Source organism: Paraburkholderia sp. Ac-20340 (assembly GCF_017104965.1).
Lineage (GTDB): Bacteria > Pseudomonadota > Gammaproteobacteria > Burkholderiales > Burkholderiaceae > Paraburkholderia.
The window spans coordinates 1-89310 of the sequence record NZ_JAAGPR010000036.1 but is presented as its reverse complement, the minus strand read 5'-3'; the positions used below and the strand labels follow the sequence as shown (position 1 = coordinate 89310).

The following is an 89310-nucleotide window of genomic DNA, read 5'->3' as shown; positions in this document are numbered from 1 at the left end:
TTTTGTGTGAGACTCTTGATACTTTTGCTATCCCGCCAGATCGAAAACGATCACGGCGAGGAGCTCAATCGAATCAAGCGCCCACACTTATCGGCTGTAAATTTTTAAAGATCAATTCGCTGAAAACCACTGGAAAATCAAGCTATCCGGTGTTTTCTGCGTCGCTGCATCAGCAGGAGGAGGCGAATTATGCAGGGCGCAGATCCACTCGTCAAGCGAATTTGAATAAATTATTTCAGTGATTTCGAAAACAGTCGGGACTCAATACCTCAATCCCTTTCCTGGCAGTCGATTGCGCCGATTCAGCCTGATATAACCAGCGGCCATCTTTAGCCGCCGATCCTCGCGGCTACGTCCCCACATGGGGCTTTAACGCCGTCAGCCAGCAGACCACCGCCACCGCTCCGCCATCCGGCGCGCCAATCGCCCGCTTGCCCAGATAGCTCGCGCGCCCCACACGCGGATGCATATGTGCCGTCGCCTGCGCCCCATGCTCGGCCGCGTTGATCGCAGCGCTCCAAGCCTGTTGCGCCGTCTGTCCTTTACCGATCGCCTCGTCGAACGCCTCGACCGCCGGCACCAGCGCGTCCAGCATCGTTCTATCACCGGCTTTCGCACCGCCCAATTCGCTGATCGCGTCGATTGCACCGCGCCACGCCTGCGCCCATTGCTGCGGAGTTGGCTCAGGTGCGTCGGCTAGCAAGCGGGACGCGCGCAGCAAAGCCGTGGCATAGAAAGGCCCTGAGCTGCCCGCGATTGCACGCCGCAAGCTCGCGCCCAAAGCCGCGAGCGCTTGCGGCGCAGTCCCAAGCGCATCGGCCGGCAGCGCCGAGGCCGCATCAGCCGCGCGCCGCATACTCGCACCGAGATCGCCGTCACCCGCTAACGCATCGAGTTCAGTCAAGCGTGCTTCGCTTTGCACCAACGCCCGCGCAACGGCATCCAGCGCCGCCTTCATTCGCCCCGCCCAGGCCGCACGCGATGCATCGATCGATTTCGATATGGAATCCTCATGAATCGACGCGCACGATACCTCCAGCCGGATAGTCGGATTGATGCAGCCTTTCCCCGGCCACGCATGCGCGTCGGTAGCCGCATCGAGCAACGCCAGCCTGCCGTCGTCCACACGCATGAGCGATATCGAACAACCCGGCATATTGAGCGCCGATAGCAACGTGCCCGCCCACGCACGCTCCACACGCACCTCGCGGCGCTGCAGGCTCGCATAAGCCGCGCGCAACACGATATCGAGTTCCATCTGCGGCGTCGCACCCAGACCATTGACGAGCAGCACCACGCGCTCCCCGCGCGTAATCGCGAGTTCTTCGAGAATATTCACGAGCAGCGCTTCAGTCAGCGCATCGGCGGGTAACGGCGCGCTGCGCTCCACGCCTTTTTCGCCATGAATGCCCAGACCCAGTTCGATTTCATCATCGGCGAGACTGAAGCTCGATTGCGCGACGCCCGGCAGCGTGCAACCGTCGAGCGCCACGCCCATCGTGCCGAGATTTTCCGCGGCCACGCGCGCCGTCGCTGCCACGACTTCGAGCGAGGCACCGCGTGCCGCCGCCGCGCCCGCAATCTTGTGGATGAGCACCGTGCCCGCGATGCCGCGTCGCTGATGACGTTCGGCATGGCCGCGCAGCGCGACGTCGTCGGCCACGGTCACCACTTCGACGGGAATGCCTTCCGCGCGCGCGAGTTCCGCGGCGAGGCCAAAGTTGAGCCGGTCGCCCGTGTAGTTCTTGACGATCAGCAACGCGCCTTTCGGGCCAGCGCTTGCGCGGATTGCCGCGAGCACGGCGTCGGTGGGCGGGGACGTAAACACTTCGCCGCACACGGCTGCGCTCAGCATGCCCGCGCCCACATAACCGCCGTGCGCCGGTTCATGACCACTGCCGCCGCCCGAAATCAGCGCGACCGCGCGCGCCAGCGCTTCGGGAATATCGCGGCGGATCAGCACGTTTTCGTCGCCGAGAATGACGACATGCGGAACCTGCAGCGCGAAGCCTTCGAGCATTTCGCGCACGACGTCGGACGGTTGATTGACCAGTTTCTTCATGACGATCCCGGTGAACGCGGTTGGACGTGCCGACCATCGGCGGCGCACATGCGATGCGCATAGCGCGTCTGGCGGCTGCGTCCAGTGTACGCCCGTCGTTCTGGCAGCGCGCCAGCGTGTCCACCGGCGCGCCAGATCGTCATCGCGTCCTTAATGCTGCAGGAAGTCGAGCACCATGCGATTGAACGCATCCGCGTGCTCCCATTGCGCCCAGTGACCGCAACGATTGAACACATGCAGTTGCGCGTTCTGCATGCCCGCGAGCAGACGCAGGCCGATATCCATCGGCACGAAGCGATCGTCGCGCCCCCAGATCACGAGCGTGGGCGCGGCGATTTCGCCAAGGCGCGGGCCGTAATCGGTGAACTGCTTCGGAAACGCCGCCAGGCTCTTCACGAAGTTTTCGAGGTGATCGCGGCGCGCGAGCATATTGTCGAGGCGCGCCTGCATCAGATCGTCGGTGAGCGCGCTGGCGTCGTAGACGAATACGTTCATCATGCGCTTGAGATTGTCGATACTCGGCTCGCGATAAAGGCCCTGCAACAGCTTGATGCCTTCGGTCGGCATCGGCGCCAAGTTGCTCGGTCCGCCGGTGCCGCCGCCCATCAGCACGAGTTTGCCCACGCGATTCGGGTTCGACAGCGCGAATGCCACGGCGCTATGTCCACCCATCGAATTGCCAAGAATATGCACGCGCTCGATGTCGAGCACGTCGAGCAGGCCCTTGAGCACACGCCCATTCAGTTCCGAACGCGACGACGTGCAAACGATAGGATCGCTCTTGCTCCAGCCCGGGCAGTCCATCAGGACCACGCGATAGCCCGCCGCCACAAGCGGCTCGACGTTACGGTTGAAGTTGGCCCAACCGCTCGCACCCGGACCGGAGCCGTGCAGCATCACGACGGTCTCGCCATTCGCATTGGGCGCGCCCGCGCCGGTGTCGTTATAGTGAATCCGCAGTTCGAGTTCACCGTCTTTCACTTGAGCAAACTGGCTCGTCGAGGCTTCGGTAATCGTCTGTGCAGCCGCAGTCATGATGAGATCCTTGCAGTAAAACCCGCTAATTCGTTATGAAGCGGGCGCTTGCCCGCTCCGCCAAAAAATCCTTAAACGCCTTGTGCGCCTGTCGCATTGCGTTGCGCAAATCCGCCAACCACCGTCAATGCGGCGAGCGCGGCGATCACGCACAACGGAATGCTCGACGCCACCAGCATCGATGCGCTCTGCCCCAGCGCGAACAATTGCCCGGCCACGAGCGGCCCGAGTATCGATCCCAGCCGCCCAACCGCGACCGCTGCGCCCACGCCCGTGCCGCGCACTTCGGTGGGATAGGCGTGGCCTGCGAGCGCGTAGAGCACCGACTGGCCGCCCACCAGAAACAGCCCGCACAACAGACCGCCGCAGGCCATCGATACCGCGCCGCCCGCGCTCGCCAGCGCGGCGAGCGCCAGCGCAATCCCCGCATACATGCCGATCACCGTGCGGCGACGGCCGAATCGATCCATGATCGTTGCGATCGCAACGGCTCCAATCCCGCCGCCGATGTTGAACATCATCAGCACGATGTTCGATTGCACACGCGTGAGGCCGCGCGAGAGCACCATCGAAGGCAGCCAGTTCATCAGGAAATACAGCACGATCAGCGTGCCGAGATAACTGATCCACAACGCGATCGTGGTACGGGCACGGCCCTGACCCCAAAGCGCTTCGCTCACGCCGGGCACGCCCTCGCGCACGGTGCTCGCCGCGCGCGCAGCCACGAACTGATGCGATTCGCGCAGAAAGAGGCCGAGCAGCGGCACCATCACAATCGGCCCCAGACCGCCGACGTAGAACACATCGCGCCAGCTAGCCGGGCTGGAACCCAGCATGCCGATCACGGCAGCAATAGCCGCGCCGAACGGCATACCGCAGTACATCGCGCCAACCGCCGTGCTGCGCTGCTGCGGACCGGCCGCCTCCGAACACAACGCGATCAGGTTGGGCATCGCGGCGCCCAGCCCGAGCCCCGTGAGGAAGCGCGCGATCACAAGGCTTTCGAAACTCCACACCAGCGTGGTCGCAAGCGAAAACAGGCCGAAGAGCGTGACCGACGCCATCAGCACGCGCTTGCGCCCGAGACGGTCCGCCAGGCGCCCGCCCAGCGCCGCGCCCGGCAGCAGGCCGATTGCGCCCGCGCTGAATGCCCAGCCCATTTGCGACAACGCGAGCGAGAATTCCTTCGCCATGCGCGGCCCGGCCACGCCCGCCGATTGCAGGTCCAGGCCTTCGAGCAAGGCCACGGCGAGACACAGGGCGATCGTCGCCTTGTTATTGCCTCCAGCACCACTGATTCGTGACGTCATTTGTAAAGTCTCCAATGTTGGGTGTCAGCCGCTCTTGCCGGCGGCTAATCGTTTGTCCTGCAGGTACGACGTAGCAACGCCGCGGGTCGCTTCAAGCGACACGCGGCGTGCGTTATGACTGGGATGTTGCGGCTTGGGCGCGCTGCTTCAGATCGAGCGCCACGTCCACGATCATGTCTTCCTGGCCGCCCACCATGCGGCGCTTGCCCAGTTCGACAAGAATGTCCACGGTTTTCAGACCGTATTTCTTCGCGGCCACTTCGGAGTGACGCAGAAAACTCGAGTACACGCCGGCATAACCCAGCGCGAGTGTTTCGCGATCCACACGTACAGGGCGATCCTGCAGCGGACGCACGATGTCGTCAGCCGCGTCCATCAGCGTGTAGAGATCGGCGCCGTGATTCCAGCCCATGCGTTCTGCCGCGGCGATAAACACTTCGAGCGGCGCATTGCCCGCACCCGCGCCCATTCCGGCCAGCGATGCATCGATGCGGTCGCAACCTTCTTCAACGGCGACGAGCGAATTCGCCACGCCCAGCGAGAGATTGTGATGCGCGTGCATACCTGTTTGCGTTTCCGGTTTGAGCACGCTTTTCACGGCGCGGAATCGATCCCGCACATCATTCATCGTCAGTGCGCCGCCCGAATCGACCACGTAAATACAAGTCGCGCCGTAGCTTTCCATCTTCTTCGCTTCGACGGCGAGACTCTCCGGCGTGGTCATATGGCTCATCATCAGAAAGCCGACCGTATCCATGCCGAGTTCACGCGCGTATTCGATGTGCTGCCTCGAAATATCGGCTTCGGTGCAATGCGTGGCCACACGCACGATGCGCGCGCCCGCGTGATACGCCGCCTTCAGATCGTGAATCGTGCCGATGCCCGGCAGCAGCAGCGTGGCGATCTTCGCGTGCTTCACCACGTCTGCAACCGCTTCGATCCATTCGAGATCGCTATGGGCGCCGAAGCCGTAGTTAAAGCTCGAACCTTGCAGACCGTCGCCATGCGCGACTTCGATCGAATCGACTTTCGCCTTATCCAGCGCACGAGCGATGTCCTGCACGTTCTGAATCGAATACTGATGACGAATCGCGTGGCTGCCGTCGCGCAGCGTCACATCGGAGATATAGAGTTTCTTGCTCATCGCTTTACGCTCCCTGCACGCTCAAGAGCGTTTGCGCCATACGCTCGGCCGTTGCGAGCGCGGCGGATGTCATGATGTCGAGATTGCCGGCATACGCGGGCAGATAGTGCGCGGCGCCTTCCACTTCGAGAAACACCGAGGTTTTCAGGCCGCTGAATTTTCCAAGGCCCGGAATATTCAACGGCGCGCTTTCAGGAATTTCGTCGAATTGCACTTGTTGCTTGAGGCGATAACCCGGCACGTAGGCATGCACTTTCGCTACGGTTTCTGCGATCGATCGCTCCACGGCTTCACGATCTGCCATTGCGGAAAGCGTATAAACCGTGTCGCGCATCATCACAGGCGGCTCGGCCGGATTGAGCACGATGATGGCTTTACCTTTCGCCGCGCCGCCCACCGCTTCAATTGCCTTAGACGTGGTTTCGGTGAATTCGTCGATATTCGCGCGCGTGCCCGGTCCCGCCGATTTGCTGCTGATCGAAGCGACAATTTCCGCGTAATGCACTTTCGCCACACGTGAAACGGCGGCCACGATGGGAATCGTCGCCTGACCGCCGCACGTGACCATATTCACGTTGGGCGCGTCGATATGCGCGTCGAGATTCACTACCGGCACGCAATAAGGCCCAATCGCCGCGGGCGTCAAATCGATCACGCGAATCGACGGCTTCAATTTACGCAGCAGCGCATCGTTCTTGATATGCGCGCCCGCCGAAGTCGCATCGAATACGAAATCGATTTCGTTGAAAACTGGCAAACGCGTGAGCCCTTCCACGCCTTCATGCGTGGTCGCCACGCCCAGACGCGCAGCGCGCGCGAGACCATCGGAGTTGGGATCGATGCCGACCATCGCCGCCATGTCCAGATGCTGGCTGTGGCGCATGATCTTGATCATCAGGTCCGTGCCGATATTGCCGGAGCCGATGATCGCGGCCTTGAGTTTTTCGGAAGCCATTTGAAGTCCTGTTTCAGGCGGTGAAAGTCGCGCGGACGCTGCCGAGGCCGTCGATCTGCGCGGTGTAAGTGCCGGGTTCCTTCACGGCGACCATGGGTCCAAGCGCGCCCGTGAGCACCACGTCGCCGGCACGCAGCGGCGTGCCGAGTTGCACCATGCGGTCCGCGAGCCACACGGCCGCATTGAGTGGATTGCCCAGACACGCGGCGCCATTGCCGCGCGAGAGCACTTCGTTATCGCGCGAAAGTGTCATCGCGCAGGCACTCAAATCGATTTGCGAAAGCGGCACGGGACGGCTGCCCACGACAAAACGCGCACTCGACGCGTTGTCCGCGACCGTATCGACGAAGCGGATATCCCAGTTCTGAATCCGGCTATCGACGATTTCGATGGCCGCCAGTGCATACGCACTCGCGCGCAGAATATCGACGAAGGTGTGCTTGTCATGCGTGAGATCGCGTTCGAGCACGAGCGCGATTTCCGCTTCCACTTTCGGCTGGATCAGTTGCGAGAGCGGAATCGGTTCGCCGTCGCCGTACGCCATCGAGGCGAATAGCGCGCCGAAGTCGGGCTGATCGACGCCCAGTTGCTGCTGCACCGCGCGCGATGTGAGGCCGATCTTGCGGCCCACGATGCGCTCGCCGTTCTGCACGCGCAGATCGACATTGGCTTGCTGCACGGCATAAGCCGTAGCGATATCGTCGATGGCGATTTCGCCGCGCACCGGCTCGATCACCGCGCGCGAGCCTTCCGCTTCGCGCAAACGTGCGGCCAGCGCCGCGATGAGTGTTGGATCGGTCATGCCGTTCTCCAGGTTCTTCGATGCAGTTCGTTACGTTCAGGCCGCCTGCGTGGGCGTGGCGTGCATGGTGGCGAAACCCGCAATCCATTCAGGAATCGCGCGGTAATAATCGAGCGACGCGCAATACGGCCCGAACGCCGCGAGCACGCCGAACGCGGCCACCCACGTGCGGATCTCGTGCGCGGACTTGCCGCCGTCACGCGTAATGGCCGCATTGGTCATGCCGTCCACGGCCGTCAACTCGCCCGAAGCCAGCAGTGCGAGAAACGCGCGATCCCATTCGGGATTCAGCGGATGCAAGTGGCTATCGCCGTTCGTGAACGCTTTCGCGGCGGCCACGGTGCGCGCCTCACGCGCGTCGCGCGAATCGGCGGAAGGATTGCGGCCCGCAATCAAACGCTCGGCAATTTCAGGCGTGGCGCCAAAGAGTTCGGGCACCGGCGGTTCGTGCGAGATGCCGCCCGATCCCACCACCAGCACGCGCTTGCCCGTGCTCGCCATGAAGCGTCCGATCGCTTCGCCAAGCAAACGCGCGCGGCGCAGCGTCGCCATCGGCGGCGCGACGGAGTTGATGAACACCGGAATCACCGGATAGCGATCGAGCCCGCCCGTGAGCACTTCGAGCGCTTGCGCGCAGCCGTGATCGACCTGCATACGGTACGAGAGCGCCACGTCGATATCGGCGGCCAACACGCTTTGCGCGAGCGCGTGGGCCAGTTCTTCGGGCACCGGCAGCGTGCCCGCGAGGCTTTTGAAATCGCCGATTGCCTGCGCTTTCGCGCCGATGCAGAACGGCGGCATCATGTCGTAGAAGAAGCCGTTGAAATGATCGGGTGCGAACGCAACGATCAGATCGGGCTGGAATGCCTCGACGCGTGCGCGTGCTTCGCGGCCTACGCGTTCGACTTCGGCCACCACGTCAGGAGGCGGATCGAAGTAACCGTGCAGCGGCGTGTGCGAAAGGCACTCGAGGTGTATCGGCATGCTGGCGTTCACAATGCGGCTCCTGCTCATGCTGCCTGCGCGACAGCGACGTTTGCGCGCGCGGGACGATGTGATGCAACGGCTTCGCGCACCGCGCTGTCGCTCATGCCCAATTTGCCCGCGAGTTCGACGATGGCGTCCGAGACCTGCTGCGGCGTGCACACGCCCGCCACGAAGCGGTCCGGGCGCAGCAGCACGACCGATTCCGGCCGCTGGCTGAACCAGTCCTTGAGACGTCCTTGCACATCGCCGAGCGCGAGCACGCCTTCGGGCACGTCATCGGTGTAATCGAGTTGCACGTCGGGCTTGGCGAACACGAAGCGCGCGCCCAGGCGTTCCCACACCGCACGCGCTTGCGGCGTGAGACCGAAGGTCGGGTCCGCGCCCCATGCAAGCACCACAAAGCCGTTGCCGATCGCATCGTCCAGACGCACGACGCGGCCATCGCTCGAACGCACGCGCGGCTGGATAAACATGCGGCCCACCGGCGAGGCCGCCAGCGGATCGCGCCCATAAGCGAGGCGCCCGAGCAGCGAATCGCGTTTCTGGCTCATCAAACCCAGCAGACGGCCCGGCGCGGAATCGCCCGAGCGTTCGAGCACGCGTGCGAGCCAGCCGCCCGTTGGTTTCTGCGGCGGCAGCAGCACGACACCGGCCTCATAACGCGGCATCGGCTTGAAACGCATCTCCACGAAATAGCGCTTCACCGAGGGGAATACGTTCATCGACTTCACAAAGGCGTCGCGAAAGCGCGCGCCGAATCGCGTCGCCGGCGCGAAGATATCGCCGGCGACTTCGGAGAGATGAATCATCGATCGTGCGTGTGCGCGGCGCTCGACGGTATAGGTATCGAGCAGACGACCATCGGCGAGACCCTTCGCGACCATCGCCAGTTTCCAGCCCAGATTGTTTGCGTCGCGAATGCCGCTGTTGTAACCCTGGCCCTGCCACACCGGCATGATGTGCGCGGCGTCGCCCGCCAGCAGAATGCGATCGACGCAAAAGGTTTCGGCCAGACGCGCGTTGTGCGTATAGACGCGCTTGCGGATGTAATCGACCTTGTCCGGGTCCGCGACCACTTTGCGGATCAGCGCGGCCATATTCGCGGGCTTCGAAAGTTCTTCCTCGGTTTCGCCGGGCATCACCATGAATTCGAAGCGGCGAATGCCGTGCGGCAGCGCCGCCGATACATAAGGGCGCTCGTGATCGCAATGCATATAGATATGCGGCGAGCCGATCGGGTCGTTGCGCACATCCACGACGATCCATTGATTCGGCTTCGTGCGGCCTTCGAAAGGCACGTTGAGCGCACGGCGCACGAAACTGTTGCCGCCATCGGCGCCCACCATATAAGCGGCGCGAATCGTGCTGCGCTCGCCATTCGCAGCGCTCACGTCGATCGACACGCCCTGCGCGTCCTGCACAAAGCCATTGACCGTATGTCCGAACAGCACGTCGACATGTTCGAAGCGTGCGAGCCCTTCATACAGCACGCGATCGGCCAGCGGCTGAATAAAGGCATTGCGGCGCGGCCAGCCGAATTCATCGGTACGCGGCTCGATCGACGCGAAGCAATGGTTGTCCTTCGTGACGAAGCGCATCCAGTGGTCGGGCGTGGTGTGCGGCAACAGCGCGTCGGCGAGACCGATCGATTGAAACACGCGCAATGCTTCGTCATCCAAACCAATTGCGCGCGGATAGTCGATAATCTGGTCGAGCTTTTCGATGAGGGTGACGCGCACGCCCTGGAGACCCAGGATATTGGCGATCATCAGGCCCACGGGGCCCGCGCCGATGATGGCGACGTCGGTGGCACGTTGGCGCGAGCGAACCGTGCCCACGGCGGCCGTGTCCACGGCGGCAACGTCCGCAGCGGCGGAAGAGGTGTTCATAGTGTCTCCGTGTCAGTCGCCCTTGGTCGGGGCGATCTCATGCAAGGCATGAAAGCGAGTCTAGATTCGCGGCGACACGCGCTCAACAATTTGAGAGAAATGTGCATAGAATGCACACAGTTGATTTACAAGCGATTTTTCGATGACAAAGTATGCAAACGTGCGCGGGCTCGCACGCGGCCTGCAGGTGCTGCGGGCGCTCAACGCGATGGAAAACGGCCGTGCAACGAGCCAGCAGTTGAGCGAGGCGACGGGTCTTCATCGCACCACCGTGCGGCGTTTGCTGGAAACGCTGGTGGAAGAAAACCTCGTGCGGCGCAGCGCATCGGACGACAGCTTTCGCCTGACGATGAACGTGCGCGCGCTGAGCGAAGGCTTCACCGACGACGAACTCATCGCCACCATCGCGCCGCCAATCATGGGCCAGATGATGCAGCGGGTCGTCTGGCCTTCCGACCTCACGACGCCCGACGGCGACGCGATGATCATCCGCGAGACCACGCACCGCTTCAGCCCGCTCTCGTTTCACCGCGCGATGGTGGGCCGGCGTCTGCCGATGCTGCTCACGGCCGCGGGCCGCGCCTATTTCGCCCACTGCCCGGAAGCGGAGCGCGACGATATTCTCGACATGCTGCGCGCGGGCGCAGGCGGCGAGCAGCAGCAGAAGCTCGCCACGGATGCGGCCTTCATCCGCAATCTCGTACGGCAGACGCACGCGGATGGCTTCGGCTCGAATCACGGCGATTGGTCGGACCAGCGCAAGATCGGCGCGCTCGCGGTGGCGATCGGCGCGCATGGCCGCGTGATCGCGAGCCTCAACGTGATCTATCTGGAGCAGGCGATCAATCCGGCTGAAGCCGTGCGCCGCTTCGTGCCCGAATTACAGCGCGCCGCCCAGGAGATGGAGACCGCGCTGGAAGCCGCGGCAGAAGGGACAAAGGAAGGAACAAAGCGCACGACTTCATAAGCGCCCCAAAACAGCCCTGCCAAAGTTTTTTCAACAATTTGCGAAAAAGGCTTGCAAGGCTCAAATACCCTCTCTATAATTCGCGCTCTCAACAGGCTCGTAGCTCAGTTGGTTAGAGCACCACCTTGACATGGTGGGGGTCGTTGGTTCGAATCCAATCGAGCCTACCAACGAATATGCAGTACCGCGCGGCTCAGTTCGCTGCGCAATGACAATGCCGCAATCCTTCACAGGACTGCGGCATTTTCTTTTTGCTTTTGCGAAAAGCGCGCTACGCGCAGGCGTAAATCAATCGAGCGCCTTGTCGTTCGGATGCGCAAACAGATCCTTCATCTGCTGCGAAAGCGGATAGTCCAGATTCATATTGGTCGGCGGAATCGGCTCGGTGAACCACTTGGTATAGAGCTTCGCCATTTCGCCCGACGTCTGCATCTTCGCCACCGTTTCATCCACCAGCGCCTTGAACTGCGGATCGTCACGACGCAGCATGCACGCGTAGTTCTCCGATACCGGCGGCGTCCCCGTCACCACATAATCCTGCGGGTTCTTCGTCTTCGCGCGCTCGCCGTAGAGCAGCGGCTCGTCCATCACGAACGCCACGGCACGCCCGGTCGTCACGTTGAGGAACGATTCGGCGTGATCTTTTGCGCTGATGATCGTCATGTTCATGTGCTTCTCTTCGTTCATCTTGCGCAGCATGCGTTCATCCGACGTGCCCGCCGTGGTCGCCACGGTCTTGCCCGCGAGATCGGGAAAATCCTTCACGCCCGAATCCTTGCGCGTGATAAAGCGAATGCCATAGAGAAAGATGCTGTTCGAAAACGCGGCCTGATTCTGGCGTTCGAACGTATTGGTGGTCGAGCCGCATTCGAAGTCGATCGTGCCGTTCTGCACGAGCGGAATACGATTCTGCGAGGTAATTGGAATTGTCTTGACCTTGAGGTTGGGCGTGCCGGTCTTCTGCTTCACCGCATCGACGATCTTCAGCGCGATCTCCTGCGAATAGCCGATCACGTTCTGGTTCTGGTCGTAATACGAAAACGGAATCGACGATTCGCGCGTGCCGAGCACGATCACGCCGCTGTCGTGCACTTTCTTGAGCGTGCCGGTGAGGTCGTCTGCGTATGCGGTACTTGCCAGCGTGGCCAGGCCTAGCGTCAATGCCGCGATCGTTTTGCTGGTGTTCATCGTGCGCTTCTCCCAACGTGGGTAAGTGAAGACAATGATTCGCCGTGAAGGCGGTTGTTGTGGTGCGTAAACTCTTTTAGCGGCGCGGCGAAAATGCATCGCCGTTGATCGGCAAGCTTCGTTGCGCGAGCAGATCGGCAAGCAGTTGCGCGCTTGCGCACGCGAGCGTAAAGCCCAGCGCGCCGTGCCCCGTGTTCATCCATAGATTGCGGTAATGCGTTGCGCCGATCAACGGCTTGCTGTCGGGCGTGGCGGGGCGCAGGCCGGTCCACGTCTGCGCGGCGTCGTAGTCGCCGGCATCGGGAAAGGTTTCGCGCGCCTGGCGCGTGAGCAGCGCGATACGGGCGGGATCGGCGTGCGCGCTCATGCCCGTGAGATCGACCATTCCGGCGATGCGCAACCGCTCGCCCAGCGGCGCGTAGACCACTTTGTGATGTGCATCCGTCACGGAGACGCGCGGCGCGCCCGTTGCATGCGTCGCCGGCAATGTGAGGCTATAACCCTTGAGCGGATAAACCGGCACGCTCACGCCGAGCGAACCCAGCAAAGGCTGGCTCTGAATGCCGAGGCAGACAACGAACGCATCCGCTTCGATTGCGCCTGCCGAAGTCATCGCCGCTTCGACGAGCTTGCCTTGTGTTTTTAGTCCCGAAAACTCCGTCGCCACTTGCAGATCGACGCCCTCTCGCTGCGCCGCGCGTGCCAGAGCGCGCGTGAAGCGGTCGCAATCGCCCGCTTCCTCGCCCGGCGTGTGAATGCCGCCCGCAATCTCGCCGCCGATATGCGCGAGCGCCGGTTCGAGCGCAACGCACGCCGCGCCATCGAGTGCATATTGTTCCGAACCGAATTGCGCCTGATAGTCGGCCTGACGGCGCGCGCCGTCAAAACTGTCCCGATCGCGAAACACCACGAGCTTGCCATTGCGCACGTAATCGAAATCGATCGTTTCGCGCGCAACGATCTCGTGCATCAGGCGCTGGCTCAGAAAACCCAGCCCGAGCAGTTCTTCGGTCGTGGCGCGGCTGCGGGCACGCGTGCAGGCGCGCAAAAACGCGACGCACCAGTGCCACTGGCGCGGGTCCAGACGCGGCACGAAACGCAGCGCGGCATCGCGGGAAAAAAGCCAGTGCGGCAGTTTGGGCAGCACCGAAGGGTCCGCCAGCGGCGCGACATAGTTGTAGCTCAACTGGCCGCCATTGGCATGGCTGGTTTCGCGCGCCACGTCCGCGTGACGCTCGACCAGCGTCACCTGATGTCCATCGCGGGCAAGAAAATACGCGGTCGTGACCCCGATCACCCCGCCGCCCAGCACGCAAATTCGCATATCCCGTCGTTCTCGCTATCGGTATTCCTTGCAGTCTCGCCGGGCAAAAAAAGGAACTCAAATGCGAATCGGACGGGGGATATAACCTCAGGTTAAGTCGATTGAAGTCAAATTCAGGCGTAGGCCGCCGGGCTCACGCCGCGAACCGCCTCGCGCGCTCCGTGCGCTCCGTGCGCCGCCGCGCGTGCCGCCACGCCATCGCCGAGATGGAACACGGCCACCGCGTCGCGCAACACATCGGCCTGCGACTCCAGCGACTGCGCCGAAGCCGCCGCTTCCTCCACCAGCGCCGCGTTGCGCTGCGTGACTTCGTCGATCTGTGCGACCGCGCGATTGACCTGCTCGATGCCGTCGCTCTGCTCGTGCGTCGCCGCCGTGATCTCGCCCATGATGTGGCTCACGCGCGCAACGGCGTCGCGCGCCTCGCCCATCGTGTGCCGCGCTTCTTCGACAAGGCGCGCGCCCGTGCCCACCGTCGCCACCGAAGCGGCGATCAGTTCCTTGATCTCCTTGGCCGCCGTGCCCGAGCGCTGTGCGAGGCTGCGCACTTCCTGCGCCACCACCGCGAAGCCGCGCCCTTCCTCGCCCGCGCGCGCCGCTTCGACTGCCGCATTGAGCGCGAGGATGTTGGTCTGGAACGCGATGCCTTCGATGATCCCGGTGATCTCTTCGACCTTGCGCGACGACGACGAAATATCGTTCATCGTCTCGTTCACGCGCGCCACCACATCCGCGCCGCGCGAGACCGTGCTGAGCGCGCCCTGCGCCAGACCGCTCGCCTCCTGCGCGCCCGCCGTGTTCTGGCGCACCGCCGCCGAAAGCTGTTCGAGGCTCGCCGCCGTTTCCTGCAGCGCGGCCGCCTGCTGCGAAGTGCGGCTCGACAGATCGACATTGCCCGCCGCGATCTGGTTCGCGCCCAGCGTGATTTCCTGAGTGCTGCCGCGCACGCGCGCAACCGTGCCGATCAACGCCTCGCGCATCTGCGCAAGCGCACCCAGCAACTGGCCCATTTCATTGCTCGAGCGCACGCGCACGTCCACGGTCAGGTCGCCGGCGGCAATGCGCTGGAAATGGCGAATCGCCGTATCGACGGGCTTGATCACGGCCGCCGTCAGCCCGCGCCGCGCGATCAGACCGATCGCCACGCCCACCACGCCGATCACACCGAACACGATGAGCGAAAGCCGGAAGCGCTTCGCCGCCGTTTCGGCGTTGCGCTGCTCGCGCGCGTCCTGCGAGGCTTCGAGCGCGTCGATTGCCTTCGCATACGCGCCGTAGAAACGATCGGCGGTTTCGCCCTGAATCGTGCGGAAGGTGTTGAAGTCGTTGTCGACCAGCGCCTTGTACTCGGGTTCGAGCGCCTGCTCGACCAGCGCCGTGCGCGCCTGCGCGACGGCCTGGGCAAGACGCGCTTCGTCGGCATCGGCGAACGGGCCGGCGCTGTAGCGCGCGAAATCCTTGTTCGAATCGGCGAGTACCTTGTGCGCCTGTTCCAGCATGCCCTCGGTGGATTTGCCGACGCTAAAGAGCGTCTCGTAACCGCCCAACGCGAGGCGCACCTGCAGCAGGCGCTCCGAACTGGACTTGAGCGTAGCGAGCGACTGCGCGCTTTGCTGCGTATCGAGCAGACTCTCGTTGGTCAGCTTCAGCGCGCCATAGGCCACGCCGATCACGACCAGCAAAAAGGCAACGAAGATACCGATAACGAGGGTAAGCCCTCCGCGGATGGTGATGTTCCTGAGCATGTGGTCCGGTCTCCTGGCGTATTTGTCTGCGATCGCGGCGGCCTTTTTGTGGCTCTTATTGCTGCTTTTTGCTGCGTTTTGTTGCGAATGCAACCGCTTTGCGTCGCTCGTTTGCGCTTACGTATTTTTGCTTTTCGTCCTGTCCTATCGGCAGATTCGCGTAGTAAGCGCATAGGGGATATCCATGATGCCGATGCGGGTAGCGCGCCAGGCCGTGATGCGTTTCGTGCTATCGTTTTCCTTTCAGTGCCTCATTTTCAGGCAGCCGCGAGCCTCCCGGGCCGTCCAGGCAACATCACGGCTTCAAGCCTCTTCATTTCGACCATGTCCGACCTTTCCTCGCCGCTGGCGCGCGCGCCGCGCCGTCTCGACTCCATCAATCCCAAATCGCTCGGGCTCGCGCTGCTGCTGGTCGCACTCGGCGCCGTCTATCTGGCGCAGACGGTCAGCGCGCGCCAGGCCGCGCTCTACATCGTGGGCGCGCTGCTCGGCATGACGCTCTATCACGCGGCGTTCGGTTTTACCTCGGCGTGGCGCGTCTTTATCGCCGATGGCCGGGGCGCGGGCCTGCGCGCGCAAATGGTCATGCTCGCCATCGGCGTGTTGCTGTTCTTTCCGGCGCTCGCGGCGGGCTCGCTGTTCGGGCATCCCGTGGTCGGGCTCGTTTCGCCTGCGGGGACCTCGGTGGTCGTCGGCGCGTTCATGTTCGGCATCGGCATGCAACTGGGCGGCGGCTGCGCCTCGGGCACGCTGTACACCGTGGGCGGCGGCAGCACGCGCATGGTCGTGACGCTGATCGCGTTTATCGTCGGCTCGGTGGTGGCAACGGCGCACATGCCGTTCTGGACGTCGATGCCGCAACTCAAGCCGCTCTCGCTCGTCACCACGCTAGGCGTCGTGCCGGCGCTCGCGCTGAACCTCGCGGTATTCGCGGCGATTGCGGCGCTCACCGTCGCCATCGAAAAGCGCCGCCACGGCCGCCTCGTCAATCAGCCGGAACGCGCGCCGCATGCGTCGCCGTGGCTGCATGGTCCGTGGCCGTTGCTGGCAGGCGCCATCGCGCTCGCGCTGCTGAACTTCGCCACGCTCACGCTTTCCGGCCGTCCGTGGGGCGTGACCTCGGCGTTTGCGCTGTGGGGCGCCAAGGGCTTCGCCGCGCTCGGTATCGACGTGGTCAACTGGAAGTACTGGATGGCCGGCCCGAACGCGGCCGCGCTCGCCGCGCCCGCCAGCCACGACGTCACCACGGTGATGGATATCGGCATCGTGCTGGGTGCGATGGCGGCGGCTTCGCTCGCGGGCCGCTACGCGCCGGTCTGGCGCATTCCGCTGCGCTCGCTCGCGGCGGCGGTGATCGGCGGGCTGCTGCTCGGCTATGGCGCGCGACTGGCGTATGGCTGCAATATCGGCGCGTATTTCAGCGGGATCGTGTCGGGCAGCCTGCATGGCTGGCTGTGGCTCGTGTGCGCGTTCACGGGCAACGTGGTGGGCACGCGTCTGCGCCCGCTGTTCGGGCTGGAAGTCGAACGGGTAAAGAATACGGGCTGCTAAATCATTTTTTGCAGTTCGTGCACTGCAAATAGCAAGGGCAAGGCCGATGGCCTTGCCCTTTTGTTTTTGCGGCGCGTATTCAGCACGCGCCGCGCAGGTCGCATCGGTTAGATCTTCAGGCGCGTCACCTTCGTGCCTGCGAGCGAAACATCCGCCATCAGGCCGGCGTTGGTCATCACGAAGACTTCGACCGGATGCGTGGCCGTATTCGTATCGACCGCGCCGTTCGCGCCGACCGTCACGAGCGCAACCGATGCGTCCGCACCGGCTGCCCAGCCGTCCGTACCGCGGAATTTGTCGAGCGCATCCTGCGTCATGAAGCAGAAGATGATCGCCTTCGACTGCGCACCGGCCTGCAGGCCGAACGAGCCCGACACCGTGCTGTAGTAACCCGTGGTCGCGCCGCCCACGCGCAGCGAGCCCTCGCCATATTGTGCGCCGACGATGAAACCCGCCTGCAGCACCGACGGGAACACCAGCACGCCGCGCGACTTCGCGACCAGCTCGCGCGAACCCTTGACGGTCGAATACAGCTTCGTCATGGCGTTGTCGACGCTGGCATCGATCGACTGGCGCTTCGTCATATCGGTTGCAGCGTTAGAGGAATTGCCCGGCGTGGTGGTGCAGCCTGCGAGCGCCATACCGCCGGAGGCAAGCGCAGCGGCTGCCGAAAGCATGAAGTTGCGTCGTTGCATGTCGTTATCTCCACACGAATAAGAGTTTGCGGAGGGATACAGCAACTGGCGTGCCTGAGCCTGAAACCGCATCGCGTTGCGCTTCTCCCCGACCGCTAAATGGCGGCGGCCGCGCGCAGCCAGCCTCCACTTGCAGCCGATTGTGCCCGATTTATGAGATGGAAGCGTTCAAGCGTCGCAAAGCGGTACGCGGCAGCAACGGGCAAAAGCGGGCAAAAAGAAAGGCGCCCGAAGGCGCCTCGCAGACCGGCGTGTGAATAAGCTGCCAACGCGCCATGTAGACGCTACACGCCACGAGATGCAACTGACGGCGATCAGGGCGTGGTCGCCTGCCAGGACGGATCGGGATCGAAGCGCTTGAGCGCGGCGGCGGTTTTCGCCCCGTTCGGCCCAAGATTCTTCTGATAAAGCTTGCCGTCCTGATTGACGATAAAACTCATCACCCCGGTTTTACCGTATTGCGCCGGCCAGGCCACCAGCGCGAAACCATTGGCCAGTTCGCCGTTCTCGATATAGCTGCGCGCGCCACCATCCGCATGTGCACCCTGCGCCGTGAGAATGCGGAAGTGATAGCCGTGATAGCCCTCCTGCGGCGTGATCTTCGCATTGGCGGGCATGGCGGCGGCAAGCGGGCCGAGCGGACTTTCGGTTTCGCCGGGCTCGACGGGCCAGTAGAGGCCGTCATGCGTGCCGGGCGTGCTCAAGATGCGCTGGGCGTAATGCTGCGTGAGCTTGCGGTAGTCGTTCTGCGCGTCGACGAAAGCCAGCGAGGACAGCATGGCCGCGCGCTCGTTGCGGCCGATACGGCGCGTGAGCACTTCGGCCGCGCCTTCGCGCACATCGAAGCGCCAGCCGCTGCCGCTTTGCACCAGCGGAATCGGCAAGGTCCAGCCGCTGTCGCCCACGCTCAGATGGGCGCTGGCCTTGCCCGCGACGGGTTTGTCGTCCGGCACGATCTGGTGGCCCTTGGCCCAGGCGCCCAGATAGTCGTCGATATCGTCGGCGCCGATGTTCTGGGTGGGAATGAAGTGCTGAAAGTCGCTGCCGAGCACGTGCTTGATCGCGTCGTGGTCGTTGGCGGCGAGCGCGTCGGTCAAGGCTTGTGCGGCGGCATCCGGCGTGGCATACACAGCCTGCGCCAAGGCCACGCCAGCGCCGGGTACGGACAGCAAGGCAGGCGCGGCGAACAGCGCAAACGCAAGCGCCGCAGTGAGCCGGGCGAGCCCGGCAGGCCGTGCGCCTTGCGGCAGACGGCGTGCTTGAGTACGGATCATCGCGATGACTCCTCCAGGATTTACCGACGACCAAAGTGGCGTTCGCCGCCACCGCCACCACCCAGACGGCCACCGCCGCCGCCAAACCCGCCGCCGCCGCCTCCACCACCGCCACGGTTCTGGAATGCCGCGCGACTTTGCTGGCCGCGCTGCATATCGGCGCGCGCACCGTTGCCGTCGCCGGCGCCACGCAGCGCGTTGTCGCGATTGGCGTTCTGCGCGCGGTTGTTCAGATCGTTCTGCCGATTGGTGTTCTGCGTACGGACGCCAAGCTCGTTTTGCCGCCCGCCGTTCGCCGTACGCCCGCTGAGATTGTTCTGGCGATTACCGTTCTGCGTGCGGTTATTCAGTTCGCCGCGATTGGCGTTCTGCGTGCCGCTGCCTCCCGCACCCGGCCGCGTACCGCCGTGCTGGATATCCTGCAAACGCTGGCTGGCATTGCCCGACATGCTCTGACCGGTGCGATTCTGGAACGCCTGCGCGGCCTGCTGGCGCGACTGGTCATAGCCGCGATACTGATTGCGCTGACCGTTGAGGTTCCCGCCGTTCGCGTTATGGTTGAAGTTCTGGCGGCGCTCGACATTGTTGTTGCGATTCCAGTTCGCCGTCGTGCCATTCCCGCTGATGTGGTTATTCACGTTGATATTGTTGTAGCGATTGACGTTGATGTTCACGTCATGCGAACCCCAGCCAAAACCGCCCCACAACGAATTCGCCACCGCCACGCCGGCGCCGAACGCCAGCCCGGTCATGAAACCCGTGGCGATCGCGTAGCCCGGAGGCGGCGGCATGTACACCGGCGGATACGCCGGATACGGCCACGTTCCGTAGACCACGGTTGGGTTGTACGTCGGCACATAGACCACTTGCGGATTGGCCGGCTCGATCACGATCGTCTGCGTGGTGGTCGTGCTGCTGGCCGGTTGAACCACAACCTTCTGCTGCTCGTTCGACTTGAGGTTGCCGGCCTTTTGCGCCTGCGCGCGCAGACGCTGCACGGAATCCATTACGTCGTTGGGCTGCGCGAGAAACGCATTGCCGATCTGCGCGACCCAGTCGGGCTTGGAGTCCATGGTGGCGAGCACCTGCGGAAACGCCACCAGCGACTGCACGCTGGGGTCCCACGGCTGCGAGGCCACCGCTTTCACCGCATCGTCGCCCTGCATCTTGGGATTGGCCTTGGACCACGCAGCAGCGGCCTGCACATCCTGCGGAAAGGTGGCGGCCATCAGCACCTGCGCGAGCAGCGCGTCGGGATAGAGCGCAACAGGCGCGGTAAGCGAATCGAGTTGTTGACTGGAAAGATGCGCAGCGCTCTGTGCAAGTGCGGCCGTGGGACCGGCTGGCCCGACGAACAACGGTGCGGCCGCGAGCGCGGCGCACATGAGCCAGGCAGCATGCTGGCGTACACCGGACGATTTCACGAATCGATCCTCCTCATTGCGGATGAGTCTTTAAGGACCTCGAAACGCCAGGCCCCGCTAGCGCGTGAACGTTGCGTGAACGTTTGCTAATGCCTCTCTTGAACCGCGCTTCGATGCAATCTCGTGCGAGATAGTAGCGAAAAATATCGGGGCATGACTGTAGGTGTCAACTATCGATTCGTTAAATCTTGTCCATTTACAAAAGCGAATCAATTAATCGAAAAATGCCGGAGTACGAAACAATTTGAAATGCATTTCAATTGGAAATAGAAAGCCCATTCATCATCAATGTACTGCGCTTTCCGGCTGCTTTTTCGGCGGCGTCAGATGCATGCGCACGAAGCCAACGTGCTCGCGCAGCACATAGAATGCATCGGCATAGGCGAGCGGCATGCGCAAGGTATTGAGCGAATTCTCGATCTCGTCGAGTTCGTTGATGAGCGCCTGGCGCTCTCCTTCGCTCGTATGCTTGAGCGCGTCGCGTTCGATGGCAATAAGCGCGCCGTAATAGCGATAAATCCGCGATCGCACGCGCCAGCGATACAACGCGGGCACTGCGCGCAGCGCCGGAAACACCAGCACGGCCAGCGGCAGCAGCAGCACGATCAGGCGATCGGCAACGCTCGCGAGCCAGAACGGCAGCGTCCGGTAAAGAAAACTCTTGCCCGACTTGTAGTAACGCGTGGCATCTTCGCTGATGCGGAAATCGTGCGCTTCGGCACTCGGAAACTGGCCCGCGCGCTGTAGCAGACCCGGCGCGCCATTGACCTCGCTCGCGGCTTCGATGATCAGATCGGAAATCGCCGGATGCAGCGTATCGCGCGCGACGATCTCCACCGTCGGCGCCACCAGATGCACGGTTTGCGGCGGCAGGCGGCGGCGCAGATCGAGCACGCCGGGCGGCAGTTCGACATCTTCGAGGTACGGAAAAATGCGCGTATAAGCCGAGGCTTCCTCGAAACTCATCACCGAAATGCCCGGGATATTGAGCAGCCGGAGCATGAGCGTGCGCGTGGTGGAATCGCCGCTTAGCATGGCGGCGTCGGCGCGATCCGAGACCAGTGCGGTGGCCGCTTCGAGACCGTCGAGCGGCAGGAAAGTGGAGTCGCCGCCCGGGTCCATGCCGTTCGCGTGCAGCAGGCGCAGCGACAGTTCGCGCGTGCCGCTGCCCACGCGGCCGATGGCAATGCGTTTGCCGTCGAGTTCGGAAAGCTGCGTGAGCCCCGAGCCGCGATAAAACACGACGATCGGCAAATAGGCCACGCTGCCAAGCGACATCAGCGTATGCACATCGACGCCTTCGGCCACGCCGCCCTGCACGAAGGCGAGATCGACATGCGATTTGGGATTGAGCAGGCGTTGCAGATTTTCGACCGAGCCGTCCGATTCGAGGACCTTGAGCTTCACGCCGTTGCGCGCGAGGATCGTGCGATACGCATCGGCCATCTGCATGAAGGAGCTATCGCGCGGCCCCGCGCTGATCGTGATGGTGCGCGGCGGCGCCGGATCGACCAGCCACACGACCAGCGCGATCACGGCAATGCAGAACAGCGCGACCGGCAGCGTCGACAGCGCAATATCGCGCCACGCGGGATGCGAGGGGTCGCGCATGAAATGCGGCAAGGGCGGACGATGTCGTTTCATGAGAACCCGGCGGCGCGGCGTCGAACTCTGGAAACTGCATCATGCCATTTTCGCGTCAGATCGGGACGCTGGGGGTTGCCCGGTGAGTGCCAGGTCGTTGCCTGGTAATTCCGCGAATGGGGTCTCTGCTGAAAGCGATGTAAGCGCGCTTTAGCGCAAGCTCTACGCCGCCGCTTTCGTCAGCGCAAAAAGCTCTGCACGCAGCGCCTTCGCGCGATCGCGTTTCATGAACTGCTCGAATTCCGCCTGCGCGTCCTGCCAGAGCACATGCGCCTTGTCGTAACGGCGCAGACCGCTTGCGGATAGCCGATAAACCAGCGTGCGCGTGTCGTGTTCCGCCGCCGCCGTGAGCACGAGACCATCGCGCTGCAAAGGCTTGAGCGCACGCACGAGCGTGGTGCGGTCCATCACGAGATCGTCGGAGAGTTCGGCGGCGGTGGCATCGGGACGGCCCGCCAGACGCGAGAGAATCGTGAACTGCGCGGCCGTCACGCCCGCCTGCGAAAGATGGCGCTCGTAAAGCTGCGTGACGAAGCGCGCGGCCTGCCGCAGCGCAAAACAGTTGCATTCCTCGCGCGTCACTCGCTTCGTCATCGCCGTTCACCTTCTGTTTGCCGGGTATGTCATGGGCGCGCGCCAGCACGCGCGCGCCCGGCCATCATACTTTCTCGAGAGCAAGCGCGATACCCTGGCCGCCGCCGATGCACAAGGTCACCACGCCGCGACGCACGCCGTCACGCTGCATCGACCATGCGAGACGGGTCGTGAGAATCGCGCCCGTCGCGCCGATCGGATGGCCGTGCGCAATCGCGCCGCCTTCCACGTTGACGATATCGTCGGGAATGCCGAGTTGCTTCATCACCGCGAGCGGCACGGCGGCGAAGGCCTCGTTGATCTCGAAGCGATCCACATCGCCGATCGACCAGCCCGCGCGCTGCAAGGCCAGTTGCACGGCCGGCACGGGACCGAGGCCGAACATGCCCGGTTCCACGGCCGCCACGCCCCAGGACACGAGCCGCACAATCGGCGCGAGTCCGCGCGCTTCGGCAAAACCGCGTTCGGCCACCAGCATGGCCGCCGCCGCGCTGTTCAGGCCAGGCGCATTGCCAGCGGTGATCGTGCCGTCCGGGCGGAAGGCGGGCTTGAGTTTCGTGAGCGTGTCGAACGTGGTATCGGGGCGCGGCGCTTCGTCGGTATCGAAACGCTCGACGCCCTTGCGCCCCTTCACCTCCACCGCGACGATCTCCTCCCTGAAGCGCCCCGCCGCCTGCGCCGCCGCGAAACGCTGCTGCGAGCGCGCGGCCCAGCGGTCCTGCTCCTCGCGCGTGAGTTCGGCCTTCGTGACGAGATCTTCGGTATGCCAGCCCGAATGCTGGCCCGAGAAAGCATCGACCAGACCGTCGCGCAGCATGCTGTCGTGCACTTCGGCATTGCCCATGCGATAGCCCCAGCGCCCGCCATCGAGCAGATACGGCGCGCGGTCCATGTTTTCCATGCCGCCGGCCAGCGCCACATCGGCGAGACCCAGCAGGATTTCCTGCGCCGCGCTGGCGATGGCCTGCGCGCCGGACCCGCAGACGCGGTTCACCGTGAGCGCGGGCACCTGCACCGGCACGCCGCCGCCCAGTTCCGCCTGACGCGCGGGATTCATCTTGTTGCCCGCCTGGATCACATTGCCAAGCACGACCGAGCCCAGCAGGGCCGGATCGAGTTTCGCCCGCGCGAGCGTTTCGCGCACCGCAATCGCACCCAGTTCCGTCGCCGCCACGCCCTTGAGCGAGCCGTTAAACGCGCCGATGGCCGTGCGCACCGGCTGACACACAACAATTTCCCGCGCTGCATTCATGCTGCTCATCGTGTTTTCTCCATGAGTTCGCAGTGGTACTGCCTTCACTGCTCCAGTTTATGTATGCATATGCACACATTCAAACGATTTCATCGAGGCGGCATTCGTCAGGCGTGGCATGGTTTATGTCGAGCAGGACGCGAATGGCACCAAAGCCGCATATCGCGCCCTGCGCCGCGGGCTTATTCCACTGCCGGGAAATCCAGCGTCGTATCGTTCACGCGATTCACCAGATTCGTGAACGTAATCGATGCGATCGCCAATGCCGTTTCCACGATCTGACGCTCCGTATAGCCCGCTTCCTTCACGGCGTTCACCTCCGACTGCGGCACCGTGCCGTGCGTACGCACCAGGGCGCGCACGAAGCGAACCAGCGCATCGCGCTTCGCGTCGCCGGTGGCGTCGCCCGCGCGGATCTGCTTCATTGCTTCAGGCGACAGGCCCGCGAATTTGCCCGCCAGCGTATGCGCGGCCACGCAATAGTCACAACCGGCCACTTCGCTTACGGCGAGCTTGATCGCCTCGATATCGGCCTTCGTGAGCGAGCCTGCGGCCAGCACGGCCTCCACACCGAGGATCGACGCGAGGCCTTCGGGGCTGTGCGTGCCGATGGTGGCGTAAGCGTTCGGCACCTTGCCGACGGCCTTGCGGATCTTCGCGAATACTTCAGCGGCGGCGCCGGTGGCTTCTGCGGGCTGGATGGCGGAAAGACGGGACATGTTCGACTCCTTGTTCAATGAGAGGGTGCCGGATGCGTTTGCCGGATCTGGCGCGCCATCGTCGATGGCATGAACGCAGTCTAGGCGCGCAGACTCGCGCTTTTAATGCCAGAATGGCGCGACTTCATGCTCATTCGTCTCATTGCGCCGACCATGGATATCCTCAGCCGCCTACTGTCGCTCATGCCCGTCGCGGGCCGCCTGGACGTGCGTTGCCACTTCGGCGCGCCCTGGCGGATCGATCAGCCCGACGCCGAAGCGCGCGAAATGCGCTATCACGTGCTGCTCAGCGGCTCGGCGGTCGTCGAGGATGCGCATGGCGCGCCCACCGCGCTGCATGCGGGCGATATCGTGCTGTTTCCCTCCGGCGGCGCACACCAGTTGCACGACGGCAGCGGCGCGCCGCCTGGCGCCATCGACAAACGCGTCGAGCACGGCCGCACCATCGAGACGAATCAGGGCGCAGGCGATATCGCCGATGTGCTCTGCGGCAGTTTCGTGCTGCCCGCCGTGCCCCAGCGCCTGCTGCGCGAAAACCTGCCCGCGCGCCTCGTGGTGCGCAGCGCGCCCACGGGCGGCGCGGTGCCCGAACGGCTCGTGCGCCTGATCGCCCTGCTGCGCGACGAAGCGCTCGAAGCGCAGCCCGGCAGCGAATCGCTCGTCAATCACCTCTCCGGCGCGCTGTTCGCGCTCACGCTGCGCTACGCGAGCCACACCGACGCGCCGCCGCGCGGCCTGCTCGCGCTCGCCCAGCGCCCGCGCCTGCAACCCGCCATCGACGCGATGTTCGATACGCCCGGCAAGCCCTGGACGCTGCCTGAACTCGCCGGGCTTTGCCATATGTCGCGCGCGACTTTCGCGCGTCATTTCGACGAAGCCATCGGCAGATCGGCCGCCGATGTGCTCACCGATATCCGCATGACGCTGGCCGGGCGGCTGCTCGCGCAAGGCAGCCAGCCGGTGGCCGAGATCGGCGAATTCGTCGGCTATCAATCGGATGCCGCGTTTCAGCGCGGTTTCAAGCGGCACGTGGGCATGACGCCTGCGCAGTGGCGCGCAGCGGCGCGCTCCACGGCTTGACACGCGCGATTGATTCGCATGGCTAATCATTAGCCGCCTTTTGCGCTTTCGGTGCTTTGGGCGACCACATCGCCGCTCTGGCTCCAGCCGCCGCCCAGCGAACGGTAAAGCGCCACCGCTGCCTGGGCGCGCTCGCGCTGCGCGTCGTTGAGCAGATCGGCATCGGCGAGCCAGGTTTGCTGGGCGCTCAGCACGTCGAGAAAGTCGGCTGCGCCGCCCTTGTAAAGCTGGTTCGCGAGCTTGAGCGCCTGATCGGACGACGCCACCGCATCGTGCAACTGTTGCGTCTGGGTGGCCGTGCTCACGAGATCGGTGCGGCTGTCTTCCACTTCGCGCAGCGCCTGCAACATCGTCTGCTGCAGATTGAGTTGCGATTCGCGCATGCGGCTTTCGCTCTGCGCGATATCGGCCTTGATGCGGCCCGCGTTGAAGATCGGGCTCGTTGCGCCAAGCGCGGCACTGAAGAGGTTATCGGTCAAAGTCGGCATGCCGAGATACGACGATGCCAGCACGCCATCCGTGAGATTGAGCGAGAACTTCGGATAGCGCTCCGCGCGCGCCACGCCCACTTCCGCCGCGCGCTGCTGCACGGTGGCGTAGGCCGCCTGCACGTCCGGGCGGCGCAACAACGCTTCGGACGGCAGCAGTTGCGGCACGCCAGACGGCGCAACGGGAATCGGCGCAGGCGTGGCCAGCGCGAGTTGCGCGACCGACTCCGGCGTGCGGCCCGTATATACCGCGATCAGATTCAACTGATGATCGATGCTGGCCTGCGCGCGCGGCATGCGGGCCTGCAATTCGCTCAGTTGCGTCTGCGCGCGCGTAACGTCGAGTTGCGTCGAAAGCCCATATTTCAGGCGATCCTGCGTGAGCCGCAAGGTATGCTGACGTATCGATACGTTATCCTGAAGAATCTTCAGTTCCGCTTGCGCCCAGCGCAGATCGACGTAAGCCGATGCCGTATCCGCCGCGAGCGCAAGGCGCACCGCATCGAGCGCATGCTGCTGCCCGACCAGATTCGCCTGCGCCGCCAGCAGATCGAGCCGTTCGCCGCCAAACACGTCGGGCGACCAGCTCAGCGACAAACCCGCGCCCGCCTGCTTCACATAACCGAGCGGCGGCGGCGTATTCTGCCGCGCATACGCGCCTTGCGCCGTGAAATCCAGTTGCGGCAGCAGCGCGGCGTGCTTCTGCGTGGTGATCGATTGCGCCTGCTTCACGCGCTCGGCGGCCGCCTGCAAGTCGAGGTTGCCCGCCAGCACGCCGGCGAGCAGCGTGTCGAGCGTGGCGTCGTCGAATTGCGCTCACCAGGCGCGCGCGTCGATGGCGTCCTGCGGCGCGTCGATGCGCCAGGACGCGGGCGCGGTGGCTTGCACGGTGGCGCTCAGATCGGCATGCCCGGCGGGCTGCACGGCACAGGCCGCCAGCACAGCGGCGGCGAGCGTGGACACCAGCAGCCGCGCCGGCCGTGCAAAGGTACGAATAAACGTGGACATGTTGGAACTCCAGGGCTCAATGGGCATCGGGCGGCGGTGCGGCGTTGGTAATCGGCCGCGAGAACAGCACGCAGACGATCGCCACCACGAAGCACAGCGACAGCACGAAAAACGTATCGGAGAAAGTCATCACCAGCGCTTCGCGCAGCACCAGCGCATGCAGTTGGGCGATGCCGCTTTGCGCCGCGTCGAGCGTATTGCCCGCCATCGACTGCCAGTACGCCGTGCGCCCGGCGAGCAGCCCTTCGACTTGCGGCACGCCATGCGTGACGCTTTCATTCAGGCGCAGATAGTGAAAATTGAGGCGGTCGTTGAGCATGGTCGCGCTCACGGCAATGCCAATCGCGCCGCCCAGATTGCGCATCAGATTGAAGAGGCCGCTGGCCGATTTGAGCCGCGAAGGCGGCAGCGAACCGAGCGACATCGTGACGATCGGCGGAATCGCAAACTGCTGGCCGATGCCGCGCAGCGCCTGCGGCAGCAGGAATTACTGCCAGCCCCAGTCGTGCGTGAGCGGCACGTACAGATAACAGCCGAGGCCAAAGCACACGAGCCCGAACATCAGCAACGCGCGCATGCTGAAGAATCGCGTGCAATACGCGTAGACGCCCAGCGCGAGCAACTGGAACACGCCCACCGAAAGCAGCGAAAGCCCAATCTGCAAGGAACTGAAGCCGCGCACTTCGGCGAGAAACAGCGGCGTGAGAAACACGGCCACGAAGATGCCGATGCCGGTCACGAACGACAGCACGCTGCCAATCCCGAAGTTGCGCACCGCCAGCGCACGCAGATCGACAATCGGATCTTTCGCGGTGAGCGCATGCACGACGAACAGAAAACCGCTGATGCCCGCAATCCACGCGCAGGCCACGATCGCATCGTCGCCGAACCAGTTCTTGCGCGGGCCTTCTTCCAGCACGTATTCGAGGCAGCCGAGAAACGCGCACATCAGCACAATGCCGATGTAGTCGCCGCGCCTGAGCAGCGGCAGATCGGGTTCGTCGATATGCACGTATTTCGGCACCAGCGCGGCCACGGCGATACCGGGCACGAGGTTCAGATAGAACAGCCAATGCCACGACCATTGATCGGTGATCCAGCCGCCGATCACCGGCCCGAGCGTAGGCGCGAGCGAGGCCAGCGCGCCGATCGTGGTCGACGCCACGATGCGCTGCTTGCCGGGAAACAGCACGAACGCGGTGGTGAACACAGTGGGGATCATCGCCGCGCCCAACGCGCCTTGCAGGGCGCGAAAGAAGATCATCGACTGGATGTCCCACGCGAGGCCGCACAGCATGCTGGTGATCGTGAAGCCCACGGCCGAGGCCACGAACAGCCAGCGCGTGGAGAACACTTTCGAGAGCCAGCCCGACATCGGAATCACCATGATTTCGGCGATCAGATAGGCGGTCTGCACCCACGAGAGTTCGTCCTGGCTCGCGGAAAGTCCACCGCCGATATCGCGCAGCGACGACGCAACAATCTGGATATCGAGCGTGGCCATAAAGAAGCCGATGCACATCAGCGCGAAGGCAAAGGCGCGCTGGCCAAGCGGCTGGAGATGCGGCGCGAGCGGCGCGGGAGGCGCGGGAGGCGTCGCCGATGCAGGCGGCGCGGCGGCGATTTCGCTGACTTCGGCGGCGGAGGTCGGGGTGTTCATAGCGTTTTCGCCCTGGACTCAGTTCGAAGCCGCGGTGACGGGCTTGCCCTGCTCGCCCAGATGCACCTTCACGGTCGCCGAAAGGCCGGGGCGCAGCACGCCTTCCATGTCCTGCGGCACGTTCACGTGAATGCGCACCGGCACGCGCTGCACGATCTTCGTGAAGTTGCCCGTGGCGTTCTCCGGCGGCAGCACGCTGAAGGTCGCGCCGGTCGCGGGCGCGAGGCTTTCCACCGTGCCGTGCAGCGTGCCGCTTGCGGCGTCGAGTTCGATATCGGCGCGGTCTCCCGCGTGCATCTTCTTCAACTGGTCTTCCTTGAAGTTGGCGTCGACCCAGAGATCGCTCGCGGGCACCACGGTCAGCAGCGGCGCGCCCACATTCGCGAGCATGCCCACACGCGCCGTGCGATTGCCGATAAAGCCATCGACCGGCGAGCGGATCGTGGTGTATTCGACGTTGAGCGCGGCCAGGCGCCGGCTCGCTTCGGCCGTGCCCACGCGCGCCTGCGCATCGGCGATCTTCGCGGCCAGCACGTCGAGCTGACGCTGCGCCGCGACCACCGACGCGCCGCTCTGCGCCACCGAGGCCTGCGCTTTCGCGAAGTCGGCATCGGCGCGTTCGACCAGCTGGTTCGAAACCGCGTCGTCTTTCACGAGCGCGCGGTAACGCGTCTGGTCCTGCGAGCTGCGCGTGAGTTCGGCGTCCGAGGCGCGCACTTCGGCCTGATGCTGGTTGATGACGGCCGTCTGCAAGGTGCGCTGCGCTTCGAGTTCGGTGACGGCGGCGCGGGCGCTGGCGAGTTCGGCATCGGCCTGCGCGAGTCTGGCGTCGTAGTCGCGCGCATCCAGACGCATCAGCAATTGGCCGGCTTTCACGTGCTGGTTGTCCTGCACGTCGATTTCCGCGACGAAGCCGCTCACGCGCGGCGCCATCACCGTGACATTGCCGCCGACATAGGCGTCGTCGGTGCTCTGTATGAAGCGCAGCACGAAGAACCAGTAACCGCCCGCTGCCGCGAGCGCCAGCGCCACCGCGCCAAGCGCGAGACGCATCCAGGGCAGAGCGGCGCGTCCGGCTGGCGCGGCACCCGTGGCAGGAGTGGAAGGACTCGACATGAATTTCACCTGTGTATATGCACTTACGAAGTTAGAAAAATGCCGCCTTGCGATTGAAGCGACGATTGAAGCGACGTTTGAAGCAGCCTGAAACCCAACGTTCTTGCGTTCACACTGCGCGCGTTACGCGCAGCAGTTCGCGCCGCAACCAGGCCGCGCGCTGCGGCCCGAAACGACGCTCGAATTCGTCCTGCGCGGCGCGCCAGTGCACATTCGCCTCGGTGAGCCGCGCGCGGCCTGCGTGCGTGAGCGCGAGACGCCGGCGGCGGCAATCGCTCGCCTGCGCCAGATCCTCCACCAGCGCGCCGCGCAGCAGCGGACGCAGCGCGCGCACCAGTGTCGTGCGCTCCATCACCATCGCGCGGGAGAGCTGCGCCATCGTCAGCGCCACCTCGTTGCCCTGCGCACCCTCCACCGCCGCGGCGCCCAGCGCGCCCAGAATGCTGAACTGCGTGGGCGTGAGGCTCGCCGCGCTCAGGTGACGCTCGTAAAGCTGCGACAGATGGCGCGCCGCCTGACGCACGGCGAAGCAGTCGTCGTGCTCGGGAAACGGTGCGGTATCGGCGTAAGTGTGCATACGCACAGATTAGACGGCAGCACCGCCCGCCACAACCGCCGCGCGCGGCATCACTTTATGACCGCGCGGAGAACAATGTCCTTTTTAAAGGCCCGAAACTTTCAATCGACTTTCTGCACGGGATGCACCACGCCGCCGAAAAACGCCGTCGCGTGGTCGATGAACGCGCGCACCTTGGCGGGCAGCAGCGTGCGCGTGGTATAGGCGAGGCGGATTTCGATCTGCATATCGCTGATCGGAAAATCGTCGAGGAGCGTCACCAGACGCCCATCGTCGAGTTCCGCCTGCACGAGCCCTTGCGGCAGGATGCCGATCCCGAAGCCTTGCAGCACCATCTCGCGATTGAACTCTGGGTTGTTCGAAGCGATCTCGTACTTGAGCGGCACGGTCACGTCTTCACCGTCCAGGCGGAAGGTGAGCGTGGGTTTGCGCAGCGAAGGCGGCATCGGTACGAACACGTGCGAGGCGAGATCGGCGGGATGTTTTGGCGTCGACGTGGCCGCCAGATAGGCGGGCGTCGTCACCAGCGCGAGCGGAATGCGTTCCAGCAGCTTGGTCACCGTGGTGTCGGTGTTGAGCATGAAGGGCAGCACGAGGCCGAGATCGTAGCCGTCCGCGACCAGATCGACGGGACGCTCGGTCATCATCACGTCGAGCGTCACTTTCGGGTGCGCGCGCTTGAAGCTGGAAATCAGCGGCACGAGGCGGTTCACCGTGGCCGTGGTGTGCGCGACGATGCGCAGCACGCCGTTGGCCTCGCGGGTCTGCTCGGTGGCGCCCGCCTCCAGCGCGTCGAGGTCGTCGAGCACGCGGCAGCAACCGTCGTAGAAGCGCTCGGCGGCTTCGGTCAGCGAGACGGCGCGCGTGGTCCGATGAAAGAGCCGGCTGCCCAGACGCTTTTCGAGCCGCGCGATGGCGCGCGAGACAACCGGCGTGGCGAGGCCGTGCATGTCCGCGGCGCGCGTGAAGCTGCGCGCTTCGACCACGGAACGAAAAATCCGCAGAGTGTCGATGTAATCCATGGCGATGACGATAAAGAGAGCAACGATCGATGGCCTAGCTTAAAGCCGCGCGCGCAAACGTGCTGAAACGTGCTTAAGCGCACGGAGTTACGGCGTCGCGTTGCCGAAAACCTCGGCGCAGAACGTGCGGCCATCGTCGGAAAGACTGGCGCGGCCGGTGCCGTCCTCGGCGAGCGTGGTCACCACGAGGCCGCTGTCGACCAGCGCGGTCAACTGGCGGCGCAGCCCGCTCATCGGCACGCCGGCCTGCTTCGAGAGCTTGGCGAGCGACCACTCGCGATCCGGCGTTTCGCGATACGCGCGCCAGAGTTGTTCGAGGATGGCCACCAGCACCGGATCGACGCCGTCGTCGCCGTCATCGTCCAGATTGTGTTCGTCGTTCATCGTTCGTCTCCTCACGCCATTTTCGCGATCAGCTCGCCGAGCGTCTTCAACGCCGCCTCGGTTTGCGCCGTCCACGGATAGCTATAGTTCAGGCGAATGTAGTGGTGAAAGTCGTTGCGCATCGAAAACATATAACCCGGCCCGATCGTGATGCCCTGCGCGAGCGCGGCCTGATAAAGCCGCATCGAATCGACGCGCGGCGGCAACTCGACCCACAGCACGTAACCGCCCTGCGGATCGGACGTGCGCGTTCCGACCGGAAAGAAACGCTCGATCATCGCACGCATGAGGCGCGCCTGTTGCCGGTAGAAACGCCTAAGCCGGCGCAGATGGCGGTCGTAGCCGTCGTGGCGCAGATAATCGGCGAGCGCGACCTGCGGCACCGAAGGCGTGGTCAGCGTATTGAGGAATTTGAGTTTTTCGACCTGCGCGCGATAGCGGCCCGGCAGCGCCCAGCCAATGCGATAGGACGCAGAAAGACTCTTCGAAAACGACGCGCAATGCAGCACCAGCCCGCGCGTATCGAACTGCTTGAGCGACGAAGGCCGCGTCTGCCCGAAGTACAGCTCCTGATAGACATCGTTTTCGATGATCGGCAGATCGTGCGCGGCCGCCAGCGCCACGAGCCGCGCCTTGTGCGAGTCGGGCATCTGGAAGCCGAGCGGGTTCTGGAAGTTCGGCATCACCATGCAGGCCGCCACTGTCTGGCGCGCGAGCACACGCTCCAGAGCGTCGATGTCGATGCCGGTGTCCGGGTGCGTGCTCACCTCGATCGCGCGCATGCCCAGACGCTCGATCGCGTGCAGCATCGCGTAGTAAGTGGGCGACTCCACCGCCACCGTATCGCCCGGTTTCGCCACCGCCTGCAGGCTCAGATTGATGGCCTCGGTCGCGCCCACGGTAATGACGATTTCATCGGGATCGATGGTCGTGCCGTTTTCGGCGTAGCGCCGCGCGATCTGGCGGATCAACTCGGGATTGCCGGGCGGCAGATCGTCGATCAGGTTCCAGCTCGCGTGGCGCCGCGCGATGGCGTTGGCGTACTGGTTCACGCGCCGCCACGGATAAAGCGCGGGATCGGGATACGGCGAGCCCAGCGGCACGGCGTCCTGCGCGCCGATGCTGCGCAAGGTCGAGAGCACGAGGCGGCTCACATCGACGGGCGCGGCGGCCGGCGCGGCTTTCGACGCCGGCGCTTTGGGCGCGGCAGGCGCAGCCGGGCGGCGAGCCTTGCTCGCGCCCGGCGCGACGTGCATCTTCGGCCGCGCCTTCACGAAAAACCCGGACTGCGGCCGCGATTCGATCACCCCACGGCTTTCCAGCAGCGCATACGCGTGCAGCACCGTCTTGATGCTCACGCCATGCTGCTCGCTCGCGCGCCGCACCGAGGGAATGCGCTCGCCGGGGCCGAACACGCCGCGCTGCACGGCCGCCTCGATATCGTCGGCAAGCTGCTCGTAGCGAGGCACAGGAGGCACGGAAGACCCGGACAGCGGAGCGTTCATGAAAGCCTTTAAGCGGCGGCGTGGCGATCCCGAGAGTCTATGTCAAATCGTCGCAACTGTATCCCTTGCTTTTCCGATTTTCTGTGATCACCAGGTACACAGGAACACAGTAGTCTCGACACATCGGGCAGTCCGCCCAAACGAATCCGAAGCCAGCGCAATGAAGAAGCCTGAAGCCCGCATCGAGCCGTACCATCACCCCGCCGCCGGTTGGGGCGCCCTGAAACAGGTCGCGATCAATCTCATCAAGGAAAAGGTTTCAGGCGGAAACTACCGCACACTGCTCAAGCAGAACCAGCCCGACGGCTTCGACTGCCCCGGCTGCGCGTGGCCCGACCGCGAACACGCCTCGACCTTCGAATTCTGCGAAAACGGCGTGAAGGCCGTGGCGGCGGAAGCCACCAGCAAGCGCGTGACGCCGGCGTTCTTCGAAGCGCACACGGTCACCGACCTGATGGCGCAATCGGATTACGAACTGGAACAGCACGGCCGCCTCACCGACCCGATGGTCTACGACGCGAAGCGCGACCGCTACGTGCCGATCGAATGGGACGACGCGTTCGAACTGATCGCAAAGCACCTCAAGGCGCTCGACGATCCCAACCGCGCCGCCTTCTACACCTCAGGCCGCGCGAGCAACGAAGCCGCGTTCCTGTATCAGTTGTTCGTGCGCATGTACGGCACCAACAACTTCCCCGACTGCTCGAACATGTGCCACGAAGCCACCAGCCGCGGCCTGCCGGGCACAGTCGGCATCGGCAAGGGCACGGTCACGCTCGACGACTTCGAACACGCGGATACGCTGCTGATCTTCGGCCAGAACCCGGCCACCAACCACCCGCGCATGCTGGGCGAGTTGCGCGACTGCGCCAAGCGCGGCGCGACCATCGTGTCGATCAACCCGCTCAAGGAACGCGGTCTGGAGCGCTTCGCGAGCCCGCAGCACACGCTCGACATGCTCTCGCCCAAGGGCGTGCAGATCAGCTCGGTGTTCATCCGCCCGCGCATCGGCGGCGACTTCGCGCTGATCAAGGGCGTGGCCAAGCGCACGCTCGAACTCGACGATCAGGCGGTGGCGCAAGGCACGGAACGCATTCTCGACGTCGATTTCATCGCTCAGCATTCGGTTGGCTTCGAGGCCTTCGCCGCCGATCTGCGCGCGGAATCGTGGGACACGATCGTCGCCGAAGCAGGCGTGCCGATCGAAGAAGTGCTCAAGCTCGCCGATATCTACGTGAAGGGCAAAGCCGTCATTTCGACGTGGGGCATGGGCATCACGCAGCACAAGAATTCGGTCGCGACGATCCAGCTGCTGTCGAACCTGATGATGATGCGCGGCAATATCGGCCGTCGCGGCGCGGGCCTGTGCCCGGTGCGCGGCCACTCGAACGTACAGGGCGACCGCACCGTCGGCATCGAAGAAAAGCCGACCCAGGCGTTCCTCGACCGCCTCGGCAAGGCCTACGATTTCGAGCCGCCGCGCGAGCACGGCTACGACGTGGTCGAATCGATTCACGCGATGCTCGAAGGCCACGTGAAGGTGTTTATCGGCCTGGGCGGCAACTTCGCCAGCGCCACGCCCGACACGCCGCGCACCTATGACGCGATGCGTTCGTGCGCGCTCACCGTGCACGTGACCACCAAGCTCAACCGCAGCCATCTGGTGCACGGCGTCGACGCGCTGATCCTGCCGACGCTCGGCCGCACCGAAATCGACCTGCAGAACGGCGTGTCGCAAGGCGTGACCGTCGAGGATTCGATGAGCATGGTGCACATTTCGTACGGCATGAACCGGCCGGCGTCGCAGAATCTGCTGTCGGAAATCGCGATTGTCGCGCGCATGGCGCACGCAACGCTCGGCAGCGACAAGGTCGACTGGCGCGATCTGGCCGGCGACTACGCGAAGATTCGCGATGGCATCGAACAGGTGTTCGACGGCTTCCAGGACTACAACGAGCGCATCAAGAAGCCGGGCGGCTTCCACCTGGGCGTCGCCTCGCGCGACCGCGTGTGGAAAACGCCGAGCGGCAAGGCGCAGTTCGTGGTCCACGCGATCGCACTCGACACGCCGATCCATCGCGCGCGCGCCGAACACGGCCAGCACCTGATGACGCTGATGACGACGCGCTCGCACGATCAGTACAACACGACGATTTACGGCCTCGACGACCGCTATCGCGGCGTGTACGGCCAGCGCCGCGTGCTGTTCGCGAATCGCGACGATCTGGCGATGCTCGGCTTCGAGGCGGGCCAGCATGTGGATATCACGAGCGTCTGGGACGACGGCGTGGAGCGTTTCGTGGAAGATTTCCTGCTGGTGGAATACGACATTCCGCGCGGCTGCCTGGGCGCGTACTACCCGGAAACGAATCCGCTCGTGCCGCTTTCGTCGATCGCCGATGGCGCGGGTACGCCGACGTCGAAGTCGATTCCGGTGCTGCTCTCGCCTTCGAAGGCGGTGGCGAAGGCGGCTTGAAGCTGTTTGAAGCCGCTTGAAGCGGCTTGAAGCGGCTTGAAGCGGCTTGAAGCTGCCTGAATCTGGCGATAGATAGCGCAGTTTGAGCGCGCCAGATGTGAAAAAAGCCATTCCGGTTGCGCCGGAATGGCTTTTGTTTTTTGCGGAGTGCCGGGCTTGCGCCGCGCGTCACTATACTGGGCGATCCACGTCGACATTAACGCTCTCGCGAACATGCCCTGCCCGCTTCCACCGCCCGGCGCCGTCCTTCTGCTGATCGACCTGCAACAGGCCATCGACCACCCAGGCTGGGGCGTGCGCAACAATCCGCAAGCTGAAGAACAGGTGCGCCATCTGTTAAAGCATTGGCGAGAAAAAAGCTGGCCGGTCTGGCATGTCCGGCACGACTCCACCGAACCGCAATCCCACTATCGCCCAGGGCAAGCCGGACACGCATTCAAGCCGCAAGCCATGCCCGCGCCTGGCGAACCCATCATCGCGAAGCAGACGAACAGTGCGTTCATCGGCACGGATCTGCAACAGCGCTTACGCGCCCAGGGCCACGACGCGCTGGTCGTGGCGGGCGTCATCACCAACAACTCGGTGGAAGCGACTGTGCGCATGGCCGGCAATCTCGGCTTTCGCACCTGGCTGGTCGCCGACGCCTGCTTTACCTTCGCCAGACGCGACTGGAACGGCACGCTGCGCAGCGCCGATGAAGTCCACGCCATGTCGCTCGCCAACCTGCACGGCGAATACTGCAATGTCGTCACGGCGGACGAGTTGTTGACCGCTTCCGGTCGCTAGACTCATCCGCACAAGACGCGCTTACGCCTTCTCACCCGCCTTCACAGCAACACGCTCGTCGCGCGTTGCCTGACCCATCGTCGGGCTGATTTCCATCTCGTGGTAGCCGATGAAGCGGCTGCCCTTCACGAGGCGATAACCCAGCCACATCACCGCAAACAGCGGAATGCCGATATACGTCGCCAGCACGCTCGCCCAGTCGATCTTGTTCGACGTGAACGCCTGATAGTCCTGCCCGAGCATGATGACGAGGCAGACCACGAACGCGAAGATCGGGCCAATCGGGAACCACTTCGAGCGATACGGCAGTTGCTCGAACGACAGGCCCTGCGCGACGAAACCCTTGCGGAAACGGTAGTGGCTCACGGCAATGCCGAGCCACGCGATAAAGCCTGTCATGCCCGACGTGTTGAGCAGCCACATGTACACGGTCTTGTCGCCGTACATCGACGACAGGAAGCACAGTGCGCCCACCGCCGTGGTCGCGTAAAGCGCGTTGCGCGGCACGCCGCTCGACGACAGCTTGCCGAAGATGCGGGGCGCACGGCCCTCGATGGCGAGGTTGTAGAGCATACGCGTCGACGCGTACATGCCCGAGTTGCCCGCCGACAGCACCGCCGTCAGGATCACCGCATTCATGACGCCCGCCGACAGCGCGAGGCCCGCACGGCGGAACACCAGCGTAAACGGACTCACGCCGATATCGGTCACGTCCGACTTCAGCAGATTCGGATCGGTGTGCGGAATCAGCAGACCGATGACGATAATCGCCAGCACGTAGAACAGCAGAATGCGCCAGAACACCTGACGCACCGCGCGCGGAATCGTCTTGCCGGGGTTTTCCGATTCACCGGCCGCGACACCGATCAGTTCCGTGCCCTGGAACGAGAAGCCCGCGATCATGGTGACGCCCAGCAGCGCCGGCAGGCCGCCCACGAACGGGCCGCCTGCGGTGGTGAAATTGCCCCAGACGTGATCCGCGCCGCCCTTCATCACGCCGAGAATCATGAACAGACCCACGCCGATAAAAGCCACGACCGTCACGACCTTGATCAGCGAGAACCAGTATTCCGCTTCGCCGAAGCCGCGCACCGAAAGCGCATTGAGCAGGAACATGATGGTGAGGAAGCCCGCGCTCCACCAGACGCCTGGCACGTGCGGGAACCAGTAGCCCATCACGAGCTGCGAGGCCACGAGTTCGACCGCGATCGTCACGGCCCAGTTGTACCAATAGTTCCAGCCGAGCGCGAAGCCAAAGCCTTCATCGACGAATTTCGCGCCGTAGGTTGCGAACGAGCCGGAGACCGGCATGAACGCCGCCATCTCGCCGAGACTCGTCATCAGGAAATAGACCATCAGGCCGATGACCAGGTACGCGGCCAGCGCGCCGCCGGGGCCCGCCTGCGAGATGGACGCGCCCGAGGCGACGAACAGCCCCGTGCCGATCGATCCACCGATCGCGATCATGGTCAGGTGACGGGCCTTGAGGCTGCGTTGCAACGAGGGCTGCTCGTTTCCGGGGCTGGATGCGCTCCCTGAAACGCGATGCGGTTCCGAATCCATATAACTCTGTTTCTTTCTGGCTAGTGTGACTGGGTGTTCCTGGCCTTGTCTCGTGAGGCCGGCCGGACGGCCCGGGGCGCGGTCATCCCGTTAAACGGGTGCCCGTTCCATTCTTTACGGATGGCTGACAAAAACCGGTGGCGAAGTCGCCGCCTGAAACGGGGCTGGACCCCGCAATTTGACGCAACGCCCGACGGGCGTGCCTACCCATTGATCGACCGAATGGACTTCTCGCCCTCAAAGGCGCAACCCGTCATTTTATCGCAGTGGGGCCTGGGGAGGGGAAGGGACGGATCGCGCGTTTATTCGCGCCCCAACGTAAGCAGATCGTTCAGGAACTTGCCTTCTATCGTTCTCATCTCGTACGCACACTGCTCGTAAATCGCGGGATACATCGAACCATCTGGATTGCTTTGCCAGTCAGCGCCCGCGTCCCGTTGCAACTCGCAGAACTTCAGCGCATTGTCTTGCGCATGCATATATGAGTCGAGCTGCATCAGGTGCACGTTGCCCGCCGGCATGCTCGCGCGAATCCGTGAATAGAGTTGCTGATTTGCGGTTTCGAGATCATGGCGCAGGCCAGCGTAACACTCGGCATCGGAATATCCCCCTCCCAGATGCTTCAAACATTCGGCGTCGGTCTTACTCCAGACCGGATGCGAGAGCAGCAGGCCAATGACGATGCCGACAAGGTGTGACTCAATGCGACGCATCGTAAACTCCTGAATCAAAGAGACGGGCTTCCGAAAATCGCCTGGGTGGCAATCCCGGATTCTTGCCCATGCGATAGTGCGAAATGAAACTGAACATCGCGTCGTAACGACCGGCATTTAGCTTCGCGATCAATGCGTCAGCGCCATCGCTCTCGCCGCAATTAAAAACGATACTGACCGCAGCGTCGTATTCATACTGATAAAGTGGAACACGAACATCGTGATTCAGCCGCTGTTCCGCACGTTGCACATCCCGACGCTTGAAACCCCGGGCCCGATCCAGCGAAATAGTCTGCCCCACGTCGATCAAATCGACCGGCATGATCCGATGCCCGCAACCGACAGTCGGAATACCACGGTTATCGCGGTACGCTTTCAGAATAAAACCTTCGACAACCTCGTGCCCCTGAAAATTAATACCGTTTAGAACACCCGATTCCCATTGAGCCAGAAACGAAAGACCCGAATCCGATATTGTCCAGGTCTTGCATAGGCGAGACGAATAGATATTCCGGTTCGAGTGCGGGACCGCGTTGGTCTTCGCGACGCAAAGTGCATCTGTCATTTTCCCTCCCGATGCCCCAAATACACGGCGACAACTTGTTCACCGTCACTGGTATATCGCCTGGTGCGGCCCGCGCTGTCCGTGACGCCTCTGATCAACATTCCAGTTTGGGTTTTGAGCGTATAGAAGACATCCGCGAGTGGACGACCCTCTGCATCCTTCAGCGTGAATTGTTCGCTGAATTCCAGCGTCTGCAAATTTTCCAACGCTGGATTTACCCCACGCTGAGCGCTTGCCGTCACCGGATTGGCTCCGTCTTCGTGCCACGTTTCCCCAGCGAATACGGCAACGATATGTGGCGGCGAAGCACATTTGCAGCGCACTTCGTCGCCATCGAGCGCAATTTCGCGCTCCTGCAAATTCCGTCGACTGGGGCCACCAGACTTGGCAATTGCCCCCGTGCTTCGACAGACTTCGCAGTAGGCATCGCCACCAATAAGCGCAGCGAGGTGTCCGTAAAACGTAACGTTAATAAGTGGCGTGTAGTTGAGGACATAGCCGCCCGAGCTCAGCTTGTCGCCTACAACGGCAATTCGACGTCGCATGAATCACGCATCTCCAGAAAGCGATCGAAAACAGTCAACTCTCTTTCGTTGAGCGACTGGAGGAAGCCATTGAGCACGACCTCGATAAATATCCTCGCTGATTTCTAGAGCACAAGAGAATCAGTAAACTCCGATTTGGCCATCCTCTATCAAGTGAAAATCTCCACGCTATCTCACACTTGTATTGGTCGATAAAGAAAACAAAAAAGGCCAACCCGATACAAACCGGATCAGCCTTTTCTCATCAGCCTGAAACTCAACCAGACGAACGCCCAGCCGGATCACGCTACTCCAATACCGCGATCAACCCGCCAGCTTGCGGAACGTCTCCAGCACCGCCTCGCCCTTGAACGGCTTGACGATCCAGCCGCGCACGCCGGCTGCCTTGCCGCGTTCCTTCATCGCCGGGCTGCTTTCCGTCGTCAGCATGACGACGTTCACAGCCGTGTTCGCCAGTTCGCTGCGAATCTTTTCGACCATCGTGAGGCCGTCCATGTTCGGCATGTTCACGTCGCTCACCACGAGCTTCACGCCCGGGTTCGCCTTCAGTTTCGCGAGGCCGTCCTTGCCGTCCACTGCCGTGTCCACGTCCAGACCGTTCTTGCGCAGAAAGCCCGCCACTTCGTCGCGCACCGTGCTCGAATCGTCCACTACCAGAATCTTTGCCATGTTGTCTCTTTCCTTCGCGCCATGACCGGCGCGCCTCTCAAAATCGGTTCGTCAAAACAGTTCGAGTTCGCCGCTCGCCTGCTCCACTTCGGCGGCGGCCGCGGCTTGTGCCGCCGTCTCGTCGAAACCCTCGCGCGACCAGCCCAGGCTGAACACGAAACGCTGGTCGATCACCACCTCGCGGCCCGTCGTCGGGCACGTGAGGCGATATTTGATGCAAAGCTGCGGATTGTCCGAGCCAAACGACAGGTAACGCCGCCGATGGTTGATGAGCAGCGGCACCTGCACCTGCGCGCGGCCCGCACCGGCTTCGTCGGTGTTGCTCGCGTTGCCCAGATAACGGTTGCGGAACGCGCCCCACACCAGATTCGTGAGCTCGCCCAGCACGCCGTTGACGTCGCGGAAATCACTCGCTTCGTCGCGGCCCGCACGCGGCGGCAGCAGTTCGATCAGCGGCATTTCCTCGGTCTGCATCAGCAGCCAGCCGCGGCACCAGGCCGTCTCGATCGGGATCAGCGTCAGCACTTCGCCGAAGATGATGCGGTCGCGCACGACACTCGGCGCGTCCCAGTTCACTTCGAGGCCCGGAAACAGGCCGCGCAGCCGCCCGAACGTCATATCGGTGATACCGTCGACGAGCGGGTCCGGGTAATCGTGCGAAAACACATGCGCGTCGAGCGCTTCGTGCAGCGTGTGCGGCTCGTTCTCGTACCAGCTCGCGCGCGGCACGCGGCGCAGCGCTTCTGGCAAGGCGTCATCGCCCTCTTCACGCGCGGCGCGGCGCAGCACGATCGGCAATTCGGGGCGCTCGACTTCCAGCGCAACCGCCACGGCCGCCGCCGCTTCGGACGAGCCGCCGAAGTCTTCGCCAAGCAGCACGCCGCCCAGGTCGTAATGCGTCTGCAGCGCGGCCGCCAGCGCGTCGCGGCGCACCGGCACGCACGCGAGTTGCCGCGCAGCGCCAAACGCTTCGAGCGCTTCGACGCGCGCCGGATCGTTCTCCAGCAGCAGAATCTTGCTGACTGGCTTATTCGTGTTCATGCGTTGCTTCCCTGCGTCTGCAATGACTAACGTGCTTTCAGTTTGCTACGGAGTTCCAATCAATTTTCGACTTCAGAACAATTCGAGTTCGCCCGCGCTTTCATGTTCGCCCACGAGTTCCACCGCGATGAAATCGAGCGGCACATGCGTGCAGATGCACAGCGTCGCGCCCAGCCGCACGCGGCCATCGAGCGTCAGTGCATACGACTTCACGCTGTCCGGTTTCAGTTCACGCAGATACGGCAGGCATTGACTGCCGAGCGAATACGGCGTGGACATGCCCAGATCGGGGAAATGCTCGACCAGTTGCTGGTTCATCGATCCACAACACAGGTTGCCGAATTCCATGAACGTATCCACCACGGAACGCTGGTTTTCGCCCGCGTAATAATCGCGCGTGGCGTCGTCGTCTTTCACGTGCAGCAACAGCAGCAGGCGAAACTGCATCGACGAAATCGTCAGCACCACCACATGCTCGCCCTGCGCCACCTCGTTCGAAGCCGGCGTGATTTCGCACGCATGCTGCGGATCGGTCACAAGACGCGTGCGCGCCGCGCCGAAAAAGATGCGCTCGAAGCTATCCTGCGCATGCGTGCCGATCATGCGTGCGCCTCGGCGCGCGCGCTTTCGAGTTCCGCGCGCAGTTGCTGCGAAAGCGATTCCACGCTCGCCAGCGAAGCCGCGATCATCTTCCCGCCCGCCTGAATGTCCTGGAACGTCGCGGTCGTGATCAGGTCGTTTCGATGCAGGCTGTCGCGATAGCTCTTCGACAATTCCTGCGAGCGCGTCGCCAGCGTGCGCACTTCGCCCGCCACGATCGAAAAACCACGCCCCGCCGCGCCTGCGCGCGCCGCTTCGATCGACGCGTTGAGCGACACGATCAGCACATGGCTCACGATCGACGACAGCTCCTGATTCTTCTGGTGCATGTCGTGGTTCTGCGACATCAGCGAAATCATCTGCTCGTGCCAGCGCTCGAACGTCACCGACATCTGCTTGAGGCGCGCCGCCTCGCTCGCGATGCGCTCGATACGATGCAAGGCGTCGGTGTTGCGTGCGCGTTCGGCGGCCAGCGCCGCTTCCATGGCGTCGGCGACCATACGACGTTGCGCGAGATCCGCGCGCAGCGCATCGATCTGCGACAACAGGTCTTCATGCTCGTGCGCCGCGCTTTCCTGCGCGTCCTGCAGGCGCGATTCCACCTGCGCGAGCGCCGCGGCGTGCGCGTCCTGCGAGGCGAGTGCGGCCTCGTTCGCCAGGCTGCGCGCACGCAGCCGCAGTACCACCGCGCAGAGCGCCGCCAGCACGATGCCGGCGAGCGCGCCAATCAAATACGGAAACACCACGAATCCCCCGCTTAGCGCTATGCCAGCGCTTCCTCTTGCACGGCCGCGCGTGCAGGCGTCGCGGCGACTGCCCAGGTCTGCGGCAGATAGACGATCGTTTCGAAGTGCCGATAATCGGCGCCTTCGTGCTCGTCGGTGAAATGCAGCTCGATACGGCCGCCTTCGCGTTCGAGGAAGTCGCGCACGGCATCCATGCCCACGCCACGGCCCGATACTTCGGTCACGCTATGCGCCGTCGAGAAACCCGCGCGGAAGATAAAGGCCGCGACCGCAGCGTCGCTGATCGATTCATCGGCGTTCAGCCAGCCGCGTTCTGCCGCAATGCCGCGAATGCGTGCAAGCGCGAGACCCCGGCCGTCGTCGGCCAGTGCAAGACGCAGCGCGTCTTCGGTCATCGTCAGTTTGATGTCGATATGTCCGGCTTCGTCCTTGCCTTGCGCGCGGCGCTGCGCCGGCATTTCGATGCCGTGATCGAGCGAGTTGCGCAGCAGGTGCGTGAACACATCGCTGACCGTGCCGGCCGCTTCGCCACGCAGACGATAACCGCCATCGTCGATACGCACGACCGGCGCAATCTTGTCGAGCTCCACCGCCAGCGACGGCAGCGAATCGATCACGCCCGCCAGCGCATCCGCGACGGTTTCCGTACCAATGCCGCTCAACACCTTGCGCAGTTCCTCGCGCATCGCACGCAGCGAGCCGATATCGTCCAGATTCGCGCTATCCAGCAGGCGCAGGCTCGCGTCGATCTGATCGCGCCCGATGCTCACGCCTTCGTCCTTCAAACGCATGCCGCGGCCAAGGCTCACTTCGTTGAGCGTCGCGTAGTGATCGACCGCTTCGCGCACGCGATGCAGATCGTCGATCAGCGCCTGCTGGTCCCATGCGTGGCTGGTGTCTTCGCGGCGCAGCGCGTCGTAACGCTGCTCGACTTCGTGCACGACGCCCGTGAGATGCTGCAGGCTGTACGTGCGCGCGTTGCCCTTGATGGTGTGCATGTTGCGGAACAGCGCGTCGATCGCGCCCATGTCCGCGCAATCGTGCTGGCGAATGATGCGTTCGTTCTCGTGGATGAAACCCGTTGCGCCCTCAACGAAGTGATGGAACTTCTCTTCGCTGACCGCGAGAATTTCGCCGATCATCTGCAGGCGGCGCTTCTGCTCGCCCGCTTCCGCGGCGAGTTCGCGCAGTTCGGTCACATCGCGCACGCAGAGCATCAGGCGCACGACCACATCGTTTTCATCGGTAATGGCCGACCAGCTCAGGTCGAGCACTTTCTTGCGGCCATCGGGCATCGTGCGCGTGACTTCATTCACCAGCAGATGCTGGTTGAACGCGAAGTTCACATCGTCTTCGCCCAGGCACGCATGCACAGCGGCGTCGATCTGCGAGAGCGTGTCGGCATCCAGTTCCGTGTGCGAGAACACGAGATCCATCAGCGAGCGGCCGGCGATCTCGTTCGATTCGAAGATCGCTTCCAGATACGCCGAGTATTCGTTGTGGATGGTTGCGCCTTCAACGATCGTCAGAATGCCCTGCTGCATGTTCTGCAGCATCGCCTGAATGTCGGCGGTCTTGCGCTTGAGTTGCGCGGAGCTATGCTGGATCTTCTCGATCATGCCGTTGAACGCGACGATCGAATGGCCGATTTCGTCCATGCGGCCCACCGGCACGCGGCGCGTGAAATCCTGATTCGACGCAATCTCGCTCATCTCTTCCTGCATGCGCGAAAGCGGGCGCGTGATCTGGCGATACAGCAGCAGGCCGATTGCCGTGAGCAGCACCACAGCGCCGCCCGTCACGCCCGCAATCGCGCTCGTGGTGGTATCGAGCATGCCGTTGAGCGCGTTGATGGCGTCGTCTTTCTGGCGGTTCTTTTCGACACGCATCGTGGTGACGATGCCTTCGAGTTCGTCGCGATACTGCGCCACGTTGGCGAACAGATAGGCCTGCGCCAGCTCGTTCTTGCCGGCCGCCTTCATCTTCGCGGTGTCGTCGATCGCGTTGAAATAATTCGTGATGCTTTCCTGCGCCTGCGCGACCAGACCATCCTGCGCGTGGCTTGCAGCGGCCTGCTTCTGCACGTCGAGCGCGGCGCGCAGCGCGGTTTCCTTCTTCTTCAGATCGTCCTGCGCGAGTTGCGCCGTGGTCGCGTCCGGCGCGTAGACCAGCGTCATCGTCGCCAGTTGCACATCCTTGACGAGCGAAACGAGATCGGAAGACGCCAGCGCGCTGGGCACGACGCCCTGCGTAACCTGGTGAACATCGGTGGCACTGCGGCGCGTCTGATAAACCGCGTAGCCGCCGATGGCGGACAGCGCGACGAACATCAAGACGATGAGTAGCGTGATGCGGTGACGAATGGTCATGTCGAAATCCCCGAGCCTGGGTTCGTGCCGGGCGCGCTATCGTTGCGCGCCTCGTGACACTAAGGCCAATTTATTCGAAGTGGATTATCGACTCAGCTGTATGACGAAATGATGAATGTACTTAATTAGTGCGTTAACGCACAGACAGATTCGGTCTATTCACATTCATTGTGCATCGATTCACGCGAGCATCAGCACCATCATTTCTTCGTCGAAATACGTATTCCCAATTCGCATGGCACGCGGTTCACGACCGTAAATCACGAAGCCTAGCGACGAGTACAACGTTTGCGCGCGCGAATTTTGCGCTCCTACGCTCAGTTGCACCTGCTCGACGCCGCTCGCTTTCGCGCGCCCAATCGCGCTTTCCACCAGCCGCCGCCCGATGCCCGTGCGACGGTAAGCAGGATCGACGAACACGCCCCAGATGAGCGATTTATGCGCGAATTTCACGCGCTGCTCGCGCCGCCAGCCAGCGATGCCGATCAGCGTTTCGCCATCGAAAGCGCCGAATACGGCCTGCTGATCCGTCTCGCGCACACGCGCGATGTTTTCTTCGCGAGTCCAGCGCGATTCCTCTTCGTGCGTGGGGACGATGGCAAACGGCGCATCCACGGCCGCATGCAGGCGCATGGCGTGAAAGGCGTCGACATCGTGTTCGGTCAGCGTGCGGATCGTGAGCGTGGCGGCGTTCATAGGCAGTGCGCGTCCTGGTCGAAATGAATCGGGCCATCAAGCTATCACGACCGGCGTGTACGCTCTCTCGTAATCAGTTAGGCGCGCTGCGTTAATATCGAGGCTTCATGCCATGCGTCATTGCAAGGCATCGCTTTCGAGGTTCGCCATGCCGCAATCGACCGACGCCACGCCCAGTTTCTGGCGCGACGACGCCCTGCCCTTTATCGAAGTGCGCGCCATCGCCGATGGCCGCAAGGTGCGCTATGGCCGTCACGCGCACAGCACGTTTTCGATCGGCGCGATTCTGGGCGGGCGAAGCACCTATCTGAACGGCGATACGCTCGAACATATTCATGCGGGCGCGATTGTCGTGATCAATCCGCAAGTGGTCCACGCCTGCAATCCCGCCGACGATGTGGCGTGGACATACCGCATGTTTCATATCGACGTGGACTGGCTCGCGCGTTTGCAGCACGAACTGGGCTTTGGCGCGCAGGAAGGGTTCAGTCCTTTCGAGCAGACGCTCACGTGGGACGAGGCCTTGTTTGCCGGCTTGAACAGTCTCTATGACGTGCTGGTCGATCCGCACGAAGACGTGGCGCGCAAGGAAAGCGCGGCGCGGCACTATTTCACGCTGCTACAGCAAACGCTCAATCCCGCGCCGGAGCACGCGGCCGTGTGCGCGCCCGATCGCCGTATTACGCGCGCCGCCGAGTTTATCGACGATAACTACACGCGCGCGCTCAAGCTCGAAGAGATTTGCGCGGCGGCTGAGCTTTCGCCTTCGTATCTGATTCGCGCGTTTCGCGAGCAATACGGCCTCACGCCGCATGCTTATGTGGTGAACCGGCGCATCGAGTTCAGCCGCGCGCAATTGCGCCGCGGCCACGCCATCGCCGATGTCGCCGCCGAAGCCGGTTTCGCCGATCAGGCGCATTTGCAACGCGCCTTCAGGCAGTTTGTGGCGGCTACGCCGGGGCAATATCGCGGAATCTAATCGCGACGCTATTCCAGAAGCAGCCAGAAAGCACTTGCCGCCAGCAACAGCGCCATGGCGCGATTCACCAAGCGCACGCGCGAAGGTTCGCGCAGCGCCTGGCGCAGCGAAGCGCCCGCCCACGCCCAGCACGCAATCGACGCGTAGCAAACCACGAAGTAAATCGCCGCGAACTGCCAGACGATCGCTTTATCGCCCGAAGCCGCATACGCGCCCATTCCCGCCACCGAAGCCAGCCACGCCTTGGGATTGAGCCATTGCATCGCGGCGCCTGTGAGTAGTCTGGGGCCGCGCGCGCTGCGATTCGAATCGATACGGCCATCGTCGGTGGCGAGTTTCCACGCGACGTAAAGCAGAAACGCAACGCCCGCGTATTCGATCGCATGTGTTAGCGACGGCCATTGCGCCAGCAGTTCATGCAGACCGAGGCCGATTAAAAGCAGCAGCAACGCAAAGCCCACCGTCGCGCCCGTGACGTGGCGCAGGCTCGCGCGCAAACCATAACGTGCGCCCGCGCCCAGCGCGACGATATTCACAGGACCGGGCGTGATGGACGTGGCCAGCGCGAAAGCGGCCATCGAAAGTGCGGTACTCATGATGCTCGTGTTCTCCTCGATACGCCCGACGGCGATGATTCACCGTCGAGCGTACGCAAGCAGAAGCCGAGCGTATTGAAGAAAATTACTGTGGCGCGCTAAAACGCAATCGCGCGCAATCAAACTTATGCCGCCACCGGCACCGCCGTCTCGTTCGTATTCGCCGCATAACGCTCGCGCAACACGCGCGCGGCGCTCACCATATTGCGCAGCGCCGCTTCGGTTTCCGCCCACGCGCGCGTTTTCAGGCCGCAATCCGGATTCACCCAAAGCCGTGCGGCGGGAATCGTTTCGCAGGCGCGCTCGATCAGGCGCACCATTTCATCGGTATGCGGCACGCGCGGCGAATGAATGTCGTACACGCCGGGCCCAATTGCATTCGGATACTCGAAATCGCCGAACGCATCGAGCAATTCCATCGCCGAACGTGACGTTTCGATCGTGATCACATCCGCATCCAGCGCGGCAATGGAAGGCAGCACCGCATTGAATTCCGAATAACACATGTGCGTGTGAATCTGCGTCGAGTCCGCAACACCGGACGACGCCACACGAAACGCACGCACCGCCCACGCGAAATACGCATCGCTTGCCTCGCGGCGCAGCGGCGCGCCTTCACGAAACGCCGGTTCATCGATCTGCACGATGCCGATGCCCGCTTTCTCCAGATCGACCGCTTCGTCGCGAATCGCCAGCGCCAGTTGCAGCGCCGTGGTCGCACGCGACTGGTCGTCGCGCACGAAAGACCATTGCAGCAGCGTCACCGGCCCGGTCAGCATGCCCTTGAGCGGACGCGTCGTGAGCGATTGTGCGTAGCGGATCGCCTCCACCGTAATCGGCTCGGGACGATACACATCGCCGTAAATCAGCGGCGGCTTCACGCAGCGCGAGCCATAGCTCTGCACCCAGCCGTTTTCCGTGACGGCGAAACCCCACAGTTGCTCGGCGAAATATTCGACCATATCGTTGCGCTCGGCTTCGCCGTGCACGAGCACGTCGAGTCCCAGCGCTTCCTGGCGGCGCACCGAATCCGCGGTCTCCTCGCGCATGCGCTCCAGATAGTCGAGCGCACGCAGTTCGCCGCGACGGTAAGCAGCGCGGGTCTCGCGGATCGACGCCGTCTGCGGGAACGAGCCGATCGTCGTGGTGGGCATGAGCGGCAGACGCAGTGCGGTGCGCTGCAGACGCTCGCGCACCTCGAATGCGCTCTTGCGCTGCGCCATCGCATCCGTCACCGCCGCCGTTCGACGCTGCACCAGCGTATTCACGACCGCCGACGATTGCGAGCGTGCCGCCAGCGCCGCGCTCGCCGCATCGAGTTGCGCCTGCGCGGCGGCGCGATCGGTCAGCGCCAGCGCAACGGCGCTGACTTCTGCGAGCTTTTCTGTGGCGAAGGCGAGCCACGACTTGATCTGCGCACCGAGCTTGCGCTCGCCGTCGAGCGAAACCGGCACATGCGCCAGCGAGCACGACGGCGCAATCCACAGACGCTCGCCCAATTGCACATGCGTGTCGAGCAACGTATCGGCGATTGCAGCGAGATCGGCGCGCCAGACATTGCGACCGTCGATTACGCCTGCCGAAAGAACCTGATCGTCGCGCAGCGCCGCGCGCCATACGTCGAGTTGTTCCGGCGCACGCACCAGATCGACGTGAATACCGTGCACCGGCAGCGCGGCCACGCGCGCCGCATGTTGCGCCGCCGAGCCGAAATACGTGCCGATCAGCAGTTTGACCTCGCTTTCGCCGAGCGCTTCATACGCAGCGCCGAACGCCGCCAGCCAGTCGTCTTCGAGATCGCAGCACAGTGCGGGCTCGTCGATTTGCACCCATTCGATGCCGCGCGCCTTCAGCGCCTCCAGAATGCGCGTGTAACGCACCAGCAAGCGCGGCAGCAACCACAAACGATCGAAACCGGGCACGCGGCTCTTGGCGAGCCACAGCCACGTAATCGGGCCGATCAGCACCGGCTTGACCGCGCGCCCGAGCGCCTGCGCCTCGCCCACTTCTTCGTAAAACCAGTCCACGCCACCGTCAAAACGCGTATCGGCGTCGATCTCCGGCACGATGTAGTGATAGTTCGTGTCGAACCACTTCGTCATTTCCAGCGCCGGTTGCTGCGCGTTGCCGCGTGCGAGCGCGAAGTACTGCGCGAGCGTCAGCGTACGCGGGTCGAAACCGAAACGCTCCGGCAAGGCGCCCAGCAGCGCGCTCATGCTCAGCATCGGGTCGTACCAGGCGAAGTCGCCCGCACACACGAAGTCCAGACCCGCGTCGCGTTGCATCAGTCCGTGACGCGCACGCAGGCCAGCGCCTACGTCATGCAGACGGGCTTCGTCGATTTCGCCGCGCCAGAACGCCTCCTGCGCGAACTTCAGTTCGCGCTGCGCGCCGATGCGGGGAAAGCCGGAAATATGAGTGCGTGCCATGGTCGATCGAGTCTGCAAATGTCCTGTTTAGCGGGGCATTGTCGAAGTCGCGCTATCATTCTTCAAGCGACATGTTTTCATCGTTGTATGAGCCAAATTCATATCCAGTTTTTTGCCGGGCCGCACGGCCCAAGCGAAGCCGCATGATCGAAATCCGTCATTTGCGCTCGCTCGTCGCCATCGCCGATTCGGGCAAGCTCGTGGCCGCCGCCGCGCGCGTGCATTTGAGCCAGTCGGCGCTTTCGCACCAGATCCGCGACATCGAAAGCCATTACGGCGTTTCGCTATTCGAGCGCACGCGTCAGGGGCTGCGCTTTACGGCGGCGGGCGAACGCCTGCTCGCGCTCGCGCGCGAGACGCTGGCCGGCGTGGCCGCCGCCGAGCGCGATCTCGTGCGCCTGAAGGGCGACGCGCGCGGCGAATTGCGCATCGTGCTCGAATGCCATACCTGTTTCGACTGGCTGATGCCGGTGATGGACGAATTCCGCCGCCGCTGGCCCGAGGTCGAGGTCGATCTCGTCGCGGGCTTTCACGCCGATCCCATGCGTTTGATCGCCGAAGGCAAAGCCGATGTGGTGATCGGCTCGAAGCCGCGCGCGCGCCGCTCGCTCACGGTCGCGCCGCTGTTTCGCTTCGAGATTCTCGTGGTGATGGCCAACGAGCATCGGCTGCGCAATCGCCGCAAGCTCAACGCAGACGACCTGCGCGACGAAACGCTCATCACCTATCCCGTGCCGGAATCGCGCATCGACTTGATCCGCGAAGTGCTGGAACCCGCGGGCATCAAGCTGGAGCGCCGCACGGCGGAATTGACCATCGCCATCATGCAGCTGGTGGCAAGCCGGCGCGGCATTGCCGCGCTGCCCAACTGGGGCGTGAAAAGCTATGTCGATCACGATTACGTGCTCGCGCGGCGCGTGGGCGCGAAAGGCCTGTGGAGCGAGCTTTACGCGATCGCCCCCAAAGCCATCGCCACGCGCCCTTATTTCGCCGATTTCGTGACCATCGTGCGCGATATCTGCGCCACACAACTCGACGCTATCGAACTCCTCGCGGACGACTCACTCACCGGAACTACGACGTGAAAAAGATTCTGATCATCGGCATTGGTGCGGGCGACCCGAACTATCTGACCATACAGGCCATCGAGGCGCTCAACGCCGCCAATGTGTTCTTCGTGATGGACAAGGGCGCGGCAAAAGACAAGCTCGTGGCGCTGCGCAAGGAGATCTGCGCACGCTTCATACGGAATCCTGATTATCGCATCGTGGAAGCCACGAGCCCGGAACGTCGACGTGACGGCGTCGAATACAAGGCCGCCGTCGACGAACTCAATCGCGACAAGCAGCGCGTGTTCGAAGGGCTGATCGAGAACGAACTCGCCGATGGGCAATGCGGCGCGTTTCTGGTCTGGGGCGATCCGTCGCTGTACGACAGCACGATCCGCATTCTCGACGCGATTCTGGCCGAAGGGCGCGTGGCATTCGATTTCGAGGTGATTCCGGGCATCAGCAGCGTGCAGGCGCTGGCGGCGAAGCATCGCGTGCCGCTGAACTTTATCGGCAAGCCTGTGAGCATTACGACGGGGCGCAGGCTGGTGGAAAACGGCTTTCCCGACGATGCCGACAGCGCCGTGGTGATGCTCGACGCACAGAACGCCTATACGCAGATCGCCGGCGAGGATCTCGACATTTATTGGGGCGCGTATGTAGGCACGCCCGATGAAATCCTCGTAGCGGGGCCGCTAGACGAGGTGAAAGACGAGATCGTGCGCGTGCGCGCCGAAGCGCGCGAAGCGAACGGCTGGATCATGGATACGTATCTGCTGCGCAAACGCGGCGTGCAGGACTAAAGCGCTCGCGCATTCAGGCGCTGGCGGTTTCGCTGAGCGCCGCTGCGCCGGCGCGCTTCCATTGCACTGTCGCCAGCAGCGACGCGGCGACGATCAGCGCGCCGCCCATCCACGCGGCGGCGCTCAACCGCTCGCCCAGCCACACGCAGGCGAACAGCGCGCCGAACGCCGGTTCGCTGCCCATCAGCAAGGCCACGCGCGTCGGGCTGCTGCGGCGCACGGCGTAGTTCTGCACGAAGAACGCGAAGAGCGTGCAGGCCAGCACGAGCCACGCCACGCTCAACCAGAACGCGCCGTGTCCGGCGAATGCAGGTAGCGCCTGCCACTGTTGCGGCGCGAACGCCAGCGCAAGCGCCGTGCTGCCCAAGGTCACGCAGCCCGCCTGCACGGCCGTCACGGCAAGCGGATCGAGCGCGGAGTCGCGCATCACGCGCTTGGTCACGCACACGGAAATCGCCCGCAGGAGCGCGGCCAGCAGAATGAGCCCGTCGCCGGTATTCGGCACATAGGCGCCGCCGGTCAGCAGCCACGCGCCCGCAAGCGAAGCCGCGACCGCCAGCCACTCGGCGCGCGCGGGACGCCGCCGCAACATCGCCCACTCCACCAGCGGCGTCAGCACCACGCACAGGCTGATCAGAAACGCCGCATTGGATGCGCGCGTCAGCATCACGCCAAAGGTCTCGCACAAAAAGATGCCGAGCAACAGCGCGCCCGCGAGCAGCGCCCCGCCCAACGCACGCCGCGACGCCAGGCGCAGCGTGCGCAATGCAGGCGCGAGCAGCACGAACGTGATGCCGAAGCGCAGCGCCAGCAAGCCCAGCACCGGATAAAACGCCAGCGCGTGCTTGACCACGCCGTAACTCGTGCCCCAAACGAACGCGACGGCCAGCAGCAGCCAGTCGGCGAGATGCATCAGGCGGGCGAAGCGCGAAAACATGGCAGCGGACCTCATCGATGGCGAGAGCGGCCATTGTCCTGCTTTGCATTCATGGCGATAATCAGCCTGACACGAACATCTTTTATGTCGCCCACGCACAGATGAACCCAACCGACCTGTTCGCCCTGTTACCCGATCTCGCCACCTTTGCGCGCGTGGTCGAAGCCGGCAATTTCTCGGTCGCGGCGCGCCAGTTGGGCAGCACGCCATCGACGGTCAGCCGCCAGATCAAACGGCTGGAAGAGGCGCTGGGCGCGCGTTTGCTGGAACGTTCGACGCGCCAGATCCGCGTGACGGAATCGGGCGAGCAGGTCTATCGGCATTGCCGGGATATGGTCGGCGCGGCGGCGGGCGCCATCGACGCGGCGGGCCAGCTCGCCGCAAAGCCGCAAGGTCGCGTGAGCGTGGCCGCGCCCACGGCTTATGCAAAAACCGTGATTCATCCGCTGATTCCAGGCTTTCTGCGCGAATTCGCCGATGTGGACGTGCAACTCGTCTTCACCGACCACGAAGCCGATCCCTTGCGCGACAACCTCGATCTCGTGATCCGTCCGACGCACACGCCGCCGCCGGGCCTCGCCGCGCGTCAGTTGGGCGCCGTGCGCTGGCTGCTGTGCGCGTCGCCCGCGTATCTGGCCGCGCGCGGCACGCCGCGCGAACCGCGCGAACTGGCGCAACACGATTGCCTATGGCTGGGAGAAACCGCCGACGATCATCGCTGGCGCCTGCGTCAGGGCGCGCAAACGCAGACCGTGGAAGTGAAAGGCCGCTATATCGCCAATCACGCGGGCGCGCGCTGCGAAGCGGCGCTGGAAGACTGGGGCATCGCCTGCCTGCCGGAATTCACGGCGGCCGACGCGTTGCGCGACGGCCGGCTCGTGCAGGTGCTGCCCGAGTGGATTTTCGAGGCGCGGGCCTATCGGGGACCGGTCTGGCTGCTCTATCCGCCCAACCGTTTTTTGCCGCCCAAGGTGCGCGCGTTCATCGACTATCTTGCGCAACACCTGGGCAACACGACCCCGCCTAACTAAAGCTAAAACTCAAACTCAGGCGAGCCCGACACACACCGCCACGACGATCGAGCCGATCAACAGCACGGCCCCCACCGTCTTGCGCTTGTTCAGTTCGGTCCACAGCAGCACGCCGGTGAGCGAAAGCAGAATCAGCGCGCCCGCGAAGGTGTCGATAAACAGCACCCAGCCGATGCTCATGCCCACGCCCTTGTGCAGATTCGTGATGGTCGCCATCAGCGAATTGTCGGAGCGCTTGAGCGTGATGGCATCGTCGCCGACCCAGTATTCGGCGCTCACGCTTTCATGCGGCGCGGCGAACATGATCTGCCAGTGTTCGGGCTGCATCACGGTGCGATCGCCCCACGCGACCTTGTGCGAGGGCTCCTTCTGCACGCGGCCCATGTGCGGCGGCAGCTTCAGATCGGGTTGCGACTTGAGCCACTTGACCATGTCGCGCGGCGTTTCGGGCGCGGGATCGGGCACGTCGAGCTGCATCGACGAAACCTGCGGTGCGCCCGGCGAAATCCGCAACGGCTCCATCCGGTGATTGAGCACGAAACCCGTCACGCCAAACAGCAGGCCAAGCGCCGCGCCCCACAAACCGACCCAGCCATGCACCTTGCGCAGCCACTTGATAAAGGTGGCGCGCCGCGAACGCTTCGTGCGCTCGCTACGTTGTTGATCGTCGATTAAAACGGCGTTGTCAGCAGAACTCACGTCTCACTCCAGATACGCAAAAGATTGTGATAGCAGCCCACGAGACTGCGGCGCGCCTGCGCGTCCGCGTCGCTCGCGTTGAGGCGTTGAATGGCGGTGTCCATGTCGAACAGCAGCGCGCGTTTCGTGTCGTCGCGCACGAGGCTTTGCACCCAGAAGAAGCTGCCCACGCGCACGCCGCGCGTGACCGGATTCACCTGATGCAGGCTCGTGGCCGGATAGACGATCATGTGGCCCGCCGGAAGCTTCACTTCCTGCACGCCATAGGAATCTTCGATCACGAGTTCGCCGCCGTCGTATTCGTCGGGATCGGAAAGAAACAGCGTGACCGAAACATCGGTGCGCAGCTTCACGCCGTTGGGCAGCACGCGCACCGCGCCATCGACATGCGAGCCGAACGTCATGCCGCCTTCATAGCGATTGAACAGCGGCGGATAGACCTGATTCGGCAACGCCGCGCTGATAAAAAGCGGATTGCGCTCGATCGCGGCCAGCACGATATCGCCCAGTTCGCGCGCGATCGGCGTGTGCTCGGCAATCTGCTGATTGCGCTTGACCGGCGCGCCTTGCCAGCCGGCCGTCGCGCGACCGTCGACCCACGCGTCGCCCGCATGGTCAAGGCGCGCACGAATGGCCTGCACCTGCTCGGGCGTCAAGACGTTCGGGATAGAAATCAGCATCGTCGTTTCCTTCCTGGTTCCGCGTTGCACCGCTTTGATTACGCGGCATTACAAGGGGTTCGGACGCACAAAAGCCCGCAATCATGCGGGCTTTGCGTGACACCGGCGTGGCTCCATCATTAGCGCCGGTTACGAACGGTACAGCTTAAAAGCGGTAATCGACCGTGGCGAGGAACGTGCGTCCGACGCCTGGCACCGAACGTCCGCCGTCCGACTGGATCAGCGCGTCATAGTAGAACTTGTTGGTCAGGTTCAGCAAATTCAGGCGCACGTCCCACTTCTTCTCGTGATACTCGGCCATCGCATCCCAACGCGTATAGCCGCCCACCTGCACGTAATTCGTGTTCGCGGCGTAACGCGACGACATATAGGTCGGCCCGCCGCCCACTTCCCAATGCGGCGTGAACGCATACGTGGTCCAGAGCGTGAAGGTATTGCGCGGCGTGTTCGCCGGCGTCTTGCCCTGGGTGCCGTCGGCGGCCTTGAGCACGATGCCGTCCATATACGTGTAGCCCGCGAACACCTGCCACTTGTTGGTGATGTGGCCGGTCGCGCCCGCCTGGAAACCGCGCACGCGAATATCGCCTTCGAGCGTGTATTCGCCGGCGGTCGTCTGCGTGCGCGCGTTATCCATTTCCTGCTGGAAGAACGCCGATGTCACCGAAAGATTGCCGTTCAGCAGATCCCACTTGCCGCCCACTTCATACGATTTGGTGTGCTCGGGCGCGAGACCTTGCGTGGTATTGGTGACGGTCATCGCCTCCAGCGACGGATCGAACGACGTGCCGTACGAGAAGTAATACGACTGCCAGTCGGTCGGCTGATAGATCGCGCCCGCGCGCACGCTGGTGAAGGTATTGGTCTGCGCCGCATAGTTCGGAGCACTGATCGAATTCGTAATGTGCGCCTGGAAGCGATCCCAGCGCACACCGCCAATCAGTTTCCAGTGCTCGCCCAGCGACATCGTTTCGTTGAAGTACGCCGCCAGCGTCGTTGCGCCCGATTCCGCGTGATTGCCCACCGTCGTCGTGACGTTCGACGGCGTCGGAATATAAACGGGGTCGAGCAGCGAAACGATCGGCAGATTGTTGCGCGTGTAGGCCTGATTCGTGTAGCTGTCGTGGCCCACTTCGACGCCCGCGATCATCTCGTGCTTCACGAAGCCCGTGTTGAACTTGTACTGCGCCATCGTATCGTTGTAGATCGAGTGGTTCTCGATCACGCGATCGTGGCTCTGCAGCTTCACATAAAGATCCGAAAGCGGCAGCGACGTGTAATTGCCATTCTTGAGCGCCGTGCTGGTCGAAAGCGGCCCCGTGAGCACGGCTTGCGCCGCCGTCTCGCGCGCATCGGTGAGCGAATGCGAGAACTGCGTCTGGTTGCTGATCTTGAACTGATCGTTGAACTTGTGATCGATCCGCGCGGAAACGGTCTGCACGTCCTGGATCGTGCGGTCGTCGGTCAGGCCGTAGTACGTGCTCTTCGACGGCGAGAACGGATGGCCGTTGATCGACTGCACGCCGTAATCGGGCTGATCGTAGTTGTGCTGGATCAGCGCGGACAGCGTGACCTCGGTCGGCGTGCCGATGCCGAAACGCAGCGTCGGCGCGAAACCGTAGTCCTTGTTCATCATCTCGTCGCGCGTGGAACCGAGCGACTGGCCGAACGCGTTCAGGCGGAACGCCGCGTGATCGCCGAGCGGACGATCGACGTCGAGCGTCGCGCGATAGCGGTCGTTGGTGCCGATCGTCGACGAAACCTCGGTGATCGGCTTGAGACCGGCCTGCTTGCTCACCTGGTTGATCACGCCGCCGGTGGAGCCACGGCCGAACAGCATCGACGAGGGACCGTAGAGCACTTCGATCGACTCCAGATCGAAGGTATCGCGGTAATACTGGTTGCGGTCGCGAAAGCCGTCCAGGTAGATGTCGTTCTGCGCCGTGAAGCCGCGCAGATTGATGTTGTTGCCGATCTGCCCGCCTTCCGCGCCGCCGATGGTGATGCCGGGCGCGTTGCGCAGCGCGTCCTGGAACGAGGTCGCGCCTTGCGACTGCATCAGCGCCTTGTTGATGACGGTCACCGTCTGCGGAATGTCGCGCAGCGCCGTGGGCGTCTTGGCGCCCACCGTCGACTTCTCGGCCTGGAAATCCTGCGGCGCCGCCTCGGCGGAAACGGCGACGGCGGGCAGCGTGCCGTTATCGTCGGCTTTCGCTTTGGCTTGAGCGCTCGCCGCGGGCGCAGCAGCGTCCGAAGCGGCAACGGCCGGCGCGCTCTGAGCGAGCGCGGAGGTGGCAAACGGCAAGGCAAAAGCTAGCGCGAGGGCACTCGCGAGCGGCGTCCTGATCAACATGGTTCCCTGTGCGACGAAAGAAGATCCAGCCGGTGGAGCGCGCGAAGGAGACGCGTTCGGCCTGGATGGCGGTGGCTGGCTGGCGGCCCCTTGAAAACGCACAGGGATCGACGAGGCTGGCTATTTTTGAATTAAAGCCCGGACAACCATCGTGTGATTGGCCGAGGAATGAGAATCGCTATCATTCCAGAAGTTACCAACTATTTCAATCGATTGATGCATTTCAGCTACAACGCGTGATTTTCGGCGGGTTTTGTTATGAATAATGAAAATGTAATTTCAATGGTTGGATTTTGTAATTTAATTTGGCTTTATTTGTCTGATTAATAAGTCGCTGCGTTTGGCGCGTCAATTGATTCGGCATCCTTATATTTTTTTGGCGTACCTAGCGTTGTATTGACGGGCTCGTTCGACCTCAGATTCGAACTTCTTTGATTGGCGTCAGTGGCGGGGATTTCTACGATGTGACTTAACCAACTCATTCAGGGAGTCGCATCGTGCCCTATCCCATTTCATTCCGGGCTGTCCTGCTACTTGTTCTCTTTCTGGCAGGCGCCACGATTCTGTTTATTCCGTCTTCCGACCCGCTAATCGAGCGTCGACGTGTTGCCTTGCGTACGGCGGGAATCGGCATTGTTTCGCTGGCCGTGGTGCTGCTCGCCATTGCTGCGTTATTGCCTGCTGCCTGAGTGCCGCACAAGGAGAACGCATCATGCCTGTTGCCGTCGTGCTCAGCGTCCTGGCTCCGTTTTTCGCTTTCTTCGGCGGCATTTCCGTGCTGCTCGTGCGCGGAGCCAGTTCACGGCCATTAATCAGATATGCCAGGTATAAAGGCAGCGATAAATTCGTATTCTTTCGATATCGACCGACGCGGCGCAAACCTAAGATTCATCGCGACACAGCCGGACGTTCCGGCAATAAGGAGTCGAACCGATGAAGCAGCGCAAGCCCTCTGTCAAACGTAATCAAGCCGAAACCCAAGGGCAGAACGACCAGCCGGAAGCACAGAAGCCGGTAAGTGCAATATTCGTCGATGCGCTCGCGCTTTCGCGTGTCGCAAACGCGGAAACCGAGCAAAGCCTCGTGACGAATCTGACGTTTCATCCTCACGGCAGCGCAACGATACATCTCAAGGAAGGCACCTTCGATATTGCCCTGAACGACTGCGCAATTTCGAAAATCGAAGCAGCCGATGGCGTGAGCGTGATTTTGATGCTGAGTCCTGCGCCGATGGCGGCTTGATGCCGAAGCGGCCGGGCGCCGTTCAAGCAGAAGCAGAATCAGATCGATCTGATACGCAGTCACAGGCTCGCGCTCTACGATGGATGTCATCCAATTGTGGAGCGCCATCTCATGCCGCATCTCACCAATGTCTGGGCGTTGTTTATCGTTGTTATCGTCATGCTCGCCATGACGCCAATGCTGATTCCCACTATCGACGCGATGCTGCAAAGGCGGCCGTTAGCGCTGCTGGTCTGCGCTACGGCCACCCTGATCGCGATGGCAGTATTGATTCTGGTCGCCGAACCCGGGTGAACGACAACTCTAACGATGCTTGACGATCGGCCTATGCACAGCCGCATTTTCGCTTACTAGACTGACTCCGCCCTTCACCGCGGAGTCAGCACCATGCCCGTTGAATCGACGCTCCAGTTATTACTGGCGCTGCAAATCATGCTGGGTTACTTCGCAATACTGATTCTTCCGCTATTCAATACCGTGGATTGCCATCATCAGATGGACGATTTGCGCGTGGCGCCGTTGGCAGCGGTGGCGTTCGTGATGACAGTTGTTGCGGTGGTGGCGTTGGTGGTTTGAACGCAGATGTCTAGTCGGGCAAACTGGTCAGCCGCGAAATCAATACTTCGACCAATGCGCGATCGCCTTTGTCGAGAGATTCGAACCTCGAGAGCAATTGGTGTGCGTGCGCAGGCGGTATGGTCGGCTCACGCATCGTGGCAGGCTGCGGCGAAGGCGGAAATTCCGGGCCTCGCTGGCCCGGCCCATATTGCAGCCAGTGCAGATCGACGTCGAACAACTCGGCGAATAACACGAGCGTGTCGTGAAGCGGAATGGTGGCGCCCTTCAACCACTTGTGAGCAGTTTGCGGCGATACGGAAATGGCGCCGTGACTGCGCTGTTTGAGCCAGTTCGCCAGTGCAGTGGGTCCTTCCAGCGACAGGGATTCGCGCCTCATGACAGCCCGCAGACGGGCGGCAAAGGCGGCTTTTTCGGTTCGCGTAGGCATGGGATAACCTTCGCTTAATTACGAGAGAATTGCCCTCAGAAAGGTCTGAAAATTGCATTTTGGAGCGACGTTTCGAGACCTGCCCCAAGGTCCATGGCAAGCGCATCGAGAATGACGTCCTTCTCCATGACGGAACCGGTCTAGCCTGGCAAGCTGGAAATCAGCGTTGCGCCGCAACTCGTGCTATGGCCGTGCAGTGCCATGAATGTTGCGCCAAGTCGCAAGGAGCGATCGCATCCAGTAATGACGTCTGTCACTCGCGTCAGATCGAACGTCTCCTTGCCCCGGTTCATCGCCGCTTGAATGTCCTCAGGGCTTCCCCCTTGAGCCAACGCAGGATCGCCGGCGTCCAGGTCATAGTCGCGGTAGACGCCCGGCTCCCATCCTTTATATGTGATTCCAATCGAGGCTTCGATAGGGTCCATCGCTGCCTTGACCATGCGAATGCCACCCTTGGCACCCGCCGTATCCAGCGTTCCGCCTGAGTCGAAATTCACTTCGAGTAGCTCCGGCGACACAGGCGCATTAAGCGTCACGGTCTGGCCGACATCGAGTTCAGCCTTGCTTGCATTCCCCACGAAGCCTTGACCGTTGCCGTCCCACGTGCTCTCACCGTGCTGCCGCATGACATAGCGATAGTCTGGCGGGGGTGCACCAACATATTCCGGTTGGCCCGTGCGTTCGCGCAACGTAAAGATGCGCTGATGGAAGCGCTCGCCGAGTGGTCGCAGCACGTCATCGGGTACTCGACCTGAAACACACCGGACACCACGTGCCTTTGGTACGGGTCACTGCGGCGGGCGTTGCGTCCCAGCAATGCCCCTCGGCACAGCGCCACGTGAGCGGGGTGCTCCTATTCACGTAGACCTCCGACACACATGCACCGCCCCGGCTCCCGGCAATGCGCCGCATCTCTTCAATGGTGTGCGTTGTCGTCCCCGCCTCTGGCATAGCGACTCCTATGAATCAATTGATCTCGCAACCTTCATCCCCTCCGAGCAGTGTCCCGCCATGACTGGTGGTGTCACCCACGCGGGCAAAGCCCTGCCCGTTTACCGTCGAAGAGGAACCAGTCACGATAGTGGCCCCGCAACTGGTGCTGTCGCCAATAAGTGAGGCGGCCCGTCCGTTGACCGTGACGCCGCTGGTGCCGGTCGAGACTGTACCCATGCCGTGAAGCGGGCACGAGTGACGATCACCAACGCGAATGATAGCTGGCACGAAAACCTCCCTCGATGATTTAACAGTGATGGCTGGTTAAACGCCTGCGGGCAGCACCTGTGGATCGCGGCGGCGCACGGTTGCGATAAAGCGGTCGAGCAGTTCATCCTGCAAAGGCAACTCGCCAGGGCGGCAGGTGATACGCGCGTAGGGCGTCTGCATGAGCGAGTGATCGATACGTTCTGGATTGCTTAACCCTTCCATCTCGCGCAGGCGCAGCACGGCCAGAATTTCGGCGGGATAAACAGCTTCGAATACGGAGCCGAACTCATACTTCGCGGATTCCACATCGACTTCACGCCCGGTCACCGCAATACGCTCCACATGAGTGTCGCACGCCTGCACGAGGATGGGCAGCAGCTTTGCCGGGTCGGGTTCGCGCCAGTTTGCGACCAGCAGTCCCCATGCGGGATCGCGCGGCAACTTGTGTTTATCTAAGTCTAGCGGCTCGCCGAGCCAGTCACCGATGATGGACAGACCGAAGGCCGCGTAGCGCAGGGTAGAACCCAGTGGGGGATTGTGTCCATCATCGACTCCATACCCACCGTCGATGCCAGCGAACACAACCTGATGGAACGGCTTGACGAGCTGCGGCTGGCCCATGGCGATGCTGCCGAACATCGTTTTCGTCGCTGTATCAAGATCACTTACGATGGTTCGATCTGTACCCCTGAGTAAAGCAATCCCAATCATATCGGCATATAGCATCCGCACAAAACCTGAGGTCATGTGCTGGTTTGCGTTTAGCCATCGACCGTCTAGCGCTGCAAGCAAGCTGCTTCCTGCTTCTTGCATGGCTGCTCCAAAAAGATCTTCGGTCGCAAGTCCAACGTTTTCCCTCTCTTCAAGATAGCCGTCAAGCCATCCAAACTGAGGAAGAAGGCCAGACGGCCACTCTTTGACTTCAGGAAGCACCTTGTCCAGTCGAGTCTTGTTCGTCTTTACCATAATGTGCTTGCTTACCAGAGATTCCATTGAACGCCCGCCCCGCCCACACCCTGCGTCGTATTCAGTTTCGGCGTATTAGCTCCTCCCAGCGTCGCCTTAGTCTCGATCACCAGCAGGGTTTCCTCCGAGAACGTTAGCGTTCGGGTCGGCGCTACACCCTGTAGCCCATCGATACTGCTCCTCATTACATCGGTAGTTGGGGGGCGCGCCGTGATCGACGGCGGGGGGCACCTTTACCAGCATGTCCAGTCCGTGTTCGCTCGCGTTAGTAAGGCCGTAGCGGCTAGCGACGGTAGGGTTGTTGCTGAAACCGAGAAGTCACGATAGTGGCCCCGCAACTGGTGCTGTCGCCAATAAGTGAAGCGCGCCGTCCGTTGACCGTGACGCCGCTGGTGCCGGTCGAGACTGTACCCATGCCGTGAAGCGGGCACGAGTGACGATCACCAACGCGAATGATGGCTGGCACGGAAACCTCCCTCGATGATTTAACAGTGCTGGCTGGTTAAACGCCTGCGGGCAGCACCTGTGGATCGCGGCGGCGCACGGTTGCGATAAAGCGGTCGAGCAGTTCATCCTGCAAAGGCAACTCGCCAGGGCGGCAGGTGATACGCGCGTAGGGCGTCTGCATGAGCGAGTGATCGATACGTTCTGGATTGCTTAACCCTTCCATCTCGCGCAGGCGCAGCACGGCCAGAATTTCGGCGGGATAAACAGCTTCGAATACGGAGCCGAACTCATACTTCGCGGATTCCACATCGACTTCACGTCCGGTCACCGCAATGCGCTCCACATGGGTGTCGCACGCCTGCATGAGGATGGGCAGCAGCTTTGCCGGATCGGGTTCGCGCCAGTTTGCGACCAGCAGTCCCCATGCGGGATCGCGCGGCAACTTGTGTTTATCTAAGTCTAGCGGCTCGCCGAGCCAGTCACCGATGATGGACAGACCGAAGGCGGCGTAGCGCAGCGTGGTGTCATCGGATGGGTTACGCCCATCATGGATGCCATAACCGCCGTCGAGACCAGCGAACACGACCTGATGGAACGGCTTGACGAGTTGAGGCTGGCCTATGGCGATGACGCCGAGCATAGTTTGAGTAACCATGTCGAGGTCAAAGATAATCGTTCTCTCAGTACCGCTTAGACGTTCAATATCAATCAGTTCGGAATACAACATCCGCACGAACGCGCAAGTCATCCGCTGGTTTGCAGGCAACCATTGTCCATCTTGCGCGGCAAGCAAGCTCTCACCAACGCTGATCATCCCAGTCTTGTACAGATCGGAAATCGCCAATTCAACCTTGCCCTTTCCTGTCAAGTAATCGTCCAGCCATCCGGACAGCGGCCAATTGTCCGTAGACCACGACCTCACTTCAGGAAGTACCTTGTCTAGTCGTGTCTTGCTTGTCTTTGCCATGATGTGTTCGCTTACCAGAGATTCAATTGAATGCCCGTTCCGCCACCGACGAGCGAATTGAGTTGACCACGGTGGTCAAAAAACACCTGAGCATGTAGGTACTGTATGTTGCTGCTTTGAACTGCCCCGTTAATCGCATCAATCTTCTTCTGCACATCGGGATCAACTTCCAATATGTTGGAAGACTTCCAATGCCCTCGTTTAGACGCGATTTTCTTGAGGATGCTCTTGACCTTCGTCACACCGAACTGTTGTGTTCGGTTGAACCAAGGTGTCTTTAACCCTCCCAGCGTCGCCTTCGTCTCAATTACTACTAGCGTCCTTTCTGTAAACGTTAGCACTTGCGGCGGAGCCACCACCCCATTTAGGCCATCCATACTATGTCTCATGGTATCGGTAGTCGGGGCACGCACGGGAAGCGTCGGAGGCGGCGGCACCCACACCAGCATGTCCAGTCCGTGACCACTTTTGTTGGTCAGTCCGAAGCGATGAGCAATCGCGGGGTTATTGCTGTACCCAAGAATATTGTCGGATTTGAAACCCCATCGCTCGACCATGGCCGCAGCCAACGCTTCCTCGCCCGCGTCGCCCACTACCTTGCACATGCGACCAATGACTTTTACGCTACCGACATGCTGCGTGATCATCAAGGCCAGACGGTCGCGCAGTGTGCGAGACATAACGGCGACGTTTGCCCGACCAGACTGTGTGACGACGCTGACGAGGCTCTGATTGCTGTCCACCGAGGGCAAATCGCTTACGGTGACCTTGCCTTCCTCCGCATTGCCGGTCAAACGCTTTTCCAGCCGCAACTCGATGGCGCTGACTTCCGCCGTCTGCTTGCCCTGGAGTTTCGCGCGTTCGGCCTCGGTGAGCGCCTTCGTATCCAGGCGCGCAGTAGCCACGCCGTCGCGACGGAAACTTCGCAACGCCCAGCGGGCACCGCCGAATGCTGCAGGTGTAAGCATGGCCAGGTTGATCACCATGAACACCTGCCGCCCCCGCTCTGCCCCGTCCTTCGGGTCCGCAAGCGCTCCGATGCGCTCGAAGAGCTTCTCCCCAACATCCAGCCCTTCGCCGGTGATAACCCGGCTGGAGCCATCAATCATGGCATTCACCGCCAGCGCAGCATCCACTGCCGCCACCGTGTAGCGCACCGCTTTGTAAGCCACGATGGCCCCCATCTCAACCTCTCCGACGATGGGCACGAAGGCAAGCACAGCGGTAGCAACCTCGAAGGCGCCCTTGATGGCCTCCCATATTCGCAGGTTCTTTTTCGCCTGCTGATAGTGCTGATCGAGTTTAGCTGCGGCCTGCTTGACGTCATATAGACCCGATACCGTCCAATCGAAATTGCCGAAAGGCGAGCGGTATTCATCCCGTGACGGATTCGGCTCGTCTTTCGTCCAGCGGGCCGAGGTGAACGTCCAGAAGTAGATGCAGTCGTTCAGGAACGTGAAGTTATCGCCCGTGGTCTGGAATGTGCCCGGCGAAGTCGAACGTCCGCCGAGCGCCTCACCCACAAACAGGGGCGTCACGAAGTTGTCATCCACCATTGCATCGTCTATGCAGGCGAACTCGTAGCCCTGCTTGGCAAGAAATGCATATAACTCCGCCAGATACGCTTCCCCATGGTCCGCGGCGAGTTGCTTGATGACACGCAACAGGAAGGTGTCGCGAAAATTCTGCGCCTTGTCCCTGATCCAGCGGTTGTTCAGTAGCCAGTCATCGGTGGCCGACTCGGGCAACGAAGGAATGCCCAGCACCTGATCGCCCTGGCGCGGGCCGCTATCGCCATTGACCGAGAACGGGACGCCGAATGCTGTGCATGTCTTGCAGATGTCTTTTGGCACAGGCAGTGTGCCGTCCATCGCGTCCTGCATCAGCTTTTCGTAGCTGTTTTCAACGGCCTCTGCCATCTTCACGCCTCCTTGAGTAACTTATGATGGTTGTGAAGGAAATCGCGCCAGCGTTGCCAGCGCTCGCGCAGGGTCGCTGCTTCATCCACAGCCAGATGCAGGCCGTGAAGCAAGGGATTGACGAGGTAATGCCGCCCAAAAGCCAGCGCGAGAAACACATGCATGCTCAACCGGGCGATGTGCTCTTCGTTCATGTCCCGAAGGTCATCAACCACCGTGGGCAACGGAATGCCCATGTGTTGGTAGCCCAGCCGTTGATACGCATTCAGTGGCGTGCGCTCAACAGGGAGCAGCCCCATGCGCTGACGAGCATCGCACTCGTAGGTCTCGTAGCAGGCCAGTGCCATCTCGACAGACAGTCCGCGCTGCTTCGTAACCGCGTCCCATGTCAGCCACATCTCGCGCGACGAAACTTTGTCGGGCGTAGCTGGCAACGCCTCAAGCACAATGGCGTGCATGGATGCGAGCGCCGATTCGCGCTGCTGGCGCTCACGGATCGCAGTCTGCAGGGCCATAGTCAGACGGCTGTCCTGATCCATGCCCGCACTGGCGAGGATCGGCTCGATGTCCCCGCAGGTCGGGTCGTTCTGCCAGCCCAGGCCGAGCAGAAAGCTGGTGACGATGTAGAAGCTGTAAGCCTGGCCTTCGCCGTAGCCCAGGGACACGGCCGCCTCGCCCGCCTGCGTGACGAGTTCATCGAGGTACTGCGCGTCACCAGGCAGGCGGCGCAGCGAGAGCGCCATCCTGTCGCGCAGATAGCGCACGAGCTGGCGGTTTGCGTCCCTGCGCGCAACCTCGCCCATGCCACGTAGATCGAGTGCTGGCAGGACCATTACGCTGCCTCCCGTGGCACGTCTCGCCACACCAGACAGCCATCGCGTTCATCGGCGTCCACGCCGCTTTCAAAGACAGGACGCACCAGTCGCGCGAGGCCTGCGCATGGATCGTGGAAGTAGTACTGCTGGATGTCGCCGCGTGCGAAGAAGCGCGTCACGGCGTCCGGCTGCGCGGCAAGGGAGGCGGTGTACATGCGAAGAGAGCCTGGATCGCCCAGACGAAGGAAATACCGCCGCCCGTCGGCTTCAAACTTCGCGAAGCGGCGCAAATGGCGCCACAGCCCGTCGAACGATAGGCTGGCCGGAATCAGCGTGAAAGCCAGCGATTCTCGTGCGCCTCCTGCCCATTCATCGAAGCGCGAACCTGATTCGACCTGGGCAAGCCATGGCGCACGCGTCTCCATGCCGTGAAGGTCGCCTGCCCGCCACAGGCAACGGTGCGCCACGTCGTGGAAGGCCATGCGGGCCAGCAATTCCTGTTGTGTCGCGGCTTCCATCAGAAGGAACAGCTCCTGGCCGCGCGGCAGGGGCATCCCTGCCTCCTGTATGTGCCGGTGCAGGCTCATACGCTGCTCTTTCCAGCGAGCGGGCATTCCTCGATCACCGGCAGCCCCTGCCGGATCGCAGACTCGATGGCCTGGACCTGGTCGGTAGCAGGCGTGTTGACAACCAGATGGCCATCAATCGTTACAGTTGGGCTTTTGAGAGTAATGCCACCGCTGTCAAGCGTGATCGAGCCGTTCGGACCACGGATAACGAACCTGTCGACGCCCTGTAACAACCCGTCGCGCGTCAGCGTGCGCAGTGCGGTTTTGGCCTCGGTGGACAGCGTACCCTCGATGATCAGGGCGGCGTTCTCGCCTATGGTGACGTGATGGCTGGCGGCAATATCCTCCTGCAAGGTGTTGCCAACCTTGCGCACTTCGTTGCGGTTGATCGTGGTGAAAACGTCCTGCCCCACATGATCCTTACGGTCGCGCGCTGTGGAATGAATCTCGTCCTGTCCGATATCGGTCTGACGGTCGCGTCCTACACCGACACGCTGGTCGTTACCGATGCTGTGCGTCTCATCGTGATTGACGTGGATGTTTTGATCTTTCTGCGCATGAACGTAGATTTCTTCCTGATCCTTTTCGTCCTCGAAACGCAATTCGTTGTAACCTTCTCCCTTGTGCGTCTGGCTCTTGATCGTCATGCGCGTCTTGTGACGCGGCAGCTCATAGGGCGGCAAGTTGGTCGCGTGGTACGTCCTGCCGATAATGATCGGTTGATCGCAATCGCCATCGAGGAAGGCCACGATGACCTCCTGCCCGATGCGCGGTATCGCCATGTGCCCCCACGTTGCACCGGCCCAGTTCTGCGCCACACGTATCCAGCAGGAGCTGTTCGCGTCACTGTTGCCGTAGCGGTCCCACGGGAATTGGACTTTGACGCGACCGAATTCGTCGCAGTAAATTTCTTCGCCTTCGGGACCGGTAACAGTAGCGATCAAAGGACCGTCGATACGGGGCTTGGTCAGGAGTTCCGGCTTCCACTCGATGTGGTCAGGGATGATCTTCGCCGTATAGCTGTACTGCGTGCCTGTGTTGGCGTCGGCGGATTCTTCTGCCTGGCTCACGGTCTGCGTGCCGGTGTGCACCATGCTCACCACCCGCCAGCCGGTATTCCAGTCCTCACGGGCGTGGCCTTCCAGATCGAACGCGAGGCCTGGTTGCAGGCGGGCATCGTCGCCCTCGATTTCGGCAACCTGGGCTTCGTTACGTAGCGCGAGCAGGCGGGTCTCCGTAAAGGGCCGTCCAGCCTCATCTCGCTTGTACCGGCCGGGGTAGTCAAAGCGCTCATACCCATCGTTCTGGTGAGAAAGATTCACCCCGGTGCTGCTTTGCTCCTGAGCGTACTGTGGGTGCTTGAATGTGTAATCGCGTTGTATCTGTCGCGCGGTGCGTACCTGTTCGGCGTAGCTGAAATTCCTGATACACGGTTCGGCCTGATCACCGCCTGGCGTGGCGTTGTACACCACCGGACCACCTTCGATGGTGCCGTGGATGTAGAGCCGGTCTCCCTGTCTGAGGCAGTGGCTCGTAGCATCGAAGGAATGCGTATAGAACAGTCCTTCCTCTGCACTGAGTCTGTGAAAAAATTGCGCGTCAGTTTCGCCGGGCTGAACGCAGTACTCACGCACCGTGTGCTCTTTGGTCAGGTCTTGCACGGCATCGTTGATGCCCGAGCGCTCCAGTACGGTTTGCAGGATCTGCGGCGCGCTCATCTGCTGGAAGACTCGCCAGTCTGAACGCAAGTTCGCCCGTGCTATCTGAGGCTCCACGACGACGCGGTAGTACGTGCGCCGGAAACCCGTCTTGCCCTGTTCGAAGCGGCTGACGAGTCCGTTCACATAACGCACTGCTTTTTCGCTTCGCCAGATTGCGAAAGTGGCTGGCTGATCGAGAACCTTGCTGAAATCGACGGCGGGGTCGGTGCTCGCCAGCTCAACAACCAGCGTGAAGGGGGAGTTGATGCCCTCGGTCAATTGAAAAGTAACAACATCGAACACGGCGCCACCCGCCGGTTTGAAAGTAAAACGCACATCACTCTGACTGGGCATGCCTCAGATCTCCTACTCGCAAAATGGTCGGCACTTGGCATTCTTCAACTAATCTGGATTGCTTATCGATATGATCAAGAATATCGATCGAGATATTGGACCGAACTGCCCGCGACGGACTTGCGTAGCGTCAATGCCGCAGCAGACTGACAGCACAATCAGACTCGCCACCGGAAAGATCTTGTGTTGCTGCAACGCTAATCAGAGAATCGGGAGGCGAAAAGGCGACGCAAAAGTCGCTTTGAGAGGGGCCGCGAACAAACCAATGCGCGGGAGCCATGACGCTCCGGCAGTAGGTGAGGATCGATACGATCCTGATGCGACGCGCGTCGGAGCGCGTCGCGGAGAAACATCAGAAATAAAAAAGGACGACCCGCAGGTCGCCAAGGAGAAGGGTGCGCAGGACGAGTCCCGCACGATGTCGATTTGCGTTTCGACGGTTGATGATAGGGGCACGCGTAAAAACGCTGCATTGCGCAGTATTAACAAAGTAATGGGGCGGAAAATCACACCCTATGATTTTTCCTCGCGCTCCCACTCGATGCCGTCGAGCACCTGCGCCACCGTAAGCGAAGCAGGTGTCTCCTCTCCCGTTGGGCCAGGTGGGCCAATGACGAGCGCACGCCCCAGCAACGGCTGGGATGGAAAGCGCGGCGTGAAGAATGCAGGCGACAGCGGATCGTGAAACGTACCGAACCTGTCCGCATTTTTGTGGGCGAGGCGGTTGAACAAATCGTTACCCACGTGCCTGAGTAAATCGGTCGCCGAACAGGATAGCAAACTGGTTCATGGCTGCCTCACAGTCGAAGGCAGCTCGAACGGATTTAGCCAGCACGTTGCATAGCGCGAGCCACAGCAGCTTGATCGCAGCTTCGTCATTCGGGAAGTGGCCACGGGTCTTGATGATCTTACGCAACTGCATGTTCAGGCTTTCGATGGCGTTCGTTGTGTACACAACCCGTCGAATGCGCGTACATTGCGATGATGCGCTCGTCGAAGCCGGTGAAGCGGCGATCGTGTTTGGGAATCAGGATCGGTTCGACGCTGCCGTCGCGGTCGCGGGGTATCTCGACACGTACCGGCCCCCGATCGGTAATCACCGTCTTGCCGTTGGCGCTATTGCGTTCGTTGGCATGCCAAGGTGGCTTGGCCTGGCCCTGCTGATAGCCCAGATGCAGGTTCATCTCGGCACCCATTGCACGCTCAATAAGCGCCTTGTTGAACGCCAGCATCAGGTCCTGCACCTCGGCCGGCGTCATCGGCCCCTTGACCAGTTGGTCCAGCAGTTCTGCGGGCAATTCAGGCAGCGGCCCGCGGGCCGCCGCCTGAGAGGCTACCGTGCGTTTCTTCTTCATTGGCATATCCATGATCTTTACCTCTCATGATATGCCTCGCCCACAAAATGCCGGACAGGTCCCCATTGAACGAAAATAGTTAACGCGCACATCACCCGCCGCAGGCACTGCAGCGCCTCACCAACCTTATCCACAGAAATCGTGAGCAAGCCTGTGCATATCCTTCGGACATCCGCGCAAAGTCCTTGATCGCGCAAGCAATTCCGCCATCGCCCGTTACTTGATGCGCCATGAATCAGCCATCGAAAACGAACAAAGACCCTAAAGAACAAGGGGAATTTGCCGTTAATCCCGACATGTTGTCGGGCCGTGACCGGCCGATCTGCAAGGAATCCCATGCGCAACAACCAACCCGTCACGCAGCAGGAGTTCGACTATCCTGCTTCGCAGATGCTCGTTTCGGCCACCGATCTCAAGGGCCGTATTCAGTATTGCAATCCCGCGTTCGTCGCCGTTTCCGGTTTCACGAAGGAAGAACTGATCGGCAAGGCGCATAACGTCATCCGCCATCCCGACATGCCGGCCGAAGCCTTCGCCGACATGTGGGAGACCATCAGCAGCGGCCGTCCGTGGACCGCGCTCGTGAAGAATCGCCGCAAGTCCGGCGATCACTACTGGGTTCGCGCGAACGTCACGCCCGTGTCCGAGCAGGGCACGGTGGTCGGCTATCTGAGCGTGCGCGTGAAGCCGGGCCGCGAGGAAGTGCGCGACGCCGAACAGCTTTACGCGCAGATGCGCGAAGGCCGTCTGCGCGGCATGCGTCTGCATCAGGGCGACCTCACGCGTACCGGCATCATCGGTGCGGCGAAGTCGCTCATGCGCCTGCCCATCGCCACGCGTATCGGTATCGGCTATGGGCTCGTGCCGGCCGCGCTCGCGGCGGCCGGCTTCGGCGCCTGGCAGGGTCTGCCGCCCACGCCGTTCTGGTGCGCGTTCGGCGCCGCAGCCGTATGCAGTCTGGTGGGCTGGCGCCTGTCCACGCGCCATCTGGGCGCGCCGCTCGAACAGATGTCGATGGCGTCCACGCGCATGGCCGCGGGCGACCTCACCGCAACGCTCGCGATCGCCTCGAAAGACGATCTCGGCGATGTGCTGCAGGCGCTCAATCAACTGCAGGCCAATCTCACCGCGATCGTCTACGACGTGCGCGCGCAGATCGACGGCATGCTCGATGCCGCGCACGAAATCTCCACCGGCAATCTCGATCTCTCGCGCCGCACGGAATTGCAGGCCGCGTCGCTCGAAGAAACGGCCGCCACCATGGATCAGCTCACGACCACGGTGCAGGCCAACGCCGAAGCCAGCACGCGCGCGCTCGATCTCGCCCGCGAGGCGCAGGACGCGGCCGCTCAGGGCGGCTCGCTCGCGGGCCGCATGGAGCGCACGATGGCGGGCATCACCGACGCCTCGAAGCGCATCGCCGATATCACCGGCGTGATCGACGGCATCGCGTTCCAGACCAATATTCTCGCGCTCAACGCGGCCGTCGAAGCCGCCCGCGCGGGCGAGGCGGGCCGCTCGTTCGCCGTGGTCGCGGGCGAGGTGCGCATGCTGGCGCAACGCTGCGCGGCATCGGCGAAGGAAATCAAACAGGTCGTCGATGCGAGCGTGCACGAGATCGCCCAGGGCACCGAACTGGTCGGCCACACGACGGCGCAGATGCGCGCCATCGACGAAGCGGTGAGCCGGGTTTCGTCGATCATCGTCGAAGTCGCCAATGCGAGCGGCGAGCAGGCCGAGGGCATTCGACAGGTCAATCAGGCCGTCGCGCATCTGGACAGCGCCACGCAACAGAATGCGGCGCTGGTCGAACAGGCCGCCGCCACGGCGCAGCGTCTGGCCGATCAGGCCGATGTGCTCGACGAGGCCGTGCGCCTCTTCACGGTCGCGGGTACACAATCGGGTACGCAGTCCGGCGCACAGGCGACTACGCGCAGCGCACCGGCCAGGCGCATCGCGCAACGTCCGGCCGCGCACGCGCGCGAAGAAACCGCCGAGGTCTGATAACCCGGCGCGCATGATACGAAAGCCCGCTGTAAAGCGGCTGCGGGCTCGTATTAAGCAGACAGATCGGCATTTGTCCCATCTCGACAGCGCGCGCGCCAAACCGCACTATCACTCCCGTCAGCGCCCACTTTGTGGGTGTCTGATCCGAGTAACAACGGCGTTTCGACGGCTCCCCGGCCTCTACCGGGTGAGCCGTTTTTTCTTGCGGTTTCCGTCGCGCGCAAAGGTGAGGATTTACGGGACCAAAAGCGCATCTGACCGCAAACCGGCCGCCACCGAGACCGCCACCTCACGCGCCCCGGCAAGCACTAGGCAGCCATTGCGTCACGCCCGTGACAATGGCGTAGCCAGCGCAACAACTTCCGTGCACCGTTGCAGGGCGCGCAAAAATGCGCGTATCAGCGTGGACTCGCGTTAAACTGGCTAGCCAGGTCAGACGGCGGCGCGGTATGTGCGCCCGCGCTCACAGCACTGAGACGCCGCACGGCCGACCCCGTACAATGGTTCGACCAAACACGAGGACAACATCAATGCGCACGACCGGGTCTTCCGGAACCATGACCCTGCTCACCGAGCATGACGACGCCACTGGACGCGAAACGCGTTCGCTGCGCCTCGAATCATCGGCCGATGGCAAGAGCCTGCTGCTGATCGAAATCGACGAGCGCAAGCCGGGCATCCACCGCGAAGTGCGTTATGAAATCACGCCTGCGGAACTGATCGCGGCCATCCGCGCGCAGGGCGCCGAGCTACCGGGCGAGTCACACGTTCGCTAAGCCGGGCTAAGCCAGGTCAAGCGGCAAGGCCGGGCGCTTCCGGCCAGCCGCCGTCACGGTTCATCCTCCACGCCCGCCAGCTTCGCGGGCCGTTTGCGCGAAGGCGCCGCCATGGCGCCTCGCGCGTTCTCACACGCTTTGTTCGTCGCGCCCGTGCAACGCCGCCGGTGCGTTCACACGCATGCCGCGCGCGCCGGGCATGCTGGCTCCTGCCTCGCTTGCGCTCCGGCGCTTACGCGCATCGAATCCGCATCGGGCGTATGCTCCCCAACTCGGGTTTCAAGGCGCTTGCGGCCTCGCTTGCACGCCTTCGAAATGCGTCCATAATCGTTACGTTAATCTTCCAGTTTGCGCTGCTCGCGCGGCGCTCAAGGCAAGGGAAGTAAGCCGATGCTACATGACCTCATCGCGCAGTACGGCCCTGCGCTCGTCTTCCTCAACGTGCTGGCCGGGGCGCTCGGGCTGCCGGTGCCCGCCATGCCGGCGCTCGTGCTGTTCGGCGCGATGGCCGCCATGCATCCGGGTTCGATCGGCCAGCAGGTCGCGCCGGTGCTCGGCCTATCCGTCGTCGCCATGCTGATCGGCGACAGTGTCTGGTTCATGGCCGGCCGGCTCTATGGCGGCAATACGCTCAAGACGCTCTGCAAGCTCTCGCTCTCGCGCGATACCTGCGTAAAAAAGACCGAGCGCTTTTTCGGCCGCTGGGGCGTGCGCGTGCTCGCCATCGCCAAGTTCGTGCCGGGGCTGTCGCTCGTCTCCGTGCCGCTGGCCGGGGCGATGGGCACGCCTTATCGGCAGTTCGTGGGTTTCGACGGCATTGGCGCGGCGCTGTGGTCCGGCACGGGCTTGCTGATCGGCGTGCTGTTCGCTCCGCAGATCGACATGATGCTGGCAGGCGCGAGCCGCCTCGGGCGCCTCGCGGCGGTTGTCGTGGTCGTGTTGCTGCTGCTTTATGCGGCGTATCGCTGGACGCGCCGCCGCCAGTTGATCAAGAAGCTCGCCAATGCGCGCATCACCGTCGACGATCTCTACCGCGCAATGGCCAACAAGCCGCCGCCCGTGGTGTTCGACATCCGCTCGGAGGAAAAGCGCAAGCTCGATCCGTTCATCATTCCGGGCGCGCTGTTCGCCGACGAGCGCAAGCTCGACGAGATTCTGGCGAAGTATCCGCTCGAGCAAAAGCTCGTGATCTATTGCTCGTGCCCCAATGAAATTTCCGCGGCCTGGATGGCGAAAAAACTCGTCGAGGCCGGTTTCGTCGATGTCGTGCCGCTGCTTGGCGGTCTCGACGCGTGGCGCGATTCCGGGCGCACTCTCGAATCGCTGCTGGTGACCCAGCATCCCGAGGTGCCGGTCAACATCACGCCGAAAGCTGTCTGATTCCGCGCGCCGGCAAGGCAAATGGGCCCGCCGGCGCGCGCATGAGGAGAATCGCCTGATGGGCTCTATTGCCACTGAGCCGCCTCCCTACGAGGCCTCGCAATCCACGCAGTCCACGCTTTCCGATACCCAGCCGCAACCCGCCGAGGCGCCGTTCTCGACGCTCTCCACGCGGCGCCACCAGATGTTCCCCCAACTCACCGACGACGAAATCGCGCGTCTCTCGCGTTTCGGCGAGCGCCGCCATTGGGAGCCGGACGAGTTGCTGTTCCACACCGGCGAAACCGGCCCCGGCATGTTCGTGCTGCTCGCGGGCTCCGTGAAGGTGTTCCAGCGCGACGGACTCGGCCGCGAGCGCCTGATCGTCGAGCACGGCCGCGGACATTTTCTCGCCGAAGTCGGCCAGCTTTCCGGCGGCCCGGCGCTGGTAGACGGGGTGGCGCTCGAACCCGTCGATGCGGTGCTGATTCCGCCCGAGAAGCTGCGCGCGGCCATCGTCGCCGAAGCCGAACTCGGCGAGCGCATCGTGCGCGCGCTGATCCTGCGCCGCGTTTCGCTGATCGAAAAAGGCGCGGGCGGGCCAATCCTCGTCGGCAAGCATGACGATCCCGCGCTGCTCTCGCTGCAGGGCTTTCTCACGCGCAACGGCCATCCGTATTCGGTGCTCGACGAACGCGACGAAAGCAGCATGCTCTGCGTGATCGAGCGCTTCGCGGCGCGCTGCGAAGATCTGCCGCTGGTGATCTGCCCGGACGGTTCGGTGCTGCGCCATCCGTCCGCGCCCGAACTCGCCACCTGCCTCGGGCTGCTGCCCGAACTGAACGGCGAGCGCGTCTACGACGTGGCCGTCGTGGGCGCGGGTCCGGCCGGGCTCGCTACGGCCGTCTATGCGGCTTCCGAGGGTTTATCGGTGATCGTGCTCGACTCGCGCGCGCCCGGCGGCCAGGCGGGCGCGAGTTCGCGCATCGAAAACTATCTGGGCTTCCCGACCGGCATTTCCGGCCAGGCGCTTGCGGGCCGCGCGTTCGTGCAGGCGCAGAAGTTCGGCGCGCACGTGGCGATTCCGGTCTCGGTGAAAAAGCTCCATTGCGACGAACATCCGCGCCGCCTCGAAACCTGTAGCGGCGATGTGCGCGCGCGCACCGTCGTGATCGCGAGCGGCGCGATTTACCGCCGCCCGAGCATCGCCGGGCTCGATCGCTATACCGGTCGCGGCGTCTACTACTGGGCCTCGCCGGTCGAAGCGAAACTCTGCAAGCACGAGAACGTCGTGCTGGTGGGCGGCGGCAATTCGGCGGGCCAGGCGATCGTCTATCTCTCCACTCAGGCGCGCCAGATTGACGTGCTGATCCGCAAGGCCGGTTTCGAATCGACGATGTCGCGCTATCTGATCGACCGCATCGCCTCGCTGCCGAACGTCAACGTGCATCCGCGCAGCGAGATCGGCGGGCTCGACGAAGACGAAGCCGGGCTCGCCGCGATCCGCCTGAAAGCGCCGTGTCCCGAAGGCATCGATCGCTTCGACGCGCGCCATCTGTTCCTCTTCACGGGCGCGGACCCGAACACCAGCTGGCTGCGCGAATGCGGCGTGGCGCTCGACCCGAACGGCTTCGTGCTGACCGGCGCGGACGAGTCGTGCAGTCTCGCGACCTCGGTCGAAGGCGTCTATGCGATCGGCGATGCGCGCGCGGGCTCGACCAAGCGCGTGGCGGCGGCGGTCGGCGAAGGCGCGGCGGTGGTCGCGCAAATCCACCAGTTGCTGGGCGCGATGACGACCGCCGATGCGCAGGCCGTCACGCCCGTCGCCGCGATGGCCGGCCTGCATGCGTGACGACGCGGCGTTCGACGAGGACGCCGAACCCGCATCCACAGGCACTGCCGCGACACTGACGCTCCCGCTCGCGGCGGCGCGCACGCTGCATCTGGCGGCGCAAGGGCTGCTCGCGCCGCCGCGCCGCAAAGCCACGCCCGACGATGTACTGGCCGCGATCCGGCGCATGGCGCAACTGCAGATCGACACGATTCACGTGGTCGCGCGCAGTCCGTATTTCGTGCTGTTCAGCCGCGTGGGCGCGTACGATCCGCGCTGGCTCGACGCGCATCTCGCCGAAGGGCGCCTGTTCGAATACTGGTCGCACGAAGCCTGTTTCGTGCCGATCGAGGATTACGGCCTGTTGCGCCATCGCATGCTCGACCCTTCCGGCATGGGCTGGAAATACGCCGGCGAATGGCACACGACACATCGCCGCGAGATCGACGCACTGCTCGAACGCATCCGCGCGAGCGGCCCGGTGCGTTCCGCCGATTTCGCGCGCGCCGAAGGTGCCAAAGGCAGCGGCTGGTGGGACTGGAAGCCCGAAAAGCGCCATCTGGAAGTGCTGTTCGCCATCGGCGCGCTGATGGTGGCCGAGCGGCGCAATTTTCAGCGCGTCTACGATGTGGCCGAGCGCGTGCTGCCCAACTGGAGCGACAAGCGCGATCTGCCTTCGCGCGCCGATGCCGAACGCACGCTGCTGCTGCGCACCTGCCAGGCGCTGGGCGTGATCCGCGCGGACTGGGCCGCCGACTACTACCGCCTGCCGCGCCGCCCTTATACCGAGGCGCTGCACGCGCTCGCCGATGCGGGCGAGCTGATCCCCGTGCGCGTGGAAGGCTGGAAGCCCGATGCGTTCGTGCACCGCGATCACGCGGCGTTGCTCGACGCTGCGGCGGGCGGCACGCTGGCATCGACGGTCACGACCTTGCTTTCGCCGTTCGATCCCGTGGTGTGGGACCGCAAACGCGCCGTGGCGCTATTCGGCTTCGACTATGCGATCGAATGCTATGTGCCTGCGCACAAGCGCAAATACGGTTACTTCGTACTGCCGATCTTGAGCCGCGGAAAACTGGTGGGGCGCATCGATGCGAAAGCCCATCGCGCGCAGCAGATATTCGAAGTGAAGGCGTTGCATCTGGAGCCGGGCATCCGCGTGAGCGGCCGGCTGATCGGCGATCTGCGGCGCGCGCTGCAACGTTGCGCGGACTGGCACGGCACGCCGGAACTGCAGATAGGCGATGCGCCCGAAGGTCTCGCCGATGCCTTGCTCGCTCAAGCGTCCGATGACAACTGAGGACGCCTGAGAAGCCCGGGATAAATCAACGCTCCAGCTTTACCCGCAGCTCGCGCGCGGCTTCGAGCAGGCCTTCATAGCCCGAGCGGGCATGTTCCGGCAGATCCGGGTCGCCGACCAGCGCACCCAGCGTTTCGATCAGGCTGAACACGAGGCCTTTGGCCGCGCCCGCCGCGATATTGCCGCTCTTTACGCCTTCATCGACATGCGTAAACGCTGCGTTCAGATTGTCGAGATCGTTTTGAGGCACATTCGCGCCCGGCGCTTGAGCGTCATGCTTTGGCGTGTCGTCGCTCGTCATGATGAACTGTTTCCCCTTGCTGATACTTCGAAAAAAGAAACCCGCACTGCTGTTATATACCGATCGCAGGCAACCGTCCAATGGCCTGACGACCGCTCCCGAATCTTCTCACCTTTGCGCGTTTTACGCTTTCGGGCGCGCTGTCGTTGCCGGATTCAGTTCACGCCGTTAGCCGATAAAACTGCCTGAAAACAGGTGTTTTTATCGGTTTACGCAAATGACATCGGCATGACTGAACGAATTTCGGCATCTAATCATTGCGTTTACCGAATAGTCCCGCAAACGCTCACCTTTGAATGTCCGATGCGCATTCCAGCACGCAGGCGATGAGATTCCAGTTTTTGCACAGAAATCCGGAAAATTCATTTCATCGCTTGTTTCAAGGTGTTTTATGCCGATTCAGTCACAAGCAAACGCACTCCAAGAATCTCAAAGGTGCGCTTCAAGCGCGCGTGGCGCTCACTCCCGAAAACGCTCACCTTAACCGTTCTTGACGCCATCGCGTCACGTCTCCAGACTGTGCGCTTCCCCCTCCCGCCCCATCGCCCTGCCCGCGCCATGAGCCAGACCACGCCTTTTGTTGCCGACCGCTTCCACGACGCCGCGCCGCATTACCTCATCGGCCGTCCCGCTTACTCGCCCGCGCTGATTCGCCGCGTGGCGCAGCGCATGGGCCTGAACGGCACGCAGCGGCTGCTCGATCTGGGCTGCGGCCCCGGCCAGCTTTCGCTCGCGTTCGCCAGCTGGGTGGCAAGCGCCGTGGCCATCGACCCCGAACCCGCCATGCTCGAAGTCGCCGCGCAACTGGGCGCGGGCATCGCGCCGAACATCGAATATCGTCAAGGCAGTTCGTACGATCTCTCGCCGGCAACCGGCGCGTTCCACCTTGCTGTGATCGGCCGGGCGTTCCACTGGATGGATCGCGCCGATACGCTCGCGCGGCTCGATACGATCCTCGCCGAACGCGGCGCCGTGGCGCTTTTCAACACCACACATCTGGACGACCCGCAGCGCCCGTGGGCCGCGCAATATCGCAATCTGCTCGACAGCTACGCAAGCGCCGATCCCACCCGCACGCTGCGCCGCTCGGCGGAGTGGGAAAGCCATACGGATGTGCTGGCGCACTCGGCGTTTGGCGCCATCGAGCACATTTCGGTGATCGAATACCGGCGCGTGAGCGCGGCGCAATTGAAGGCGCGGCCGTTGTCGATGTCGAGTCTCGCGCGCGAGCGGCTGGGCGCGCGGCTCGATACGCTGCTCGCGGAAATCGACGCGATCGTCGCCACGCACGGCAGCGATGGCTGGCTCGTCGAGCGCATCGAATCGACCGTGACGCTGGCGGCGCGCGAGGCCGCTTGAACCCGCGCAAGCGCGTTCAAGCCGCGTGGGTTATCGTATGAAGATGGTTTGAAACCACAGCCAACGAGCGCGAAAGGAGACGCGATGAGCTACGCCACAAAAGCCCCGGACCGCAGGGAAGTCGACGCCCTGCAAGGCCGCGCCGTGCTGGAATTCGGCACCGACTGGTGCGGTTACTGCCAGGGCGCGCAGCCGCTGATCGGCGACGCCTTCACGAAACATCCCGACGTGCGCCGCATCAAGGTGGAAGACGGCCCGGGCCGCGCGCTCGGCCGTTCGTTCCGCGTGAAGCTGTGGCCCACCCTCATCTTTCTGCGCGACGGCGCTGAAGTCGCGCGCATCGTGCGCCCCACTTCGGCGCTCGAACTCGACAACGCGTTCGACACGCTGGCCTGAATCCGGCAAAGCTCCCGTAAATCCTCACCTTTGGCCGCCAGGCGGCCAGTTCTGCCTCTCAAGCGCGTTCATTCGAGCCCGGCCAGCAGATCGTCGATAGCCCGATAAACGCGCTCCACCACTTCCGGCCCCACCTCTGCCTCCAGCGCCTTGTAGCGCGCCTCCAGTTCCTTCGTGATCGCCTTCACGAGCTGATGGCTCTTTTTCGTGAGCGTGACCAGCACGCGCCGCTGATCGTCGGCGAAGCGCTCTTTGGTGACGAGACCCAGCGCTTCCATGCGCGCGAGCACGCCCGCCATGCTCGGGCTGGAAATCGTGCACAGATCGGAAATCTGGCGCGGCTCCAACGGGCCGCTATCGTTGAGCGCGCGAATCACGCGCCATTGCTGCTCCGTAAGCCCATGCGCGGTGATGAGCGGGCGAAAGCGCTCCATCATCTTTTCGCGCGCCCGCAGGAGCAGCATGGGCAGGTTGCGGTGCGCGAGGTGCGTGGAGGAGCGTGAGGAATCGGACATGATGGTTTCGTTCTGGATACCGCGGCGGGCGCCTGCAAGACCAGGGGAAACCCGCGAAACCGGTATCGATGATTGACGCTGGATGATAGCAAGCGCAGAATCACTCACATATTAGTGTTTTCCGGGAAAGTGAACCGCACCATGTTTTCCGTAGACGATCATCTGCTGCATCTCGAAGGCGAAGCCTTGCCGCGCGACGTTGACGCGGCTCGGGCCCGCGCGCTGCTCGCCCATGGCGCACGCTGCCGCGCGCCCGTTTCAGGCGCCGTTTACGGCACGCTGCTCAACGACCGCCACGCCCTGGACGCGCTGGGCGACGCGGTCAATGCCGCGCCCTACAAAGCCCCGCCGCGCGCGCCCATTCTTTATCTGAAACCGCGCAACACGCTGGCGGGCCACGGCGCGCGCGTCGTGGTGCCGGGCGCGCAAGGCGTGCAGGTGGGCGCGTCGCTTGGCATCGTGATCGGGCGCACCGCCACGCGTGTCGCGGCGCGCGACGCATTCGATTACATCGCGGGCTACACGCTGGTCGCAGACCTGAGCGTGCCGCACGAAAGCGTCTATCGGCCTTCCGTGCGGTTTCGGGCGCGCGACAATTTCTGCGTGATCGGCCCGACGATCGTCGCGCAGCATCACGTTGCCGATCCCAACAATCTGCAGATCCACGTCGATATCCAAGGCTCGGCGCGCTTTAGCGCCAGCACGGCAACCAGCGCGCGCAACGTCGCCCAGCTACTCGCCGATGTCACCGATTTCATGACGCTCGCGCCCGGCGACATCCTCACGCTCGGCGTGCCCCATGGTTCGCCTGTTGCACATGAAGGTGCGCGCGCAACTATATCGATTGCAGACTGGCCCGCGCTAGCCGTCGAATTCATCGCACAAGGAGCCGCAGCATGATGCGAGGACGCGTCGCCTATGCAGGCGCCATTCACGAAGCGTATCCGGAAGCCAGCAACCGCGTGCGTCTGGCCGATGGCCGCGTGCGCGCTGAAAACGAAGTTGTCTGGCTCGCGCCGTTCGAGCCGGGCACGATCTTCGCACTCGGCCTGAACTACGCGGAACACGCAAAAGAACTGCAATTCAGCAAGCAGGAAGAGCCGCTTGTGTTTCTCAAGGGACCGGGCAGCGTGATCGGCCATCGCGGCATTACTCGCCGTCCCGCCGATGTCACCTTCATGCACTACGAGTGCGAGCTCGCGGTGGTGATCGGCCGCGCGGCGCAGAATGTGAAGCGCGAAGACGCCATGCAATACGTCGCGGGTTACACGATCGCGAACGACTACGCGATCCGCGACTATCTGGAGAACTACTACCGCCCGAACCTGCGCGTGAAGAACCGCGACGGCGGCACGGTGCTCGGGCCGTGGTTTGTCGATGCGGCGGATATTGCGGACGTCAACGCGCTCGATCTGCGCACCTATGTGAACGGCGAACAAAAGCAGCACGGCAACACGCGCGATCTCGTCACGGGCATCGCCGAACTGATCGAATACCTGAGCGGCTTCATGACGCTCGCGCCCGGCGACGTGATTCTCACCGGCACGCCCGAAGGCATCGTCAACGTGAATGCCGGCGATGAAGTGATTTGCGAAATCGACGGCCTTGGCCGCCTTGTCAACACGATCGCGTCCGATGCCGATTTCGGCCGCGCCACCCCGACGGAATGAACACGCCATGTCTACAGGCCGCATTGAACACCTGATCGACGGCCGCGCCCACCCAGGACGCGACTACTTCGAAACCGTGAATCCCGCCAATCAGGACGTGCTCGCGGAAGTCGCGCGCGGCGGTGCGGAAGAAGTGAACCTCGCCGTGAGCGCGGCGAAAAACGCGTTCCCCGCGTGGGCGGCTAAACCCGCTGCCGATCGCGCGAAAATCGTGCGCAAACTCGGCGAACTGATTGCGAAGAACGTGCCCGAGATTGCGCTGACCGAAACGAAGGACACCGGCCAGACGATTTCGCAGACCGGCAAACAACTCGTGCCGCGCGCCGCCGACAACTTCACCTATTTCGCCGAAATGTGCACGGCGGTCGACGGCCACACCTATCCGACCAGCACGCATCTGAACTACACGCTGTTTCACCCGACTGGCGTGTGCGCGCTGATTTCGCCGTGGAATGTGCCCTTCATGACGGCCACGTGGAAGGTCGCGCCGTGTCTGGCTTTCGGCAATACCGCCGTGTTGAAGATGAGCGAACTGTCGCCGCTTACGGCGTCGATGCTCGGCCAGCTTGCGCTCGAAGCCGGCGTTCCCGCAGGTGTCCTGAACATTGTGCACGGCTTCGGCCAGGAAACGGGCGAGCCGCTGGTCGCGCATCCCGATGTGCGCGCGGTCTCGTTCACGGGATCGACGGCTACGGGCAACCGCATCGTGCAGAGCGCGGGCCTCAAGAAGTTCTCGATGGAACTGGGCGGCAAGTCGCCGTTCGTGATTTTCGACGACGCCGATTTCGAGCGCGCGCTCGACGCCGCCGTGTTCATGATCTTCTCGAACAACGGCGAACGCTGCACGGCCGGCTCGCGCATTCTCGTGCAACGCTCGATCTACGCGAAATTCGCCGAGCGCTTTATCGAGCGTGCGAAACGCATTACGGTGGGCGATCCGCTCGACGAAAAAACCGTCGTCGGCCCGATGATCAGCCAGGGCCATCTGGCAAAGGTGCGCAGCTATATCGAACTCGGACCGAAGGAAGGCGCCACGCTCGCGTGCGGCGGTCTCGACATGCCGGATCTGCCGGAAGCCCTGAAACAAGGCAATTTCGTGCAGCCGACCGTTTTCGTCGATGTCGATAATCGCATGCGTATCGCACAGGAGGAAATCTTCGGCCCGGTCGCCTGCCTGATTCCGTTCGAAGACGAAGCGGACGCCATCCGCATTTCGAACGACATCGCCTACGGTCTGTCGAGCTATGTGTGGACCGAGAACACCGGCCGCGCGCTGCGTGTGGCCGCCGCCGTGGAAGCCGGCATGTGCTTCGTGAACAGCCAGAACGTGCGCGATCTGCGCCAGCCGTTCGGCGGCAGCAAGGCTTCGGGCGTGGGTCGCGAAGGCGGCACGTGGAGCTATGAAGTGTTTCTCGAACCGAAGAACGTGTGCGTGTCGCTGGGCTCGCATCACATTCCGCGCTGGGGCGCTTGAGCCGTCCACACTCGCTGAAACAAGGCACAGGAGACACAGCGATGGGCAAACTCGCGCTGGCAGCAAAGATCACTCACGTACCGTCGATGTATCTTTCGGAACTCGACGGCCCGCACAAAGGCTGTCGTCAGGCGGCGATCGACGGGCATAAGGAAATTGGCCGACGCTGCCGCGAACTGGGCGTGGACACGATCGTCGTGTTCGACGTGCATTGGCTCGTGAACAGCGAATACCACATCAATTGCGCGCCGCATTTCGCGGGCAATTACACCAGCAACGAACTGCCGCACTTCATCAGGAATATGGAGTACGCGTATCCGGGCAATGCAGCGCTCGGCCATCTGATCGCCGATGTGGCGAACGAAATGGGCGTGAAGAGCCGCGCACACAGCGAAACCACCCTGGAGCTGGAATACGGCACGCTGGTGCCGATGCGCTACATGAACGCGGATCAGCACTTCAAGACCGTATCGGTCGCGGGCTGGTGCATGTGGCACGACCTCGCGACAAGCGCGCGTTTCGGCCTCGCGGTGCGCAAGGCTATCGAGGAGCGCTACGACGGCACGGTGGCGATTCTCGCCAGCGGCTCGCTCAGTCATCACTTCGCCAACAACGGCACCGCCGAGCAGTTCATGCACAAGGTCTGGGACCCGTTCCTCGAACAGACGGACCGCAACGTGGTCGATCTCTGGGAACGCGGCGACTGGAAGACCTTCTGCGAGATGCTGCCGCTCTACAACGAAAAGTGCTGGGGCGAAGGCGGCATGCACGACACAGCGATGCTGCTGGGCGCGCTCGGCTGGGACCGGTACGAAGGCCGCGCGGAAGTCATCACGCCGTATTTCGGCAGTTCCGGCACTGGGCAGATCAACGCCGTGCTGCCGGTCACGCCGCTGCCGCGCTGAACGCGAAGGAGTTCACCATGCCTCATCTCACCCTCGAATACAGCGCCAATCTCGCCGACGAAGCGAGCATCGGCACGCTCTGCGCCACGCTCGCGCAAGTGCTCGATGCGCAGCGCGACGCGCAAGGTGCACGCGTGTATCCGCGCGGCGGCATCCGCACGCGCGCGCTGCGTTGCGAACAGTATTTCGTTGCCGATGGCGATCCGCACAACGCCTTCCTGCACGCCTGCCTGAAGATCGGCGCGGGCCGCACGCCGGAAGTACGCCGCGCCACCGGCGAGGCCTTGTTTGAAGCGATCAAACAGCATTTCGCCGCGGCGTTCGACGCCCACGGACTCGCGCTCTCGCTCGAAATCGTGGAGTTCAGCGAAGAAGGCGCGTGGAAGCACAACAACCTGCACGCACGGCTGAGGAATTCATCATGCTAGAAGCGCACATCATTCGCGAACTGGCTGCGCAGCTCGACGAAGCCGAACGCACACGCACGCAATTGCGCCACTTCTCGCGCGCCCATCCGGCCATGACGATCGACGATGGTTATGCGATCCAGCGAGAATGGGTCAAGCTCAAGCTCGCAGCGGGCCACACGATCAAGGGGCGCAAGATCGGCCTCACATCGCGCGCGATGCAGCGCGCTTCGCAGATCGACGAACCCGACTACGCGCCGCTGCTCGACAGCATGTTTATCGAGGCGGGCAGCGCGATTCGCGCGGATCGTTTTATCGCGCCGCGCGTCGAAGTGGAACTGGCTTTTGTGCTGCAAAAGCCGCTGCAAGGACCGGATGTATCGCTGTTCGATGTGCTCGACGCCACCGCTTACGTGACGCCCGCAATTGAAATCATCGATGCGCGTATCGAGCAGTTCGACCGCGAAACCAAGGCTCCGCGCAAGGTGTTCGACACGATTTCCGACTTCGCCGCCAACGCGGGCGTGGTGCTGGGCGGGCGGCCGGTCAAGCCGCTCGACGTCGATCTTCGCTGGGTGGGCGCACTGCTTTACAAAAACGGTGGCGTGGAAGAAAGCGGCCTGGCTGCGGCTGTGCTCAATCATCCTGCTACGGGCGTGGCCTGGCTTGCGAACAAGATCGCGCGCCACGACGAACGGCTCGAAGCCGGCGACGTGATTCTGAGCGGCTCGTTCACGGCGCCCATCGCCGCGCGCGCTGGCGACACCTTCCACGCCGACTACGGCCCGCTTGGCGGCATTGGCTTCAGCTTCGTCTGATTTTTAATTCACACTGCTAACGAATACGATGCCCGTACCCGTCAACACGTTCAAACATGCGCTGACCGATGGCCGTGCGCAGATCGGCCTGTGGGCTGCGCTCGCGGATTCCTACGTCACCGAACTGCTCGCGACCACCGGCTTCGACTGGCTGCTGATCGACGGCGAGCATGCGCCCAACGATCTGCGCAGCACGCTCGCGCAATTGCAGGCCGTCGCGCCGCATCCCACGCATCCGATCGTGCGCCCCGTGCGCAACGACGCAGCGCTCATCAAACAGTTGCTCGATATCGGCACGCAAACGCTGCTGGTGCCGATGGTCGAAAGCGCCGACGATGCACGCGACGCCGTGGCCGCCACGCGTTATCCGCCGCTCGGCATTCGCGGCGTGGGTAGTGCGCTCGCGCGCGCGTCGCGCTGGAACGGCTCGCCCGATTATCTGCATGGCGCTGCCGACGAATTGTGCGTGCTGGTGCAAGTGGAAACGGCGAACGCGCTCGCGCAGTTGCAGGACATCGCCGCAGTGGAAGGCGTGGATGGCGTGTTCTTCGGGCCGGCGGATTTGAGCGCCTCAATGGGCCTGCTCGGCCAGCCTGGCGCGCCAGCGGTGCGCGAAGCGATCGTGGCCGGTATTCGCACCGTGCGCGCGCTCGGCAAGGCGGCCGGCGTGCTGGCCGCCGATCGCACGATCGCGCGCGAATATCTGGAAGCCGGCGCGAATTTCGTCGCCGTGGGCAGCGACGTGTCCTTGCTCGCCCGCAGCGCGAGCGAACTGGCTGCGGCGTTTCGCTAATTAGCCCGCTTGAAACGGCTGCGTTCGTTCAAGCGAACGCGGCCGTTACGCGTCTTCTTCACCCTGCGCCACCAGCTTGGCCAGCGCGCCCTGCAACACCTCCCGCTCGTGCGCGCTCAGCGCAGCGAGAATCGCCTCGTTCTGTGCCGCCGAAATCGCGGACGCGCGCCGATAAGTCGTGCGCCCCGATGCGCTAAGCTTGACGAGCACGCCGCGCGCATCCGCCGCATTCGACGCTTTTTCCAGCAGCCCTTTGCGCTCCAGCGCATCGGTGGCGCGGCTTGCCTGGCTGCGGTCGAGATTCGACACCCGCCCGAGATCCGACACCGAAATCGGCCCGAACGCGCCCACGCTCAGCAGAATGCGCGCCTCGGTCAGCGACAGCGCAAGCGCCGCGGAAAACGCCTCGTTCATCGTGCGGTCGGTTTGCTTCTTGAGCACGTGCAACCGGTAGGTGAACAGTTCTTCGATCTGATATTTCGCCGTGGCCATGAGTCGTCCCGCGCGGTTCGTTGCATGCGATTGAATGAATTTTCGTCAGCATACCACCGCAGCAAGTCCTTAAAAACATGATACTTCCGATAAAATTTGATGCTTGCGCACGCATTTATTTGCGCGTAGCATCGGCGTGTCGATGAGAGGAATGACGCCCCGTCGAGGGCCACCCCATGAGGAGACACCCATGAACGCAATTGCCGAAGCCACGCGCCCGCACTGGTGCGAACCGCAGGAATGGGACGCGCGCGTGAAGCTCGCGGGCACTTACCGCGTGTTCCATCAGCTTGGCTGGACCGAGTTGATCTTCAATCACATCACCTTGCGCGTGCCGGGCCCGGAAAAGCATTTCCTGATCAATCCGTTCGGGCTTGCGTATGACGAAATCAAGGCATCGAATCTCGTCAAGATCGATCTGCAGGGCCATATCCTCAGCCCCAGCGACTACCCGATCAACCCGGCCGGCTTCGTGATTCACAGCGCCATTCACGCAAACGTGGAAGACGCGCATTGCGTCATGCACACGCACACCACGGCGGGTCTAGCGGTGGCGTGCATGGAAAGCGGCCTCGCGTACACGAATTTTTATTCGGCGCAATTGCACGGCATGGTCGCGTATCACGACTTCGAAGGCATCACCGTGCACGACGATGAAAAGCCGCGTCTGCTCAATTCGATGGGCGACAAGCGCCTGCTGATCCTGCGCAATCACGGTCTGCTCGCGCACGGCGAAAGTCTCGCGCACGCGTTCGCGCTATTGTGGACGCTCAATCGCGCCTGCGAAATTCAGGTCGTGACGGATTCGATGCGCGGCAATGCGCTGCCCATCGACCCGGCCATCACCGCGCGCTCCACACGCGACGCGCTGCAGTTTTCACCGGCGCACGGCGCGGGCGACAACATCCTCGCCGCGCTGATCCGGCGCGTGGATCGCCACGATCCCTCATACAAGGAGTAAGCATTGAACGCCTCGCAGCGCAGTATCACCGTGGTGGGCGCCGGCGCGATCGGCGGCCTGATTGCGGCGCGTCTCGCGCGCAGCGGCGCGCACGTGAACGTGAACGTTCTGGCACGCGGCGCGCAGCTTGAAGCGATTCGCCGCGACGGCCTCACCGTCGTCGAAGGTCCCAGCGACGATGAACGCATCACCGCACGCGTGAACGCCACGAACGACGCCGCCGCGCTCGGCGTGCAGGACATCGTGTTCATCTGCCTCAAGGGCCAGGCGCTCGCGCAATCGGCGGCGTCGCTTGCACCGCTCGTGGGGCCGCACACGCAGATCGTTTCGGCGATGAACGGCGTGCCGTGGTGGTTCCTCAGCGACTTCGGCGGCGCGCAGGCGAACGGCCGGCTCGAATCGGTCGATCCTGGCGGTGCGGTCTCGGCCGCATTGCCGCCCGCGCAGGCTTGCGGCTGCGTCGTGCATCTTTCATCGTCGATTGCGGCGCCTGGCGTGATCCGCAAAGGCCGGGGCAATCTGCTGATCGTGGGCGCGGCGTCGGCACGCATGGCCGCACGCGCGGAAGAAGCGCGCGCGCTGCTCGCGCAAGCCGGTTTCGACGTGCAGGCCGCCGGCTCCATCCAGGGTGAAATCTGGACGAAGCTCTGGGGCAACATGACAATGAACCCCATCAGCGCGCTCACGCGCTCCACCGCCGATGTGATCCTCGACGATCCGCTCACGGCGCAACTGGTTGCGTCGATCATGGCCGAAGCGCGCGCGATCGGCGAGGCGCTGGGGATCGGCATCAGCATGACGATCGAGGAACGCAACGCGATCACGCGCAAGCTCGGCGCGTTCAAGACGTCGATGCTGCAGGACGTGGAGGCGGGCCGCACGCTCGAAGTCGAAGCGCTGCTGGGCGCGCCTTATGAACTCGCGCAGCGCGCGGGCATTGCGGCGCCGTCGCTGGGCATGCTGTACGGGCTCGCGCGTCAGCTCGATGCGAATCTCGAAGCGGCGCGGCAACGGTGACGTCAGGTTTCGGCGTCATGTCGATGTCATGATTCGACGCGCTTGCCGTGCAATGCGGCAAGCGTTTTCAGCAAATCGTAAGCACTACGCAAGCTTCGGTGGGAGTCGGCGCCGCTCGATCGGCGTTCGGCGCATACTCTGGTACTTCAACACGCCTGCGCCCGTCATTCGACGCACGGTCTGACAACGTTTCGCGTCTCAGGAACCCAACGCCTGGGGCACAAAAATTGCGGCAGTGCGTCGAATGCTCAACCGGACAGCGCACAAGCTTGCGCCCGCTTCTGGCCTCCCGCTATTGCTGCGTCCGGCAGACCGCCAGCCACCAGATCGACACCGTTTTTTCCCATGCCAAGGATGCCCATCTTTCCCCGCTTCTTTGCCCTCCTCCGCTCCCGAACGACGCCGAATTCAAGCCGCGCGCGACGCTTCGATCCGCTGATTGCTGTCTTTGCCTGCGTGCTGTTCGGAATCGGCGCGCCGGTCTATGCGGCCAGCGCCGCGACAAGCAGCGCGACCACGACTACCACGACGGCGGCTTCGTCCAATCCCTTGTTGTACTGTCCCAAGATCCCGTAGGCGTAATTAAGCCCGTCTGCTTCGACCCGCTCCACTTGACTCTTCGGCCACGTTTTGACGGCATCTTCGTAGGCACGGGTGAATCGC

The 89310-nt window shown here is 62.9% G+C and carries 84 protein-coding genes, 1 tRNA gene and 4 pseudogenes; 32 read left to right on the top strand and 57 right to left on the bottom strand.

Going from position 1 to position 89310, the window contains the following annotated elements:
- Window positions 1-242 (top strand): hypothetical protein (locus G3N59_RS31095; RefSeq protein WP_205986672.1); only part of this gene is annotated, 242 nt, incomplete at its 5' end.
- Between the two features lie 107 nt (window positions 243-349).
- On the opposite strand, the gene G3N59_RS31090 is transcribed toward G3N59_RS31095, so the two are convergent.
- From G3N59_RS31090 to G3N59_RS31055, 8 genes are all read right to left on the bottom strand, one after another.
- On the bottom strand, window positions 350-2062 hold the full coding sequence (locus G3N59_RS31090) for a dihydroxyacetone kinase family protein (protein ID WP_205986671.1): 1713 nt from the start codon (window positions 2060-2062) through the stop codon (window positions 350-352).
- 150 nt (window positions 2063-2212) lie between these two features.
- The gene (locus tag G3N59_RS31085; protein WP_205986670.1) at window positions 2213-3097 is read right to left on the bottom strand and encodes an alpha/beta fold hydrolase; all 885 of its coding nucleotides are present in this window, start codon (window positions 3095-3097) and stop codon (window positions 2213-2215) included.
- Between the two features lie 71 nt (window positions 3098-3168).
- The gene (gene mhpT, locus G3N59_RS31080) at window positions 3169-4407 is read right to left on the bottom strand and encodes a 3-(3-hydroxy-phenyl)propionate transporter MhpT (RefSeq protein WP_205986669.1); all 1239 of its coding nucleotides are present in this window, start codon (window positions 4405-4407) and stop codon (window positions 3169-3171) included.
- Between the two features lie 112 nt (window positions 4408-4519).
- Window positions 4520-5551 carry a 4-hydroxy-2-oxovalerate aldolase gene (gene dmpG / locus G3N59_RS31075; RefSeq protein WP_205986668.1) on the bottom strand — a complete coding sequence of 344 codons (1032 nt, stop codon included), beginning with the start codon at window positions 5549-5551 and terminating at the stop codon, window positions 4520-4522.
- A 4-nt stretch (window positions 5552-5555) separates the two neighbouring features.
- Window positions 5556-6506 carry an acetaldehyde dehydrogenase (acetylating) gene (locus G3N59_RS31070; protein WP_205986667.1) on the bottom strand — a complete coding sequence of 317 codons (951 nt, stop codon included), beginning with the start codon at window positions 6504-6506 and terminating at the stop codon, window positions 5556-5558.
- Window positions 6507-6519: 13 nt separating this feature from the next.
- On the bottom strand, window positions 6520-7308 hold the full coding sequence (mhpD, locus tag G3N59_RS31065; protein WP_205986666.1) for a 2-keto-4-pentenoate hydratase: 789 nt from the start codon (window positions 7306-7308) through the stop codon (window positions 6520-6522).
- Window positions 7309-7344: 36 nt separating this feature from the next.
- On the bottom strand, window positions 7345-8292 hold the full coding sequence (locus tag G3N59_RS31060) for a 3-carboxyethylcatechol 2,3-dioxygenase (protein WP_205986684.1): 948 nt from the start codon (window positions 8290-8292) through the stop codon (window positions 7345-7347).
- A 26-nt stretch (window positions 8293-8318) separates the two neighbouring features.
- On the bottom strand, window positions 8319-10184 hold the full coding sequence (locus G3N59_RS31055; protein WP_205986665.1) for a bifunctional 3-(3-hydroxy-phenyl)propionate/3-hydroxycinnamic acid hydroxylase: 1866 nt from the start codon (window positions 10182-10184) through the stop codon (window positions 8319-8321).
- Window positions 10185-10326: 142 nt separating this feature from the next.
- Between G3N59_RS31055 and G3N59_RS31050 the strand changes: the two genes are divergently transcribed.
- Window positions 10327-11151, top strand: coding sequence for a DNA-binding transcriptional regulator (locus G3N59_RS31050; protein WP_205986664.1), 825 nt, complete (start codon window positions 10327-10329; stop codon window positions 11149-11151).
- 93 nt (window positions 11152-11244) lie between these two features.
- A tRNA-Val gene (locus G3N59_RS31045) sits at window positions 11245-11321 on the top strand.
- A gap of 118 nt (window positions 11322-11439) precedes the next feature.
- Here G3N59_RS31045 and G3N59_RS31040 read toward each other — a convergent pair.
- The 3 genes from G3N59_RS31040 to G3N59_RS31030 form a co-directional block, all read right to left on the bottom strand.
- Window positions 11440-12339 carry a glutamate/aspartate ABC transporter substrate-binding protein gene (locus G3N59_RS31040; protein ID WP_205986662.1) on the bottom strand — a complete coding sequence of 300 codons (900 nt, stop codon included), beginning with the start codon at window positions 12337-12339 and terminating at the stop codon, window positions 11440-11442.
- 76 nt (window positions 12340-12415) lie between these two features.
- Complete coding sequence (locus G3N59_RS31035) at window positions 12416-13663, bottom strand: D-amino acid dehydrogenase (protein ID WP_205986660.1); 1248 nt, start codon at window positions 13661-13663, stop codon at window positions 12416-12418.
- 113 nt (window positions 13664-13776) lie between these two features.
- Complete coding sequence (locus tag G3N59_RS31030; protein WP_205986658.1) at window positions 13777-15408, bottom strand: methyl-accepting chemotaxis protein; 1632 nt, start codon at window positions 15406-15408, stop codon at window positions 13777-13779.
- Between the two features lie 324 nt (window positions 15409-15732).
- Here G3N59_RS31030 and G3N59_RS31025 point away from each other — a divergent pair, with 324 nt between their 5' ends.
- Entirely contained in the window at window positions 15733-16959 is a 1227-nt protein-coding gene (locus tag G3N59_RS31025; RefSeq protein ID WP_205986656.1) for a YeeE/YedE family protein, read from the top strand.
- A 107-nt stretch (window positions 16960-17066) separates the two neighbouring features.
- Here G3N59_RS31025 and G3N59_RS31020 read toward each other — a convergent pair whose 3' ends face one another.
- The 7 genes from G3N59_RS31020 to G3N59_RS30990 form a co-directional block, all read right to left on the bottom strand.
- On the bottom strand, window positions 17067-17654 hold the full coding sequence (locus G3N59_RS31020) for a YSC84-related protein (protein WP_205986654.1): 588 nt from the start codon (window positions 17652-17654) through the stop codon (window positions 17067-17069).
- Window positions 17655-17968: 314 nt separating this feature from the next.
- Window positions 17969-18928, bottom strand: coding sequence for a DUF2950 domain-containing protein (locus G3N59_RS31015; protein ID WP_205986652.1), 960 nt, complete (start codon window positions 18926-18928; stop codon window positions 17969-17971).
- A gap of 20 nt (window positions 18929-18948) precedes the next feature.
- A complete protein-coding gene (locus G3N59_RS31010; RefSeq protein ID WP_205986683.1) occupies window positions 18949-20313 on the bottom strand; it encodes a DUF3300 domain-containing protein in 1365 nt (454 codons plus the stop codon).
- A 324-nt stretch (window positions 20314-20637) separates the two neighbouring features.
- On the bottom strand, window positions 20638-21996 hold the full coding sequence (locus tag G3N59_RS31005) for a TAXI family TRAP transporter solute-binding subunit (protein ID WP_205986650.1): 1359 nt from the start codon (window positions 21994-21996) through the stop codon (window positions 20638-20640).
- Window positions 21997-22158: 162 nt separating this feature from the next.
- On the bottom strand, window positions 22159-22590 hold the full coding sequence (locus G3N59_RS31000) for a MarR family winged helix-turn-helix transcriptional regulator (protein WP_205986648.1): 432 nt from the start codon (window positions 22588-22590) through the stop codon (window positions 22159-22161).
- Window positions 22591-22654: 64 nt separating this feature from the next.
- Window positions 22655-23842, bottom strand: a complete 1188-nt coding sequence (locus tag G3N59_RS30995) for a thiolase family protein (protein ID WP_205986682.1) — start codon at window positions 23840-23842, stop codon at window positions 22655-22657.
- A 182-nt stretch (window positions 23843-24024) separates the two neighbouring features.
- On the bottom strand, window positions 24025-24561 hold the full coding sequence (locus G3N59_RS30990) for a carboxymuconolactone decarboxylase family protein (protein ID WP_205986647.1): 537 nt from the start codon (window positions 24559-24561) through the stop codon (window positions 24025-24027).
- 126 nt (window positions 24562-24687) lie between these two features.
- On the opposite strand from G3N59_RS30990, the gene G3N59_RS30985 reads away from it, so the two are divergent.
- A complete protein-coding gene (locus G3N59_RS30985) occupies window positions 24688-25641 on the top strand; it encodes an AraC family transcriptional regulator (protein WP_241024469.1) in 954 nt (317 codons plus the stop codon).
- A 29-nt stretch (window positions 25642-25670) separates the two neighbouring features.
- Here G3N59_RS30985 and G3N59_RS30980 read toward each other — a convergent pair.
- The 7 genes and pseudogenes from G3N59_RS30980 to G3N59_RS30950 all read right to left on the bottom strand — a co-directional run bounded on the left by G3N59_RS30980 (window position 25671) and on the right by G3N59_RS30950 (window position 33365).
- Window positions 25671-27137: pseudogene (locus G3N59_RS30980) on the bottom strand (efflux transporter outer membrane subunit).
- Window positions 27138-27153: 16 nt separating this feature from the next.
- Window positions 27154-28659, bottom strand: a pseudogene (locus G3N59_RS30975) (DHA2 family efflux MFS transporter permease subunit).
- A gap of 156 nt (window positions 28660-28815) precedes the next feature.
- Window positions 28816-29913 (bottom strand): HlyD family secretion protein, encoded by a 1098-nt coding sequence (locus G3N59_RS30970; protein WP_205986645.1) that lies wholly within the window; start codon window positions 29911-29913, stop codon window positions 28816-28818.
- Between the two features lie 109 nt (window positions 29914-30022).
- Window positions 30023-30490, bottom strand: coding sequence for a MarR family winged helix-turn-helix transcriptional regulator (locus tag G3N59_RS30965; protein ID WP_205986680.1), 468 nt, complete (start codon window positions 30488-30490; stop codon window positions 30023-30025).
- A gap of 101 nt (window positions 30491-30591) precedes the next feature.
- On the bottom strand, window positions 30592-31512 hold the full coding sequence (locus G3N59_RS30960; RefSeq protein ID WP_205986644.1) for a LysR family transcriptional regulator: 921 nt from the start codon (window positions 31510-31512) through the stop codon (window positions 30592-30594).
- 87 nt (window positions 31513-31599) lie between these two features.
- Window positions 31600-31896: a helix-turn-helix domain-containing protein gene (locus G3N59_RS30955; protein ID WP_205986642.1), complete on the bottom strand. Its 297-nt coding sequence runs from the start codon at window positions 31894-31896 to the stop codon at window positions 31600-31602.
- Window positions 31897-31907: 11 nt separating this feature from the next.
- On the bottom strand, window positions 31908-33365 hold the full coding sequence (locus tag G3N59_RS30950) for a PLP-dependent aminotransferase family protein (protein ID WP_205986679.1): 1458 nt from the start codon (window positions 33363-33365) through the stop codon (window positions 31908-31910).
- Between the two features lie 196 nt (window positions 33366-33561).
- Between G3N59_RS30950 and G3N59_RS30945 the strand changes: the two genes are divergently transcribed.
- Window positions 33562-35877 (top strand): FdhF/YdeP family oxidoreductase, encoded by a 2316-nt coding sequence (locus G3N59_RS30945; RefSeq protein WP_205986641.1) that lies wholly within the window; start codon window positions 33562-33564, stop codon window positions 35875-35877.
- A gap of 156 nt (window positions 35878-36033) precedes the next feature.
- Window positions 36034-36663: a cysteine hydrolase family protein gene (locus tag G3N59_RS30940; protein ID WP_346777968.1), complete on the top strand. Its 630-nt coding sequence runs from the start codon at window positions 36034-36036 to the stop codon at window positions 36661-36663.
- A gap of 21 nt (window positions 36664-36684) precedes the next feature.
- Here G3N59_RS30940 and G3N59_RS30935 read toward each other — a convergent pair whose 3' ends face one another.
- From G3N59_RS30935 to G3N59_RS30890, 10 genes are all read right to left on the bottom strand, one after another.
- Window positions 36685-38226: an amino acid permease gene (locus tag G3N59_RS30935; RefSeq protein WP_205986639.1), complete on the bottom strand. Its 1542-nt coding sequence runs from the start codon at window positions 38224-38226 to the stop codon at window positions 36685-36687.
- A gap of 302 nt (window positions 38227-38528) precedes the next feature.
- A complete protein-coding gene (locus G3N59_RS30930; RefSeq protein WP_205986637.1) occupies window positions 38529-38939 on the bottom strand; it encodes a hypothetical protein in 411 nt (136 codons plus the stop codon).
- Window positions 38926-39504, bottom strand: coding sequence for a lysozyme (locus tag G3N59_RS30925; protein ID WP_205986635.1), 579 nt, complete (start codon window positions 39502-39504; stop codon window positions 38926-38928). Before G3N59_RS30925 ends, G3N59_RS30930 begins: the two co-directional genes overlap by 14 nt.
- On the bottom strand, window positions 39501-40049 hold the full coding sequence (locus G3N59_RS30920) for a PAAR domain-containing protein (RefSeq protein WP_205986633.1): 549 nt from the start codon (window positions 40047-40049) through the stop codon (window positions 39501-39503). The genes G3N59_RS30925 and G3N59_RS30920 overlap by 4 nt, the downstream gene beginning before the upstream one ends.
- Before the next feature lie 303 nt (window positions 40050-40352).
- The gene (locus tag G3N59_RS30915; RefSeq protein WP_027820075.1) at window positions 40353-40718 is read right to left on the bottom strand and encodes a response regulator; all 366 of its coding nucleotides are present in this window, start codon (window positions 40716-40718) and stop codon (window positions 40353-40355) included.
- A 51-nt stretch (window positions 40719-40769) separates the two neighbouring features.
- Window positions 40770-41759, bottom strand: coding sequence for a chemotaxis protein CheX (locus G3N59_RS30910; RefSeq protein ID WP_205986631.1), 990 nt, complete (start codon window positions 41757-41759; stop codon window positions 40770-40772).
- 72 nt (window positions 41760-41831) lie between these two features.
- On the bottom strand, window positions 41832-42362 hold the full coding sequence (locus G3N59_RS30905; protein ID WP_205986630.1) for a hypothetical protein: 531 nt from the start codon (window positions 42360-42362) through the stop codon (window positions 41832-41834).
- Window positions 42359-43105 carry a methyl-accepting chemotaxis protein gene (locus G3N59_RS30900; protein ID WP_205986629.1) on the bottom strand — a complete coding sequence of 249 codons (747 nt, stop codon included), beginning with the start codon at window positions 43103-43105 and terminating at the stop codon, window positions 42359-42361. Before G3N59_RS30900 ends, G3N59_RS30905 begins: the two co-directional genes overlap by 4 nt.
- A gap of 17 nt (window positions 43106-43122) precedes the next feature.
- Window positions 43123-45474, bottom strand: coding sequence for a HAMP domain-containing protein (locus G3N59_RS30895; RefSeq protein WP_205986628.1), 2352 nt, complete (start codon window positions 45472-45474; stop codon window positions 43123-43125).
- 180 nt (window positions 45475-45654) lie between these two features.
- Complete coding sequence (locus G3N59_RS30890; RefSeq protein ID WP_205986627.1) at window positions 45655-46170, bottom strand: N-acetyltransferase; 516 nt, start codon at window positions 46168-46170, stop codon at window positions 45655-45657.
- A 148-nt stretch (window positions 46171-46318) separates the two neighbouring features.
- On the opposite strand from G3N59_RS30890, the gene G3N59_RS30885 reads away from it, so the two are divergent.
- On the top strand, window positions 46319-47149 hold the full coding sequence (locus G3N59_RS30885) for an AraC family transcriptional regulator (protein WP_205986626.1): 831 nt from the start codon (window positions 46319-46321) through the stop codon (window positions 47147-47149).
- An 8-nt stretch (window positions 47150-47157) separates the two neighbouring features.
- Here the strand turns inward: G3N59_RS30885 and G3N59_RS30880 are convergent, their stop codons facing one another.
- Both G3N59_RS30880 and metE read right to left on the bottom strand, forming a co-directional pair.
- Complete coding sequence (locus G3N59_RS30880; protein WP_205986625.1) at window positions 47158-47745, bottom strand: LysE family translocator; 588 nt, start codon at window positions 47743-47745, stop codon at window positions 47158-47160.
- Between the two features lie 125 nt (window positions 47746-47870).
- Window positions 47871-50174, bottom strand: coding sequence for a 5-methyltetrahydropteroyltriglutamate--homocysteine S-methyltransferase (gene metE / locus G3N59_RS30875; RefSeq protein WP_205986624.1), 2304 nt, complete (start codon window positions 50172-50174; stop codon window positions 47871-47873).
- Window positions 50175-50317: 143 nt separating this feature from the next.
- On the opposite strand from metE, the gene G3N59_RS30870 reads away from it, so the two are divergent.
- Window positions 50318-51259, top strand: a complete 942-nt coding sequence (locus tag G3N59_RS30870; RefSeq protein ID WP_205986623.1) for a LysR family transcriptional regulator — start codon at window positions 50318-50320, stop codon at window positions 51257-51259.
- On the top strand, window positions 51256-52026 hold the full coding sequence (gene cobF / locus G3N59_RS30865; RefSeq protein WP_205986622.1) for a precorrin-6A synthase (deacetylating): 771 nt from the start codon (window positions 51256-51258) through the stop codon (window positions 52024-52026). Before G3N59_RS30870 ends, cobF begins: the two co-directional genes overlap by 4 nt.
- Window positions 52027-52039: 13 nt before the next feature.
- On the opposite strand, the gene G3N59_RS30860 is transcribed toward cobF, so the two are convergent.
- Complete coding sequence (locus G3N59_RS30860) at window positions 52040-52963, bottom strand: EamA family transporter (RefSeq protein WP_205986621.1); 924 nt, start codon at window positions 52961-52963, stop codon at window positions 52040-52042.
- A 101-nt stretch (window positions 52964-53064) separates the two neighbouring features.
- Between G3N59_RS30860 and G3N59_RS30855 the strand changes: the two genes are divergently transcribed.
- Window positions 53065-53994 carry a LysR family transcriptional regulator gene (locus G3N59_RS30855; protein WP_205986620.1) on the top strand — a complete coding sequence of 310 codons (930 nt, stop codon included), beginning with the start codon at window positions 53065-53067 and terminating at the stop codon, window positions 53992-53994.
- A gap of 15 nt (window positions 53995-54009) precedes the next feature.
- Here the strand turns inward: G3N59_RS30855 and G3N59_RS30850 are convergent, their stop codons facing one another.
- The 3 genes from G3N59_RS30850 to G3N59_RS30840 all read right to left on the bottom strand — a co-directional run bounded on the left by G3N59_RS30850 (window position 54010) and on the right by G3N59_RS30840 (window position 57723).
- Window positions 54010-54693 (bottom strand): PepSY-associated TM helix domain-containing protein, encoded by a 684-nt coding sequence (locus G3N59_RS30850; RefSeq protein ID WP_205986619.1) that lies wholly within the window; start codon window positions 54691-54693, stop codon window positions 54010-54012.
- The gene (locus G3N59_RS30845; RefSeq protein WP_205986618.1) at window positions 54690-55373 is read right to left on the bottom strand and encodes a Fe2+-dependent dioxygenase; all 684 of its coding nucleotides are present in this window, start codon (window positions 55371-55373) and stop codon (window positions 54690-54692) included. The genes G3N59_RS30850 and G3N59_RS30845 overlap by 4 nt, the downstream gene beginning before the upstream one ends.
- Before the next feature lie 145 nt (window positions 55374-55518).
- A complete protein-coding gene (locus G3N59_RS30840) occupies window positions 55519-57723 on the bottom strand; it encodes a TonB-dependent siderophore receptor (RefSeq protein ID WP_205986617.1) in 2205 nt (734 codons plus the stop codon).
- Between the two features lie 497 nt (window positions 57724-58220).
- On the opposite strand from G3N59_RS30840, the gene G3N59_RS30835 reads away from it, so the two are divergent.
- The 5 genes from G3N59_RS30835 (at window position 58221) to G3N59_RS30815 (ending at window position 59541) form a co-directional block, all read left to right on the top strand.
- Window positions 58221-58412 carry a hypothetical protein gene (locus G3N59_RS30835; RefSeq protein ID WP_205986616.1) on the top strand — a complete coding sequence of 64 codons (192 nt, stop codon included), beginning with the start codon at window positions 58221-58223 and terminating at the stop codon, window positions 58410-58412.
- Between the two features lie 23 nt (window positions 58413-58435).
- On the top strand, window positions 58436-58660 hold the full coding sequence (locus tag G3N59_RS30830) for a hypothetical protein (RefSeq protein ID WP_205986615.1): 225 nt from the start codon (window positions 58436-58438) through the stop codon (window positions 58658-58660).
- Entirely contained in the window at window positions 58657-58965 is a 309-nt protein-coding gene (locus tag G3N59_RS30825) for a hypothetical protein (protein ID WP_205986614.1), read from the top strand. The genes G3N59_RS30830 and G3N59_RS30825 overlap by 4 nt, the downstream gene beginning before the upstream one ends.
- Window positions 58966-59076: 111 nt before the next feature.
- Window positions 59077-59259, top strand: coding sequence for a hypothetical protein (locus G3N59_RS30820; protein WP_205986613.1), 183 nt, complete (start codon window positions 59077-59079; stop codon window positions 59257-59259).
- Window positions 59260-59352: 93 nt separating this feature from the next.
- Window positions 59353-59541: a hypothetical protein gene (locus G3N59_RS30815; RefSeq protein ID WP_205986612.1), complete on the top strand. Its 189-nt coding sequence runs from the start codon at window positions 59353-59355 to the stop codon at window positions 59539-59541.
- A gap of 10 nt (window positions 59542-59551) precedes the next feature.
- Here the strand turns inward: G3N59_RS30815 and G3N59_RS30810 are convergent, their stop codons facing one another.
- The 12 genes and pseudogenes from G3N59_RS30810 to G3N59_RS30755 form a co-directional block, all read right to left on the bottom strand.
- A complete protein-coding gene (locus G3N59_RS30810; protein WP_205986611.1) occupies window positions 59552-59971 on the bottom strand; it encodes a helix-turn-helix transcriptional regulator in 420 nt (139 codons plus the stop codon).
- A gap of 140 nt (window positions 59972-60111) precedes the next feature.
- Window positions 60112-60705, bottom strand: coding sequence for a DUF3274 domain-containing protein (locus tag G3N59_RS30805; protein ID WP_205986610.1), 594 nt, complete (start codon window positions 60703-60705; stop codon window positions 60112-60114).
- 232 nt (window positions 60706-60937) lie between these two features.
- A complete protein-coding gene (locus G3N59_RS30800) occupies window positions 60938-61192 on the bottom strand; it encodes a PAAR domain-containing protein (RefSeq protein WP_205986609.1) in 255 nt (84 codons plus the stop codon).
- Window positions 61193-61228: 36 nt separating this feature from the next.
- The gene (locus G3N59_RS30795; RefSeq protein WP_205986608.1) at window positions 61229-62167 is read right to left on the bottom strand and encodes a hypothetical protein; all 939 of its coding nucleotides are present in this window, start codon (window positions 62165-62167) and stop codon (window positions 61229-61231) included.
- 256 nt (window positions 62168-62423) lie between these two features.
- The gene (locus G3N59_RS30790) at window positions 62424-62606 is read right to left on the bottom strand and encodes a PAAR domain-containing protein (protein WP_205986607.1); all 183 of its coding nucleotides are present in this window, start codon (window positions 62604-62606) and stop codon (window positions 62424-62426) included.
- Between the two features lie 36 nt (window positions 62607-62642).
- Entirely contained in the window at window positions 62643-63554 is a 912-nt protein-coding gene (locus tag G3N59_RS30785; RefSeq protein WP_205986606.1) for a hypothetical protein, read from the bottom strand.
- 11 nt (window positions 63555-63565) lie between these two features.
- A complete protein-coding gene (locus G3N59_RS30780; protein WP_205986605.1) occupies window positions 63566-65473 on the bottom strand; it encodes a hypothetical protein in 1908 nt (635 codons plus the stop codon).
- A 2-nt stretch (window positions 65474-65475) separates the two neighbouring features.
- Complete coding sequence (locus G3N59_RS30775) at window positions 65476-66306, bottom strand: hypothetical protein (protein WP_205986604.1); 831 nt, start codon at window positions 66304-66306, stop codon at window positions 65476-65478.
- Window positions 66306-66842, bottom strand: coding sequence for a DUF4123 domain-containing protein (locus tag G3N59_RS30770; protein WP_205986603.1), 537 nt, complete (start codon window positions 66840-66842; stop codon window positions 66306-66308). Before G3N59_RS30770 ends, G3N59_RS30775 begins: the two co-directional genes overlap by 1 nt.
- Window positions 66843-66871: 29 nt before the next feature.
- Window positions 66872-68911 carry a type VI secretion system tip protein TssI/VgrG gene (gene tssI / locus G3N59_RS30765; RefSeq protein WP_205986602.1) on the bottom strand — a complete coding sequence of 680 codons (2040 nt, stop codon included), beginning with the start codon at window positions 68909-68911 and terminating at the stop codon, window positions 66872-66874.
- Window positions 68912-69424: 513 nt separating this feature from the next.
- Window positions 69425-69643, bottom strand: a complete 219-nt coding sequence (locus G3N59_RS30760) for a hypothetical protein (protein ID WP_205986601.1) — start codon at window positions 69641-69643, stop codon at window positions 69425-69427.
- 4 nt (window positions 69644-69647) lie between these two features.
- Window positions 69648-70266: pseudogene (locus tag G3N59_RS30755) on the bottom strand (transposase).
- Window positions 70267-70602: 336 nt separating this feature from the next.
- On the opposite strand from G3N59_RS30755, the gene G3N59_RS30750 reads away from it, so the two are divergent.
- The 5 genes from G3N59_RS30750 (at window position 70603) to G3N59_RS30730 (ending at window position 77539) form a co-directional block, all read left to right on the top strand.
- A complete protein-coding gene (locus tag G3N59_RS30750) occupies window positions 70603-72270 on the top strand; it encodes a PAS domain-containing methyl-accepting chemotaxis protein (RefSeq protein WP_205986600.1) in 1668 nt (555 codons plus the stop codon).
- A 533-nt stretch (window positions 72271-72803) separates the two neighbouring features.
- Window positions 72804-73049 carry a hypothetical protein gene (locus G3N59_RS30745; protein WP_205986599.1) on the top strand — a complete coding sequence of 82 codons (246 nt, stop codon included), beginning with the start codon at window positions 72804-72806 and terminating at the stop codon, window positions 73047-73049.
- Between the two features lie 390 nt (window positions 73050-73439).
- Window positions 73440-74429, top strand: a complete 990-nt coding sequence (locus tag G3N59_RS30740) for a DedA family protein/thiosulfate sulfurtransferase GlpE (RefSeq protein ID WP_205986598.1) — start codon at window positions 73440-73442, stop codon at window positions 74427-74429.
- A gap of 58 nt (window positions 74430-74487) precedes the next feature.
- Window positions 74488-76260 carry an FAD-dependent oxidoreductase gene (locus G3N59_RS30735; RefSeq protein ID WP_205986597.1) on the top strand — a complete coding sequence of 591 codons (1773 nt, stop codon included), beginning with the start codon at window positions 74488-74490 and terminating at the stop codon, window positions 76258-76260.
- Window positions 76253-77539 carry a crosslink repair DNA glycosylase YcaQ family protein gene (locus G3N59_RS30730; protein WP_205986596.1) on the top strand — a complete coding sequence of 429 codons (1287 nt, stop codon included), beginning with the start codon at window positions 76253-76255 and terminating at the stop codon, window positions 77537-77539. The genes G3N59_RS30735 and G3N59_RS30730 overlap by 8 nt, the downstream gene beginning before the upstream one ends.
- Before the next feature lie 25 nt (window positions 77540-77564).
- Here the strand turns inward: G3N59_RS30730 and G3N59_RS30725 are convergent, their stop codons facing one another.
- A complete protein-coding gene (locus tag G3N59_RS30725) occupies window positions 77565-77840 on the bottom strand; it encodes a hypothetical protein (protein WP_205986595.1) in 276 nt (91 codons plus the stop codon).
- Between the two features lie 558 nt (window positions 77841-78398).
- On the opposite strand from G3N59_RS30725, the gene G3N59_RS30720 reads away from it, so the two are divergent.
- Window positions 78399-79199 (top strand): class I SAM-dependent methyltransferase, encoded by an 801-nt coding sequence (locus G3N59_RS30720; protein ID WP_205986594.1) that lies wholly within the window; start codon window positions 78399-78401, stop codon window positions 79197-79199.
- Window positions 79200-79283: 84 nt separating this feature from the next.
- Window positions 79284-79595 carry a thioredoxin family protein gene (locus G3N59_RS30715; protein ID WP_205986593.1) on the top strand — a complete coding sequence of 104 codons (312 nt, stop codon included), beginning with the start codon at window positions 79284-79286 and terminating at the stop codon, window positions 79593-79595.
- Between the two features lie 68 nt (window positions 79596-79663).
- Here G3N59_RS30715 and hpaR read toward each other — a convergent pair whose 3' ends face one another.
- On the bottom strand, window positions 79664-80059 hold the full coding sequence (hpaR, locus tag G3N59_RS30710; protein ID WP_205986675.1) for a homoprotocatechuate degradation operon regulator HpaR: 396 nt from the start codon (window positions 80057-80059) through the stop codon (window positions 79664-79666).
- 192 nt (window positions 80060-80251) lie between these two features.
- Between hpaR and G3N59_RS30705 the strand changes: the two genes are divergently transcribed.
- From G3N59_RS30705 to hpaI, 7 genes are read left to right on the top strand one after another with little or no spacing between them, the layout of a single operon-like run.
- Window positions 80252-81010 (top strand): fumarylacetoacetate hydrolase family protein, encoded by a 759-nt coding sequence (locus G3N59_RS30705; protein WP_205986673.1) that lies wholly within the window; start codon window positions 80252-80254, stop codon window positions 81008-81010.
- Window positions 81007-81780, top strand: a complete 774-nt coding sequence (locus G3N59_RS30700) for a fumarylacetoacetate hydrolase family protein (RefSeq protein WP_205986592.1) — start codon at window positions 81007-81009, stop codon at window positions 81778-81780. Before G3N59_RS30705 ends, G3N59_RS30700 begins: the two co-directional genes overlap by 4 nt.
- A gap of 7 nt (window positions 81781-81787) precedes the next feature.
- Window positions 81788-83254: a 5-carboxymethyl-2-hydroxymuconate semialdehyde dehydrogenase gene (gene hpaE, locus G3N59_RS30695; RefSeq protein ID WP_205986591.1), complete on the top strand. Its 1467-nt coding sequence runs from the start codon at window positions 81788-81790 to the stop codon at window positions 83252-83254.
- Between the two features lie 41 nt (window positions 83255-83295).
- A complete protein-coding gene (gene hpaD / locus G3N59_RS30690; protein WP_205986590.1) occupies window positions 83296-84159 on the top strand; it encodes a 3,4-dihydroxyphenylacetate 2,3-dioxygenase in 864 nt (287 codons plus the stop codon).
- A gap of 17 nt (window positions 84160-84176) precedes the next feature.
- The gene (locus G3N59_RS30685; RefSeq protein WP_205986589.1) at window positions 84177-84587 is read left to right on the top strand and encodes a 5-carboxymethyl-2-hydroxymuconate Delta-isomerase; all 411 of its coding nucleotides are present in this window, start codon (window positions 84177-84179) and stop codon (window positions 84585-84587) included.
- Window positions 84581-85384 (top strand): 2-oxo-hept-4-ene-1,7-dioate hydratase, encoded by an 804-nt coding sequence (gene hpaH / locus G3N59_RS30680; protein ID WP_205986588.1) that lies wholly within the window; start codon window positions 84581-84583, stop codon window positions 85382-85384. Before G3N59_RS30685 ends, hpaH begins: the two co-directional genes overlap by 7 nt.
- A gap of 28 nt (window positions 85385-85412) precedes the next feature.
- Entirely contained in the window at window positions 85413-86177 is a 765-nt protein-coding gene (gene hpaI, locus G3N59_RS30675) for a 4-hydroxy-2-oxoheptanedioate aldolase (protein ID WP_205986587.1), read from the top strand.
- Window positions 86178-86222: 45 nt separating this feature from the next.
- On the opposite strand, the gene G3N59_RS30670 is transcribed toward hpaI, so the two are convergent.
- Window positions 86223-86669: a MarR family transcriptional regulator gene (locus G3N59_RS30670; protein ID WP_205986586.1), complete on the bottom strand. Its 447-nt coding sequence runs from the start codon at window positions 86667-86669 to the stop codon at window positions 86223-86225.
- A gap of 190 nt (window positions 86670-86859) precedes the next feature.
- Between G3N59_RS30670 and G3N59_RS30665 the strand changes: the two genes are divergently transcribed.
- Both G3N59_RS30665 and G3N59_RS30660 read left to right on the top strand, forming a co-directional pair.
- Window positions 86860-87630, top strand: coding sequence for a class II aldolase/adducin family protein (locus tag G3N59_RS30665; protein ID WP_205986585.1), 771 nt, complete (start codon window positions 86860-86862; stop codon window positions 87628-87630).
- 3 nt (window positions 87631-87633) lie between these two features.
- Window positions 87634-88647, top strand: a complete 1014-nt coding sequence (locus G3N59_RS30660) for a 2-dehydropantoate 2-reductase (protein WP_205986584.1) — start codon at window positions 87634-87636, stop codon at window positions 88645-88647.
- Between the two features lie 482 nt (window positions 88648-89129).
- Here the strand turns inward: G3N59_RS30660 and G3N59_RS30655 are convergent.
- Window positions 89130-89310: pseudogene (locus tag G3N59_RS30655) on the bottom strand (hypothetical protein); the annotation flags it as partial.

What these genes read in the sequence shown, in the direction of transcription:
- G3N59_RS31090 (WP_205986671.1), bottom strand. Translation starts at nt 2,062, where the DNA reads ATGAAGAAACTGGTCAATCAACCGTCCGACGTCGTGCGCGAAATGCTC.
- G3N59_RS31085 (WP_205986670.1), bottom strand. Translation starts at nt 3,097, where the DNA reads ATGACTGCGGCTGCACAGACGATTACCGAAGCCTCGACGAGCCAGTTT.
- mhpT (WP_205986669.1), bottom strand. Translation starts at nt 4,407, where the DNA reads ATGACGTCACGAATCAGTGGTGCTGGAGGCAATAACAAGGCGACGATC.
- dmpG (WP_205986668.1), bottom strand. Translation starts at nt 5,551, where the DNA reads ATGAGCAAGAAACTCTATATCTCCGATGTGACGCTGCGCGACGGCAGC.
- G3N59_RS31070 (WP_205986667.1), bottom strand. Translation starts at nt 6,506, where the DNA reads ATGGCTTCCGAAAAACTCAAGGCCGCGATCATCGGCTCCGGCAATATC.
- mhpD (WP_205986666.1), bottom strand. Translation starts at nt 7,308, where the DNA reads ATGACCGATCCAACACTCATCGCGGCGCTGGCCGCACGTTTGCGCGAA.
- G3N59_RS31060 (WP_205986684.1), bottom strand. Translation starts at nt 8,292, where the DNA reads ATGCCGATACACCTCGAGTGCCTTTCGCACACGCCGCTGCACGGTTAC.
- G3N59_RS31055 (WP_205986665.1), bottom strand. Translation starts at nt 10,184, where the DNA reads ATGAACACCTCTTCCGCCGCTGCGGACGTTGCCGCCGTGGACACGGCC.
- G3N59_RS31050 (WP_205986664.1), top strand. Translation starts at nt 10,327, where the DNA reads ATGACAAAGTATGCAAACGTGCGCGGGCTCGCACGCGGCCTGCAGGTG.
- G3N59_RS31040 (WP_205986662.1), bottom strand. Translation starts at nt 12,339, where the DNA reads ATGAACACCAGCAAAACGATCGCGGCATTGACGCTAGGCCTGGCCACG.
- G3N59_RS31035 (WP_205986660.1), bottom strand. Translation starts at nt 13,663, where the DNA reads ATGCGAATTTGCGTGCTGGGCGGCGGGGTGATCGGGGTCACGACCGCG.
- G3N59_RS31030 (WP_205986658.1), bottom strand. Translation starts at nt 15,408, where the DNA reads ATGCTCAGGAACATCACCATCCGCGGAGGGCTTACCCTCGTTATCGGT.
- G3N59_RS31025 (WP_205986656.1), top strand. Translation starts at nt 15,733, where the DNA reads ATGTCCGACCTTTCCTCGCCGCTGGCGCGCGCGCCGCGCCGTCTCGAC.
- G3N59_RS31020 (WP_205986654.1), bottom strand. Translation starts at nt 17,654, where the DNA reads ATGCAACGACGCAACTTCATGCTTTCGGCAGCCGCTGCGCTTGCCTCC.
- G3N59_RS31015 (WP_205986652.1), bottom strand. Translation starts at nt 18,928, where the DNA reads ATGATCCGTACTCAAGCACGCCGTCTGCCGCAAGGCGCACGGCCTGCC.
- G3N59_RS31010 (WP_205986683.1), bottom strand. Translation starts at nt 20,313, where the DNA reads ATGTGCGCCGCGCTCGCGGCCGCACCGTTGTTCGTCGGGCCAGCCGGT.
- G3N59_RS31005 (WP_205986650.1), bottom strand. Translation starts at nt 21,996, where the DNA reads ATGAAACGACATCGTCCGCCCTTGCCGCATTTCATGCGCGACCCCTCG.
- G3N59_RS31000 (WP_205986648.1), bottom strand. Translation starts at nt 22,590, where the DNA reads ATGACGAAGCGAGTGACGCGCGAGGAATGCAACTGTTTTGCGCTGCGG.
- G3N59_RS30995 (WP_205986682.1), bottom strand. Translation starts at nt 23,842, where the DNA reads ATGAATGCAGCGCGGGAAATTGTTGTGTGTCAGCCGGTGCGCACGGCC.
- G3N59_RS30990 (WP_205986647.1), bottom strand. Translation starts at nt 24,561, where the DNA reads ATGTCCCGTCTTTCCGCCATCCAGCCCGCAGAAGCCACCGGCGCCGCC.
- G3N59_RS30985 (WP_241024469.1), top strand. Translation starts at nt 24,688, where the DNA reads ATGCTCATTCGTCTCATTGCGCCGACCATGGATATCCTCAGCCGCCTA.
- G3N59_RS30970 (WP_205986645.1), bottom strand. Translation starts at nt 29,913, where the DNA reads ATGTCGAGTCCTTCCACTCCTGCCACGGGTGCCGCGCCAGCCGGACGC.
- G3N59_RS30965 (WP_205986680.1), bottom strand. Translation starts at nt 30,490, where the DNA reads ATGCACACTTACGCCGATACCGCACCGTTTCCCGAGCACGACGACTGC.
- G3N59_RS30960 (WP_205986644.1), bottom strand. Translation starts at nt 31,512, where the DNA reads ATGGATTACATCGACACTCTGCGGATTTTTCGTTCCGTGGTCGAAGCG.
- G3N59_RS30955 (WP_205986642.1), bottom strand. Translation starts at nt 31,896, where the DNA reads ATGAACGACGAACACAATCTGGACGATGACGGCGACGACGGCGTCGAT.
- G3N59_RS30945 (WP_205986641.1), top strand. Translation starts at nt 33,562, where the DNA reads ATGAAGAAGCCTGAAGCCCGCATCGAGCCGTACCATCACCCCGCCGCC.
- G3N59_RS30935 (WP_205986639.1), bottom strand. Translation starts at nt 38,226, where the DNA reads ATGGATTCGGAACCGCATCGCGTTTCAGGGAGCGCATCCAGCCCCGGA.
- G3N59_RS30930 (WP_205986637.1), bottom strand. Translation starts at nt 38,939, where the DNA reads ATGCGTCGCATTGAGTCACACCTTGTCGGCATCGTCATTGGCCTGCTG.
- G3N59_RS30925 (WP_205986635.1), bottom strand. Translation starts at nt 39,504, where the DNA reads ATGACAGATGCACTTTGCGTCGCGAAGACCAACGCGGTCCCGCACTCG.
- G3N59_RS30920 (WP_205986633.1), bottom strand. Translation starts at nt 40,049, where the DNA reads ATGCGACGTCGAATTGCCGTTGTAGGCGACAAGCTGAGCTCGGGCGGC.
- G3N59_RS30915 (WP_027820075.1), bottom strand. Translation starts at nt 40,718, where the DNA reads ATGGCAAAGATTCTGGTAGTGGACGATTCGAGCACGGTGCGCGACGAA.
- G3N59_RS30910 (WP_205986631.1), bottom strand. Translation starts at nt 41,759, where the DNA reads ATGAACACGAATAAGCCAGTCAGCAAGATTCTGCTGCTGGAGAACGAT.
- G3N59_RS30905 (WP_205986630.1), bottom strand. Translation starts at nt 42,362, where the DNA reads ATGATCGGCACGCATGCGCAGGATAGCTTCGAGCGCATCTTTTTCGGC.
- G3N59_RS30895 (WP_205986628.1), bottom strand. Translation starts at nt 45,474, where the DNA reads ATGACCATTCGTCACCGCATCACGCTACTCATCGTCTTGATGTTCGTC.
- G3N59_RS30890 (WP_205986627.1), bottom strand. Translation starts at nt 46,170, where the DNA reads ATGAACGCCGCCACGCTCACGATCCGCACGCTGACCGAACACGATGTC.
- G3N59_RS30885 (WP_205986626.1), top strand. Translation starts at nt 46,319, where the DNA reads ATGCCGCAATCGACCGACGCCACGCCCAGTTTCTGGCGCGACGACGCC.
- G3N59_RS30880 (WP_205986625.1), bottom strand. Translation starts at nt 47,745, where the DNA reads ATGAGTACCGCACTTTCGATGGCCGCTTTCGCGCTGGCCACGTCCATC.
- metE (WP_205986624.1), bottom strand. Translation starts at nt 50,174, where the DNA reads ATGGCACGCACTCATATTTCCGGCTTTCCCCGCATCGGCGCGCAGCGC.
- G3N59_RS30870 (WP_205986623.1), top strand. Translation starts at nt 50,318, where the DNA reads ATGATCGAAATCCGTCATTTGCGCTCGCTCGTCGCCATCGCCGATTCG.
- G3N59_RS30860 (WP_205986621.1), bottom strand. Translation starts at nt 52,963, where the DNA reads ATGTTTTCGCGCTTCGCCCGCCTGATGCATCTCGCCGACTGGCTGCTG.
- G3N59_RS30855 (WP_205986620.1), top strand. Translation starts at nt 53,065, where the DNA reads ATGAACCCAACCGACCTGTTCGCCCTGTTACCCGATCTCGCCACCTTT.
- G3N59_RS30845 (WP_205986618.1), bottom strand. Translation starts at nt 55,373, where the DNA reads ATGCTGATTTCTATCCCGAACGTCTTGACGCCCGAGCAGGTGCAGGCC.
- G3N59_RS30840 (WP_205986617.1), bottom strand. Translation starts at nt 57,723, where the DNA reads ATGTTGATCAGGACGCCGCTCGCGAGTGCCCTCGCGCTAGCTTTTGCC.
- G3N59_RS30830 (WP_205986615.1), top strand. Translation starts at nt 58,436, where the DNA reads ATGCCTGTTGCCGTCGTGCTCAGCGTCCTGGCTCCGTTTTTCGCTTTC.
- G3N59_RS30825 (WP_205986614.1), top strand. Translation starts at nt 58,657, where the DNA reads ATGAAGCAGCGCAAGCCCTCTGTCAAACGTAATCAAGCCGAAACCCAA.
- G3N59_RS30820 (WP_205986613.1), top strand. Translation starts at nt 59,077, where the DNA reads ATGCCGCATCTCACCAATGTCTGGGCGTTGTTTATCGTTGTTATCGTC.
- G3N59_RS30815 (WP_205986612.1), top strand. Translation starts at nt 59,353, where the DNA reads ATGCCCGTTGAATCGACGCTCCAGTTATTACTGGCGCTGCAAATCATG.
- G3N59_RS30810 (WP_205986611.1), bottom strand. Translation starts at nt 59,971, where the DNA reads ATGCCTACGCGAACCGAAAAAGCCGCCTTTGCCGCCCGTCTGCGGGCT.
- G3N59_RS30795 (WP_205986608.1), bottom strand. Translation starts at nt 62,167, where the DNA reads ATGGAATCTCTGGTAAGCAAGCACATTATGGTAAAGACGAACAAGACT.
- G3N59_RS30785 (WP_205986606.1), bottom strand. Translation starts at nt 63,554, where the DNA reads ATGGCAAAGACAAGCAAGACACGACTAGACAAGGTACTTCCTGAAGTG.
- G3N59_RS30780 (WP_205986605.1), bottom strand. Translation starts at nt 65,473, where the DNA reads ATGGCAGAGGCCGTTGAAAACAGCTACGAAAAGCTGATGCAGGACGCG.
- G3N59_RS30775 (WP_205986604.1), bottom strand. Translation starts at nt 66,306, where the DNA reads ATGGTCCTGCCAGCACTCGATCTACGTGGCATGGGCGAGGTTGCGCGC.
- G3N59_RS30770 (WP_205986603.1), bottom strand. Translation starts at nt 66,842, where the DNA reads ATGCCCCTGCCGCGCGGCCAGGAGCTGTTCCTTCTGATGGAAGCCGCG.
- tssI (WP_205986602.1), bottom strand. Translation starts at nt 68,911, where the DNA reads ATGCCCAGTCAGAGTGATGTGCGTTTTACTTTCAAACCGGCGGGTGGC.
- G3N59_RS30750 (WP_205986600.1), top strand. Translation starts at nt 70,603, where the DNA reads ATGCGCAACAACCAACCCGTCACGCAGCAGGAGTTCGACTATCCTGCT.
- G3N59_RS30745 (WP_205986599.1), top strand. Translation starts at nt 72,804, where the DNA reads ATGCGCACGACCGGGTCTTCCGGAACCATGACCCTGCTCACCGAGCAT.
- G3N59_RS30740 (WP_205986598.1), top strand. Translation starts at nt 73,440, where the DNA reads ATGCTACATGACCTCATCGCGCAGTACGGCCCTGCGCTCGTCTTCCTC.
- G3N59_RS30735 (WP_205986597.1), top strand. Translation starts at nt 74,488, where the DNA reads ATGGGCTCTATTGCCACTGAGCCGCCTCCCTACGAGGCCTCGCAATCC.
- G3N59_RS30730 (WP_205986596.1), top strand. Translation starts at nt 76,253, where the DNA reads ATGCGTGACGACGCGGCGTTCGACGAGGACGCCGAACCCGCATCCACA.
- G3N59_RS30725 (WP_205986595.1), bottom strand. Translation starts at nt 77,840, where the DNA reads ATGACGAGCGACGACACGCCAAAGCATGACGCTCAAGCGCCGGGCGCG.
- G3N59_RS30720 (WP_205986594.1), top strand. Translation starts at nt 78,399, where the DNA reads ATGAGCCAGACCACGCCTTTTGTTGCCGACCGCTTCCACGACGCCGCG.
- G3N59_RS30715 (WP_205986593.1), top strand. Translation starts at nt 79,284, where the DNA reads ATGAGCTACGCCACAAAAGCCCCGGACCGCAGGGAAGTCGACGCCCTG.
- hpaR (WP_205986675.1), bottom strand. Translation starts at nt 80,059, where the DNA reads ATGCTGCTCCTGCGGGCGCGCGAAAAGATGATGGAGCGCTTTCGCCCG.
- G3N59_RS30705 (WP_205986673.1), top strand. Translation starts at nt 80,252, where the DNA reads ATGTTTTCCGTAGACGATCATCTGCTGCATCTCGAAGGCGAAGCCTTG.
- G3N59_RS30700 (WP_205986592.1), top strand. Translation starts at nt 81,007, where the DNA reads ATGATGCGAGGACGCGTCGCCTATGCAGGCGCCATTCACGAAGCGTAT.
- hpaE (WP_205986591.1), top strand. Translation starts at nt 81,788, where the DNA reads ATGTCTACAGGCCGCATTGAACACCTGATCGACGGCCGCGCCCACCCA.
- hpaD (WP_205986590.1), top strand. Translation starts at nt 83,296, where the DNA reads ATGGGCAAACTCGCGCTGGCAGCAAAGATCACTCACGTACCGTCGATG.
- G3N59_RS30685 (WP_205986589.1), top strand. Translation starts at nt 84,177, where the DNA reads ATGCCTCATCTCACCCTCGAATACAGCGCCAATCTCGCCGACGAAGCG.
- hpaH (WP_205986588.1), top strand. Translation starts at nt 84,581, where the DNA reads ATGCTAGAAGCGCACATCATTCGCGAACTGGCTGCGCAGCTCGACGAA.
- hpaI (WP_205986587.1), top strand. Translation starts at nt 85,413, where the DNA reads ATGCCCGTACCCGTCAACACGTTCAAACATGCGCTGACCGATGGCCGT.
- G3N59_RS30670 (WP_205986586.1), bottom strand. Translation starts at nt 86,669, where the DNA reads ATGGCCACGGCGAAATATCAGATCGAAGAACTGTTCACCTACCGGTTG.
- G3N59_RS30665 (WP_205986585.1), top strand. Translation starts at nt 86,860, where the DNA reads ATGAACGCAATTGCCGAAGCCACGCGCCCGCACTGGTGCGAACCGCAG.